At 56.8% G+C, this 96,466-nt stretch carries 107 protein-coding genes, 4 tRNA genes, 4 pseudogenes and 1 riboswitch; of the genes and pseudogenes, 51 read left to right on the plus strand and 64 right to left on the minus strand.

All coding sequences use genetic code 11. The features are described 5' to 3' along the window. Positions 1-108 precede the first annotated feature (108 nt). On the minus strand, positions 109-1,113 hold the full coding sequence (locus ACR0AP_RS14835) for a hypothetical protein (protein ID WP_480507437.1): 1,005 nt from the start codon (positions 1,111-1,113) through the stop codon (positions 109-111). 134 nt (positions 1,114-1,247) lie between these two features. On the opposite strand from ACR0AP_RS14835, the gene lepA reads away from it, so the two are divergent. Next, the gene (gene lepA, locus ACR0AP_RS14840) at positions 1,248-3,047 is read left to right on the plus strand and encodes a translation elongation factor 4 (protein WP_480507439.1); all 1,800 of its coding nucleotides are present in this window, start codon (positions 1,248-1,250) and stop codon (positions 3,045-3,047) included. An 807-nt stretch (positions 3,048-3,854) separates the two neighbouring features. Next, positions 3,855-3,995, plus strand: a pseudogene (locus ACR0AP_RS14845) (GcrA family cell cycle regulator); the annotation flags it as partial. Positions 3,996-4,653: 658 nt separating this feature from the next. Here ACR0AP_RS14845 and ACR0AP_RS14850 read toward each other — a convergent pair. The 4 genes from ACR0AP_RS14850 to ACR0AP_RS14865 form a co-directional block, all read right to left on the minus strand. Next, the gene (locus tag ACR0AP_RS14850; RefSeq protein ID WP_480507441.1) at positions 4,654-5,418 is read right to left on the minus strand and encodes a hypothetical protein; all 765 of its coding nucleotides are present in this window, start codon (positions 5,416-5,418) and stop codon (positions 4,654-4,656) included. Positions 5,419-5,855: 437 nt separating this feature from the next. After that, positions 5,856-6,272 carry a type II toxin-antitoxin system Phd/YefM family antitoxin gene (locus ACR0AP_RS14855; protein ID WP_480507443.1) on the minus strand — a complete coding sequence of 139 codons (417 nt, stop codon included), beginning with the start codon at positions 6,270-6,272 and terminating at the stop codon, positions 5,856-5,858. Between the two features lie 831 nt (positions 6,273-7,103). Then, positions 7,104-7,241: an entericidin A/B family lipoprotein gene (locus ACR0AP_RS14860; protein WP_209505735.1), complete on the minus strand. Its 138-nt coding sequence runs from the start codon at positions 7,239-7,241 to the stop codon at positions 7,104-7,106. 60 nt (positions 7,242-7,301) lie between these two features. Beyond that, the gene (locus tag ACR0AP_RS14865) at positions 7,302-7,643 is read right to left on the minus strand and encodes an ArsR/SmtB family transcription factor (RefSeq protein ID WP_209505737.1); all 342 of its coding nucleotides are present in this window, start codon (positions 7,641-7,643) and stop codon (positions 7,302-7,304) included. Positions 7,644-8,002: 359 nt separating this feature from the next. On the opposite strand from ACR0AP_RS14865, the gene ACR0AP_RS14870 reads away from it, so the two are divergent. From ACR0AP_RS14870 to ACR0AP_RS14895, 6 genes are all read left to right on the plus strand, one after another. Continuing rightward, the gene (locus tag ACR0AP_RS14870) at positions 8,003-8,635 is read left to right on the plus strand and encodes an ATP-dependent Clp protease proteolytic subunit (RefSeq protein WP_480507445.1); all 633 of its coding nucleotides are present in this window, start codon (positions 8,003-8,005) and stop codon (positions 8,633-8,635) included. A 132-nt stretch (positions 8,636-8,767) separates the two neighbouring features. Further along, positions 8,768-10,036, plus strand: a complete 1,269-nt coding sequence (clpX, locus tag ACR0AP_RS14875) for an ATP-dependent Clp protease ATP-binding subunit ClpX (protein WP_209505741.1) — start codon at positions 8,768-8,770, stop codon at positions 10,034-10,036. A gap of 195 nt (positions 10,037-10,231) precedes the next feature. After that, positions 10,232-10,594: a RidA family protein gene (locus ACR0AP_RS14880; RefSeq protein ID WP_480507447.1), complete on the plus strand. Its 363-nt coding sequence runs from the start codon at positions 10,232-10,234 to the stop codon at positions 10,592-10,594. Positions 10,595-10,674: 80 nt separating this feature from the next. Next, on the plus strand, positions 10,675-11,058 hold the full coding sequence (locus tag ACR0AP_RS14885; RefSeq protein WP_209505745.1) for an NADH:ubiquinone oxidoreductase subunit NDUFA12: 384 nt from the start codon (positions 10,675-10,677) through the stop codon (positions 11,056-11,058). Between the two features lie 11 nt (positions 11,059-11,069). Next, positions 11,070-11,522, plus strand: coding sequence for an outer membrane lipid asymmetry maintenance protein MlaD (gene mlaD / locus ACR0AP_RS14890; RefSeq protein WP_480507449.1), 453 nt, complete (start codon positions 11,070-11,072; stop codon positions 11,520-11,522). Further along, positions 11,519-11,887: a DUF2155 domain-containing protein gene (locus ACR0AP_RS14895; protein WP_480488407.1), complete on the plus strand. Its 369-nt coding sequence runs from the start codon at positions 11,519-11,521 to the stop codon at positions 11,885-11,887. Before mlaD ends, ACR0AP_RS14895 begins: the two co-directional genes overlap by 4 nt. On the opposite strand, the gene aat is transcribed toward ACR0AP_RS14895, so the two are convergent. The 4 genes from aat to ACR0AP_RS14915 form a co-directional block, all read right to left on the minus strand. Next, positions 11,833-12,474 (minus strand): leucyl/phenylalanyl-tRNA--protein transferase, encoded by a 642-nt coding sequence (gene aat / locus ACR0AP_RS14900; protein WP_480507451.1) that lies wholly within the window; start codon positions 12,472-12,474, stop codon positions 11,833-11,835. The two genes, ACR0AP_RS14895 and aat, sit on opposite strands and share 55 nt — an antisense overlap. A 48-nt stretch (positions 12,475-12,522) precedes the next feature. After that, complete coding sequence (gene accC / locus ACR0AP_RS14905) at positions 12,523-13,872, minus strand: acetyl-CoA carboxylase biotin carboxylase subunit (protein WP_209505751.1); 1,350 nt, start codon at positions 13,870-13,872, stop codon at positions 12,523-12,525. A 9-nt stretch (positions 13,873-13,881) separates the two neighbouring features. After that, a complete protein-coding gene (accB, locus tag ACR0AP_RS14910; protein WP_480473619.1) occupies positions 13,882-14,376 on the minus strand; it encodes an acetyl-CoA carboxylase biotin carboxyl carrier protein in 495 nt (164 codons plus the stop codon). Positions 14,377-14,527: 151 nt separating this feature from the next. Continuing rightward, the gene (locus ACR0AP_RS14915) at positions 14,528-15,064 is read right to left on the minus strand and encodes a LuxR C-terminal-related transcriptional regulator (protein WP_209505755.1); all 537 of its coding nucleotides are present in this window, start codon (positions 15,062-15,064) and stop codon (positions 14,528-14,530) included. 208 nt (positions 15,065-15,272) lie between these two features. On the opposite strand from ACR0AP_RS14915, the gene ACR0AP_RS14920 reads away from it, so the two are divergent. The 5 genes from ACR0AP_RS14920 (at position 15,273) to ACR0AP_RS14940 (ending at position 21,173) form a co-directional block, all read left to right on the plus strand. Further along, positions 15,273-16,565: a helix-turn-helix domain-containing protein gene (locus ACR0AP_RS14920; protein WP_480507453.1), complete on the plus strand. Its 1,293-nt coding sequence runs from the start codon at positions 15,273-15,275 to the stop codon at positions 16,563-16,565. A gap of 77 nt (positions 16,566-16,642) precedes the next feature. Next, positions 16,643-17,023, plus strand: a complete 381-nt coding sequence (locus ACR0AP_RS14925) for a response regulator transcription factor (RefSeq protein ID WP_480484506.1) — start codon at positions 16,643-16,645, stop codon at positions 17,021-17,023. After that, complete coding sequence (locus tag ACR0AP_RS14930; RefSeq protein WP_209505761.1) at positions 17,020-17,328, plus strand: hypothetical protein; 309 nt, start codon at positions 17,020-17,022, stop codon at positions 17,326-17,328. The genes ACR0AP_RS14925 and ACR0AP_RS14930 overlap by 4 nt, the downstream gene beginning before the upstream one ends. Next, a complete protein-coding gene (locus ACR0AP_RS14935) occupies positions 17,328-20,006 on the plus strand; it encodes an ATP-binding protein (protein ID WP_480507455.1) in 2,679 nt (892 codons plus the stop codon). The genes ACR0AP_RS14930 and ACR0AP_RS14935 overlap by 1 nt, the downstream gene beginning before the upstream one ends. Before the next feature lie 78 nt (positions 20,007-20,084). Then, positions 20,085-21,173 (plus strand): FliM/FliN family flagellar motor C-terminal domain-containing protein, encoded by a 1,089-nt coding sequence (locus ACR0AP_RS14940; protein WP_480507457.1) that lies wholly within the window; start codon positions 20,085-20,087, stop codon positions 21,171-21,173. Positions 21,174-21,185: 12 nt separating this feature from the next. Here ACR0AP_RS14940 and ACR0AP_RS14945 read toward each other — a convergent pair whose 3' ends face one another. The 4 genes from ACR0AP_RS14945 to ACR0AP_RS14960 are packed head-to-tail and all read right to left on the minus strand — an operon-like array spanning position 21,186 to position 23,387. Beyond that, entirely contained in the window at positions 21,186-21,617 is a 432-nt protein-coding gene (locus tag ACR0AP_RS14945; RefSeq protein WP_480507459.1) for a protein tyrosine phosphatase family protein, read from the minus strand. Between the two features lie 9 nt (positions 21,618-21,626). Next, positions 21,627-22,061, minus strand: coding sequence for a DUF6691 family protein (locus tag ACR0AP_RS14950; protein ID WP_267366618.1), 435 nt, complete (start codon positions 22,059-22,061; stop codon positions 21,627-21,629). Next, a complete protein-coding gene (locus ACR0AP_RS14955) occupies positions 22,061-22,489 on the minus strand; it encodes a YeeE/YedE family protein (protein WP_267366620.1) in 429 nt (142 codons plus the stop codon). The genes ACR0AP_RS14950 and ACR0AP_RS14955 overlap by 1 nt, the downstream gene beginning before the upstream one ends. Positions 22,490-22,523: 34 nt before the next feature. After that, complete coding sequence (locus tag ACR0AP_RS14960; RefSeq protein ID WP_209505774.1) at positions 22,524-23,387, minus strand: MBL fold metallo-hydrolase; 864 nt, start codon at positions 23,385-23,387, stop codon at positions 22,524-22,526. A 244-nt stretch (positions 23,388-23,631) separates the two neighbouring features. On the opposite strand from ACR0AP_RS14960, the gene ACR0AP_RS14965 reads away from it, so the two are divergent. After that, positions 23,632-23,847, plus strand: a complete 216-nt coding sequence (locus ACR0AP_RS14965) for a hypothetical protein (RefSeq protein WP_209505776.1) — start codon at positions 23,632-23,634, stop codon at positions 23,845-23,847. Between the two features lie 9 nt (positions 23,848-23,856). Here the strand turns inward: ACR0AP_RS14965 and ACR0AP_RS14970 are convergent, their stop codons facing one another. Beyond that, on the minus strand, positions 23,857-24,075 hold the full coding sequence (locus tag ACR0AP_RS14970; RefSeq protein ID WP_209505778.1) for a hypothetical protein: 219 nt from the start codon (positions 24,073-24,075) through the stop codon (positions 23,857-23,859). Then, on the minus strand, positions 24,068-24,304 hold the full coding sequence (locus ACR0AP_RS14975; RefSeq protein WP_480507461.1) for a hypothetical protein: 237 nt from the start codon (positions 24,302-24,304) through the stop codon (positions 24,068-24,070). Before ACR0AP_RS14975 ends, ACR0AP_RS14970 begins: the two co-directional genes overlap by 8 nt. A 17-nt stretch (positions 24,305-24,321) precedes the next feature. Here ACR0AP_RS14975 and ACR0AP_RS14980 point away from each other — a divergent pair, with 17 nt between their 5' ends. Then, complete coding sequence (locus ACR0AP_RS14980) at positions 24,322-24,585, plus strand: DUF2312 domain-containing protein (protein ID WP_209505782.1); 264 nt, start codon at positions 24,322-24,324, stop codon at positions 24,583-24,585. A 272-nt stretch (positions 24,586-24,857) separates the two neighbouring features. Here the strand turns inward: ACR0AP_RS14980 and ACR0AP_RS14985 are convergent. Continuing rightward, positions 24,858-24,932: transfer RNA gene (locus ACR0AP_RS14985), tRNA-Thr, on the minus strand. An 83-nt stretch (positions 24,933-25,015) separates the two neighbouring features. Between ACR0AP_RS14985 and ACR0AP_RS14990 the strand changes: the two genes are divergently transcribed. The 10 genes from ACR0AP_RS14990 (at position 25,016) to ACR0AP_RS15035 (ending at position 31,663) form a co-directional block, all read left to right on the plus strand. Next, positions 25,016-25,171 (plus strand): hypothetical protein, encoded by a 156-nt coding sequence (locus ACR0AP_RS14990; RefSeq protein WP_209505784.1) that lies wholly within the window; start codon positions 25,016-25,018, stop codon positions 25,169-25,171. Between the two features lie 6 nt (positions 25,172-25,177). Beyond that, positions 25,178-26,446: a UDP-N-acetylglucosamine 1-carboxyvinyltransferase gene (gene murA / locus ACR0AP_RS14995; protein WP_480507463.1), complete on the plus strand. Its 1,269-nt coding sequence runs from the start codon at positions 25,178-25,180 to the stop codon at positions 26,444-26,446. After that, a complete protein-coding gene (locus ACR0AP_RS15000) occupies positions 26,443-26,919 on the plus strand; it encodes a DUF2948 family protein (protein ID WP_480507465.1) in 477 nt (158 codons plus the stop codon). The genes murA and ACR0AP_RS15000 overlap by 4 nt, the downstream gene beginning before the upstream one ends. After that, a complete protein-coding gene (locus ACR0AP_RS15005; RefSeq protein WP_480507467.1) occupies positions 26,920-27,441 on the plus strand; it encodes a GNAT family N-acetyltransferase in 522 nt (173 codons plus the stop codon). Between the two features lie 61 nt (positions 27,442-27,502). Then, positions 27,503-28,804: a histidinol dehydrogenase gene (hisD, locus tag ACR0AP_RS15010; protein WP_480507469.1), complete on the plus strand. Its 1,302-nt coding sequence runs from the start codon at positions 27,503-27,505 to the stop codon at positions 28,802-28,804. 98 nt (positions 28,805-28,902) lie between these two features. Continuing rightward, positions 28,903-29,382 (plus strand): UPF0262 family protein, encoded by a 480-nt coding sequence (locus ACR0AP_RS15015; RefSeq protein WP_171722821.1) that lies wholly within the window; start codon positions 28,903-28,905, stop codon positions 29,380-29,382. Positions 29,383-29,385: 3 nt separating this feature from the next. Continuing rightward, positions 29,386-29,844: an arsenate-mycothiol transferase ArsC gene (locus ACR0AP_RS15020; RefSeq protein WP_209505795.1), complete on the plus strand. Its 459-nt coding sequence runs from the start codon at positions 29,386-29,388 to the stop codon at positions 29,842-29,844. Then, positions 29,841-30,239, plus strand: a complete 399-nt coding sequence (locus ACR0AP_RS15025; RefSeq protein ID WP_480488382.1) for a ketosteroid isomerase-related protein — start codon at positions 29,841-29,843, stop codon at positions 30,237-30,239. The genes ACR0AP_RS15020 and ACR0AP_RS15025 overlap by 4 nt, the downstream gene beginning before the upstream one ends. Next, on the plus strand, positions 30,232-30,825 hold the full coding sequence (locus tag ACR0AP_RS15030; RefSeq protein WP_480507471.1) for a GNAT family N-acetyltransferase: 594 nt from the start codon (positions 30,232-30,234) through the stop codon (positions 30,823-30,825). The genes ACR0AP_RS15025 and ACR0AP_RS15030 overlap by 8 nt, the downstream gene beginning before the upstream one ends. Positions 30,826-31,051: 226 nt before the next feature. Then, positions 31,052-31,663, plus strand: a complete 612-nt coding sequence (locus tag ACR0AP_RS15035) for a hypothetical protein (RefSeq protein ID WP_480507473.1) — start codon at positions 31,052-31,054, stop codon at positions 31,661-31,663. Here ACR0AP_RS15035 and ACR0AP_RS15040 read toward each other — a convergent pair. Then, the gene (locus tag ACR0AP_RS15040) at positions 31,636-32,364 is read right to left on the minus strand and encodes a biosynthetic peptidoglycan transglycosylase (protein WP_480507475.1); all 729 of its coding nucleotides are present in this window, start codon (positions 32,362-32,364) and stop codon (positions 31,636-31,638) included. The two genes, ACR0AP_RS15035 and ACR0AP_RS15040, sit on opposite strands and share 28 nt — an antisense overlap. A gap of 440 nt (positions 32,365-32,804) precedes the next feature. Here ACR0AP_RS15040 and ACR0AP_RS15045 point away from each other — a divergent pair, with 440 nt between their 5' ends. From ACR0AP_RS15045 to ACR0AP_RS15070, 6 genes are all read left to right on the plus strand, one after another. Next, positions 32,805-33,680 carry a carbon-nitrogen hydrolase family protein gene (locus ACR0AP_RS15045; protein ID WP_480507477.1) on the plus strand — a complete coding sequence of 292 codons (876 nt, stop codon included), beginning with the start codon at positions 32,805-32,807 and terminating at the stop codon, positions 33,678-33,680. Positions 33,681-33,771: 91 nt separating this feature from the next. Continuing rightward, entirely contained in the window at positions 33,772-33,990 is a 219-nt protein-coding gene (gene infA / locus ACR0AP_RS15050) for a translation initiation factor IF-1 (RefSeq protein WP_005978431.1), read from the plus strand. An 11-nt stretch (positions 33,991-34,001) separates the two neighbouring features. Continuing rightward, positions 34,002-34,580 (plus strand): Maf family protein, encoded by a 579-nt coding sequence (locus ACR0AP_RS15055; protein ID WP_480507479.1) that lies wholly within the window; start codon positions 34,002-34,004, stop codon positions 34,578-34,580. Then, positions 34,577-35,599, plus strand: a complete 1,023-nt coding sequence (locus tag ACR0AP_RS15060; RefSeq protein WP_480507481.1) for a ribonuclease E/G — start codon at positions 34,577-34,579, stop codon at positions 35,597-35,599. Before ACR0AP_RS15055 ends, ACR0AP_RS15060 begins: the two co-directional genes overlap by 4 nt. Next, positions 35,596-35,778, plus strand: coding sequence for a DNA gyrase inhibitor YacG (locus ACR0AP_RS15065; protein WP_480488370.1), 183 nt, complete (start codon positions 35,596-35,598; stop codon positions 35,776-35,778). Before ACR0AP_RS15060 ends, ACR0AP_RS15065 begins: the two co-directional genes overlap by 4 nt. A 79-nt stretch (positions 35,779-35,857) precedes the next feature. After that, positions 35,858-35,932, plus strand: a tRNA-Phe gene (locus ACR0AP_RS15070). 311 nt (positions 35,933-36,243) lie between these two features. Here the strand turns inward: ACR0AP_RS15070 and ACR0AP_RS15075 are convergent. From ACR0AP_RS15075 to ACR0AP_RS15090, 4 genes are read right to left on the minus strand one after another with little or no spacing between them, the layout of a single operon-like run. Further along, the gene (locus ACR0AP_RS15075) at positions 36,244-37,272 is read right to left on the minus strand and encodes an ACP S-malonyltransferase (protein WP_480507593.1); all 1,029 of its coding nucleotides are present in this window, start codon (positions 37,270-37,272) and stop codon (positions 36,244-36,246) included. Positions 37,273-37,277: 5 nt separating this feature from the next. Beyond that, entirely contained in the window at positions 37,278-39,467 is a 2,190-nt protein-coding gene (locus ACR0AP_RS15080) for a dehydrogenase E1 component subunit alpha/beta (protein ID WP_480507483.1), read from the minus strand. An 11-nt stretch (positions 39,468-39,478) separates the two neighbouring features. Then, complete coding sequence (locus ACR0AP_RS15085) at positions 39,479-40,681, minus strand: acyl-CoA dehydrogenase (RefSeq protein ID WP_209508024.1); 1,203 nt, start codon at positions 40,679-40,681, stop codon at positions 39,479-39,481. Then, the gene (locus ACR0AP_RS15090; RefSeq protein ID WP_480507485.1) at positions 40,678-41,850 is read right to left on the minus strand and encodes a pyridoxal phosphate-dependent aminotransferase; all 1,173 of its coding nucleotides are present in this window, start codon (positions 41,848-41,850) and stop codon (positions 40,678-40,680) included. The genes ACR0AP_RS15085 and ACR0AP_RS15090 overlap by 4 nt, the downstream gene beginning before the upstream one ends. A 101-nt stretch (positions 41,851-41,951) precedes the next feature. Between ACR0AP_RS15090 and ACR0AP_RS15095 the strand changes: the two genes are divergently transcribed. After that, positions 41,952-42,848, plus strand: a complete 897-nt coding sequence (locus ACR0AP_RS15095) for a LysR substrate-binding domain-containing protein (RefSeq protein WP_480507487.1) — start codon at positions 41,952-41,954, stop codon at positions 42,846-42,848. Between the two features lie 22 nt (positions 42,849-42,870). Here ACR0AP_RS15095 and ACR0AP_RS15100 read toward each other — a convergent pair whose 3' ends face one another. Continuing rightward, positions 42,871-43,740, minus strand: coding sequence for a hypothetical protein (locus ACR0AP_RS15100; protein WP_480507489.1), 870 nt, complete (start codon positions 43,738-43,740; stop codon positions 42,871-42,873). 181 nt (positions 43,741-43,921) lie between these two features. On the opposite strand from ACR0AP_RS15100, the gene ACR0AP_RS15105 reads away from it, so the two are divergent. Then, positions 43,922-43,997 (plus strand) — tRNA-Thr (locus ACR0AP_RS15105). 88 nt (positions 43,998-44,085) lie between these two features. Here ACR0AP_RS15105 and ACR0AP_RS15110 read toward each other — a convergent pair. Together ACR0AP_RS15110 and ACR0AP_RS15115 are read right to left on the minus strand one after the other, a co-directional pair. Further along, positions 44,086-44,436 carry a hypothetical protein gene (locus tag ACR0AP_RS15110; protein ID WP_480507491.1) on the minus strand — a complete coding sequence of 117 codons (351 nt, stop codon included), beginning with the start codon at positions 44,434-44,436 and terminating at the stop codon, positions 44,086-44,088. Further along, on the minus strand, positions 44,433-44,714 hold the full coding sequence (locus tag ACR0AP_RS15115; protein ID WP_480507493.1) for a hypothetical protein: 282 nt from the start codon (positions 44,712-44,714) through the stop codon (positions 44,433-44,435). Before ACR0AP_RS15115 ends, ACR0AP_RS15110 begins: the two co-directional genes overlap by 4 nt. A gap of 85 nt (positions 44,715-44,799) precedes the next feature. Between ACR0AP_RS15115 and ACR0AP_RS15120 the strand changes: the two genes are divergently transcribed. Then, positions 44,800-45,294, plus strand: a complete 495-nt coding sequence (locus ACR0AP_RS15120) for a hypothetical protein (RefSeq protein WP_480507495.1) — start codon at positions 44,800-44,802, stop codon at positions 45,292-45,294. Here ACR0AP_RS15120 and ACR0AP_RS15125 read toward each other — a convergent pair. The 10 genes from ACR0AP_RS15125 to ACR0AP_RS15170 form a co-directional block, all read right to left on the minus strand. Beyond that, positions 45,244-45,969 (minus strand): hypothetical protein, encoded by a 726-nt coding sequence (locus ACR0AP_RS15125; protein ID WP_480507497.1) that lies wholly within the window; start codon positions 45,967-45,969, stop codon positions 45,244-45,246. The two genes, ACR0AP_RS15120 and ACR0AP_RS15125, sit on opposite strands and share 51 nt — an antisense overlap. Continuing rightward, positions 45,953-46,462: a hypothetical protein gene (locus tag ACR0AP_RS15130; protein ID WP_480507499.1), complete on the minus strand. Its 510-nt coding sequence runs from the start codon at positions 46,460-46,462 to the stop codon at positions 45,953-45,955. Before ACR0AP_RS15130 ends, ACR0AP_RS15125 begins: the two co-directional genes overlap by 17 nt. A 251-nt stretch (positions 46,463-46,713) precedes the next feature. Further along, entirely contained in the window at positions 46,714-47,427 is a 714-nt protein-coding gene (locus ACR0AP_RS15135) for a hypothetical protein (RefSeq protein WP_480507501.1), read from the minus strand. Beyond that, the gene (locus ACR0AP_RS15140; protein ID WP_480507503.1) at positions 47,411-48,205 is read right to left on the minus strand and encodes a terminase large subunit domain-containing protein; all 795 of its coding nucleotides are present in this window, start codon (positions 48,203-48,205) and stop codon (positions 47,411-47,413) included. Before ACR0AP_RS15140 ends, ACR0AP_RS15135 begins: the two co-directional genes overlap by 17 nt. After that, a complete protein-coding gene (locus ACR0AP_RS15145; RefSeq protein ID WP_480507505.1) occupies positions 48,195-48,806 on the minus strand; it encodes a hypothetical protein in 612 nt (203 codons plus the stop codon). The genes ACR0AP_RS15140 and ACR0AP_RS15145 overlap by 11 nt, the downstream gene beginning before the upstream one ends. After that, a complete protein-coding gene (locus ACR0AP_RS15150) occupies positions 48,803-49,171 on the minus strand; it encodes a hypothetical protein (protein ID WP_480507507.1) in 369 nt (122 codons plus the stop codon). The genes ACR0AP_RS15145 and ACR0AP_RS15150 overlap by 4 nt, the downstream gene beginning before the upstream one ends. Then, positions 49,168-49,569, minus strand: a complete 402-nt coding sequence (locus ACR0AP_RS15155) for a hypothetical protein (protein WP_480507509.1) — start codon at positions 49,567-49,569, stop codon at positions 49,168-49,170. Before ACR0AP_RS15155 ends, ACR0AP_RS15150 begins: the two co-directional genes overlap by 4 nt. An 84-nt stretch (positions 49,570-49,653) precedes the next feature. After that, entirely contained in the window at positions 49,654-50,325 is a 672-nt protein-coding gene (locus tag ACR0AP_RS15160) for a hypothetical protein (RefSeq protein ID WP_480507511.1), read from the minus strand. Continuing rightward, positions 50,322-51,674 (minus strand): DUF4055 domain-containing protein, encoded by a 1,353-nt coding sequence (locus tag ACR0AP_RS15165; RefSeq protein WP_480507513.1) that lies wholly within the window; start codon positions 51,672-51,674, stop codon positions 50,322-50,324. The genes ACR0AP_RS15160 and ACR0AP_RS15165 overlap by 4 nt, the downstream gene beginning before the upstream one ends. Continuing rightward, on the minus strand, positions 51,671-51,943 hold the full coding sequence (locus ACR0AP_RS15170) for a hypothetical protein (RefSeq protein WP_480507515.1): 273 nt from the start codon (positions 51,941-51,943) through the stop codon (positions 51,671-51,673). Before ACR0AP_RS15170 ends, ACR0AP_RS15165 begins: the two co-directional genes overlap by 4 nt. Before the next feature lie 144 nt (positions 51,944-52,087). Here ACR0AP_RS15170 and ACR0AP_RS15175 point away from each other — a divergent pair, with 144 nt between their 5' ends. Further along, a complete protein-coding gene (locus tag ACR0AP_RS15175) occupies positions 52,088-53,524 on the plus strand; it encodes an SIR2 family NAD-dependent protein deacylase (RefSeq protein ID WP_480507517.1) in 1,437 nt (478 codons plus the stop codon). Between the two features lie 336 nt (positions 53,525-53,860). On the opposite strand, the gene ACR0AP_RS15180 is transcribed toward ACR0AP_RS15175, so the two are convergent. The 7 genes from ACR0AP_RS15180 to ACR0AP_RS15210 form a co-directional block, all read right to left on the minus strand. After that, complete coding sequence (locus ACR0AP_RS15180; RefSeq protein WP_480507519.1) at positions 53,861-56,941, minus strand: hypothetical protein; 3,081 nt, start codon at positions 56,939-56,941, stop codon at positions 53,861-53,863. A gap of 147 nt (positions 56,942-57,088) precedes the next feature. Next, positions 57,089-57,349, minus strand: a complete 261-nt coding sequence (locus ACR0AP_RS15185; RefSeq protein WP_480507521.1) for a helix-turn-helix transcriptional regulator — start codon at positions 57,347-57,349, stop codon at positions 57,089-57,091. 149 nt (positions 57,350-57,498) lie between these two features. After that, positions 57,499-58,659: a tyrosine-type recombinase/integrase gene (locus ACR0AP_RS15190; RefSeq protein WP_480507523.1), complete on the minus strand. Its 1,161-nt coding sequence runs from the start codon at positions 58,657-58,659 to the stop codon at positions 57,499-57,501. A gap of 756 nt (positions 58,660-59,415) precedes the next feature. Beyond that, positions 59,416-60,840 (minus strand): S1C family serine protease, encoded by a 1,425-nt coding sequence (locus tag ACR0AP_RS15195; RefSeq protein WP_480507525.1) that lies wholly within the window; start codon positions 60,838-60,840, stop codon positions 59,416-59,418. A 101-nt stretch (positions 60,841-60,941) separates the two neighbouring features. Beyond that, entirely contained in the window at positions 60,942-61,445 is a 504-nt protein-coding gene (locus tag ACR0AP_RS15200) for a hypothetical protein (RefSeq protein WP_480507527.1), read from the minus strand. A gap of 57 nt (positions 61,446-61,502) precedes the next feature. Continuing rightward, on the minus strand, positions 61,503-61,793 hold the full coding sequence (locus ACR0AP_RS15205) for a hypothetical protein (RefSeq protein WP_480507529.1): 291 nt from the start codon (positions 61,791-61,793) through the stop codon (positions 61,503-61,505). Then, positions 61,790-62,017 carry a hypothetical protein gene (locus tag ACR0AP_RS15210; RefSeq protein WP_480507531.1) on the minus strand — a complete coding sequence of 76 codons (228 nt, stop codon included), beginning with the start codon at positions 62,015-62,017 and terminating at the stop codon, positions 61,790-61,792. The genes ACR0AP_RS15205 and ACR0AP_RS15210 overlap by 4 nt, the downstream gene beginning before the upstream one ends. A gap of 57 nt (positions 62,018-62,074) precedes the next feature. Between ACR0AP_RS15210 and ACR0AP_RS15215 the strand changes: the two genes are divergently transcribed. Then, on the plus strand, positions 62,075-62,338 hold the full coding sequence (locus ACR0AP_RS15215) for a helix-turn-helix domain-containing protein (protein WP_480507533.1): 264 nt from the start codon (positions 62,075-62,077) through the stop codon (positions 62,336-62,338). 530 nt (positions 62,339-62,868) lie between these two features. Here ACR0AP_RS15215 and ACR0AP_RS15220 read toward each other — a convergent pair. Both ACR0AP_RS15220 and ACR0AP_RS15225 read right to left on the minus strand, forming a co-directional pair. Next, complete coding sequence (locus ACR0AP_RS15220; RefSeq protein WP_480507535.1) at positions 62,869-63,360, minus strand: hypothetical protein; 492 nt, start codon at positions 63,358-63,360, stop codon at positions 62,869-62,871. A gap of 161 nt (positions 63,361-63,521) precedes the next feature. Further along, on the minus strand, positions 63,522-64,256 hold the full coding sequence (locus ACR0AP_RS15225) for a hypothetical protein (protein ID WP_480507537.1): 735 nt from the start codon (positions 64,254-64,256) through the stop codon (positions 63,522-63,524). Positions 64,257-64,540: 284 nt separating this feature from the next. On the opposite strand from ACR0AP_RS15225, the gene ACR0AP_RS15230 reads away from it, so the two are divergent. Continuing rightward, positions 64,541-65,098: a hypothetical protein gene (locus ACR0AP_RS15230; RefSeq protein ID WP_480507539.1), complete on the plus strand. Its 558-nt coding sequence runs from the start codon at positions 64,541-64,543 to the stop codon at positions 65,096-65,098. 9 nt (positions 65,099-65,107) lie between these two features. Here ACR0AP_RS15230 and ACR0AP_RS15235 read toward each other — a convergent pair whose 3' ends face one another. The 5 genes from ACR0AP_RS15235 to ACR0AP_RS15255 form a co-directional block, all read right to left on the minus strand. Then, positions 65,108-65,362, minus strand: coding sequence for a hypothetical protein (locus ACR0AP_RS15235; protein WP_480507541.1), 255 nt, complete (start codon positions 65,360-65,362; stop codon positions 65,108-65,110). 52 nt (positions 65,363-65,414) lie between these two features. Next, positions 65,415-65,636 carry an HGGxSTG domain-containing protein gene (locus ACR0AP_RS15240; RefSeq protein ID WP_480507543.1) on the minus strand — a complete coding sequence of 74 codons (222 nt, stop codon included), beginning with the start codon at positions 65,634-65,636 and terminating at the stop codon, positions 65,415-65,417. Positions 65,637-65,819: 183 nt separating this feature from the next. Continuing rightward, positions 65,820-68,036 (minus strand): hypothetical protein, encoded by a 2,217-nt coding sequence (locus ACR0AP_RS15245; protein ID WP_480507545.1) that lies wholly within the window; start codon positions 68,034-68,036, stop codon positions 65,820-65,822. Beyond that, the gene (locus ACR0AP_RS15250; protein WP_480507547.1) at positions 68,033-69,442 is read right to left on the minus strand and encodes a hypothetical protein; all 1,410 of its coding nucleotides are present in this window, start codon (positions 69,440-69,442) and stop codon (positions 68,033-68,035) included. Before ACR0AP_RS15250 ends, ACR0AP_RS15245 begins: the two co-directional genes overlap by 4 nt. Further along, positions 69,439-69,657 carry a hypothetical protein gene (locus tag ACR0AP_RS15255; RefSeq protein ID WP_480507549.1) on the minus strand — a complete coding sequence of 73 codons (219 nt, stop codon included), beginning with the start codon at positions 69,655-69,657 and terminating at the stop codon, positions 69,439-69,441. The genes ACR0AP_RS15250 and ACR0AP_RS15255 overlap by 4 nt, the downstream gene beginning before the upstream one ends. 205 nt (positions 69,658-69,862) lie before the next feature. Here ACR0AP_RS15255 and ACR0AP_RS15260 point away from each other — a divergent pair, with 205 nt between their 5' ends. The 4 genes from ACR0AP_RS15260 (at position 69,863) to ACR0AP_RS15275 (ending at position 73,667) form a co-directional block, all read left to right on the plus strand. Beyond that, on the plus strand, positions 69,863-70,255 hold the full coding sequence (locus ACR0AP_RS15260) for a thermonuclease family protein (RefSeq protein WP_480507551.1): 393 nt from the start codon (positions 69,863-69,865) through the stop codon (positions 70,253-70,255). 251 nt (positions 70,256-70,506) lie between these two features. Continuing rightward, positions 70,507-71,439, plus strand: coding sequence for a hypothetical protein (locus ACR0AP_RS15265; protein ID WP_480507553.1), 933 nt, complete (start codon positions 70,507-70,509; stop codon positions 71,437-71,439). 29 nt (positions 71,440-71,468) lie between these two features. Further along, positions 71,469-72,695, plus strand: coding sequence for a hypothetical protein (locus ACR0AP_RS15270; RefSeq protein WP_480507555.1), 1,227 nt, complete (start codon positions 71,469-71,471; stop codon positions 72,693-72,695). 717 nt (positions 72,696-73,412) lie between these two features. After that, on the plus strand, positions 73,413-73,667 hold the full coding sequence (locus ACR0AP_RS15275) for a hypothetical protein (RefSeq protein ID WP_480507557.1): 255 nt from the start codon (positions 73,413-73,415) through the stop codon (positions 73,665-73,667). A 324-nt stretch (positions 73,668-73,991) separates the two neighbouring features. Here the strand turns inward: ACR0AP_RS15275 and ACR0AP_RS15280 are convergent, their stop codons facing one another. The 12 genes and pseudogenes from ACR0AP_RS15280 to ACR0AP_RS15335 form a co-directional block, all read right to left on the minus strand. Beyond that, positions 73,992-74,351 (minus strand): hypothetical protein, encoded by a 360-nt coding sequence (locus tag ACR0AP_RS15280; RefSeq protein WP_480507559.1) that lies wholly within the window; start codon positions 74,349-74,351, stop codon positions 73,992-73,994. Next, a complete protein-coding gene (locus ACR0AP_RS15285; protein WP_480507561.1) occupies positions 74,348-74,614 on the minus strand; it encodes a hypothetical protein in 267 nt (88 codons plus the stop codon). The genes ACR0AP_RS15280 and ACR0AP_RS15285 overlap by 4 nt, the downstream gene beginning before the upstream one ends. Before the next feature lie 247 nt (positions 74,615-74,861). Next, on the minus strand, positions 74,862-75,188 hold the full coding sequence (locus ACR0AP_RS15290) for a hypothetical protein (protein ID WP_480507563.1): 327 nt from the start codon (positions 75,186-75,188) through the stop codon (positions 74,862-74,864). Continuing rightward, positions 75,185-75,628 (minus strand): DUF5681 domain-containing protein, encoded by a 444-nt coding sequence (locus ACR0AP_RS15295; protein ID WP_480507565.1) that lies wholly within the window; start codon positions 75,626-75,628, stop codon positions 75,185-75,187. Before ACR0AP_RS15295 ends, ACR0AP_RS15290 begins: the two co-directional genes overlap by 4 nt. Positions 75,629-75,774: 146 nt before the next feature. After that, a complete protein-coding gene (locus tag ACR0AP_RS15300; protein WP_480507567.1) occupies positions 75,775-76,305 on the minus strand; it encodes a hypothetical protein in 531 nt (176 codons plus the stop codon). A 4-nt stretch (positions 76,306-76,309) separates the two neighbouring features. After that, positions 76,310-77,215: a DUF7146 domain-containing protein gene (locus tag ACR0AP_RS15305; RefSeq protein ID WP_480507569.1), complete on the minus strand. Its 906-nt coding sequence runs from the start codon at positions 77,213-77,215 to the stop codon at positions 76,310-76,312. Then, entirely contained in the window at positions 77,212-77,427 is a 216-nt protein-coding gene (locus ACR0AP_RS15310; protein WP_480507571.1) for a transcriptional coactivator p15/PC4 family protein, read from the minus strand. The genes ACR0AP_RS15305 and ACR0AP_RS15310 overlap by 4 nt, the downstream gene beginning before the upstream one ends. 103 nt (positions 77,428-77,530) lie before the next feature. Then, positions 77,531-77,896, minus strand: a complete 366-nt coding sequence (locus ACR0AP_RS15315) for a hypothetical protein (RefSeq protein ID WP_480507573.1) — start codon at positions 77,894-77,896, stop codon at positions 77,531-77,533. 108 nt (positions 77,897-78,004) lie between these two features. Continuing rightward, positions 78,005-78,205, minus strand: a complete 201-nt coding sequence (locus ACR0AP_RS15320) for a helix-turn-helix transcriptional regulator (protein WP_480507575.1) — start codon at positions 78,203-78,205, stop codon at positions 78,005-78,007. 103 nt (positions 78,206-78,308) lie between these two features. Further along, on the minus strand, positions 78,309-79,145 hold the full coding sequence (locus ACR0AP_RS15325) for a hypothetical protein (RefSeq protein ID WP_480507577.1): 837 nt from the start codon (positions 79,143-79,145) through the stop codon (positions 78,309-78,311). Then, on the minus strand, positions 79,142-80,092 hold the full coding sequence (locus ACR0AP_RS15330; protein WP_480507595.1) for a tyrosine-type recombinase/integrase: 951 nt from the start codon (positions 80,090-80,092) through the stop codon (positions 79,142-79,144). The genes ACR0AP_RS15325 and ACR0AP_RS15330 overlap by 4 nt, the downstream gene beginning before the upstream one ends. A gap of 66 nt (positions 80,093-80,158) precedes the next feature. After that, positions 80,159-80,455: pseudogene (locus tag ACR0AP_RS15335) on the minus strand (integrase arm-type DNA-binding domain-containing protein); the annotation flags it as partial. A gap of 638 nt (positions 80,456-81,093) precedes the next feature. After that, positions 81,094-81,286, plus strand: a riboswitch (cobalamin riboswitch). A gap of 153 nt (positions 81,287-81,439) precedes the next feature. On the opposite strand from ACR0AP_RS15335, the gene ACR0AP_RS15340 reads away from it, so the two are divergent. The 4 genes and pseudogenes from ACR0AP_RS15340 to ACR0AP_RS15355 all read left to right on the plus strand — a co-directional run bounded on the left by ACR0AP_RS15340 (position 81,440) and on the right by ACR0AP_RS15355 (position 84,463). Further along, complete coding sequence (locus tag ACR0AP_RS15340; RefSeq protein ID WP_480507579.1) at positions 81,440-82,444, plus strand: ABC transporter substrate-binding protein; 1,005 nt, start codon at positions 81,440-81,442, stop codon at positions 82,442-82,444. A gap of 50 nt (positions 82,445-82,494) precedes the next feature. Then, complete coding sequence (locus ACR0AP_RS15345; RefSeq protein WP_480507597.1) at positions 82,495-83,490, plus strand: FecCD family ABC transporter permease; 996 nt, start codon at positions 82,495-82,497, stop codon at positions 83,488-83,490. After that, positions 83,487-83,996, plus strand: a pseudogene (locus ACR0AP_RS15350) (ABC transporter ATP-binding protein); the annotation flags it as partial. The gene ACR0AP_RS15345 and the pseudogene ACR0AP_RS15350, both read left to right, overlap by 4 nt. Positions 83,997-84,377: 381 nt before the next feature. Continuing rightward, positions 84,378-84,463 (plus strand) — tRNA-Leu (locus ACR0AP_RS15355). Positions 84,464-84,569: 106 nt separating this feature from the next. Here the strand turns inward: ACR0AP_RS15355 and ACR0AP_RS15360 are convergent. Beyond that, positions 84,570-85,067, minus strand: a complete 498-nt coding sequence (locus ACR0AP_RS15360; protein ID WP_480507581.1) for a hypothetical protein — start codon at positions 85,065-85,067, stop codon at positions 84,570-84,572. Then, a complete protein-coding gene (locus ACR0AP_RS15365) occupies positions 85,060-85,812 on the minus strand; it encodes a helix-turn-helix transcriptional regulator (RefSeq protein WP_480507583.1) in 753 nt (250 codons plus the stop codon). The genes ACR0AP_RS15360 and ACR0AP_RS15365 overlap by 8 nt, the downstream gene beginning before the upstream one ends. 606 nt (positions 85,813-86,418) lie before the next feature. On the opposite strand from ACR0AP_RS15365, the gene ACR0AP_RS15370 reads away from it, so the two are divergent. The 5 genes from ACR0AP_RS15370 to ACR0AP_RS15390 all read left to right on the plus strand — a co-directional run bounded on the left by ACR0AP_RS15370 (position 86,419) and on the right by ACR0AP_RS15390 (position 94,872). Beyond that, positions 86,419-88,725, plus strand: coding sequence for a hypothetical protein (locus ACR0AP_RS15370; RefSeq protein ID WP_480507585.1), 2,307 nt, complete (start codon positions 86,419-86,421; stop codon positions 88,723-88,725). A gap of 130 nt (positions 88,726-88,855) precedes the next feature. Next, positions 88,856-90,796, plus strand: coding sequence for a type I secretion protein (locus tag ACR0AP_RS15375; RefSeq protein WP_480507587.1), 1,941 nt, complete (start codon positions 88,856-88,858; stop codon positions 90,794-90,796). Between the two features lie 40 nt (positions 90,797-90,836). Further along, complete coding sequence (locus ACR0AP_RS15380; protein ID WP_480507589.1) at positions 90,837-93,059, plus strand: type I secretion system permease/ATPase; 2,223 nt, start codon at positions 90,837-90,839, stop codon at positions 93,057-93,059. 2 nt (positions 93,060-93,061) lie between these two features. Continuing rightward, a complete protein-coding gene (locus ACR0AP_RS15385; protein ID WP_480484913.1) occupies positions 93,062-94,414 on the plus strand; it encodes an HlyD family type I secretion periplasmic adaptor subunit in 1,353 nt (450 codons plus the stop codon). Positions 94,415-94,686: 272 nt separating this feature from the next. Next, a complete protein-coding gene (locus tag ACR0AP_RS15390; protein WP_267368020.1) occupies positions 94,687-94,872 on the plus strand; it encodes a hypothetical protein in 186 nt (61 codons plus the stop codon). Here ACR0AP_RS15390 and ACR0AP_RS15395 read toward each other — a convergent pair whose 3' ends face one another. Further along, on the minus strand, positions 94,873-95,631 hold the full coding sequence (locus tag ACR0AP_RS15395) for an alpha/beta fold hydrolase (RefSeq protein ID WP_480507591.1): 759 nt from the start codon (positions 95,629-95,631) through the stop codon (positions 94,873-94,875). Positions 95,632-95,722: 91 nt separating this feature from the next. Between ACR0AP_RS15395 and ACR0AP_RS15400 the strand changes: the two genes are divergently transcribed. Further along, the gene (locus ACR0AP_RS15400) at positions 95,723-96,097 is read left to right on the plus strand and encodes a hypothetical protein (protein ID WP_209507997.1); all 375 of its coding nucleotides are present in this window, start codon (positions 95,723-95,725) and stop codon (positions 96,095-96,097) included. Positions 96,098-96,210: 113 nt separating this feature from the next. Here ACR0AP_RS15400 and glyA read toward each other — a convergent pair. Then, a pseudogene (gene glyA, locus ACR0AP_RS15405) lies at positions 96,211-96,466 on the minus strand (serine hydroxymethyltransferase); the annotation flags it as partial.

The raw sequence follows: 96,466 nt of genomic DNA on the forward strand, positions 1-96,466 counted from the left end.
TTGGTTGGCACCACCATCAAAACGGACAACCATCTCCCTTCAAGGGAACCACCGCCCCCAATCCAATTTGAAAAATTGGGGGCGGTGTCAGATCACATCGAGACTAATTCACTTAATTGCAGTTTCGATAGCCGTATCCGTAGCAAGGTCAGCTTTGCGACCTATCCACTTAGTGATCGTCAATTCAGTGATCGCCAAATACGCGGCCTTAAGTTTCTTAAGTGTTTTCTCAATCCGCTCCTGTTTCGGATTATCCTGTTCGAGCGCTTCTGAGAGTTCCTCGGTCGCAGTCCAAATTAATGTGAGGGACTGAGCCAGTTGCTGGTCCTTTGGCGGGTTGTTCCCACCGATGCCAAGCCGGGACAGAGACTGTGCTTTGAAGCTTTCGTTTAGTTCTGCAAGTGTGACTTCGACCTGCCACCGTGCTCGAATCTTTTCGATTTCTTCAGCAACTGCTTCCGGCCCAGTGTTCCAAACACTTTCATCAATCAATGCTACCCGCCGCTGAAGCTCCCAGTCCAACGGCTTGCCGTTTAACATCCCTTCGTACCACACAGCCCAAAATTCCCACGGCGTTCCCGATGCGTGATCGAAAAACCGCCGTGACAAGTTGGCGTACAGTTCCGGTACTTCGCCATGCCACAGATTAGTGGAAAACACTTTATCGGATTCTTCGGGTTCAGCGGTGAGCGCAATGGTGTCTGTAAGGCGCTCAGTGTAACCCTCAAAACCATAGGAAGTGAGGTTCTCCATGAGCAGTGAAACGGAACTGTTAAGGTCGAGGGTAGTACTATAAATCGTGAAAAAGGCTTTACGAGCACCTTTTGAATGGTCCTCAATAGTTTCTTCACTCGAGACTGCTTCGAGGTTGCCTTTCACAACGGGGATAAGAGCACGGATTTCGGAAGTCTGTCTTGCCCCAGCCAGACCGGAAACAAGAGTTGCTCTTAAGCAAGCCAGCATTAACCATTTGTCAATGTAGTAGCTGCCTTGATCGGATAACTCGAAAACATAGGGAAGCGCGTGTAGTGCTGAACGCGCGGCAACCGTCTTGACGGCCTTTGTTGGCAGCGCCGAAAGTTTCTCTTTCAACTCATTGTACAGTGTTGTCATAACATAAACTGGCCGTATCGAACCCAGCAAATTGATCGTTCCAGTCTGCTATCACGTTGCGCTAGACACAAGGCACCGAAACTCTGTCGCGTTTCTATTGACCAACCCACGATTCCTCTACATATCCCCACTCCATGACAGACCTCGCTCATATCCGCAATTTCTCCATCGTCGCGCATATCGACCATGGCAAATCCACCCTTGCTGACCGGCTCATCCAGGAGACCGGGACAGTGCAGGATCGTGACATGAAGGAACAGCTACTCGACAGCATGGATATCGAGCGCGAGCGTGGCATTACCATCAAGGCCAACACGGTTCGCATCGACTATACCGCCGAGAATGGCGAGACATATGTGCTGAACCTGATCGACACCCCCGGCCACGTGGATTTCGCCTACGAGGTCAGCCGGTCGATGCGCGCGGTCGAAGGCTCGCTGCTGGTTGTGGACAGCACCCAAGGGGTCGAGGCGCAGACGCTGGCGAACGTGTATCAGGCCATCGACGCCGATCATGAGATCGTGCCGGTCCTGAACAAGATCGACCTGCCCGCGTCCGACTGTGACCGCGTGGCCGAGCAGATCGAGGACGTGATCGGTATCGACGCAAGCGACGCCATCCGGGTCAGCGCCAAGACCGGGCAGGGCATCCACGAAACGCTGGAGGCGATCGTGCACAAACTGCCCGCGCCGCAGGGTACTCTGGACGCGCCGCTCAAGGCGATGCTGGTGGATTCGTGGTACGACGCCTATCTGGGCGTCATCGTTCTGGTCCGCATCATGGACGGCACGCTGAAAAAGGGGATGCGGGTCAAGTTCATGTCGAATGGCACCCTGCACCATGTCGACCGCGTCGGCGTCTTCCGCCCGCAAATGCAGATGATCGACAGCCTCGGCCCGGGCGAGATCGGATTCCTGACCGCCTCGATCAAGCAGGTCCGCGACACCCGCGTCGGCGACACCATCACCAATGACCGCAACGGCACCGAAGTCGCGCTGCCGGGCTTCAAACCCGCGCAGCCGGTGGTGTTCTGCGGCCTCTTCCCGGTGGATTCCGCCGAATTCGAAGACCTGCGCGACGCGATCGAAAAGCTGGCGCTGAACGACGCCTCATTCTCGTATGAAATGGAAACCTCGGCCGCGCTTGGCTTTGGTTTCCGCTGCGGCTTCCTTGGCCTGTTGCACCTCGAGGTCATCCGCGACCGGATCGAGCGTGAATACGATATCGACCTCATCACCACCGCGCCCAGCGTGATCTATCACGTCTACATGAAAGACGGTGAGATGATCGAGCTGCACAACCCCGCCGACATGCCCGACCTGTCCAAGGTCGACCACCTTGAGGAACCGCGCATCAAGGCAACCATTCTGGTGCCCGACGAATATCTCGGCGACGTGCTGAAACTCTGCCAGGACCGCCGCGGCATCCAGATGGACCTGACCTATGCGGGCCAGCGCGCCATGGTCGTCTATGACCTGCCCCTGAACGAGGTTGTCTTTGACTTCTACGACCGCCTGAAATCGGTGACCAAGGGCTATGCCAGCTTCGACTACCAGATGACCGGCTACCGTCAGGACGCGCTGGTCAAGATGTCGATCCTTGTGAATGACGAACCGGTCGATGCGCTGTCGACCATGGTTCACCGCGACCGGGCCGAGATGCGGGGCCGCGCGATGTGCGAAAAGCTCAAGGACCTGATCCCGCGCCACATGTTCAAAATCCCGATTCAGGCCGCCATCGGAGGCAAGGTCATCGCGCGCGAGACCCTCTCGGCCCTGCGCAAGGATGTGACCGCGAAGTGCTACGGAGGCGACGCCACGCGGAAACGCAAGCTGCTGGACAAGCAGAAGGCGGGTAAGAAAAAGATGCGTCAGTTCGGGAAGGTGGATATCCCGCAGGAGGCATTCATCTCAGCGTTGAAGATGGATAGCTAAGGGCTTCAAAACTTACTGACGTCTTAAGCGCTATACTGTCGTTTTCGGATAGGATTGACACAACCGTGTAGTGTTTCCCTTTGATCGAGGTATCCGTATAAGGCCGTAAGAAATCTGCGACTGAGGTGTTTTATGGATTGTTTTGTCATCTCACCGATCGGTAGTGAGGGTAGCGACGTACGAATTGAAGCGGACCAACTTTACGATTTTGTAATAAAGCCGGCTTTGGAACCACTTGGATATAAAATTAGTAGGGCCGACAAGATTGACGAAAGCGGCCTGATAACCTCTCAAATTGTAGAACGGATTGTTTCCGTAGACTTGGTGGTTGCTGTTCTAACTCATCAAAACGCAAATGTGTTCTACGAGTTGGCTATACGGCATCTTATTGGTAAGCCATTCATTCACATGATGCATTCCAGTCAAGACATTCCTTTTGACGTTACAGGTTCTCGAACAATTTTGTATTCACTCGACTTAAGCGGTGCGAGAAAAGCCGAGTCAGAATTGGCGCAGCAGGCGAAAGTCTTTGTTGAGGATCCTTCAAAGCAGGTCGAAAGCCCAATCTCTGTAGCGATTGACCTCAAAGCGTTGCATTCAAGCGAAGATCCTGTTTCGACAGCGTTGTCCCGAATTGAACGCGATCTGTCGGGGATACGTTCAGACCTAGACTCATATATTAGCCAGAACGGCATGGATATCGGTCGAGGTGTCATAAACGCTTTGCGGCACAACGAGCTTTATTCGAACGACAATGAGGCCAATGCTTTGAATGCTTTCGCAGGTGGAGCTCCTTCGAGAAGAAGCCTGCCAGAGCAATGGACTGATGAAAGAGTAGAAACTCTGAAGTCGATGTGGGAACAGGGAAATTCTGCCTCGCAGATCGCGAAGGAACTTGGCGGATTAAGCAGAAATGCAGTCTTAGGTAAAATTCACAGGCTAGGGCTGTATACCAAAAAATCTGATGAGTGATCGACGCCTGAAAGTAAGCAGTTTGAGTTCAGCCGCGTAAGAGTAGTTCGTGTTCGCGATCAATCCGCCCGGCGGCACCGCCGGGCCGCGCCGACCCGCCCCCATGGGGCGGCGCGTTTGCGCCTCCCCTCGGGTCGGCGCTGCCCTCTGTTCTGGTGATCAACCGTCTGGCCAACATTGGGTTGCCGAGTTAGGTTCTCAAGATGAATTTTTCTTATCGAAATGTGCTGGAACGCAGACCCATCGTAACCATAGCACTGACATTTCTTTCGTTCTTCGTTGTTGGAAGTTTTTTGAACTCATTCCATGTCGCGCGGTCTGATTGGGGTTTTAACCCCCTATGGTTGGCTGAGGCAGGTTTGGGTGTATGGATGATTTACACTGTCCTTCAGATCGGTGCCTATTTAGTCAGGACGTTTCGATAGGGTCGTAGGGCGGGCTTCAGCCCGCCAATCCGCCACTCGCCCATATCCCCGCCCCCAAACCAACGCACATGGACAGGCTGTGTCCGGTGGCGGGCTGAAGCCCGCCCTACGGGGTGGGGTTGGTTGGGCGGTTGTATCTGCGCTTGCGTCCTTGGGGCTTTGGCCGTTCGCGGCCCTCGGGTCTGCGGGTCAACCGTCTGACCCGCACCTCACCCGCGCGGCACCAAATGCAACCATTGCATCGGGAAACCACGCCCCTCGGACAGGATCGGCCATTTGAAATCATCCCCCAACCGGATAATCTCATCCATCTCGGACGTGTCGCGCACGCTTCCGTCCACATAGGTGATATCAAAATACCCGGCGCAGAACGCTTCGATCGCTTTCAGTTTCGCATCGCCATCCTCGACCATCTGGGGGTGCAGTTCGATCAGGAATTCCGATCTGCGGAAATGCGTCAGAAAATCTACGGTCAACAGGCTGAATTCGACACCCTCGATATCGATCAGAAAGAAGATGTCCGCCGGGTCAGGGGCCACGCTTGCGATGTTTTCAACCGTGTCCGTCAGCGCATCCCCAAACACCGTCACCCGGTCGCCCACGCCGTTATGTTCCGCCGTTTCGCGGATGACATCCCGGCCTTTTGCTGAAACCTCAAAGCACACGCTTTTTTCAAACTGCCCGGCGGCCACCAGCCCGACGCCCCAAAAGCCGTCCGCCGCGCCGATATCCACCAGCACCGGCTTGTCCGAGTTGCTCAGCACCTTCAGGTTCTGCTGCTCATACAGGCCAAATATTTTCGTGGCCGTATCCGAGTGCCCGCCCCAGAATGCGTTTTCGACAAAGCGAAACCCCTTCATTGGCCCGCACAGCACCTGTCCGCGGCTTTGTTCCAGCACGAACAGTGAAAACTCGTTGCGGAACCTGCGCACAACGCTCTTGAACTCTCGATGTTGTCGTTTTGGAAATCGCATGTTCTGTCTGGGGCTTTTCAAGTTGGATCGGACGCCCCGGATGAGGGCAGTTGTTTGAAATCCCTGTTTAAGTTGTGGCGCGCGGTGTTGGAAGGAAAAACGCAATGCGCGATACCGGGCAGGGTGGGGTTTTCTTCTTGCCCACCTTTCCCGCGCATAAACCCTTGATGAAGTTTCCTTCAGACAAGTTGCAACCGCCGCGCGCCCTTCCAATCTCAGTCACAGGCCACCACGGCCCGCATCCCAAAGGAGGGTGCCGATCATCAGATCAGAGATTTCCGTAGCCTGCGCACCGGGACTGTTTTCGACCCCGTTCCGGCCCGTCAGGTGAACCGAAGCGTTTCCGGCCCGGTCGGGTTGTTAAGGGGTATGAGCCGCCATTGCTCACGGATTGCGGCGGAGGGGGTGTTGGTATCACCGCCGGGCCGGAACGCTTCTCAGAAACGGAACCAGCGTCTCCAGAGTGAGGAGACAGGCCGGGCGGCCAGTTCACCGCCTGCGACAGGATCCAGACCGCCCCGCGCAAGAATGCGGCGTTCCTCGGCGCGGGTCATCTGGATCTCGCGGACCTTCAGCGCGGTCTCGCGCGCGGTGACATAGCGGCCGTCCGGTCCCGGTTCCATGCCGGGGATGTTGCGCCCCTTCGACCACATCCCGCGCAGCCCCGACAGCGGGTGCTTCCATCCGATCTCGTCGTCATCCTGCAACTGCCAGATCCGGTTGGCCTCGGTCATCGAGACCAGCGCGGCCAGCGGCTTGCCGTGTCGGGTCAGGATGATCACCTCACGCGGGTCCTGGGCGCGGGTGATCAGCGGCCCCAGATGGGCGCGGGCATAGGAAATGGTGCAGCGCATCGGCGAATCTCCGTCTGTACGATTCGTAAGATTGGGGGTTCGAGCGTTGTACAAATCGCACAATTTTGGCCTAACGGGCCGCGCGGAGCGCTTTGCACCCGCAGCATCGCAGGAATTTCGGGTGCCGGGGTCACGTCCGGTTTTTTCCGCCCTCAACCCTTCGCGGGATCGGGGATTCTGGGGTTATCCACAAAATTCTCCCGCCGGATATCAACATCTTATCCCCGTCTAATTTTCATGCTGCAGTGCTATTTTCTTGTCGGATGCAGGGCGTGGTGCAACAGTCATCTCACCGCACAGGGTCTTCGGAACCGGGGCGGGACGCAAAGGCCAAGGGGGTCTGAGCAGAGAAGGGCGGATCTTAGGATTTGCGTTTAGCTGCAAAGGCTTACCGGTAGGTGATCAGCCGGAAATGGGTCTTGGACCCAGGTCGGGTGGCCATCTTCTCAGACGGCCAATGCATGTCGCGATGGACCTTAGGGGACAAAGCGGCGGCTGCAGTCTCTCAGGGGGCTGGGGCGACTGGATCGGAGTGCTCCTCGGGGTACGTCGACCCGGTAAGGCGTCAGGGCGTATCCGAAAGGATACATGCAAAGACCGCGTCTGCGCACCTGACGCCTTTTCCTTTGCCGAAATTCGGTTTCATACAGGCTACCGCTCACCCCTGCCGAATGGGAACGGGGCTCTTCTGCGTGCGCAAAAGAGCCCCGATTTAGTGTCAGATATGCAATGCCGCGTCTATGCACCTGTAGGGCTAGACTACTGCGTATGGGCGCACTCTTCAACCATATATTGCGTTAATGTCCGGGTTGCCCGCAAGATAAGCGCGTATTACAGGCTTTCCTGCACGTCCGAAGCTGCGTTCTGGATTGCATCCCCGGCCTTTTCGATATCTTTGCCCGCGCCTTTGGCGGTTTCGCAGGCGGTCAGTGCAAACAGGCTCAGGCCAATCAGAATTACGCGGATCATGTATGTCTCCTCAGTGCTCGATACGGATTCGGTAGCACCTTTCTCGACACCAAGCCAGAGCTAGCCTCTGTCGTCACCGCAGAACAGCTCGTACACCACCTCAAGCATCCGGCGCGGGCGATCATCTGCCAACCGGTAAAAGATGGTTTTGCCCTCTCTGCGCGGTATCACTAGCCCCTCCAGACGCAGGCGGGAAAGCTGTTGCGAAACAGCGGCTTGTCTGGCGGACAGCAGTTCCTCCAGCTCGGTGACAGATTTCTCACCGGACACCAGGTGGCACAGGATCATCAGCCGGCCTTCGTGACTGATTGCCTTGAGGAAGTTGGACGCGCGTGTCGCGTTATCGACCATACGATCCAGGTCGTGTTGCGGCATGTCCTGGGACAGCTGTGGAAGTGCCATCGAATGTGTTCCTTGTGAACCCGTTGACCGGGCATAGTTTCCGTTACGTAAAGCTCGTCGCCTGCGAGCCACTTCAGTACATGTTTCGATCAATTATTGCTATATGTATGAATCAAAAAACCGTGATGAAAAAAGGGGAACCCGCAGCCGTTTTCCCCGCAGCCCCTTTGGCAGGGCGTAATCACGGATAGGGTGCTGCTGCGGAACAGCGGCAGGTGTGACAATCTTATTGACGGCGGTCCACATTCATTCCGCGTTCTCACCGACACCCCCTTGCAGCCCCCCGGAGCCAACACTAAGACTCAGGTAACACTTGTTGGGATAATGTCCCGATCCACAGCAAAACAGGCAGGTTACGAATGTTCGATCCCGTAAATACCTACATGAATACGCTTGTCCCCATGGTCGTTGAACAGACCAGCCGGGGCGAGCGCGCGTATGATATTTTTTCCCGCCTGCTGAAAGAGCGGATCATCTTCATCAACGGCCCGATTCACGATGGCATGAGCCATCTGGTCGTGGCGCAGCTGCTGCACCTTGAAGCGGAAAACCCCAACAAGGAAATCTCGATCTACATCAACTCGCCCGGTGGCGTGGTGACCAGCGGTTTGTCGATTTACGATACAATGCAGTATATCAAGCCGAAATGTTCCACGTTGGTGATCGGTCAGGCGGCCTCGATGGGATCGGTTCTGCTGGCCGGCGGCGAGAAAGGGATGCGCTTTTCGCTGCCCAACAGCCGGATCATGGTGCACCAGCCCAGCGGCGGATATCAGGGTCAGGCCAGCGATATCATGATCCACGCAGCCGAGACGCAAAAGCTCAAGGATCGCCTTTATGATATCTATGTGCGTCATACCGGGCAGACAAAAAAGGCGGTTGAAAAAGCGCTGGACCGTGACAATTTCATGAGCCCGGAAGAGGCCAAGGAATGGGGTCACATCGACGAGATCGTGGAAAACCGCGCAAAAATGGACGCGGATGAGGTCTGAGTTTCGGAGCCTGCACCACCGGTGCAGGAACCATTTTGAGATTGTAGCGGCCAAAGCGCTGGCCTAAGCTGCACGAACAGGCGAAAACGCATTCCCGCCGGGGGTGCTGGGATGAGGCCCGAAAGGTAGATCATGGCGACGAATTCAGGCGGTGACGGGAAAAACACGCTCTACTGCAGCTTCTGCGGCAAAAGCCAGCATGAGGTGCGCAAGCTGATCGCAGGCCCGACCGTTTTCATCTGTGATGAATGTGTCGAACTTTGCATGGACATCATCCGCGAAGAGACAAAGGCCAGCGGGCTGAAATCTTCGGACGGCGTTCCGACGCCCAAGGATATCTGTGAGGTGCTGGACGATTATGTGATCGGTCAAGCCACCGCAAAACGCGTCCTGTCGGTCGCGGTCCACAACCACTACAAACGTCTGAACCACGCCCAGAAAGCGGGCAATGATATAGAACTGGCGAAGTCCAATATCCTGCTGATCGGCCCCACCGGCTGTGGCAAGACGCTGCTTGCGCAGACGCTGGCCCGGATACTGGATGTTCCCTTTACCATGGCCGATGCCACCACGCTGACCGAAGCCGGTTACGTGGGCGAGGATGTGGAAAACATCATTCTCAAGCTGTTGCAGGCCAGCGAATACAATGTCGAACGCGCGCAGCGCGGTATCGTATATATCGACGAGGTCGACAAGATCACCCGCAAATCCGAGAACCCGTCGATCACACGCGACGTGTCCGGTGAAGGCGTACAGCAGGCGCTGCTGAAACTGATGGAAGGCACCGTGGCCAGCGTTCCGCCGCAGGGCGGCCGCAAACACCCGCAGCAGGAATTCCTGCAGGTGGACACCACGAACATCCTGTTCATCTGCGGCGGCGCTTTTGCGGGTCTGGACAGGATCATTGCGCAACGCGGCAAGGGCTCGGCCATGGGTTTTGGCGCCGATGTGCGCGACAATGACGAGCGCGGCGTGGGCGAGATATTCAAAGATCTGGAACCTGAAGATCTGCTGAAATTTGGCCTGATCCCCGAATTCGTCGGTCGTCTGCCGGTTCTGGCAACGCTTGAGGATCTGGACGAGGAAGCACTGGTCACCATCCTGACCAAGCCAAAGAACGCCCTGGTCAAGCAATACCAGCGCCTGTTCGAGCTGGAAGATGTTGAGCTGGGCTTTACCGATGACGCGCTGAAGGCAATTGCCAAGAAAGCCATCGAGCGCAAAACCGGTGCACGTGGTTTGCGGTCTATTCTCGAGGATATCCTGCTGGATACCATGTTCGAACTGCCGGGCATGAAAAACGTCAGCGAGGTTGTGGTGAACGAAGAGGCGGTAATGTCCGACGCGCAGCCGCTGTTCATCTATGCCGATGCGGCCAAGGAATCGGCCTCGGCGGGTTGAGGCCGGGCTTTTTACCGCGACGGTGGAACTTCAGTTGAACCGGTTCAGGGGGCTCTGCCCCCGCTGCCCTTCGGGCATCTCCCCCGGGATATTTATAGCCAGATGAAGCTGGGGATCCGTTGCTTGCAGGCGAAGGCATGCGCAATCAGGCAGCAGGAGCTTAAGTAAGCTTTCGAACAACAAAGGTGACGGATTATGACGGTGAAGCGCATTTCTTCGGGCGGTGAGTTTGAGGCGAAAGTCGGCTATTGCCGTGCAGTGGTTGCGGGCGGCTGGGTTCATGTCGCCGGGACCGTCGGGCAGGGCGAGGGCGTGGTGGCGCAATGCCGGTCTGCGCTGGATGTCATCGGCAAGGCACTGGCTGAGGCGGGCGCGGGTTTTGAAGATGTGGTTCGGGTCACCTACATGTTGCCGGACCGCAATGAGTTCGCGCAGTGCTGGCCGGTTCTGGCCGAGACGTTTGGCGCCAATCCACCGGCTGCGACGATGATCGAATGCGGTTTGATTGATCCGAAGTACCGGATCGAGATCGAAGTGACCGCCTTCCTGCCGCAGTGACACTGGAAGCCCAAGGGGCACTAGACCTTGGCGAGCCTTTGGTCCATACCTTCTCTCGACCGAAATGCCGGAGGCAGCCGATGGGAATCCTGAACAGTCTTTTACGAGCCGTGACCTGGTGGAACGGGTCAACACTGAACACGCAGCTCTATACGGCGCGCAAGGGTGTGAAAGTGGGCGAAGACAATGAAGGCAATGTGTTTTATCGCACCGCCGACGACAGCAGGCGCTGGGTGATTTTCAATGGCGAGGCCGAAGCCAGCCGGGTTGACCCGGAATGGCACGGCTGGTTGCACCGCACCTGGGACGAACCCCCGACCGACAAACCGCTGCCGCACAAAGCCTGGGAAAAACCGCATCAGGAGAACCTGACAGGTACGGCACTGGCCTATGCGCCTGCCGGGTCGCTTCGGCGGGCCCAGCCGGTTGAGCGCAGGGATTACGAGGCCTGGAGCCCGGAATAAACGAGGCGAAGATGTCGACCCATAACTGGACCGAAGTTGTTGTCGGAGGCGTCGTATTGGCCGGTGCCCTTGCTTTTGGTGTTTATGCCAGCCAATCGACCGGCCTGTCGCAAGGTGCTGCGGGCTATGAGTTGGGCGCCTCGTTCCGGTCGCTGGAAGGGGTTGGCGTCGGCACGGATGTCCGTCTTGCCGGTGTGAAAATCGGCACCGTTACCGGGGTCAAGCTGAACCCGGACACCTATCGTGCCGACACGACTTTCTCTGTTGCCGAAGGCGTTCTTGTACCCGATGACAGCGCCATCGTGATCTCGTCCGAAGGGCTGTTGGGTGGAAACTTTGTCGAAGTCATGCCCGGCGGTTCGCCCTTCTTTTTTGAACCCGGAGACGAGATTCAGGATACCCAGGGTGCGGTCAGCCTGATCTCGCTGCTGGTCAAGTTCGTAGCCGGAGATGGCGGCGAATGATGCGCGCCGCCCTGATTGCCCTGTTGCTGGCTGGAACCGGCGCCGCCGCGCAGCAGAAAGTCAACTCTGGCCCCGGCGCCATGCTGCGCGGGCTCGACAAAGTCAGTGGCCAGACGGTTGATATCGAATTGCAGACAGGTCAGACCGAAGCTGTGTTCGGGCTGGATGTGGCGCTGGGGGATTGCCGGTATCCGGTGGATAACCCGACAGGCGATGCCTTCGCCTATCTGACCATTTGGGAAACGGGCAAAGCGGATCAGCTGTTTGATGGCTGGATGATCGCGACCTCTCCGGCGCTGAATGCGCTGGATCACGCGCGGTATGACGTTTGGGTCATCCGTTGTATCACGCCTTCTGCGGACTGAGTGATCGGCGCAGCAAAGTCGGCGCTCTGGTTCAGGGCTTCTTCCAGTTCTTTCTTGTAAGCGCCACGCGGGATTTCGATCGCCCCAAGGGATGCCAGATGCGCGGTCAGGAACTGCGTGTCAAACAGGTGAAAGCCGGTTTGCCGCAACCGGTCCACAAGATAGGCGAGCGCGATTTTCGAGGCATCCGTGCGGCGCGAAAACATGCTTTCTCCAAAGAACGCGGCCCCCAGCGTCACGCCATATACGCCGCCCACCAGTGCCGCTCCGTCCCAGACTTCCAGTGAATGCGCATGACCGGATTGGTGCAGCTGGCGATAAAGGGTGTGCAGTTCCGCGTTGATCCAGGTGTCGGACCGGTCGGCGCACCCATCAACAACGCCGGAAAAATCCTGGTTGATTGAAATCTCGAACCCGCAGTTCCGGATGCGGCGGGCCAGACTGCGCGAGATGTGGAACCCGTCCAGCGGAAATATCCCGCGAAACTTGGGATCAACCCAGAACAGTTCAGGATCGTCGCGGTGTTCGGCCATCGGGAAGATACCGATGGAATACCCGTGCAGCAGCAGTTCGGGGGTCAGGCTCATGCCGGTGACAGGGCGACCAGAGGGCGCGGGCCCTCTGGCACTTGGCCCTTATTTTTCCATGTTCTCCGCAAGCCAGCGCTCCAGCCAGTGGATGTTGTACTCGCCGCTGTGCAGATCGGGCTCCTGCAACAGGGCGTGGAACAGGGGCACGGTGGTGTCGATACCGTCGACGATCAACTCTCCCAGCGCGCGTTGAAGACGCGCCAGCGCCTCGGCCCGGTCGCGGCCCTGCACGATCAGCTTGCCAATCAGCGAGTCGTAATAGGGCGGGATCGAATAGCCGTCATAAAGCGCCGAATCCATCCGCACGCCCAGACCGCCCGGCGCGTGATAGGCCGTGATCTTGCCGGGGCAGGGCGAAAAATTCGGCAGCTTTTCCGCGTTGATCCGAACCTCGATGGCATGGCCGTTGATCTTCAGATCGTCCTGACCGAATGACATCGGTTCACCCGCTGCGACCAAAATTTGTTCGCGCACCAGATCGACGCCAAAGATCCCTTCGGTGACCGGGTGTTCCACCTGCAGGCGGGTGTTCATCTCGATGAAATAGAACTCGCCCTTTTCATACAGGAACTCGATGGTGCCAGCGCCGATATAGTTGATCTTGGCCACTGCGTCGGCGCAGATCTTGCCGATCCGGGCGCGCTCTTCGGCGGTGATGCAGGGGCCGGGGGCCTCTTCAAAGACCTTCTGGTGACGGCGCTGCAACGAACAGTCACGTTCGCCCAGATGCACCGCATTGCCCTTGCCGTCGCCAAACACCTGAATCTCGATATGGCGCGGCGTGGTCAGATATTTCTCGATATAGACCTCGTCATTGCCAAAGGCGGCCTTGCCTTCGGCGCGCGCAGTCATGAAGGCGCTTTCCATCTCTTTCGCGTTCATCGCGACTTTCATGCCGCGCCCACCGCCACCAGCCGTGGCTTTGATGATGACAGGATAGCCGAATTCCTCACCGATGCGCTTGGCGTCGGCCAGCGTGGGAACGCCACCGTCCGAACCGGGAACACAAGGCACACCCAGCGCCTTCATCGTGTCCTTGGCGGTGATCTTGTCGCCCATGACGCGGATATGTTCCGCGGTGGGGCCAATGAACGTGATGCCATGATCTTCTACGATCTGAACGAACTCGGCGTTTTCGGACAAAAAGCCATAGCCGGGATGGATCGCCTGCGCGCCGGTGATCTCACAGGCCGAAATGATCGCAGGCACCGACAGATAGCTTTGCGGGCTGGGCGGGGGGCCGATGCAGACCGATTCGTCCGCCATGCGCACATGCATCGCGTCGCTGTCGGCGGTGGAGTGGACGGCAACCGTCTTTATCCCCATCTCGCGCGCGGCGCGGATGACGCGCAGGGCGATCTCGCCTCGGTTGGCAATCAGGATCTTGTCGAACATGGGCCCGCCTTACTCGATGATGACCAGAGGAGTGCCGAACTCAACAGCGTCGCCATCGCCCACCAGCACGCGCTTGATGGTGCCCGATTTGGGGGCGTGGATGTGGTTCATGGTCTTCATCGCTTCGACGATCAGCAGCGTGTCGCCTTCAGACACTGTCGCGCCGACGGAAATGAAAGCGGGCGCTCCGGGTTCCGGCTGCATATAGACCGTGCCCACCATAGGCGAGGTGACAGCGCCCGGATGGCTGGCCGGATCTTCGGCGGCAGCAGGGGCCGCCGCGGGGGCCGCAGCCGGTGCCGCTACGGGGGCGGGCGCTGCTGCAGGAACAGCCATCTGAACCGGAGCGGCCACGGTCTGTGTCATACGGCTGACGCGCACGTTCAGACTGTCTTCTTCGCCATATTCGCGTTTGACCTGCAACTCGGTCAGATCGTTTTCGCGCAGCAACTCGGCCAGAGCCTTGATGAATGCCACATCCGCTTCGTGTTTGGTGTCTGTCATGAGTATCCTCGACGGTTCCCCTTTGGCCCGTCTGTTTCTTGCGGGCTCTGATCAAATTACGCAGGGTTATAGGCTAAGCGGCGGTGCATGAAAAGCGCCGACTCGCACCATCTGTCATGCGTTCCACGCGTATTTCAAAGGGTCGGACAGGTCACAGGGGCATCCCCGATAATTTGGCGACCAGTTCAGACAGCTTTCGCGCGCCGAATTTTTCAAGCAAACGGGCGCGGTAAGCCTCGATTGTGCGGTAACTCAGGCCCAGCTCTGCTCCGATTTCCTTGGCCGACAGGCCGCGGCAGGACAGGATGGCCACTTCGCGTTCACGGATGGTCAGCTCAACCAGCGGTCGTTCCTCGGATATGTCGGAAAAGCTCCAGATACCGTGGCGGAACGGGTCGTCGGGCGTCAGCGACCGGCCCCGGGCGCGGCACCAGAACAGATCCCCGCTGCGGCGGCGCATGACGCGCTCATCCGTGTAATACCCGGTGCCGCGCATCACTTGCAGGCTGCGTTCGCCGATCCTCTCCCAATCCGCGACCGAAGGGTAAAGGTGCAACAGCGGCATGTTGCGATAGTCGTTTTCTTCTCCGCCAAAGGTGCGGGCAAATTGCAGGTTACAGCGCCGGATGATCCTGTTTTCCAGCTCAACAAGCCCGATCGGCGCATATTCAAAGGCGGGGTCGCTCATGCGTGTATGGTGCCGGGAAAGCGCGCGGAAATGAAGGGGGATGCGGTGTCTTGCGCCAGATTGACGCCCGAAACGGATGCTTTGGTTTGCGTCAGATTGTGAACGTTGTAAATTCCAGCTGAAAAGAAATGATTAACCTATGAAAAAAGATGCTATAATCTGAAAACAAACGTGAACTTCGACGGGTCTGAATTCAGGGAAAGTAAACATGCGCGACACGTTGACAGGCAGTCGCATTCGCGAAAGACGGCAAATTGCCGGGCTGCGGCAGGCGGAACTGGCGCGGCGGGCCGGAATATCGGCGTCTTATCTGAACCTGATCGAACACAATCGCCGCAGGATCGGGGGCAAATTGCTGGTCGATATCGCGGCGGCGCTGGGCGTTGAACCTTCGGTCCTGACACAGGGGATCGAGGCAACTCTGGTTTCCGCCCTGCGCGAGGCGGCCGAGGATGCGGTCGGACAGAAGGCCGAGGTTGACGGGCTCGAGGAATTCGCCGGGCGTTTTCCCGGCTGGGCCGGTGTTCTGGCGCAAATGCATCGCCGTGTCGTGTCTTTGGAGCGGAACGTCGAAACCCTGTCCGACCGCCTTACGCACGACCCGCAACTGGCCGCGTCGATGCACGAGGTTCTGTCAACCGCCGCAGCCATACGCTCGACCGCCGCGATCCTTGCGGATACCCAAGATATCGAGGCCGAATGGCGCGAGCGTTTCCACAAGAACCTGCATCAGGATGCCGAACGGCTGGCAGGCAGTTCCAAGGCGCTGGTGACCTTCCTCGACGAGAGCGACTCGGCGGTTGATCCACGTGCCGTTCCCCTGGAAGAGGTCGAAGCCTTCTTTGAAGCCCGCGCCTACACGATTTCCGAACTGGAAGACGGGGGTGATGTGGACGCGGTTGACCTGAGCGGGCTCAATACCTCGGCGGCGCGCACCGTCGCGCGCGAAGTTCTCAGGATCTATCGCGCAGACGCGCAGGCGCTGCCGCTGGAGGCCGTCAAAGCGGTTGTTCAGCAGGGTGATCCGAACCCCATCGAACTGGCGCAGCGGTTCTCGGTTGATTTTGCCACCGTCCTCAGGCGCCTGGCCTTTCTGCCGAATGGTATCCTGTCACAACCGGTCGGCATGGTGCTGTGCGACGCGTCCGGAAGCATCCTGTTTCTCAAGCCGATTCAGGGGTTTACCTTGCCCCGACACGGCGATGTCTGCCCGCTTTGGCCGCTGTTTACGGCCCTCAGCCGTCCGCTGGTGCCGGTGCGCAAGCAGGTCATCCTGACCGGCAGGTCCTCGGCCGTGTTCGAATGCGTCGCTTATGCGTGGCCGCATGCAGTGTCGGGATACGATCAGGACCCGGCCTATCGCTCGGTCATGGTGGTGCGCCCGGTCAGGGACCCGTCAGACGGGGTGCCGGTCACTCAGGTCGGGCCAAATTGCCGTGTCTGCCCAAACCGCGATTGCAAGTCCCGGCGCGAGCCGTCGATTTTGAGCGAAGGTTTTTGACACGTTCATGACAGACCGCTTAATCTGGCGGGAACCGGTCTCGGGATGGAAGACCGGTTATGGGAGGAACTGAACATATGAGCCGAAAGGTTCTGCTGATTGAGGACGAACCGAACATCGCCGAGGCTATCCGGTTCCTGCTGTCGCGCGAGGGATGGCAGGTCGAAACGCATGGCGATGGAACGGATGCGGTTCAGGTGATCCAGGGGGCGCAGCCCGATCTGGTCATTCTGGATGTCATGCTGCCGGGCAAGAACGGTATGGATATCCTGCGGGAACTCAGAAAAATGGAGGAACTGGCAGGCTTGCCGGTTCTGATGCTGACCGCACGGGGTCAGTCGCGCGACCGGGAAATGGCTGAAAACGCAGGCGTCAGCCGCTTCATGACCAAACCGTTTTCCAATGCCGAAGTTCTCACAGCCGTGCGTGACCTTCACGCGCAGGCGACGCGTTTATGATGTCCGGCGAGGGCAACAAGACCAAACCACCGGGCACACGCCCCTCGCTTTTTCTGGAACGACAAAGCTATCGTCGTCACAGGTTGACGGATGCCGCCCGGATTTTGCCCTTTCTGGGTGCGGCGCTGCTGGCCCTTCCGTTGCTGTGGCCAGACCCGTCCGGCGGGGATGCGGCGGTGCCCTTGTCCTCGGCGATGTATTACATATTCCTCTGCTGGGGCGCGCTGATCCTGGCCGGGTTTGTCTTTGGGCTGGCCGCCCGCCGCATGGCCGCGCGCGAGGGATCGGACACGGGCGCTGAGTGATGGCCACCATAAACGTTCTGATTCTGGTTTGCCTTGCCTATGTCGTGTTCCTGTTCGCAGTGGCCTTCGCCGCGGATCGCATGGCTGCGGCCGGGCGCGGCAAATGGTTGCGTTCACCCGTGATCTACACGCTGTCCCTGTCGATCTATTGCACCGCCTGGACATTTTATGGCGCGGTGGGCAACGCCGCGCGGTCGGGGCTGGAATTTGTCACCATCTACCTCGGTCCGACGCTGGTGATGGTCGGCTGGTGGTGGGGGCTGCGCAAGCTGGTGCGCGTCGGGCGCAGCCAGCGGGTCACCTCGATCGCCGACCTGCTGTCGTCCCGGTATGGCAAGTCGAACACGCTGGCGGTCTGCGTGACCATTCTGGCGGTGCTCGGCGGCACGCCCTATATCGCGCTGCAACTGCAATCGATTACCCTGTCATTCTCGATCTTTGCCGAGGCTGACCCGTCAGGCCTCTATCGCGAAGGGTCCAGCGTGTTCTGGGTCGCGGCTGGACTGGCCGTGTTTGCCATCCTGTTCGGCACCCGCAATCTGGACGTGAACGAACGTCATCACGGTGTGGTCACGGCCATCGCAGTCGAGGCCGTTGTCAAACTGTTTGCTCTGATCGCCGTGGGCGTTTTCGTGGTGTGGGGGGTCGCGGGCGGCATTGGCCCGATGATGGACCGGATCGATGCCTCGGAAATCGGCCAGTGGAACGTCGATGCCGGGCGTTGGACGACGTTCATCTTTCTGTCGGCCGCCGCCTTTATCTGCCTGCCCCGGATGTTTCAGGTGATGGTGGTGGAAAACGATGACGAAGGCCATCTCAGAACCGCTGCCTGGGCTTTCCCGCTCTACCTGCTGTTCATGAGCCTGTTTGTCGTGCCCATAGCCGTGGTCGGTCTGGACCTGCTGCCTCAGGGCGCCAACCCCGATCTGTTCGTGCTGACCGTGCCGCTGTCCCAAGGCAATGACTGGCTGGCAATGCTGTCCTTCATCGGCGGGTTTTCCTCGGCAACCTCGATGGTCATCGTCAGTGCGATGGCCCTGTCGACAATGGTGTCGAACCATGTGGTCATGCCCATCTGGCTGAACACGCAGGAAGGCACCGGCTCGGTGTCGGGCGATGTGCGCAACATTGTCCTGATGGCACGCCGAGTTTCCATTGCCGCCATCATCGCGCTGGGCTTTTTCTACTACCGGCTGTCCGGGGGCGGTGCCGCGCTGGCCTCGATCGGGTTGATCGCCTTTGCCGGTATCTCGCAGATCCTGCCAGCGCTGGTCGGGGGGCTGTTCTGGCGCAGGGCAACCCGGACCGGGGCGCTGGTCGGGCTGACCGTTGGCTTTGTGCTGTGGATATACACCCTGCTGCTGCCGGGAATGGGCGGCGCGTGGATGCCCGAAACCGTGCTGCAAAACGGCTTGTTCGGCCTTGGCTGGCTGCGCCCTCATGCCCTGTTCGGGATCGAGGGGATCGATCCGATGGTGCATACGGTGATGTGGTCCTTGTCCCTGAACACGCTTGCCTTCTGCGTCGCGTCCCTGCTCAGCTTTCCCAGCCCGTTGGAGCGGTTGCAGGGGGCGCAGTTCGTCAACGTCTTTGATCACTCGGTCGCGCCGCGCGGGTGGTCCGGGTCGGTGGCGCAAAGCGAAGACCTGATGATCATGACGCAGCGCATTCTGGGCACCGGCCCCACGCAGGAGTTCTTTCAGGCCGAGGCGCAAAAACAGGGTGGCCGTTCGCACCTGCCGGAACCGACGCCGGGATTTCTCAACCGTCTGGAACGCGAGCTCAGCGGCTCGGTCGGTGCGGCCATGGCCCACGCGATGATCGGCCAGATCGTGGGCGGATCGTCGGTTTCGGTCGAGGATCTGCTGGCCGTGGCAGACGAATCCGCGCAACTGCTGGAATACTCCGGCCAGCTCGAGGAAAAGTCCTCCGAACTCAGCCGAACCGCACGGCAATTGCGCGAGGCTAACGCCAAGCTCACCCAGATTTCCGAACAGAAGGACAGCTTCCTGAGCCAGGTCAGTCACGAATTGCGCACGCCGATGACCTCGATCCGGGCGTTTTCGGAAATCATGCGCGACACCGATGGCCTCAGCCGCCAGGAGCAGACCCGCTATGCCGCGATCATTCATGACGAAGCCCTGCGCCTGACCCGGCTGCTCGATGATCTGCTGGATCTGAGCGTGCTTGAAAACGGGCAGGTCAGCCTTAATCTCAGCGATGACAGCCTGCGCTCGGTTCTGGACCGCGCCGTGCCCAGCGCTCTGGCCGGGGCGGACCGAAAGATCACCGTCCGCCGGACCCGCGCGGCCGAACGTATCTTTCTGCATACGGATCTGGATCGGTTGGGACAGGTGTTCATCAACCTGATCTCGAACGCGCAGAAATACTGCGATGCGGACGATCCGGTGCTGGTCATCTCTGCCCATGATGTCGGTGGGCGGGTCATCGTCGACTTCATCGACAATGGCAGCGGCATCCCACCGGGTGCGCGCTCGATGGTGTTTGAAAAATTTGCCCGCGTGGGCGGCGACAAGGCTGGCGGAGCGGGGCTTGGTCTGGCCATCTGCCGCGAAATCATGCAGCGGCTGGGGGGTGAGATCACCTATCTGCCGGGGCAGGGCGGCGCGGCCTTCCGGATCAGCCTGCCGCAGGCCTACCAGCAGGCGGCGCAGTGACGCGGCCATAAAGAACTTGGTAACGCCCGAGGGTGTAAACCGGTTGCCAGGTTCTGGAACAATTGGTGATCGGGCGTCATGTCACAAGATGTCAATGCCGCGTTGGCGCGCAAACTGTCCGTCGGGCAAAAGGATCTGGGGGATCGCCCGCGCTCGGTTCTGCGGGCGCTGCGCCTTGGGTTCGCACGGGCTGCGGGCGACCGGCTGAACCTGCCGCTGGCGGTTATCGGGGCAAAGCAATCCAACCAGTCGCAGGAGGTGCCGGGGGACGCGGCGGGGCAGGATTGGCTGCTGCTGGTGTTTGACGGCCCCGAAGGCCGCGCCGCGACCTGTCTCAACCCGAATGTGGTCTCGGCCATTGTTCAGGCCCAGACCATTGGTCAGGTCCTGCCCGGTGATCCCGGCGCACGCACGTTCACGGATACCGACGCCGCCATCGTGGCCCCCTTGATCGAAGCCGCGTTGACCGGTTCCGCCGCTTTGTTTGACGCCTCAAGCGATCAGATTTGCCTTGCAGGGCTGGAATTTACCTCGCGCGCCAAGGATTTGCGCACCCTGTCACTGGCGATGACGGAAGAGGCGTACCGCATTTTCGAACTGACCGTCGATCTGGCGAACGGAGAGCAGCAGGGCCGCATCTCGGTCTTTCTGCCGGAACATCCTGCCGTCCCGGACGTGGCCGAAGATGCCGGGGAAAAGGTTGATCTGCGTATGGAGCAGTGTTCAGGCGTGATGCGGGCGGAACTGACCGCCGCGCTGTGCCGCATGTCGCTGCCGCTGTCCGACCTGTCCGGAATGCGGATCGGGGACATTCTGCCGTTGCGCGGGGCGCGTCTGGACCGGACCGAGGTTCTGACGATTGACCGGACACGCGCCGGTATCGGTCGCCTTGGGCAATGCGGCGGCCTGCGGGCCGTGCGGCTGAATGAAACCGCTGCACTGCCGGCCCTGACCGGCGCTGACGCGCAGGACTTCATCGCCAGCAAAAGTGGAACACCGCCGCAGGATTATCCGGTTGAACCAGCTGAGCATGATGCGTACGCCCAGACCGTCCCGGCCGGGGTGTCAGATCTGACAGATAGCGATCTGATCGTGAACGATTCCGAACGGATGGTCGCTGAAATCACGCAACTGGCGGGGTTGGCACCCCCGGAGTCCACCAGCTAGGTTGAGGGGCACTCAGCCGCCAGTGCCGCGGATCTGGTCCAGCATGGGGCGCAGATTGTCCAGCTGATACCCGGCTTTGCCGGTCGCACTCAGGATGTCGTCCGTGCTCATGTGGTCGCACTGGCCCAACGCCCAAGCCACCGAACACCGCGTGCCCGAGGCGCAATAGGCCAGAACAGGACCACTGCCGTTTTCCGCCATGTCGCGCTGCCGCTTCACGTTCTCAGGCGTCATCGTCTGGTGGGTCAGCTCCAGCACCTCATATTCCATACCGGCGGCCCGCACCGCTTCGCCGATCGCGTCGGATTGCATGGCCGGGGGAACTTCGGCATTGGGCCGGTTGCAGATCACCTTGGCAAAGCCAGCCTCGGCGATGGCCGGAACATCCTCGACCGTGATCTGCGGCGAGACAGCATAGCGGGGGGTAATCTGACGAATCTCCATGCCAATTCCTTAGGCCGCGTTTGCCGCCCTGTCCAGTTGCGCGCCCAGCGGTGGTGCCACGAACATCCCGGCCGCCATTGCAACCAGAAAGACCAGCCCGCCCAGCCCGCCATAGCTCAGCGAGGCCATTGCCGGTCCGGGGCACAGCCCGGCCAGTCCCCAGCCCATCCCGAACAGAACCGAACCCACGATCAGCCTGCGATCAACCTCGGGCTTTGCAGGGGGTGGAAAGGCTCCGCCGGTCAGGGCGTTTTGCCGTCCGGTTGTCATCCGCCATGCCACAAGCATCGGCAGGATGGCACCGGCCATCACAAAGGCCAGCGTCGGATCCCAGTTGCCAAACACATCCAGCCAGCCCTGAACTTTTGTGGTGTCTGTCATGCCTGAAATCAGCAACCCGGCGCCGAACAGCGATCCGGCGATCAATGAAATGAAAAGGCGCATCAGATCACTCCCAACACATGACGCAGCAGCACAAGGGTGACGCCCCCGGCAAGGATATAGAAAACGGTGGCCACGATGCCGCGCAGCGAGAACCGAGAGATCCCGCACACCCCGTGCCCCGAGGTACAGCCATTGGCGATCCGTGTACCGATACCGACCAGCAGCCCGGCCAGAATGACAACGCCCAGATTGCTGGTAAGATGCGTCTGGGCCTCGGGCAGGATCAACGGGCGCAGAAGAAGGGGCATTCCGACAAGCCCCGCAATAAAGGCCAGCTTTTCGGCCATGCTCCCCTTGGCGCTGCCATCGACAAGGCCGCCCAGAATGCCGCTTGCGCCCATGATCCGGCCATTGCCCAGCAGATAAACCGCCCCGGCCAGACCGATCACCAGACCGCCGCACAGCCCCCAGATCCACTCAATATTCATGTGGGATTTCCCTTTGTGATTTGTTGTGCCCGCGTCACAGCTTGTTGACCGGCAGTTTCAGGAAAACATCGCCCTGTTCATCCGCCGGAGGCATCTGACCGGCCCGCATGTTGACCTGCAAAGACGGCAGGATCAGGCGCGGCATGGCCAGCGTGGCGTCCCGCGCGTCGCGCATTTCCACGAAGTCTTCGATGCTGCGCCCCTGTCCGATATGGACGTTCAGCGCCTTCTGCTCACCCACCGTCGTCTCCCACGCGTATTCGTCGCGGCCCGGAGCCTTGTAATCATGCCCGACATAGATGCGGGTGTTGTCCGGCAGCGACAGTATCTTCTGGATCGACTGGAACAGCGTAGCCGACGATCCTCCGGGGAAATCACAACGTGCGGTACCAAAATCGGGCATGAACAGTGTGTCACCGACAAATGCGGCGTCGCCAATCACATAGGTCATGCAAGCCGGTGTGTGACCCGGCGTATGCAGCACGTCGCCCCGCATCTGGCCGATGTGAAAACTGTCGCCTTCCTTGAACAGCGCATCAAACTGGCTGCCATCGCGCTGAAACTCGGTTCCTTCGTTGAAAACCTTGCCGAACGTGTCCTGCACGGTGACGATCTGATCGCCAATCCCGATCTTGCCGCCCAGCTCCTGTTGCAGATAGGGGGCCGCCGACAGGTGGTCGGCATGGACATGGCTTTCCAGAATCCACTCGACCTTAAGGTCCTGCGCGCGCACAAAATCGATGATCTTGTCCGCCGAGGTTGTCGACGTCCGCCCCGAGGCATGGTCGAAATCCAGTACGCTGTCGATGATGGCACAGGCCCGTCCCTGAGGTTCATGAACCACGTAGGAAACCGTAAAGGTCTGCTCGTCAAAAAACGCTTTCACTTTCGGTGTCATGATCTTCTCCGTTTCGGTCTCGCATATCATATATGTGAATTGGAATGTGATGCAATATCGAACCTGAATTTGATGCCGGTCAAAGCAACCGCTGTAATTCTGGCTTAATCTTTAACCTATCCGCGTCAGATTGCCGAAACTTCGACCATGGCAGGCAATTTCCCGCACAAGGCTACGATATTATCTGCGGGTCGTAATCCCGTTACGTATATTGGGGATACTGGCGCCACTTGGGAGGATGGTTATGACACCGACTGGTCTTTATTCCGAAGCCGAGCAGCTTGAACGTAAGCTTGTGAACGCGGGTCTGGAAACGCGTTTGGCGCTTCAACCGAGTGTGAGTAAGATTGTTGACCGGATGCGGCAGCAGGGGATGGAGGTGCCTTCGCGCCTGCGTCGTCTGGATGCGGCCTTGTGCGAAGATGCGATTGAAGCGCAGTTTGATAACTTGCCGGTGTGAACCGGATGGTCATCCAAGGGAAATCCCGAGGATGACCAGCATCAATCCAAGCACCGACAGAAACAGCGAGGCCAGGTTCCAGGGCAAGACCCCCTGAACCACCGCGCGCAGCTCGTCATCCGACAGACCGGCCTTGCGCGCCCGCATCACGCGAAGAATGCACCAGACCAGACCGGCAAGCCCGGCCACAGACAGGGCTGCACCGCCCCAGGTGATGAATTCAAACATGGTTCCCCCCATATCCTCGTGACCTGATCACGCGCTTAACGGATCGGTTGGGGTCATACAAGTGCGCCAGCCCATTGGGTGCTTGCGACCCGGGCGGCAGCACTGTATCCGGCATTCCACACCAGGGTTTCAGCCTCTGGGACAGGCGTGTTTCGAAGGTGCCCCCGATGATCGGGCCACCGCCGTTCACCGCCAGCCGCAGGCTGACCTCTTCTGGTTGCAGGTCCATAACCGGGAACAAAAAAGATGAGCATGTCTGAAGAAGCAGAAGCAAATTACAAGGTCACCGCGGGCGAGCTGCGCCAGTTTGTGGAACGTATCGAGCGCCTGGAGATGGAAAAGAAAGACATCGCCGACCAGATCAAAGAGGTCTACGCCGAAAGCAAGTCGCGCGGCTATGACGTAAAGGCCCTGCGCAGCATCATCTCGCTCAGAAAAAGGGACAAGGATGACATCGCCGAGCAAGAGGCCGTCATCGAAATGTACAAAGAAGCGCTGGGCATGACCTAAGCCCGACCGTCACGAAACGATCTATGGCTCAGGAATGGGTTCAATGCCCTGAAAGAGCCGCTGGCCCAAGGGATGCAACGGGCGCGCGCAGCGGCTCCCCTTGCCAAGCGCATGGTACTACCACGCGCAGCGCTCGACGCCTCCGGGCTGTATCGAACCGCCCATAAACCAAACGCGCACCACAAAAGTCTCTGACACGCCAATAGCCAAAGACGCCGGAACACCCAAACCCTTCCGGATAAAAGCGCGCTTTTTCGCAGGAATATGAAGGATGGTGCTGCTGGAGAGAATTGAACTCTCGACCTCTCCCTTACCAAGGGAGTGCTCTACCTCTGAGCTACAGCAGCGCTGTGGGCGGGTGATTAGACTCAAACGAAACGCGGCGCAAGGGTGTCTGGACGGTTTTTTTCGCCTCCTGTAGAGAAAGATCATGACGGATAAAAATTCACCCAAAAAACAAGGTAAACCCGGCGATGCGCGCGAGGCGCGGCTGAAGGCGGCGCTCAAGGCCAACATGGCGCGTCGCAAGGCGCAGGCCAAGGCGCGCGCGGCCGCGGGGGACAAGCCTGACAAGGACGAGGGATAAGAGCAGATGGATTCGATTCTGGTAACGGGCAACGGCCCGCTGAACGGTCAGATACCGATTGCGGGGGCCAAGAATGCGTGCCTGACGCTGATGCCCGCAACATTGTTAAGCGAAGAACCGCTGACGCTGACCAATGCGCCGCGGCTAAGCGACATCAAGACCATGACCGCGCTGCTGCAATCGCTGGGGGCCGAGGTGTCGTCGTTGCAAGACGGTCAGGTGATTGCAATGTCCAGCCACAGCCTGACCAGCCAGACCGCCGATTATGACATCGTACGCAAGATGCGCGCCTCGAACCTTGTGCTGGGTCCCTTGCTGGCGCGGTTCGGGCAGGCGGTTGTGTCACTGCCGGGCGGTTGTGCGATCGGCGCCCGTCCGATGGACCTGCATGTCGAAGGGCTCGAGGCGCTGGGCGCCGAGATCGAGCTGAAGGACGGCTATCTGCACGCCAAAGCTCCGGGTGGTCTGAAAGGGGCCGTGCATCAGATGCGCTTTGCCTCGGTCGGGGCCACCGAAAATATCGTCATGGCCGCCACGCTGGCCAAGGGCACCACGGTGCTCAAGAACGCCGCGCGCGAGCCCGAGATCGTCGATCTGGTTGAATGCCTGCGCAAGATGGGGGCGCAGATTTCGGGCGAAGGCACCCCGACCATCGAAATTCAGGGCGTCGACCGGCTGCACGGGGCCACCCATCAGGTTGTCACCGACCGGATCGAGCTGGGCACCTATATGCTGGCCCCGGCGATTTGCGGTGGCGAGGTCGAACTGCTGGGCGGTCGCATGTCACTGGTCGAATCCTTTGCGGCCAAGCTGGATGCGGCAGGCGTCAGCGTTTCGGAAACCGCAGGCGGTCTGAAAGTGGCGCGCAAAAACGGGCGTGTGCGCGCGGTGGATGTGGTGACCGAACCTTTCCCCGGCTTCCCGACCGACCTGCAGGCGCAGATGATGGCGCTGATGTGTACGGCCGAGGGCACCTCGGTTCTCGAAGAACGCATTTTCGAAAACCGCTTCATGCACGCCCCCGAACTGGTGCGCATGGGCGCGCAGATCGAGGTGCATGGCGGCACCGCCACGGTGACCGGGGTCGAGCGTCTGAAAGGCGCGCCGGTGATGGCGACCGACCTGCGGGCTTCGGTCTCGCTGATCCTTGCCGGATTGGCGGCAGAAGGGGAAACAACGGTCAGCCGGGTCTATCATCTGGACCGCGGATATGAACATGTGGTGCGCAAGCTGGAAGGTGTGGGCGCAAAGATTGAACGGATCAAGGGCCAATGACAGACGCAAGTTTTGAAGACGGGCGCGAGGCGCCGCTAAATCTTGGGGCCGAGGATGCAGATGACCTTCAGGTGATCTCGACCCTCGCGCAAGATGCCGTGTTTCCGGTGACCGAGATGAAGTGGCAACCGGCGCAGCGCCGCTTTGGCTTGCTGCTGAACCGCTTTCGCTGGGAAGACAAGGATGCCGCCGCCCGCCGCGACCGCCCGTTTGAACGGGTGCAGTCGGTGCTGGTCTTCGGTTCGGTTCTCTCGGTGTCCAGTCAGGGCATTGATCGCGGTGACACCGACATGATCATGTCACTGCTGTCGGTCGTTTTCGAACCCGGCGAGGATGGCGCGGGCCATGTCCTGCTGACGCTGGCCGGTGACGGCGCGATCCGCCTGACGGTCGAGGCGCTGGATGCCACCCTCAAGGACGTCACGCGCCCTTATCAGGCCCCCTCCGGTCAGGCCCCGCATCACCCCGAATAGATGCAGAACAAGCGCGGGATTTCTCAGGCGTTTTCAACGACGCCCGAAGGCATTGCACTGCGCCCCGCCACTGTGTTCGACGTGTTCGACCTCAGCCGGGCTCTGATCCGCTCAATCACGCAGCTCTGCGGGGTCGATCATAAGGGTGACCCACAGGCCATCGCGCAATGGACCGATAACAAGGACCCCGCCACGATCCGGGGCTGGTTCAGGCCCGGATCGCAGATCTGGCTGGCCGAACACCGGGGGCATGTGGCCGCTGCCGGGGGGCTTTTTGAAACCGGGACGGTCACTTTGCTCTATGTTGATCCGGATCATACGGGGCAGGGGGTGGGGCGAGCGCTGCTCAACCGGCTGGAACGGCAACTGGCTGTGTGCGGCTGTGCCGAGGCGCATCTGGATGCCACCAAAACGGCGCACGCATTCTATCTGAAACAGGGGTGGCAACCGGCAGGCCCGCCCGGTGACTGGCATGGCATCCCGCAATACCCGATGCGCAAATCGCTGCACCCCGGTGACTGAGGGTTGAGGCGGCGCGCTCCGGGCGATATGTCCCAATGCGCAACGCCCGGAGTGCCAGATCATGCCCGTTTTCCTTGATACCAAATCGCCCGACTTCGAACCCGCCTTCCGGACCCTGCTCTCGGCCAAGCGCGAGGACAGCCCGGATGTGGATGCGGTCGTGGCGCAGATCATCGACGATGTGCGCAACCGGGGCGATGCGGCGGTGATCGAACTGACGGCCAAATTCGATCGGCTGACGCTGACGCCTGAAACACTGGCCTTCAGCGCACAGGAGATCGCGGATGCGGTAGCGCTGGTCGGGGCCGAAGATCGCACAGCGCTGGAACTGGCTGCTTCCCGTATCCGGGCCTATCACGAAAGGCAATTGCCCGAGGATCAGGAATGGACGGATGCAACGGGCGCAACACTCGGCTGGCGCTGGTCTGCCGTCTCGGCCGCGGGGCTTTACGTGCCGGGTGGGCTGGCATCGTACCCGTCATCGGTGCTGATGAACGCCATCCCGGCCAAAGTGGCCGGTGTGGAACGGCTGGCAATCGTGGTGCCCACGCCCGACGGGCAGGTGAACCCGCTGGTGCTGCTGGCGGCACAGCTGTCGGGTGTGGACGAGGTCTATCGCATCGGCGGCGCGCAGGCCGTGGCGGCGCTGGCCTATGGTACCGACACCATCGCACCGGTCGACAAGATCACCGGGCCGGGCAACGCCTTTGTCGCCGCCGCCAAGCGGCGCGTCTTTGGCAAGGTCGGCATCGACATGATCGCGGGCCCCTCGGAGATTCTGGTCATCGCCGACAAGGACAACGACCCCGACTGGATCGCGCTGGACCTGCTCAGCCAGGCCGAACATGACGAAAGCGCGCAGTCGATCCTGATCACTGACGACGCGGCATTCGGCCAGTCCGTCGCGCAGGCGGTCGAAAAACGGCTGGAAACCCTGCAACGCCGCGCCATCGCCGGGGCCAGCTGGCGTGACTACGGCGCGGTGATCACCGTGCGCAACCTGGACGAGGCCGCCGCCCTGTCCAACCGCATTGCCCCGGAACATCTGGAACTTTGCGTGGCCGACCCGCGCGCGCTGAGCGAAAAAACCATCCACGCCGGAGCCATCTTTCTGGGTCAGTACACACCCGAAGCCATCGGCGACTACGTCGGCGGTCCCAACCACGTGTTGCCCACCGCCCGCTCGGCACGGTTTTCGTCTGGCCTCAGCGTGATGGATTTCCTCAAACGCACCACGCTTAGTCAGATGACTCCCGAAGCCCTGCGTGCCATCGGCCCTGCTGCCGAACAGCTGGCGCAATCGGAAAGCCTCGAGGCGCATGGCCTCTCGGTCACCGCGCGCCTGAACCGCCTGAATGGCTGAAATGACGCAAAGACCGGGCGCATATGGCGTTTCTGTGCGTTGCCCGTTGAATATCATTGTTATAGGTCTGTGCTGACGCAAGGAATGTGACTGTAAAGATGACCCGCATCTCGCATATCGAACTGGATGATAGAAATCTGCCGCCGCCCACGCCCGAGATCGAGCAGGAGCGCAAGGTCGCCATCTATGATCTGCTGGAAGAAAACAGCTTCTCGCTGCCCAAACGCGACGACCGCGTTGTGCCCGAAGGCCCCTATCGCCTCCAGCTTTCGATCCGCGACAAACGGCTTGTCTTCGACATTGAAACCGAGGCCAACGAAAAAGCGGCCGAGTTTCACCTGTCGCTCGGTCCCTTCCGGCAGGTGGTCAAGGATTACTTCCAGATCTGCGAAAGCTATTTCGATGCGGTGAAATCGCTGCCGCCCAGCCAGATCGAAACCATCGACATGGCCCGCCGGGGTATCCACAACGAAGGCAGTCGCGTGTTGCAGGAACGGCTGGAAGGCAAGGCAGATGTCGACACCGACACCGCCCGTCGCCTGTTCACGCTGATCTGCGTTCTGCATTTTGGGGGCTGACGCGTGAAGCCTCTGCCGCAGTCGGTCTTGTTCTGTTGCGACCACAACGCGGTTCGGTCCCCGATGGCTGAGGGGCTGATGAAGAAATTCTATGGCACCGGCACCTATGTCCAGTCCGCCGGTGTGCATAACGATCTGGAAATTGACGGCTTCAGCATCGCGGTCTGCCACGAGGTCGGCGTGGAACTGTCCCGCCACCGCTCGCGCTCCTTCGACGAGATGCAGGAATGGGGCGATGACCTCAGCTCGTTCGATCTGGTCGTGGCGCTTTCACCCGCCAGCCAGCGTCAGGCGCTGGAACTGACCCGTGTTTTTCACCTCGATGTCGATTATTGGCCAATAATGGACCCTACCGGGATGGGCGAGACCCGCGAACAAAAGCTACATCACTACCGACAGACCCGCGACCAGATCATTCAGCATCTGAAAGACCGCTGGGGCGAACCAACGGAGGGGACATGAACCAGACCGTCAAAACCTATTTCGATGCCTTCAACGCCGGTGACGTCGATGGCATGCTGGCCTGCCTGTCCGATGACGTGGCCCATCACGTGAACGAAGGCCAGATTCGCGTCGGCAAGGACAAGTTCGCCGCCTTTTGCGCCCATATGAACCGCTGCTACCGCGAAAACCTGACCGACATCGTTGTGTTCGAGGCTCAGGGCGGCACCCGCGCCGCGGCCGAGTTCATCGTCAACGGCACCTATCTGGAAACCGACGAGGGCCTGCCCGACGCGCACGGCCAGACCTATCGCCTGCCTGCCGGATCGTTCTTTGATCTCAGGGACGGCAAGATCACCCGCGTCACCACCTTCTACAACCTTGCAGACTGGACCAAACAGGTCTCGAATGGCTGACGTCAGTGACGTCCGCCCCCTGACCGGAGCGGCACTCGGGGCCGCTCTGGACGATGTCGCCCGCCTGCGGATCCGGGTGTTTCACGCCTGGCCCTATCTCTATGACGGCGATCTGGAATACGAACGCAAATACCTGCAATCCTACCGCGACAGCGACAAGGCCATCGTGGTCGGCGCCTTCGATGGCGACCGCCTGATCGGCGCCTCGACCGGCGCGCCGCTGACCGACCACGCCGACGATTTCGCCGCGGCCTTCGCAGACACCGGGCTGGACCTGTCGCAGATCTTCTATTGCGCTGAATCCGTCTTGCTGCCCGACTATCGCGGGCAGGGCGTCGGCCACAAATTCTTCGACACGCGCGAGGGGCACGCCCGCGCTCTGGGCTTTGCCAGATGCGCCTTTTGCAGCGTGCAACGCCCCACCGACCACCCCCTGCGCCCCGACCACTACCGCCCGCTGGATACCTTCTGGCGCGCCCGCGGATACAAGCCCTTACCCGGCGCAATCGCCCAATTCTCGTGGAAAGATATCGGGGAAGAGGGAGAAACGCTGAAGCCGTTGCAGTTCTGGATCAGGGATTTGTAGGGTTCGGGTTGGGGGGCGGTGGAGCAGGGTTTTCTGTGTGTTGCAAGAAGTGAGGCCACAAAGCCGAACTTCGCTGCTCTAGCTGTACTCCGCACTACTAGCGGCAGTTTTGCGCAACAAATCCGTTTTTGCAAAGTGCAAGTACTCAGCCTGATTAAACAGTCAGTAGCCATCGCCTAAAAAAGCAAATAGTTTTCTGCTGATTGAGCAAACGCAGTGTGAGAAAATGATTCCTCAAACAGTACTTATTGGTCTAGTTGTTGCCATTGTAGGGTATGTCCTTCAGCAGAGATCATGGCGCCACAACAAAATGGAAGAGGTTCGGCAGAGGGAGTTCGACGCCTGCATGGAGATCATTGAGTCCTTGGCTCGCGCTTTCGACAAAAGGATTTCAGCAACATCAGAGTTCATCGCCCATGTGAATCGTGGAGACGTCACTACCGATGAACTGCAAGACTTTCGCACTAGCGTCCGGGATTGGATGCACGAGTTTTCAACTTTTAAATCAAAAATTTACCACTATTTCGGCAAGGAGAAGATGCTTGAGTTTGAGAACTCGGTGCATTCTTCATTGCGAGATGTCAGTGATACTTTACTGCGAACGTATCGCCTTGGAATGGAGAACTTGAGCGCACAGCATTTAGAGGAACACAAGTCTTGCTCCAAAAAATTAGATGTCTCTAGGTATAGAGCCTATCGATTTTTGGCGGAACTAAACGAGATGACTGCCAATGAAGAGACGGGTAGAATTGCGCTGTACAACAATATCGATGTTGGAAGTCTTGACCTGATATCCCGGACTTATCTCGTTCAAAGACTTTTCGGCATGCGGTCATAAGCATTGAGAGCCACGCTCATCCTATAGCTGATACGTGAAGCCCACCAAGGCGCATGGCCCCTTGCAAGACTGATAATCCGATCAGGGTCTGAAAAAGGATAACCGGGAGTATTGTGGTAAACTTCCCAAACGGATCGAGGGAAAGGTAAAGGAAGTAGACTTGCGACAAATGCCGCTTGCTTTGCATCCAAGTCAGAGGCTCGAACGCCGAATGTCTTCTGTGAGGTGACCTCACAACCCTCCATCTTAAATCCAAGGTATGCGTTGTGTATGTAATAATCGAAAATACGCCTCTTAGAGACGTGTAAATTGAGAAAGACTGCAAGCAAGATTTCATTCAGCTTTCTCGAAAGTGATCTTTCATATCTTTTCAGAGAAATACGAACTACTTGTTGGTCAATCGTGCTCATGCCGTTCAGCGACCCGCGCGTAACAAGGCGTTTTAGGGCTCGCAGAAGAGACCTAAATTCAAACCCGTTATGTGAAAAGAAGCGACGATCTTCGAGGTAGAGCGTTGCGACTTCAAAATTTGTTAGTGTGGGTTCTTGCCTAGAAATAGAGTGCTGAAATATCCATCCGAAATTGTCATTGAACTCTATATCTCTCTTCACGCGATCAAGATCCCGATTGAGATTAAGTAGGTATCTCTTGAGGCCTAAGGTGCTCTTAGGGGAGTAAAGTTGTGCAGGTTTGATTTTCATCGTGTGCCGAACAGACTCAATTTAAGTGGTTCCATATGGTTCGCACACCAGCCGGAAAATGCAAAGACATCAATTATTCCTTATTTTCTTATACTTTGCTCGATAGAGGAAGGTTAAACACTCATCCTGTCTGCCCGGTACAAACTGTTCCATTGCTGGTGAGACATGCCCGTTGAAGACTGCGGGAAATGGCTTGTTCGACCTCCTCTACTCCTTTCATAGTCGCCCCTCATGGCCGCGTTTCGGTGTTTGCAATGCGTGGCTGTGAACTTCCGGATTGGGCTGGCAGCGGCCCAATGCAGTCGCCGCAGACGGATTACAAAGCAATGGCCGATAAGGGCTCTTTTCCCCCTCCTTCCCCCCCAGAACCAGATTGAACTGTACACGCGGCGGCTCTCACGGTTTAGTGCCACGACACATCGGCTCAAGGGACTCCATCAATGAAAGTCGCAACCGCAGCGTATGATCTCGACTGGCTCGACAGCTGGGCGCAGTACGAGGACAAGCTGGACCGTTGGGTTGCCGAGGCCGCCGGGCAGGGGGCCGGGCTGCTGGTGTTTCCCGAATACGGCGCGATGGAGGTGTCGACACTCGATGGTGCCGAGGTGGCGGGTGATCTCGAACGCTCGATCCGCGCGGTTTCCGACCGGTTCGAGGATGTACAAAATTTGCACTCGCGCCTAGCAAGCGCGTACAAAACGTACATTCTGGGCGCATCGGCCCCGGTTGTGGATGGGTCCGGTCGCCCGGTGAACCGCGCCGCGTTCTACGCCCCGGACGGTGGCCGCGACCATCAGGACAAGCAGATCATGACCCGCTTTGAACGCGAGGACTGGGACATTGCGCCGGGTGGTCCACTCAGGCTGTTCGACACCGCGCTGGGTAAAATCGGTGTTCTGATCTGCTATGACAGCGAGTTTCCCCTGCTGGGCCGCGCACTCAGCGATGCGGATATGATCCTTGTACCGTCCTGCACCGAAGCGCTGTCAGGGTATTGGCGTGTTCGCATCGGGGCAATGTCAAGAGCATTGGAAAATCAATGTGTTACAGTCATGTCATCCCTGGTCGGAGCCAACGGCTGGTCCGTAGCTGTGGACATGAACACCGGCATGGGCGGCGTTTTCGGCCCGCCGGACAAGGGGTTTCCGGCCACCGGGGTGCTGGCCGAGGGCACTCTGAACCAACCCGGATGGACCTATGCGGATGTCGACCTGTCCGCCATCGCCGCGGTCCGCGCCGATGGCCACGTGCTGAACCGGACCCATTGGCCAGAGCAGGACGCCCGAGTCGAAACGGTCACATTATCCGCCCTTTAGATGAATCCGCCCTTGAAATAAGGGAAAAATAGGCTCATTTAAGCGCACATCCCCGCAGATTCTGCGGGCGCAACCTAATGATGGAGACAACATGGCCAAGGAAGATACGCTCGAATTTCCCGGTGTCGTGAAGGAACTCCTGCCTAATGCGACGTTTCGGGTCGAGCTGGAAAACGGCCATGAAATCATCGCACATACGGCAGGAAAGATGCGCAAGAACCGCATCCGTGTTCTGGCCGGCGACAAGGTTCAGGTCGAGATGACCCCCTATGATCTGACCAAGGGTCGGATCAACTACCGCTTCAAATAACGCCTGCCGAGGTGGCGTTTATCCTGGGATCAGGCAGCCCAAGGCGGCTGGACCTGCTGGCGCAGCTTGGCGTGCAGCCCGACGCCATCCGCCCCCCTGATATCGATGAAACACCACTGAAAGGTGAGCTGCCGGTTCCGTATTGCAGTCGCATTACGCGTGAAAAAGTAAAGGCAGTTCAATCGGATAGCGATGACATCACGCTTTGCGCGGACACGACAGTTGCACTGGGGCGGCGTATTCTGGGTAAGCCCGAAGATGAGGGTCAGGCCGCAGAGTTCCTGTACGCTCTGTCCGGTCGCCGCCACCGGGTGATCACCTCGGTCGCCGTTCGGCGCGGGGATCGCATCCTGCAACGCGATGTCGTCTCGCAGGTCAAGGTCAAACGCCTGTCTGACGTTGAAATCAACGCTTATCTGGCGACCGGTGATTGGCAGGGCAAAGCCGGGGCCTACGCGATCCAGGGCCCTGCTGGCGCATTCATCCCATGGATTTCGGGCTCGTTCACTGGCATCGTGGGGCTGCCCCTGTCCGAGACCGCCGCCTTGCTGCAAGGGATCGGTTACCCACTATATCGCGAGGCATCATGAAAGGTCGCACCATCGTTCTGGACCATATCCAAGGCCGCGAGGCCGCGGCATTGATGGTCGACGGAAAGCTTGATGATCTCCTGATTGCCGCCGACGCGCCGGCACCCGGCACCATCTATCGTGCCCGCGCCGATCGACCGGTCAAGGGGCAGGGCGGCATGTTCCTGACGACACCAGACGGCCCGGCTTTTCTTCGACAGGTCAAAGGGTTAGCGCCGGGTGCCACGCTTCTGGTGCAGGTGGGCGGATATGCCGAGCCCGGCAAGGCCATCCCTGTAACCAACCGCATCCTGTTCAAAAGCCGCTTTGCCATTGTCACACCCGACGCGCCGGGCCTGAACATCTCGCGCAGCATCAAGGATGAAGACAAGCGCGATCAACTGCTTGAAATCGCGCATGAACAAATGGGCGACAGCCCCTACGGGTTGATCCTCCGCTCCTGCTGCATGGATGCGGATGCCGGTGACATTGCCGACGACATTTCGGCCATGCTTGCGCAAGCTGAACAAGTGATGACGGACGAGGGCTCCGACGTCGAACTGCTCAGCGAAGGTGACAGCCCGCATATCCTCGCTTGGCGCGACTGGACCGATCCTGCCGAGGTTGTGACGAAAACCGGCAGTTTTGAAACCCATAGTGTGCTGGACGCGCTGGATGTCGCCCTTGGTGTTTCCGAGCCTCTCCCCGGAGGCGGATACCTCTATATCGAACCGACCCGCGCGTTGGTGGCCGTTGACGTGAACACAGGCGCGGATACGTCGCTGGCGGCCGGAACAAAAGCCAACTTCGCTTGTGCCAAAGCTTTGCCACGTGCATTGCGTGTGCGCGGGCTGGCAGGGCAGATCACACTGGATCTGGCTCCGATGCCCAAGAAAGACCGCCGAGGGTTCGAATCCGCCCTGCGTGCGGCCTTCAAGTCGGACCCGGACGAGACGATACTGGCGGGATGGACACCTCTGGGGCATTTCGAGTTGCAGCGCAAACGCAGCCGGTTACCTGTCGCAGAGATCCTGAAATGAGCTGTCCGATCTGCGGAGAAGAAACGCAAAAGAAGTTCCGCCCGTTCTGTTCGAAACGCTGCGCAGACATTGATCTGGCCAAGTGGCTGAACGGCTCTTACGCGGTCCCGTCTCAGCGCGAAGACGACCCTGAGTCCGAGGCCGAGGCGGACGAACACAATACAATGCGACCGCACTGAAAAAATGTAAAAAAGCCTCTGGACACTGCCGGTAGCAAGTCATAGAACGCCTCCACCCAACGACAAACGTCGTTCCCGTGCCCGGGTAGCTCAGGGGTAGAGCAGTGGATTGAAAATCCTCGTGTCGGTGGTTCGATTCCGCCCCCGGGCACCATTTGAGCCAAAGAAATGAGCGATGGATATCAAACGCTTCGCGTTCGATGTCTGGGCCTTTGGCTCGTCTGCAAGATGCTTGACCGAAAGAGTCCAGATTTGCGTGAAGGTACCAAATGACCCATAGCATTGGACAACAGGTTGCCGTCTAAAGCCTAGCACTCCGTCATCTTTTTCCGTTCCGGAATCGTGGAATTGAAAAGCAAGGCGCTTGCTCGGGCGGGCTCTGAACAGACGGCTCGGTGCACCAAGTGGAGCGGAATATCCGCGATCGATCGATTTGCGCAGGGCGCACCGCCAGGGTGTGCAAGGTCAGGTCACACGTGTGCGTTGATCCTCGATCCCCATTGAGACCAGCGAAGGGTCTTCGCGTTGGCTGGTCTGAAAGCTTGCTTTGTCCTGCATCTTGTCCCAATTGCTCAGGATCAGGCACTGCGCGACAGCCCCGCCCAGTGTGGTTCCCGGTCCAGTGACGATGAACATGTCGGGTGCAAACTCTTTCGCGGCTTGTGATACGGCCTTTGTGAAATCATAGGTTTCGGTCACCTGATGACCCAACGTGTAGTCCCAAAGCGCGTCCAGATCACAGGCGCCGGGCCACCAGATCTGACCGCGGCCATCTATCATGGGCAAATTGGGTTGCCGGAACAGATCTTCGGCAAGGCGGTTGCGACCGGCTTCGGCAACTGGGCGTTGCAGGTGCGAATGAAACCCTGCGTGGTTGGCCAGCCGCATCGGAAAGCGTTCCTGCACCACAGGCACCTTGTTTTCAAAGGCGGATAACCCAGTCTCATCCCCGGCCAGAACCAGCATTCCGCCCAGATCAATTGACAGGGTGAGGGTCGCGCCGGTGCCGTCGATCTCAGCGACCAGAGCCAGCAGTTCGGCCTTGCGTGCCGGGTTCGGCTGCCAGTCGGCATCCATGAAAGGATAGATCAACTGGCCGCCTATCAGGCTCTGCTGCATGAGTGTTCCCATGGTGTTGACCACCTCGAACCCAGCCTCGGCGGTCAAGGCACCCCCGCAGGCCAGGGCCGAATACCAACCCATCGAGTTTCCGGTCACAGCCACCACGTCGATCTTCTCCGGATCAATGGCACGAAAATCGCCCAGCGTCGCGGAATAGATCAGGGCCGAGGCATTGTCTCCGCGCGTGTGCTTTGCCACGGAATACCGGGGCGCGCCGTCCAGTTCGCTTAGGGTTTCCTGACCCTGCGCGCGGCGCATGTCGTCGAAATGTGCCAGCAGGGCCTTGTCGGTAAAATGCCGGCCGAGAACCCCCAATTCGGGTTTGTTATAGGTGCCGCGTCCCGGACAGATGACAACAGCGGTTTGTTTCACAGACCTCATTTGCCCGTCTCCATCAGGGATCTTGCTGCGGCCTCGATGCTGTCTTTCGATGGCATGGTCGCGGCATAGGCCGGGCCGGTGGCGATAAAGCTGTCTTCGGCGGTAATACGGGCCATCGGCACATCAGTGGTTTCGTGGAAATGGGCCATCAGGGCCTCGGCCACGCCGCCGTGATGCCGGGTTTCATCGACGATCAATATCCGCTTGGCGCCGCTTACGGCGCGGGTCAGCGCGTCTTTGGGCAGCGGCGACAACCAGCGCGTATCAATGATCCGGGTTTTTATCCCGTCGGCCTCAAGCGGTTTGCGCGCCTGATGGCTGAGGTAGACGCCATTGCCAAAGGTTACGATCGCCAGATCGTCGCTGTCGCCATCCACGCCAACCTCGCCGAAACCGATCCTTTCAGATGGGTCGGGGTAGGTGTGCATCCAGCCTGCGTCCCCAGCTTCGTGCAGGTCCCGCATCGGGTAGAGCGCGATGGGTTCCAGAAACACGACCAGCCGCTGTTCTTCCCGGGCCAGCCGCACGCATTCACGCAGCATTCGTGCGGCGTCGGCGCCGTTCGATGGGCAGGCCAGGATCAGCCCCGGAATATCGCGCAGCACCGCGACCGAGTTGTCATTGTGGAAATGCCCGCCAAAACCCTTTTGATACCCCAACCCGGCGATGCGCACGACCATCGGGTTGGTGTACTGACCGTTCGAGAAGAAGGGCAGGGTGGCCGCTTCACCGCGCAACTGGTCTTCGGCGTTGTGAAGATAGGCCAGGAACTGGATTTCCGGCATGGGTGTAAACCCGTTCTGAGCCATCCCGATGGCTAGGCCCAGAATCGACTGTTCGTCCAGCAGCGTGTCGATCATCCGGTCAGGGCCGAAACGGGCCTGAAGCTTTTGCGTCACGCCATAGACACCGCCTTTGCGCCCGACATCTTCGCCCATCATCACGATCTCGCCGTGTTCAAGCATCAGGTCGCTCAGGGCCCAGTTGATCAGGCGTGACATGATCTGGGGTTCAGCATGTGCTTTGAGGTCGCCGCCGAATACCTCAGCCCGATGTTCAGCTGACGGGCCATTGGTCGGGGCACAGGGGCGTGCGGGCGGGATCAGGCTGGCCATCACGTCACCTGCGGTTTTCAGGCGAGGGCGGGTGATCGCCTTGTCGGCGACGCGGGTGACGCGGTCGCAGGTGTCGGTGTATACCTTCAGCGCGTCATCCGGTTGCATCGCACCGGATTGTTCCAGCAGACGGACGGAGTGCAGCAGGGGGTCGTTCGCCTCTTCGGCTTCGACCTCGGATTTTGGCATATAGGTGGTGGGCATATCTGCCCCGGCGTGGCCATACAGGCGCACCGTGCGGATGTGCAGAAATGCGGGCTTCTTGCGGCTGCGGACATAGGCGGCGGCTTCTTGTGCGACACGGTAGGTTTCGAAAATATCGAGCCCGTCGCACGTGAAATACTTCAGTCCCGGTCGATGAGAGAATGTTGCGGCAATCCAGCCTTGTGGTGTCTTGGTCGAAATTCCGATCCCGTTGTCCTCGCAGCAGAACAGCAGTGGCAGGGGAACCGACTGGTAAGACGTCCACTGCGCGGTGTTGAACGCGCCTTGCGCAGTGGAATGGTTGGCCGAGGCATCACCAAAGGAACAGTAGACGATGGCGTCATCCGGCATTTCTGCATGTTCGGGTTTGTGACGGCGGGCTGCCCCGATTGCATAAGCCGCGCCGACAGCTTTGGGCAGGTGGCTGGCAATGGTCGAGGTCTGCGGGGGGATGCAAAGCGCCTTTGACCCCAACACCTTGTGCCGCCCACCGCTGATCGGATCATCAGAGGATGAAGCGAAGGACAACAGAATATCCCATGTTGGGCTCTGCCCCGGCACCTGATCGGACCGGGCGATCTGAAACGCTGCGTCGCGGTAGTGTAGAAAAGCAGGGTCTGTCGGGCGCAGGGCTGCCGCCACCGCGGCCATCCCCTCGTGACCAGAGGAGCCGATGGTATAGAATCCCTGGCCCGCTTTCTGCATTGCCCGGCTTTGGCGGTCCAATGCACGGCTCAGACATTGCGCGCGATATAGCCCGACTGCTTCGGACGCTGTCAGTGGGCCAGACGGCGTCGCGCCAGCGGGAAAATCCCGCGCCGCAACCCGGCGCAGGAAGTTGTCATGCACAATGGTTGCGCGATCCATATTTGTCGTCCTCAGGCGAAGGCTTGCAGGCCCGTTTGCGCGCGACCCAAGATCAAGGCATGAACATCATGCGTGCCTTCATAGGTGTTCACGGTTTCCAGATTCACCATGTGGCGGATCACGTGGAAATCCTGGCTGATGCCATTACCGCCGTGCATGTCACGTGCGTGGCGTGCGACCTCAAGTGCCTTGCCGCAATTGTTGCGCTTGATCAGGCTGATCATTTCCGGCGCTGCGCGGGCTTCGTCCATCAGACGACCCACGCGCAGAGCGGCCTGAAGGCCCAAGGCGATTTCCGTCTGCATGTTCGCAAGCTTCAGCTGGAACAGCTGCGTTTGCGCCAAAGGGCGACCGAACTGTTTTCGGTCCAGACCGTATTGCCGCGCGGCGTGCCAGCAGGCCTCGGCTGCGCCCATCGATCCCCAGGCGATACCGTATCGTGCGCGGTTCAGGCAGCCAAACGGCCCTTTCAGACCTTCGACACCCGGCAACAGAGCATCTTCCCCGACCTCGACATTGTTCATCACGATCTCACCCGTGATCGAGGCGCGCAGCGACAGTTTGCCTTCGATCTTCGGAGCTGAAAGACCGGGTGTACCTTTTTCAAGAACGAAACCCTTGATCTTGCCGTCATGCGCGTCTGATTTGGCCCAGACAACAAACACGTCAGCAATGGGCGCGTTCGAGATCCACATCTTTGACCCGTTGAGGACATAGCCCCCATCAGTCTTTTTCGCGACGGTTTTCATGCCGCCGGGGTCCGAGCCTGCATCGGGCTCGGTCAGGCCAAAGCAGCCAATTGACTCACCGCTGGCCAGTTTCGGAAGGTATTTCCGGCGCTGTTCATCCGTTCCGTAGGCATAGATCGGATACATGACGAGGCTGGACTGCACCGACATCATCGAGCGGTAACCGCTGTCGACCCGTTCCACTTCGCGTGCGACCAGACCGTAAGTGACATAGCTGGCACCGATGCCGCCGAATTCTTCGGGGATAGTCGTGCCCAGAAGGCCCATTTGACCCATCTCGCGAAAGATTTCGGGGTCTGTTTCTTCATTTGCGAAAGCCTGGGTCACACGGGGCAGCAGTTTGTCCTGCGCGTAGGCGTTGGCCGCATCGCGCACCATGCGTTCGTCTTCGGCCAACTGGTCTTCCAGCAGAAAAGGGTCATCCCAAGTGAAAGGGCCAAGCTGGGGGCGGGATTGTGGTTTCATGAGAGTTTCCTTTCTACAGCGGCTTTGAGACGTGCAAGCCCCGCTGCAATTGTATCTTGGGCATAAGCAAAGCTCAGGCGAAAATGTCCGGGCAACCCGAAGGCGCGACCGGGAACCAGAGCGACACCGGCATCTTCCAACATCCAGGTGCAGAAGTCAGCGTCATTTTTGAACGGTCCACCCTGATCCTCAAGCAGTCCGGCGCAGGAAGGAAAGGCGTAGAACGCCCCGTCGGGAGCCGCGCAGCGCAACCCCGGAACCGTGTTCAACCCTGCAACCACCAGATCACGGCGTTCGGAAAAAATGACCCGGCGTTCTTCCAACAGGTCCGGGCTGCCGGTCAGCGCCGCAAGCGAGGCCCATTGTGCAATCGAACAGGCGCCCGATGTAACCTGCCCCTGAACGGCCACCATTGCCTTGATCAACTCGACCGGCCCGATCCCCCAGCCGATGCGCCATCCGGTCATGGACCATGCTTTGGCGACACCGTCGACGATCAACAGACGGTCGGCAAGGTCAGGGGCTGCCTCGGCCACTGAAACAAACGGAGTAAAGCTGAGATGGCGATAAATCTCATCCGCAAGAACCCAGACCTGTGGATGCCGGGACAGAACAGATGCGAGGGCGGCGATCTCATCCTGTGTATAGATTGCCCCCGACGGGTTCGACGGCGTGTTGAGCATCAGCCAGCGCGTGCGCGATGTGATTGCGGCCTCTAACTGTTCCGGCAGAAGCTTGAACCCCTGATCCATCGGGCAAGGCAGAATGACGGGCGTTCCACGCGCCATCCGCACTATGTCAGAATAGCTGGTCCAGTAGGGCGCGGGCATGATGACCTCGTCGCCGGGGTTCAGGCTGGCCAGCATCGCATTGGCAATCACCTGCTTGGCACCGGTGGACACAATGACCTGAGCCACTTCGGCTTTGGCCTGCCGGGCAACTTCGGCGCGCAGGTCGGGCACCCCGGCCGTCGGCGGGTATTTCGTCTTGCCGTCCAGCGCTGCCGCGTGGGCAGCTTCGACCACATGGGGCGGGGTCGGCAGGTCAGGTTCACCGGTCGACAGCGCCAGAACATCGCGCCCTTCCGAACGCAAGCGTGCGGCGGCCTCGGAAATCTGCACGATTTCGGACAATTCGATACCGTTTAGTCGGTTTGCGCGATGGAACACTGTTTATCTTCCTCTGAAGGTGACTGAGGTTCTATCTACAAAGTAACTTGATAAAAATACGCTGTTTTGTATCGTTTCTGTGACTAAAACTCATAAGTGATATGCCCAGAATCAACTCCCTCCCGTCTTTTGCCCTCATGCGCAGCTTCGAGGCTGCCGCACGCCACGAAAGCTATACCATGGCAGCAGAAGAGCTTGGTGTGACGCAGGGCGCGGTTAGCCGTCAGGTGCGTGAACTTGAGGCTGCGCTGGGGGTGACGTTGTTTCGCCGGGTCGGACGTGCCGTTCGCCTGTCGAAGGCAGGTCGCGCTTTGTTTGAAGAACTTGCAGGCGACCTTCAGCGTCTGAACGGTACGATCAATCGTGCGATCGCGGCCGGTGACGGTGCGTCGTTGCTGACCTTGGCTGTCCTGCCCACCTTTGCGACACGGTGGCTGGTGCCCAGACTGCCGGATTTCAAGCACCTGCATCCGGGGATCGAACTGGATCTGCATTCCTACACGACGCCGTTCAGCCTGGAAGAGCGGCGCGTGGACCTTGCCATTCACTTTGGGCACGAAGACTGGCCCGGTGCGCGACTGCGCAAGCTGTTCCCGGAAAAACTTGTTGTAGCGGCTGCGCCCGTGTTGTTGGGCGACCAACGGACGTTCGAGGAACAGCATGTGTTCGATCTGCCGCTGTTGCATCTGACCTCGAGGCCCGGGCTATGGTCCGAGTATCATGCAAGCCTTGGGCTTGACGCCAGAGCGGTTTTTCCAGGGATGCGCTTTGATCAGTTCTCGATGCTGATCGAAGGCGCAGTTGCAGGGCTTGGGGCTGCGATTTTGCCGTCATACCTGATCGAGGCCGAGTTGGCGTCGGGCGCGCTGGTCCAGACCGGGCAATTGGTGAATGCCTCGGGCAGCGCATATTTCATTGCAACGCCGACCGGGCAGAGGAACGAAGCCGTACAAGCATTTGCGGACTGGATCATCCGGCAAACGAAAGGGCATTTGTAAGGGTGCGGACGCGACAGAAGGGTTACAGCATCCGGATGCCCTGCATGGTCTGGATGATTGCCAGATCCTGCTCGTAAAGCTCTGTAAATGCGTCAACGATGTCTGCGTTCCAGCCGGGCAGATCAAGTTCTTCTTCGACCTCATCGGGCCGGGCATAGTCTTCCAAAACCCGCGCAAGGTTTTCGCGTTGAGCGTCCTTGTCGAGGCCGACACCGCCCCGCACGATGTCCAGAACATGCTGTTGACCGGTTTCAGTCAGAAGCGACGACAGCAACGCATATTCATTCACCAGAGGAGCGTCACCGGGCAGGCCCGCCATTGCGCGCGTGATATCCCCCAGAATCAGTGGCAGATGTTCGTTCTTCCACAAAGTGAGCTGCACCTGAGGTGCAAGATCGCGCAGATCTTCGATCATGCTCAACCAGCTCAGGCAACTCAGATCGGTGCTGGTCAGAATCTCCTGCCGGTGATCTTCATGGATCGACATCAGGACCTTGGGTATGAAAAAACCGGGGTTCACCAGACCGACAAATATTTCGACCTGAGCATCGTCCAGCAAGGTCTGCACATAGGCTGTCCGCTGCCCGGCAAAAGGGTAAATCTGTCCATGTTGAAGGGCAGAACGTGTTGGGCCAAAGAACTTGTCATTCGAGAGGATGACACGATCAACATTTGGATCATCCGGAAGAAGGGCGTGCAGCCCGTCCTGTGTTTCTGCATCAGACAAATCCTGAGCAAGGGCATCAGACAGAACCTTGACAAACTGACGTCCGCCGCGCGGTCCCAAGATCGCAGCACGGCAATCCGCCAAGGCCTGCTTGTTTGCCGAAAGCGAGGACAGCACTTGCCCTTCATCGGCGAAAGCGGCCCCGGCATGGATTATTACCTGCATCTTTTGTCCTTTTACCCTCAGGGGCTGTGTCCATCCCATTCTATGTCTTTGCGTCGCATGAAAATCTGCAACGAACCAACCGTGCGGTTTCTGCACTTTCTCAGGAAATCGGGCAATCCCCAAGTTTGAGTTAAAAATGAGGGTTGCAGTCCTCTGTCGGACGAAGTAATCGACTGCCAGTGCCCCTATAGCTCAGCTGGTAGAGCAACTGATTTGTAATCAGTAGGTCCGCGGTTCGAGTCCGTGTGGGGGCACCACTTTAATCCATTTAAATCAATGCGTTGATGGTCGCCCAAGTGGGCAACCAACTTTGTTATTTCTCGTTCTGCAACAACTCTACAACACTCAAGCAGCGCCGTCAGATTCTTCGAGGCGGGCGAGTTCGCGGTAATGGCCGTCTGCATAGCAATAACTGATTCCGTCAAACTGATCGTTCCAGATGCCAGCTAGGAAGCCCGCGTCATAGTGCTTTTGAAGGATGCGCCGTGCCGCTTCTATCTCAGACAGCGCCTGCGCATCCGTCATGCGCTCGGTTTGTGGGCCATCGAACATGTTCTCTTCCCACCATGAATGAGGTTTGCCATCTTCGAAACAAATGAAGTAGTTGCGATGGTCTTCCGTCTGCGCGCTTAGTTCGCGGATTCCGAGATCGCAGTTGGCGACGGCACATGCGAGTTTTTCTGTATCAAATTTCATGCCGCCATCTCCTTGGCAACGAGTTCAGGAAGGCCATCATAAGTTCGTTGCATCTCGCGCAGGTCTTCTGCCATCTGCTCAATCGCTGTAACAGCAAATCCAAATTCTTTACTTGCCATAAGTATCGAGAGTACCTCTCGATCCTCTTGGTTTTGAAGGCACAGCATTTGACCCGCAACCAGCATTTTCTTTGCTTGGAAGGCAATGTCCGTTTCGTCAGGGTGCGTTGAGAGGATCGCAAGTGCGCGAGTTAGGTTGAACGTGTCATTGGAAGTCATGGCGGTTCCTTTCGTTTTGCCAATTGTTTCGCTACGCTCCGTTTGAGCAGCAGCGTGAAAGCGAAACTAAGGGAGTGCCTACGCCTTGGCAGTTGAGCAAAACGACGATCTTCTCAACTCGATTGAAGATCAGCCTAAAGACGCCTACGACGCTTGGGCCGTTTTGTCCTCGCGGTTGGAATTGTTGCCAGAAGGTGCGCGGCGATACTTCGAAAAGCTCTGCGCCAAGATCGACGAGTTCGACCCTCATGAGGACGACGAACTGGCACTGACAAACCACCTTGAAACGCCTGTTATTCGGTCCAAGAAGCGAAAGGTGCTCGGCGCGAAATCACCGCACAACTACGCGCATATTTTCGATTGGGTAGATAACTGGCAGCGGGCAGAAGACGTCAATCTCGACCAAGCCTTGTGGGATTTCATTGAATTTCACGACCTTGATCCCGAACGGTATGAGACAATTAAATCCGCTTACCACAAAGTCCGCCGCGCCCGCCTTGCAAGCATGAAGCAATTTGACGGTGACGGATTAGAACTTGCCGAACACGTTTTGAAGCAAAGTCTCGATGTGGGCCGCTGACTTATTCACTCCAACCTGTAGCGAATTTGGATGGCCACAACCGTTTCGGAGATCGAGAGCCGCTTTCAATTGAGCTTTGGCGTTTTTGCCGATTATCGACAGCCCTTCCAGCCGGTCGAGGAAATCGCTTTCACCCATCTTGCCTATGTCATCCGTTGAAACTGCAACCTTCCACTTCTTGCCCATGATACGAGATGCCTCTGCGTTAAAGGCAGAAAGGTGGTTCGCATGGACGTGCTTGTGCAGAACATCGACAGCCCCAAGCCACGACATAACTATGGCGGAACGATATAACTCGGCCTCATGGCACTTGATCGCTTCCTCTACGAAATCGCGCGTTTGGCTGTCAGAGATGCCGTCGAGATGCGCGCGAAGGTCAACCGCGACCTGCATGGCTGCGGGGCTAATCTTCGATACCCCCAGATTTCGCAGGTGCATCTTTCCTGCTTCCGTAAGTTCCCAACCATTGGGCGCTCGAACTGCCTTGCCGTTACTTGAACCAAGTATTTGAGACTCGTTCCATTTTGGTGGAACCCTGAACCCCGCTTCCTTAGCGCGTTCACGTATGCCTGCTAGTTGAACCGGTTCATCAAGCGACGCCAGTACCAGCAGCAGTTTGTCTTGACGCGAAATGTCGCGATGTAGCCAATCTCGTAGTTCAACCGATGTTAGCAATCTTACCCTCAATGGACTTTCGTTCGGTTGCACTAAGAGAATATGTATCTTTCGCGACTTGGTTAATGCGTTTGGCTTTTGTCAAGTTGCCCAAACTTTGGGACATCCCTTTGCTCATATTAGCCGTGTAGTAAGTGGTCGCGTTCTTCATTTCCGCCAATATCTCGGATCGCAGAGACGATGCCTTGCCGGAGACGAACTCCAACTGGGCCATAGCACAAATCACCAGTTCGGGCGCGGTCTTTGCGTCGAGATGGGCTGCAATCGTGTTGGTTGAAAAATTAAAATTACCAGAAACGGGGGGTGTGTTTTCGCCGTTTGTGACTGCGGTTAGTGGAGCATTTTCCGGCTCAACTTCTTGAGGAACGCGCGCCGCTAAGTCGCCCATCGTGACCAAAAGGGTTTCGATACCCCCATTCAGAAATGCGGGATCACCTTCGTATTCAATTTCCATTGAACCGACTTTAACTCGAATTTTCGCTGCACTTTCCATCTAGAGCCAACCACTACAATTTCGCTAATTGCCGGAACTTACCACCAAATATTGACCCTAGCAATCACTGCGTGTGCTTGCAGGTTTAATCGACACTCCGCCCTTTTCGGTTGAACCAGCGCCGGAAAAGAGTGGGTCGTGCCGGTGCAGATGGGGCGTGTGCCCTGCAGAGCGAGTCAGAGACGGGCGATAGCCACCGAGTAGGCGTCGGCATGGGGCGAGTGGGCGGACAATGCCTGCTCGCTCATTTCTCACCAATACCCTTTGAGGGGCACTTGCCCGATATGCGCCCCGACACTGCGATGATCGGACAGCCATAAGGCCAACGCCGCCGAAACGGCAAGGTCCGCGTGGCCGAACTTCGTGCCGCCTTCGATCTTCACTCGACCGGTTGACCCCACATCGGCCTCAAAGCTCTCAAGCTCTTGGCGCATGAGGTCGCGGGCGTCGAAGTTGCCGATGGATAGGTCGCCTGTGTGGATAGCTGAGTTCAACGCCGACAAGAGCCGGGTGCGCCCCACATTGTTGAAGGTGCGCCCGCGTTCGGTGGTCTCGGTCTCATTCTCTCCGGCCACCATCTGAACGCGCGTGTGCTGGACTGACTTGGTATCGAGCAGATCGCAGAAGGCACGGCCCACACCCGACGAGTCCACGACGAGATAGGCGCGGCCCGCGATGGACGGGTCCATAATCAAGTTGCGGGTGACGGTAGCGAGGTCCGTGTAGGACATAGCGGGCAGATGGTCCGCCCGGACAATCTCGCGGCGGCGTTTGGTCAATTCCTGACGCCCGTTCGCATCATAGTAAGGCACCCGTTCGTCGAGCAGAATCGAATAGGCGTTGCGGTCCTGCGCCTGCGCAATGTCGAGGCCCACGAGGAAGCGGCGATAGCCTTTGACGATCTCGACCGCCGGATCGGGGTTGGGCAGGATCAAGTCCTCGCCCTTTTCAACCAAGCCCTGCATAGAGGTCTCCTAGTTTGAGTTGCGGGGTGTTTGTGAAGGCGGCTGCAATTGCCGCCGAGTCAAAAAACTGCTGGCCCCGGCCCATCCAGTTCAAGCCGTGTTCAACATCGAACTCGAACTTGGACAGAACCTTTCGCTGACGCGCGACCAGCTTCGCCATGCGCGGTATGTCGAGGGAACAGGCACGGATGCGTTCGACTTCGGGATACATCTCCCAGTCGCTCCACATCTCATAGGCTTTGCCTGACTTGCCGCCGGGGGTCGTGATCAGGATTGTCTTGGCGTTGTCCTCGGCAATCGAGAGCGTCGAGCCATAGACAGCATCTGGGATGAACGCGGCCTCGTCATAGATCAGCAGACCGTTCTTGACGCCGTAGCCACGGGCCTGCTCGCCGTCTTGCCCTGCTGGGACACAGACGACAGACGAGCCGTTTTTGAGGTGCAATTCGGTCATTGTGCGCCGCTTGACTTCAATCGGCAGCGCCATCTTCTCCCAAGTGTAGGCAATCTTGGAAAATAGAAGCTGGGACTGCGCCAGTGTCTTCGAAAGGATAATCACCTGATGCTCGGGTTTGGACAGTTCCTGCCCCGCCATGACGCCCACGGTGGTTGACTTCCCGATGCGGCGCGATGCCAGCACCATGATGATGTCCGAGGTGGAGTTCATCAGCGTGCGCTGCCAGTCGTCAGGCGGGCCACCAACAACCCGCTCTAGCAGGAGTTCCGGCTTTATCCGCTCGTGCAGCGTGCGGAGGAAAAGGCCCAGATCATTCGACATCGAGCGGAATCCGCCGGTTTTGAACTACCTGCCGGAAGGTCTCGAATGCCTCCGGGTGCGCTTGGAACACCACCCACAGCACATCCATCAGTTTCTGAACGTCCGGGTGTTCGTTCAGTCCCAGCACCACGGTCGTCTTGTCGCGCAGGTTCGAATAGACCTTGAGCAGGTTCTCGTAACTCTTGTTCTGGTCCCTCAGCAACTGCATCATCGGGGCCAGCACGTCCATCAGACTGTCGCCGCCATCTTCAACCATGCCGTTCAGGGTGCGGTAGAGGCGTTTCTGCTCCTTGAGAATACCCTCAATGCCGCCTTCGATCTTGTCTTGCGCGGCGTTCACCTCCTGGTCGAGCGTATCCGCGTCGAGCTTGTTCGCCTCGACGAGGACGATCTTCTCGACCTCCGGCGTGATGAACCGCTTGCGGAACCGAGTCAGGCTTTCAAGATCGACGCAGCACCTTTGCGCGATTTCCTTGAATTGGCGGCGGCGCAGAACGCAGTCGATGACCACCTCGACCACATCAGAGCGGGCGCGGATGGTAGACCTGCGGCCATTGCCCGATTCCACGGGCAAGGCCTCTCTGATGCGGTCATAGTTCATACCCTTGCGCCCTTGTCCCAGAGCGGTTGGATGCGTTCGAGGAAGTCAGTTAGCAGGTGCCCGATGGTGCCACCTGCACCCCCGAAATGCTTAATCAACCACCGCATGTCCGCAGCATAAATCGGGTTGTCCACCGCCTTCTCAGCAGGGCAATCATATTTGTCCGAAACCCACGACAGGAACACGAGCGACAGCAGGACAACCCGCGACCGCTCTCTTTCCGAAATTTGGTTGTGATCGACATAGACGACATGCCGCTCATCCACATGGATGCGTGATGCGTCAACACCACGTAAGCCGAGTATTGCCTCCGCCACCACCTGACGGGCGATGCGTTTAAACGGGTCGGTGCGATAGGTGTTCATTGGCCAGCCACAATCTCAAGATCGACACCTTGCTTCTCGGCCTCAGCTTTCGCTGCCCGATATTTTTGCACGTCCCGCGCGTCGGTACGGGAAATTTGGACAGGTGCGGAACGCTCAAACGTCATAGGCTTGGGGGTCGTGTCGTCGTTTGAGATCAGTTTGGCTGCCGCAGCGGACAGACTTTCGAGCTTGCGACCGCTCTCCTCGATCTCCGCGTCTTTTTTCATGTTGTGTAGCTTGTCGAGCAGTTCGTCGTTTTTTGCGACAACACCCTTGATCTGGGTTTCGACCTGTTCGGCCAGCTTGGGGATGATCGCCTCGGCAATCTTCGGTGCGAGAGCGGCAATCAACGCCTTTGCTTGGGCGTCGTTTGTGTTCGTGGTCTTATCGTCGGACACGGTGTGTTCCTCCTATCTGAAATGACGAAGGGGTGAGCCGAAACCCACCCCAATGTCGTCAAAACAAATAGGAGGGCCTCACCCTTACGCACACAATCGGTCGTCTTCCGGTTGCCGCTCAACCGAAGAAGCAGGTGGAGTTGAAAGATGATAAGTAAAATCAGGTGCTCGAACGACCTCGCCCTTTTCGATCCCGATATTCAGGACATTGCGCACGCCGTGTTCTGAAATGTCACCGTCCCAGTGACCGAGTATCTGCGTGAATTTCAGATTGGGGGTGTCGCGCAGGAGATCAAACACGGCTTTGCGCAGGTCGGCATACTTCATTTTGATAAATGACCGTTTCGGCTTTCTCGGTTCGATCTTGGGCTTGTTCGCACGGTCAACGCGCGCCTTCGCCGCCCGTTCTTCCTCATCCTTCAACCGCGCCCAAAATTCGCGCGCGACGTGGACATGATCTAGGGATATGCGACCGTCGAGGTCAGGAGGAGCCGCCCCCTCAAGGATCGCAACAACCTGCTGTCTGAGGATGTCGGGATTGAGGTCGGCCATAGTGCATATATCGACCCGCGACCGATACCATCCGCCCGACGTGGCCGTAAGAAAGCGCAAAGCATCATCGCGCACGACATACGCCTCGTCCTTGTGCGATGTGAGGTTGCACGAGCCGAACAAGTCTTGCAGCGAGCGCGCAATGCACGCCCGCCACATTTCATGGGCTGACGACTCGACGTCCTTCGTCGTCGTTTTCATCATGCGGGGCTGCTTGTCGGGATGATGTCCGACAGATCACCGCCTTCTTCTTCGATCATGTCCCTTTCATCTTCCCAAGATCGGTCACTGCGGACAATTTCGCCCTTTTGCAGGTTCTCGTGCAGGGAAGCTCGACTGATAACGCCCGACAGATAGAGTTTCATCTGCTGTTCGATCATCTTCGGTTCCATCGACGACTCTATGAAGTCGCGTGACAAGGTAACGGATGCTTCGTCGGGATTGTCGCCAACCCATTCAGCAGCAAGGCGCAGAAGGCGGTTGAGACCGGCCTCGACCGAGACAACCACCCCATGCAGGAGCGCTAGCTCTGACCGGGTGCGCTGGGTTGCTGTGTCGATGGTCTCGTTACGGTTGACGGTCGAAGACAGCATCCGTGCGCCAAGGGATATCATCGTTTCCGATTTCTCCTCCATGATCTCTTTCATGGCCGCAACGCCGGAGCCTGCGAATTCCAGCATACCGACTTCTGTGCCTTCCGGCAGGGTCCAGACAGCCCCAGCACCGATCTGCGTTGGCACTTTGTTCGCCGGGACAGAACCCGCCACCCACGGCGTAGGGCTGGCCGTCAGGAAGATCGCGTGTTCTCGATCTGCACTGTTCTTGAAATGGGAGATTGCCACCTTGCACAAGGACAGGAACGGCGGTGTGACATGCTCCGGGCGCAGTCCCTCGTGGCTGACCATGATGAACGGGATATAGTCGAGCGGCTTGCCGTTAACGGTAGGAATTAGGTTCTCACCTATATCGACGCGGTTTTGATGTTGGTCGCGGACGAAGCGCCGGAATTGATAGACACCCGCCTCAAGGATCAACTCATATGTAACATCTGCCCCGTCCCAATCTTCATCGGAGGCCAGATGTACGCGCGTCAGTACCTTCCGGCCCCCGACAAATGCGGTTTCAAAATCCTCAATGTTCTCTGCACGGAACGTGGAGATATGCGGCACGGAATTAACCGTGGCACCATCAACCGGAAAGTCGAGCAAGATGCCGAAACGGCCCATTGCCGCGACCTCACGGACCATATCCTCTACAAGAACTTGCATGGGCGCATTCTCGTATGTCGCGTTCAAACGCATCATCTCAAGGCGCGGCGGCAGGTTGATCACCGGGTCTTTGCGCAGGGCGAGACCGACAAGGGCGCGGAGCGTCATTTCCGGTGCGCCATAGAAGCAGGCGCGGTCGAGGTAATGAGTGTAATTCTGCGTCGTCATACCGTCAGGTTTCGGCACATACAGTTGCCCCTGAGCTTTGACGCTGTCTTCACCGCTCAAGCAATCTCGAATGAGGTGATACTGAGCTTGCAGTTGGTTCCAGCGAGCGCGGGTCATGCTGGGGCCTCCATGACAAGCCGGAACAGGTGAAGAAACGGCAATTCGAAACGCCCGCCGCTTGCATGGATGCGTAACCCATCGCGGTAGCGATCAATCATGACGGCTCCGGCAGTCATATCCTGTTTTTCGGGATCGAGCAGTAGGTCGCGGAGGGCGGCTTGCAGCGCCAGCTTTGAGATCGGAATAGGAAAGATGGTTGAGGACGAAATGGTCCTTAGTTCAAGAGAGCAGGCGTCTTCGCCGTTCGAGAGACACGTGATGGACATGGGTGTTGCTTTCGTAGTTGGTGAACGGCCATCCGAAAGGAAGTGCGCGCGCGGATAGCCGTTCAGATGAGCCGGGACGCGCAATGCAACACTGGACGTATGCCACCGGGGCGCTCAACTTGAGTTTAAGGTGCAGGTTATTGTTTGAGCTGGAAAAATCAGGTGCTTTGTTTTGTGCCGATGCCGCGCGTTCAACTAAGAGCAGATCGGGTGTTGCACCCTTTCGCCAGACCTACCAGAATTGCGCCTACAGAAGCAAAAAAGAGAAAGAGCGTTGAGTTGAGTGAATATTTTGAGATTGCATACGCCGCTGCTGCCAAGCGTCTATGCCTTTTTACAGGAACAGGTTTTTCGAAGGCTCTCAGTGAGAACAATGCCCCAGGATGGCAGGAACTTCTTGAGGCGATTTGTGACATGCATGTGGACAACAAAGGTTTCAAAGAGGCCTTGTTTCCTAGCGACGGGAAGCCTTCGTTGCAGCTAGACGAAGCCGCGCAGGTCATTGAGATAGAGCTTTCCAAGGCAGGTAAATCAATTCATGACGAGATCGCTGATTTGATCGGTGGAATTGATCTATCCGGCTCCCTCCCTGAGACGGAAAAATTCTTCAAGGAGAGGTCATACAGAATTGTAACCACCAACTATGACAAACTGGCCGAAGCTTTGGCAGCGTCAGACTGCCAATCCCTTTCACCCGGGCGTCCGGTCCCTCGATCAAACAGCCGGGTCAAATCATTTCATGTCCACGGTTCTATAGATGTTCCGAGACGTATGGTGGTTACCGCGGATGACTATTTTACCTTCATGAACTCCGATTCATATTTTTCGAGAAAACTCAGCACTGTTTTACACGAAAACACAGTGGTTATCCTCGGGTATTCTCTCGGAGATACAAACTTGAAGACAATACTGAGTGACTACCGGGGCTTTGTTCGCTCTCACATTGTCAGCAATAGTATCTTCTTGGTGTCTAGAAGTGCCGTGGATCAGCGGATTATTGATTACTATTCGAACTGCTACGGAATTCGAGTGATACAGGAAACAGAAGTTGAAGAGTTCTTTGCTGAGACAAACGCTAAAATAGAAGAAGCTGAAGAATGCTTGGAAAAGTCTGTTAAAAACATCAACAAGGTGTTGTTCGACAAGTATCACTTTAAGGACAATTATTTACAGGCGGAAAGCTCGTTCTACCAAATAGTTTCCGCAATTGGCGCAATCGGCGTCAGCCTTGAAGAGGAGGCTGTGGTAGACACATTCGCTGACATCATTGCCAAGAAAATGGAATTGACGAGCAAGACAGGGGCTTGGCCACAGTACGTTCAACTTGCATCATGGCTGACTTATCTGGGCAGTCTACTCGACGTGCGAGGTACTTCACTCGAAAAAATCTACTTGGATGCAGTCAAGTTTTCTATGGAGAAAATGAGCAAGGGTATGGTGCTAGGGTATTCTTGGCACGCATATAAGGTGTGGGATGCACGATGGTCCAGTTTAACCGCTGCCAATCGTTCCCTCGTCGCACAGCATATTAAAGACAACTCTACAGATCCAGATGCGGGGGAGATCGTTTCTAGGGCCTAGTGGCTTTTCTCAGATATTTCCGGGTGTGGGGGCGGGTTTCCACGTCAGCAGCAGGGGGTTCCAAAAGGTGCCGATGTGTATCTGCGACTCGGTCGCAACTGGATGTTGCAGCGATGTTGCAGAGCCTGACCAACCGCTTGATGTACCACGGCAATTCACCAGTGGATTTGATCGTCAATCAACTGGTCATACGCAAAGTATGTCAGCATTGTTGACGTATGGCGGATAGATCGCTCCGAGTGACAGTGCAGCACGACCGAAACGCTGTATCGCAGGCAGAAAGTTAAACGTGCGAACTCGTTAATATAGAGCTATACTATTAACTGTTTCGCACGTTTAAATCTGCCACGGCCACACTGGCCGCGTGTCCCGTACCAACTGCCCTAAGTCAACGGCATCATCCCCCGGCTCAAGCGTCACATGACCTTCGGGCAACACACCCTCATCGTCGATCCATGCTTCACGCGCGAAGGCCTCGTGCAACACGTCAACGGCATCGGGTTCAATGAGCCATCTGTTCTGTTCGATCAGTGCCTTGAACTTGGCTTTAATGTCATCCTGACGAAGTCGCGGCACACGCTGGTCGACCATGCCCAGCCGTTCCAACGCATCCCATCCCTGCCAACCTGTAACAAAGACACGAGACCATTGCCGCTCACCCTCGAACCTCACCTCGGCAAACTCGGCCCTGTTATCTATCGCCCACTGGAAGACATCATCGACCTGATAGCGAAAAGATGATTTTGGCGTATCTTTGAATTTCGTGAACAGGCGCTTTGCCAGCCCCCAAGAGGTCGTCCGAATGGGCGCAACTTTATAGGCAAGCTCCTCCGGCAGTAGGTCTTCGAACCGCACCACTTCATCAACTTCCAACGGCAGCGGCGTGCTGTTCAAGATCGTGATCTTAGCCGCCTCACGAACGTATCGAGTGCGCGCCACCGCCTGCAAGATTGCCCCCTCACAGATCGACCAACGTACAGCCTCGCAGCGTGGATCGGGGTGCCGTTCCGTCCATGCCATGCCTTTCTCACCGACATAGGCAATCTTCTTTTTGGGATACCATGCGCCAATACTGGTGATAGGTTGACCGTTCTGCCAAACCGCGCGAGCAATATCTTCGACCACATACGGCATGGGTAGCGGACGACCCAGAATGAACGCATCCTGCCCCCGCCATTCATCCACGCCTTCCACGCCATTGAACCAGCCGGTTACGGAGTCACCAAGTTCCGCCACTCCTTTGAACGTGAACAGGTTCTCATCGCCCACAATCCGCGCAACATCGGCGCGGAGCACTTCGGCTGCTGCCTTCTTCGCGGCGTTTGTCTCGCCGTACTCTTCTTCTCGGTCGCCCGTGCCGTAGAGCAGCGCCGCCTTCGAGCCAGGTGCATTTGCTTGTCGAACTACTGAATTGCAGTGCTTCTGTACGTCGATCTCGACCCATTCATCCACATGGAAGAATTGCTCGATCATGGCCCGATCCATTGTGGCGGACATAAGGACCGTTTGCACTTTGACCCGGCCATCATCATCGACCGGGATTGCATTGACGATGGATGCCCAATTCGTCAGCAGCTTTTTCTTGTCTTTCGAGACTCGTATGCGGTTCAGGGACCGAGTTTTTAGGCAATCGCGCAGGCGACGCCAAACGCTTTCATATTTCCACCAGTGACGATCATAGGCCTGCGCTGCCTTGAGGCTCTGCTCATCGTCCATGTCGGGCGTCACATCGACCTGCGGCTTGAGATCGCCCTCAGCCTTGATCAACTCGGCGCAAACGTCGGGCGTAAACCCAGCTTCGTCCAACGCATCGAGAGACAAACCGCCTTGCACAACCTGATAGAGGCGCAGCAACCAGTCGCCCATGTCGTGCCGGGTCACATCACAAAGCTCTTTGATCTCAACCGAGCCATGATGCAGCAGCGAAGAAATCGGGTCTTCGTCGATCACGACAACATCAACTTGGCGGCGGTTCTCGTTGCTTTCGCCTTCGGCCTGCAAGGATAGAAATTCATGGGGCCGGATTCGGAGGTCGCAGGATTTCGAGCGAGCTTTGATGTCCCGCCATGCACAGGTCTCAAATGCTGGGCAGTAGCCCATCTTGTCGTTACCACACAGGAGCGCCGAAACGTCCGAGACAACGCCGTTCAATTCCTTCGCGGCTTCATGCTTGAAGCATACAGGCTTGCCGTTCACCTCTTGGCTGCGGCCTTTCTCCACAACGGCATCTAGGCCTTCTGACTTCGCTTTGGCGGCCAGTTCATCGCCAAGGCGGTGCGTCGGAACGTAGTAGTCGGCCATAAACACGAATCCATGTTCATCCATGTACCGCTTTTCAACGCCAAGCTGGCGCAGCGCCGCCGTCGATTTGCCACCACCAGCCGTGATGCGAATTCCGGTGAGCCGGGGCGTGTCACGTTCACCAATGGCGCGGCGCATCGCGTCAGCCAGTCGGGTTTGCGCCTCGTCCAAGGGCATTGCGTCATACTGCTGACGGAATGCCCGTGTCGTGCGTCGAGAGCCCTTCACGCCGGGAAATTTCTTACGAGTGTACTGCTCACCAAACTCGCGCCGATCCTGCGCCGGAATCTTGAGCCGATCATATTCGGCGGCAAGCGCCAGCCATGCCTGAACCCAACTTGCGTCCGGCCCATGTGCATCACGGTATTGTCGCCAAAAGTCGAAGACCGAAAGGTGCCGCTGCCCCTCGTTCCAATGTAGAGTTGGCTTACCGCGCTGCCCGGTGACGGCAATTTCCACCATGTCCTCGGGTGTAGAAAAGGTCTCAGGGGTTTTGTCACCTTCGACATGGAAAGCTCTCACCGGGTGGGGATCATCTATCCCGCGCAGATCAGGGCGAGCAGTGAAGATGAACCCGCCAAGATGGTAGATCGACGTATCGACCCATTGGCGAAACAGCCCCTTGCGCAGCGAAATTTGCTCGTTGAGTGCAATGGCGTATTCGTTCTGGTCCGCAACAGTAAGACTGATGCGCCAGATCACCCGGAGCCGCCATCCCGATTTGATCCCGGCTGATGGCGAGTAGTAGTAGACGAACTCTTTGCCTCGCAAAAACGGAAACAAGTCATAGATCGCTTCTTCGGCCGTTCCGTCAAATTCAAAACCGTCCACATCGGCAAAGAAAAGGTCATATCGAAAATCGTGGTATTCGTCGCCGCTGTGCCCCTGACGCTCCGCTTTTGGCTCGCCAAGGACAATGGTGGAATGTGGGTCATTCGATTGCTTTTCGAGGAAGTCCCGTAGCTGGGCGAGATCGTCTACGTCGTGTTTCCAAAGATCGAACTCGTTCCAGCGTTGGAAACCTTCATCGGCTTCCAATCGTTCAGGGCCATCAGGTCCGGCCTCGTAAACCTTTCGCAGTTCAGGCCCTGTGCTGGTCGCTATATGTATGTGCATCTGCTTCTCTCACGCAGACGCTATTACCTTGTTTTCCGGTCGGTTTCCATCAAAGCGTGTCTTATAAGCGAGTTGTAGAAGCGATGGGTTTGCTTGCTTTGGTGGAAACGACTGAGGGACGAGGTATTAGCGGCTTCGTCCCTCTTTTTAGTTCACGCGGTGAGAACGCGCCCACGCGAGAACGTCCTCCCGATCATACAGAATCGTCCGGCTGGAAATGTGCAGGAACGGCGGGCCGCTGTCCTGCCCGGCGTTGCGCTCCTTGCGCCAGAGATAGAGCACTTCCTCGGAACGGTTTAGGTATTCGGCACATTGCGCAGGCGTCATGAGGTCAGGCAGAGTCTGCTTGACCTGCAAGGTTCGTACTTCTTCGCGCAGCGCACGGATTTCATGTGTGAGGTCTTCCATCATCGGCTCCAATCTCACTTTCGAATAAGACACGGGCCCGTTGATGGTGCTGGTGAGTGCCCTCATGCGATCCGGCACCAGCCCCCATGGATCGCAATAAGGTCATGCCGGAGGATTCTGCCAAACACCGGCGCCGACACGCGGCGACGTTATCGCCTGCCACCGATCTGGACAACATTCGAAAGAGGTACTGCCCCGCATTCCACCTCAATTTGTTTCGCGACGGCGTTGGCGTGTCGATGCGATGCCGACCCCTGATCATAGATGCCCTGAACACCTTTCTCTACATCACCGCGCAACTGGTCGATGATATAGGCGGGCAGGTCCGCGCGCCGTGCAGCAGTTGTAAACAAGCGGCGGCAATCATGTGGGCGGAGTATGTTGCGGGCATTGGAGAGGCGTTCTGGGTGGTAGATGTGCTTCTCTACGTCATGCTGCGGGAAGACCCATTCGCTATGCTTCGGCAGCGCCTCAAGCAAGGCGATAACGCGGTCAGCCAAGGGGAATACGCCCAAGCGGCCATTCTTTAAGCGTGCGACCCGTAGCTTGCCAGCTTCAAGGTCAACATCTTCCCAGCGGAGCGAGATCACGTTTCCGGCTCGGAGGCCCGTGAACAGCATCAATTCGAAAGCCGCAGCGATGATCTGATTTGAAGTCCGTTTCTCCTCGATCAAGTCAAGTGCGGGCCATCGCTCATCTGGGTCAAACTTGACCGTGTTGTCGGGCTGATAGGTCTTGGTATCGACTTTGAGATCATCCGCGACATTGAAGCAGCGGCGAACCGCAGCCGCTCGTTTGAATGATGTTCGGATGATCTGGGCAAGATGTTTGCGCGTCGCAGTGCCTTTGTGGCGCATCACAACCTCTTCGAGATGGTCGAGGGTAATGTCTTCGATCTTCATCTTGAACAGCTCGGCCATATTGTTGCGCACTTGCGCCTTATATTCACCTTTTGTTCTTTCCGAGGCATTGGAGCGTTTGATGTGGGAGTCCAACGCATCACCTAGAGTGTGAATGCCTGTCGATGTGGCGTCAGTGCGCGTCGTGACTTCCGCCATCTTTTCCTTCGCCTTGTCACGAGCGGCAAACACCGTGGGCAGATCAGGCCACGAGCCAAGTGTGATAGAACGAACCTTGCCGTTAATACGCTTTGACAGGATCCACGTCTTTGTCGTGGCACCGACAGCAAGCCGGATGCCGCGCGCATCGGGGTCGGATTTGACCGTGAGGTCGGAGTACATGGTTGTCTTGCCAGGGGTCGGTTTGATCTTTGCGACTTCCGGGCGGGTGGTAAGTTTATGATTGGGCATTGCTCTACAACATCCTCTGCAACATTCAACAACGGCATACTATGGTATACAACCATAGGTTGACCACTTGTTTTTCGTTGCAGAGCGGTGCTTTACCTTATTTTTATGGCGTATTCCGGCGAAGCCCGATGACCAACTGAGTTCTTTGTAATCAGTAGGTCCGCGGTTCGAGTCCGTGTGGGGGCACCATTGCAAAATCAATGACTTACACTGGTGTTGTGCCGCTTGTCCTTTGTCGCTTTTTCGCACTAGGGGACAAATGGGGGACAAAGTGCATGAATTTCTGCATTTGGCGCGGGAGCCGACTCGAGTGCTGAGAGCTGCCGCCATGCGCCCTTTTCTTCGTTATTGAGCGGCTGGCGATACGCGCGGCACGGTGCCGAATTGAAACCGGACGCAAAGTCGGGTTCTGGGGTGTCAAAAAAGATACCTTGAAAATACCTTTTCCAAGCTCTGCGTAGCTATGCAAGAGTTAACACATTGTTAACGGAGAATGTTTGTGAAGCACCTTATTTTACTCTGCCTGTCTGCTCTTGTCCTATCATCCGCAGTTGCATTTGCTCAGAATCAACCCGAAAAGCCTAACAAACTGCCAATACCCACAGCGCCCTTTTGGAACTTAATGAGCAGCAAGCAAGACGCAAAGGTGTACAACGCCGCGTGTTGCAAGGTGTGCCGAAAGGGCAAGGCTTGTGGGAATAGCTGCATCAATCGGAACTATACGTGCCACAAAGGGGTTGGTTGCGCGTGTAATGGTTAACGGCATTCTACAAAGGTCGTGAAGCTGGCAGCTAACTCGGCAACTTCCTCAGGTTCTAATTTAATGTCTTCCAAACTGAGAATCGGATTAATGGCATTCTGAGCTAAGAACAGTTTTGCAATCTCTCCTCGTACGGCAAAGTTTACGTTCTGTGGCGTATCTCCGAGGGCGTCAGTAACTACCCGCTCGTTCAGTTTTGCGACAACCACGCCGACCACTTCGCCATCGGATGCAAGCAAAGGACCACCTGAGTTTCCGCTTTGAATGGGGCTAGTAATCTGCATGGTGCTCAAGTCGCCTCCTAGGCCCCTCAAAGAAGAAACGGACCCGCGAGTAACGTTAAGTCCACCTAGGAGACCAGCATACGGGTAACCAACTGCGGTGACGTCCGAATTCAATTTCGCAGGGCTGGCCGAAAAAACGGCGACTCCCCTGTCTATCGGTGCATCGTATTTTAGTAGCGCTAGGTCGTACTCTTCTGATGAAGAAACCGCTGTCGCAGGTCGGTCATCAACTAACACTTGCGCGCAACCGTCTACGACATGCTGGTTAGTAAGAACATGCCCATCCCGTGAGACAATAAAGCCGCTTCCCGCACTCCCTTGAATACCGGGGCTGGATGCCTCTGGATCTTCACCAGTTGGTTCATCCGCCTCTTCGAGTGCAGCGACCACTTGCTGGATGACCCTATCAAGTTTGCCGTTGTTCGAAATATCTAGCGGATTGGCCCGGCCTTTTGAAATGCTAGAGGCCACAGCGCCCAGAACGTGACGATCCTGTTCGTTCGCAGACAGCATCACAGTTGACCAGCCCCCATTCACAAAATCCGACCTGGTGTAGAGGGTGGAGCCATCTCTTTTTGTTACTGAAGAGACGGCGAGGTTGCTTTTCCTAACTGTGTAGGGATCACTTACCAACTGATGAGATTGGACCGTAAAGTCATGAAGCCTCTGGGCGGTTTCGACTGAGTGAATACCAACGGAAATGGAGAAACTGCTGTTGGCGTGACGGTAATTCAAGAAGTAGTCGGAATCAGCTTCGCGACGAATAGTGTCTTCAGGCCATAGGAAAGATAACCCCAAGCCCTCAAAGTACTGGATCTCCCAACCGTCTTGGGAGATGCGCTCGAATAAGGTCCATGCCAGAAACGCCATGTGCCAGTCTTCGGGAGCCGTCTCGAACACTTCGCGAGAATAGTCGTCCAACGCTCGATTGCTGATCCTGCCCCATGCCCCATCTAACAGGCCATGATAATGACCCTCAAACGCAAGTGCAGTCTGCAGAAACCGTTTGTCTTCGTAGCTTAGGTTGGACGCGTCAAAACCTTGTAGCAACACCTCAAAGTCTTGCGAACGTGCCATTGAAGGTAAAATCACACCAGCAAGAGCAACAATTGCAACCAGATTTCGCAAAACTCTCATTACACAACTCAACAGTCTGCACGTTTTTTGTGGCAATAGTTTACATGCAGAAAAGGGTATTTCTAGGACGGCAACGATTGAATTCTGTATTGCATGAAGAATCAAGCATTGTTGGAGCCTTGCGCTACTACCAAAGGCGGCTCTTTCGGAAACGACCGAATATCGAACCACTTGAAACACGTGCCATCTGCGTTCCGCTTGTCACCCATGAGCAGGTGCGCTCCGGTGGTCCTGTGCCGGATCAGCGCCGCCCTAAACGCCCGAAGGTCTATCAACCACCAATTCACGATAGTCCGTCCGTCAGGCCCTGCGTGGCCGTAGAACATCCAATCCCCGTACCCGTTCACAATCTTGGACAACTCAGTTTCAGCACCAGTGGGTAACTTGGCTCGGATCGTGAACTGGTGCGGGTATCTGGCGGCGTATCCGTGTCGCCTGACCCTTGCTGCTATCCGCATGTCCTTTGCGTCCAACATCAGCAAGTCCGTGGCTTGGAAGTGGTCCAGCGGATCGGGCGCGGCCTGTAGTATGTGACCGCCGATGATGCTCTTAATCTCTGGCAGAAACTGGTCGGACCAGTGCCGGTTGACGCTGTAATAACTCATATCAAGTTCCAAAAAGAAAAAGGGCGCAGAAAATGCCGCGCCCAGCTCAAATGAAATTCAGGCAGCCTTATCCGGTACCGACTTCTGCGTTCCTGACGCGCCTTGATCCGTGCCTTTACCCAGCTGGTCCTTTTGAGATTGAACCACGCCCCACTCTGCCTCGTGCAAATCGAGAACCGCATTGGCCTTGTCCCTCAGAGCGGCAGCAACAGACTGAACCGAAAGGCCTTCGGGGCAGTTTGTCTTGTCGTATTCCGCCAGAAGGTCAGTCAGCGCAATTGACAGACCGGCAATCGTTTGCAGCTCATATTCGGTTGCTTCGTAAGCGTTTGTGAATTGATCTATCATACTGTAGCCTCCGGAAGGTTTACGCTGTCCAACATGCTGGACAAGCGGTTGGCCAAGTCGCCGGACACCTTCAACAGTGCCGTAACGCCATTAGGGTAAATGCCTTCGTTGTCGATGACTGCTGCCGACTCGATCAGGCTTGAGATATCGGTAGCCATGTCCTGGCAGTCCTGAAGGTATTTGAACAAATCTGCTCCATTCGCGCTGGCGCGTTGTTCTTGCATTGCTAAGTCCTCCGATTGTGATAATGTTCTAAAAAGTAACATAAGGAATGTTCTAAATTGGAACAAGGGCAAAAATTCATTTCAGGGCAAATTCGAGCAGCAAGAGGCCTTTTGGATATTTCACAGGCAATACTGGCAAAGACCGCAGGCGTTTCATCAATGACTGTCAAACGTGCCGAGGGGTCCGGCTCTCCTTTCCCAGCAGACAAAGCGATAACGGCTATCCAGGAGGCGTTGGTATCACAAGGCATTCAGTTTCTGGACGAAGGTGACTCTGCCAAGGGACCGGGTGTGGTTTTGGTCAAGAACGACGGACAATGATGATGAGACCTGCATTCTTCGCAATCGCATTGTTATCACTAAAGGCCGGGTTAGTGTTTCCGGGGACCGTTTTCGCGCAGAGCTTTTCTTGCAGCTTTGGTCAACCTGCATGTTTGGACTTTGGGGACAAAGTCTGCAGTTCGCAGGGAAAGTGCGTTGATGAATATGCAGAGTGCTTTGACCAGTACGCCTGCGACTATGAGGGGTTTACTTGTAAGTCAAACCTAAGCGACCTTGCAGTCGAATATGATGATTTGGTTTATGAGTATAATAAACTAGTTGAAAAGCATAACTTGCTTCGCGATGACGCTATGGAACTAAGTGAAAACTACAATCGCCTATTTTCAGAATACGAAAGTGCGGTTTCAGAGAGGGACGATATTGTGTCGTGCGTCGAATCCTCCGCTTCGATATCAGAAGCTTTATACTGCTTTTAATTCAGAGTCGGTGGACAATGACGTAACATTCTCCACCCACCCAGTGCGAACCAAGACCCGTGTTCTTCGGCAGCGGCCCGTCGCGCCTACTAACTAAGCAAGCTCGATAATGGCTCCGCCAAGCTTCTTTCCCTCTGCTTTGCCGCCGTGCGAATGGTGAAGTCGAATGACCTCAAATCGCCGCTCTGAGTTTGTCTGAACATAGACGCTCTCAATCTGACCGCGCCTGAAAGATTTCTCTATCTCGTGAAGAGCTTCACCAACGTTATCAAATTCGCCGAGTTCGCGGTAAATATTGCCTGACTGCCGAGTAAGTGCAGCGACGACTGGTCCGTTAGCAAGTTTGCAAACCTCACGCATCTGATTGACGTAGATTGTGTCCAGCCTTTCAGGGTCTTGAAGGCGCTGTTCTTTAACCATCATGACCACGACAACGACAATTGCGAAGCAGACCAGTAGCAGTAGTTCGGTCATTCCCATATGCGCTCCCTTGGGTAACTGGTGAACCACACCTGACGACACAACTAAATGGGCCGCAACGATTTCCACACGAAGAGAACAGTCGGGCCAGACTTGTTTTGTCATCTACATCCGCTGTACAGGCCTCCACACTTGGAGAAATTGCCGGTTCGGAGTTTATTGTAGTGAACACGATATGGCTGTTTTACTAGGCAAAAGAGCCATACCAACTTACCCTTTCAACCTGAGCCTTGACCTGGGTTGCCCGCTGTTATGCGGTTTCAGAGTTATTTCTGGCCCTTCTCGTCTTGTTTTGCTGCTTTAGTAAGTGATTTTTGCGAGACGCATCCCTCTAGGCGCAGTAGGTATTCCAGGATATCGGTCTTGGTCGCCCTGGAAATCTCAACCAGGGCTTTGTTGTCCTTGCCTTGCCCGCCATCACCATCCGGAATAGCTTCCTTGAATGCCGCTAACATATCAGAGTACTTAGCGACCTCTCGTGTCAGCCCACGCCGAACTGCAATCCGAACCTCACGGATTACAGAAAGGGTGACCTCGACCGCAACGTCATCGTTGTTGAGATTCGCTTTTTCAGCATAAATTGTCGCCATGCCTCCGATGCAATTTAGCGTCTGAGCGCCGTCGAAGATACTCTCAATTGTAGTTTTTCCTACACCCCTTGATGCCGCCTGCTGCACTCCCACTGCAGCTATGCCTCGATTAGCCAAGGCAGCGTCTGAGGTACCTTTCACGGCTCCACCAACTACAGAGGCCGCTGTAAGGATAACTAGGCCACTTGCGACGTTTTGAGTGTTTTGCGACCTGATTCCAGTGGAATAATACGCTGCAGAAAGTTGTTTCGCAGATTTAGCCGCACTGGCCAGTGTAGGCGGTTCGTTTTGGATAACAGGCTCCAGAACACCGCCATTGCCGTCGAATACCTCCTTCTCTTCTTCATTCAAAATTTGATCTGCGCAACCGGCAAACCCCGAAACCAAAAGTACGAAAAACAGTAATTTCATGAAACAACTCCATTGAAGAAAAAATATTTCCAAATTCTAATAGTTTAACGATAACCGAATGTTCGAAATTTCCAAAGTATGCATTTAGGTTCGGGATTTTCTTTCTAGGTTTTCAGAGTACCACTGGCTACCACAATGAAAAGTACTGTCTCGCTCCAGCTGTATAAGAAGAAACAGCACTAACCCGCGGGATAACAAGAGGGTTGACCGTTAATCGGTCAATGGCTCATTCTAGTAGAGGTTTTTATCACAATTTTTGACGACAATTTCTATTAGAGGGCCAAATGAGTATTCCATCTGACGGTTTTACTATTGTTATTCGTAGGCTTCGTACCCAATCCAGAGGATCTGGTTCCGGGGTCAGGTACCGGACAGTAGGGGAGTACAATTGTTACTTCAATGGAACTGTGGTGAACTTACCCAATATGTCGGGCGCTTCAATTGAACCCAAGGGGCCAGGCGATAATTCGCAGCACGGTGTCACCTATTCTCGAAGGATTGAAGAGGGAACATATCAACTTGGTACACATGGCTTCAGCGGTTCAAAATACCACACGTTTGACTACAATAATAACAGTCGTCCGCGTCCTGGAGTTTATGTGCATGACACTGGCAATAGGTCGGCAGTTTTGATTCATCGTGGCAGCGGTTTCAAAGCGTCGATTGGATGCATAAATCTAACGCGGAGCATTGCAGGACCAGAGGATAACATAAGCAAGAACAATAGCTTTATTCATCTTGACGCTTTTATCTCGTTCATGAAGTTAAATCTGGCGGGATTTCCAACACAAGCTGGTAGAAGAATTGAGAAGGCATGGCTTGTCATCGAAGGCGAACCCTAGAATTGGTGTCTAGTTCAGACGACGTTTTCGCGCGGCCATCTTGCGACAGCCTTCCTTGCAAAACTTGGCATCAATCCGTTTCCACTCGGGCATAAGCTCACCACAGTAGGCGCAGTGCCAGCCTTTGGAATAGTTCCGCGCCAATGCGTTGGCCCGCTGTGCAATCCGGTGCGGGTTTTGCCATGGGAAAGACGTGAATCCCACCCGCACGTATGGCGCGTCCAGTTCCTCAATCCAGATTGTCGCGCTTTCACGGTCGGTCATTTGTCGTGTACCTTATCCGGGAACAGCCTTTGTTATTGTTGAGGAATTCGATTTAACTTGCTGCCTGCTCAAGTGACCGCGCCAGTTCAATCAGTCGATTGCGCTCTGCCCAATGTGCAACGTTGGCTTCTGATATGCGCCTCCGGCCCTCGGCTGTCTTTGCCCCGGTCGAAAGCCCACCATGCAGTCTGCACCTGTTCTTGCCCTCAACAGGGGCTGACATACATACGCCATCCTTGGTCTTGGCTCCGCAGATTTTGGTTTCGCTAGTCATGTGGTGCCTCCTGTCTGGACTGTGGGTGCGCGAGTGCCTACCTTGGTGGTATGCGTAGATTGATTATCGCCCTTGCCATTGTTCTCATTCTGCTTTGCGCCCCGATTACGGTCTTTGCCGTGGGCTGGGGCTACATGCAGATTTACCATCAGTTCGGCTTCATCCCGTTTTTCGTAGCCTGCATCAGCGGGACTGTGTGTGTGCTAGGGGCTGCTTGGCGCTCTGATAAAGCCCTAGAGCAGTAGTACCGGCCACCACACGACCTATAAGCTGCGCCTGAGCGTCTTTGAGGGGCTGACCATTTAACGCGCCCCTGACGGCCTTGAGCGCGTCCTGTGCGTCCTTTCCCTTGATACCTGTCAGTGCCTTTGCGATTTCTGCGAACATGCCACGCTCTCGGGCTGACATCGAACGCGGATCAATTGCGGCGATGGATTGCGTTACTTCCCGTGCTGCATCCAGCGGGTTGCCCATGTTGCCAGCAGTGCGGCGCGCAAGGCTGGGGGCGGTTTCGTCTGCCACCTGTTCCTGAATGGACTGGCGAATTGCCGTCTTTGAGTTCTGCGCGACTGCCGCCCTGAGTTCCAGCGCGGTTGCCGAGCGGTCCAGCTCGTTCAACAGCCGATCCGCACGGGGACCTCCGAGAACAAGGCGCAGTTTCTGGATATTGGCGCGGCTCGACATTTCCTTGACCAGCTGCATGGCCTCTCGGGCGTCTGTGTTTGGATCTGTGATAGTGCGCCGGACATTGGACAAGTTTTGCTCGATACTTTCCCTCACGCCCTGTCTGACGGCCTGACGAGCATCATTGGAGACACCTTGGTTCAGGAAGGCTTTGACGTCTTCTACCGTGGTTCCCTTGAACAGGAGGTTTTTGCCAAGTGCCAAGCCTTCGTCCTGCTGAACCTTGTCGCCACCGAGGCGCAGAGCGCGTCCGTAGAGCGGTACAGCCTGTTTTGTGGCCTCCCGTAGCTCTGTGGCGAGTTTACGCGCTCTCAGGCCCGCTGCCGTGAGCCTGCCGAACTGGTCAACCGACTCCCTGGCAATGCCATCCAGCGCTTTCTTGATTTCGTCCAATTGTTGGACGTTGGGCATTTCCCGGAACGTCACGCTGCCATCGTCGGCAATCTGGGCCATGATTTGCTGATTGCGCTGACCTGCTGCAATCATCGCTTCATTTGCCTCGCCTATCGCTGCTTTCAGTGAATTGGGCGGGATACGTGAAAGGGTATCTTCAATTATGCGTCCTGCTGAACCCGAATAGTCGATTGGTGCGGCATAAGCAGCGCCATAGGCCTTCTGTCTGGCGGAGGCAGTGCCCTGCGAGATTTCCTTTGCAGCGGTCTTGATGCCCTTGGGTTTGCCAAACACACCGTCAAGAACACCGGGCAGTCGCTTGCCAACACGTGCCGCGCGCCCGTCTGCGGCGTTTCTGGCGGCGTTCAGGGCCTTTCCGCCCGTCGTGGCCGCAGCGTCCAGCAGAGCGCCTGTAGACGGTCCTGCATCGGCTAACAACGCGTCCTCACCCAGTTGAGCCAAGCGGGCCTGAGCCTCGTCCAGATTATCGCTGACGATACCCTGCTTGACGATCCGGGCCGCTGCCGGAGAAATGCCAAGTTCTTCCGCAATTGTACGCACGTCCAGCTTCTTGATGCGCTTGGCGACATGGACGGCGCTTTCACCCGCCCACGTGGCAACAGGACCAAGAAACGTTGCCAGTGTACCGCCAATGCCAGCACCCTTAACGCCCTCCTGTAGGCGCTCACCATCACCGGCGCGCCCCGCAAAGCTGGCCGCACCTTCAACAGCACCAGCTGGGGCGGCAACCGTGCCAGCCCGTACGCCGCGTGTAAGCCAGTTGGCCCCCTTAGCTATATAATCAGCGGCCTTTGCACCACCCGCTCCAACAGCCAGTGGAAGTGCCGTTGCAATACCGCCTGTGACGTTCAGGGCTGCGGATTGGCCGGGATGTTGGCGCTCCATCGCATCAGACGTCAGGCCCATGTTCTCTGCGGCCTGCGGGCTGACCATACCAACGGCCTCGTCTGCCCATTCACCAACGAGCGGGGTGCCTTGAATAAACTCCTGCGCGCGGGCGGCGATTGGGTGTTCTGATATCCGTTGCTGGTCAACATCGCGTTGCACGAGATCCACGGGCTTTGCGCCCTGTATGATTTCTGCGATCCGCGCTTGGTCATTTGTGGCATAGCCCGCTGATTTGAAGGACAGGGAACCGTCCTCAAGTTTGAACACCTGCCCTCCGTCGTCGGTTGTGGCGACAACCTCACCGGATAGCTGCTGCCTGCGCTTGGCAATGCGGTCCTGCATTCCCGCCAGTTTGCCCTGCTGGGCCAGTTCTGCGCGCCGGTCAGCGATGCGCTGCTGAATATCCCCGTTCATTGACCTAGCTCCTGAAAGCGACGCTCCAGGGCGTCCAGTTGCGGGCCTGTCATCTTCTCAACGGGCACTTGGCTGAGCTGGTTGAGGTCCATCTGAAGAATTGCCTCAGGCGTGTAGCTCATGGCGGGCTGGCGGCTCAGGTAGCTCTGCCAGTCGCCCTCAGGGTTTGCCGTGATGCCGTTGCCCGCTTCCGAGATGAGGGGGTTATCACGCATGTAGTCCGACCACACCTCCTGCGCGCCTTCGAGGCTGCCATGCTTGCGCGCCCAATTCTCGAAGAACGCGGCACGGGATTGCGCCCGTGCGGCTCCGGCCTTCATAACCTGAGAAATTGCGGCGTTCCCTTCGGGGGTCTGGCTGAGGTTCGGGACGGCTGCGCGGAACATGCCCATTTCCCGATCCGTGATTGCGCCCTTGGTCTTTTCCGTGAACGTAAGCTGCGCTTCCATCGCCAGTGATTTGAACGCGCCACGTGAGCCGCTGTCACCGGGGAGGAAGCCCACAATATCGTCAACGAACCCGTAAGCTTCACCACCAGGGCCGGTGTAGCCGATTTTTGGCGATACGGTTTCAAGCTGGGTTGCAAGGCTTTCGAGGTCAGTTGCCGTGCGCCCTGCAGCATTGATTTCCTCAAGGGCTGCGGCGTCCTTCTTGGACAGCTCCTTGCCCAATTGGCCGGGGTTGCGCGGGGTGCCCGTCAAGTCTGGGTTCTGACCCGGAGGCGTATTGCCTTGCCAGCCGTGCTGCACAACGGTCCCGTCAGACGTCGTAACGCTGAAACCCGGCGTCTGCTGACTGCTTCCAACGACCTTCGGACCACCTTCTGCGCTAAGGTCGTAGAGCTGATTTCCGACCACCCTGAAGTTGTCAAAATTCTGATCCTGCGGCTTTAGAAAATCTTCGATAACCTCTGCGGCATCACCGTACTTGATGACACGCTCTGGGAACTCGTCCAGGCTTTGCATCGGAGTCTCACCAACACGTTCCAGAATTGCGTTCACACCTTGCAAGTCACCTTTCGCGTGGAGCGCTATAGCCTGCGTTATACCTTGGCGGATTCTGGTGAGTTCCTGCTGTGCCTCTGCTTCATCCATCTGCGCAAGCTGCTCACGAACTCTCATTTCCATCGCCTGACGGTCATAAGCCATTTTTTGGCTACGTTCTTGCTGAACCTGATGCTGGCCTTGAATGGCAAGCGCCTGCGTCGGGTCAAGCTGCGCCAAGGAATTAAGCGCATTCTGGTCCCCGGCAAAGATATTCGCGCCCTGGGTCTGGTACAGGTTCCGCAATGCGTTCTGACTTGCCAATTGGTCCGACTGAGCGCGCAATGCCTGCCCCTGAGCAAAGGCGTTGACCAGATTGGGTTGTCGCGCGCCCAAGATAATTGAATGGTCCATTCTGCTCATTGAATTACCTCCGGCATTGGCTGCGTCGCCAGCTTGTCCATTGTGAGGGCAGCCGCAGCAACACCGTCGTGCTCTGCAACCATGCTCAGCCACCGTACTTTCAGTTCGGGTGTCAGCGGGTCTTTTTGCCCGTCCAGTGCCCATTGGTGCAGCGCCGCGGTTTCCCGCTCGGCCCGAACCCGTTTGGCAATAATCTCTCGGATTTCCACGCTCATCTGCTCTGCCTTGGCCCGCCTCGGTTTCTTAAATGGAAGGTATCATATTACCTCTACTTAGGCAAGAACGTGGCGTGAACATTTGTCTCAATCTGAGGTATCTTTGTGCCTTGGTGTGAACGGTGATTCCCCCTGAAAACAACACTGGCTTTCCATTGCGCCGGATAGGGGTGAAGAGTTTGCGCGGATTGCCTATATCGTCGGAATGAAACGCTTACTTTTACTTTTGATCCTTCTTGCGCCTTCCGCCCATGCAGCCAGCCTGCATGTGCGTGACGCTGACACGATTGTTGTCGATGGAACTCCGGTGAGACTGAACGGCGTCGATGCCCCCGAGCTCGGCACACGTTCCGGTCAGGACGCCAAGCGCTGGATGGTGAACTATCTGCGCGGCAAATCCATTTCATGCGATTTGAACGGCGAACGTACGCATGACCGTTGGGTTGGTGTCTGTTATGCGGATGGCCAGGACATAGGGGCCGCTGTAATCGCCGCTGGGCACGCTTTGGACTGCCGTAGGTACTCAGGTGGCCGATACCGGCATTTAGAGACCCCAGCGGCAAAATCACGGCTCAGGCGTGCAAGGTATTGTGAGTGAGGGCTTGGTTGTTTTGCTCAGTAGTACGTCAGGCAGTGAAAATAAACTGGTTCGTTCCTAAACTTCGAAGCTGAATTTCCTATTGCCGTTCAGATGATTGCGATGGCTCTTCATTATATCCTGAAAACGCCAAACTGGTGACATAGTCTTCATCAAAATTGAACTTGAAATTGCCGGCTTGCTACCAGCCTTGATTTTTGGCTAAGTTGACCGAAATCATATTTTTCAAAACTAGATTGAGGATTCATCTCGTGTGTACGTTCCTTTCGACGTCATTTAGAAGTGGAACGATTATCAATGCCAAGAAGCGCGGCGAGGATACTTCCGGCGCGCAGATAGTGAACACCTTCCGAGATGCCAGAAGAATTGGCCTTCAAATAGCTCCGCGTAAAGATGCCTATCTAAGTGCGATAGGCGCAGCATTTGCGGCAAAATCTGATGCCCGTGTTTACTGCGCTGAAGACGAAGAAGTTACAGCCAGGTTTGACCCGGGACTGATCCTGGACTTTCCATTGACAACAATCGAAGTTGGCGGGTGGACGCTTTCAGCGCGGTCCTGCCTGACCGTCTGTTCTGGACAAGCTCAAAGCAAGGTCTGGACGCGCGTTGTCGGAAATTCGAATTTTTCCCACCTCTCGCTTTCGGAGAGTGATGTGCGCGAACTGCATAGAATCTCGAAATCCTATGCTGAAACTGCAAACGATATGATTGTGCAACTCTACGAAAGCGACTTTTCGAGTGCGCAATCGTTGGACGTCTTACTGGAAAAATCAGGCTGGATCGACGTCTTTGCTGTGGATTGCGCCGGGTCAGAGATATCCTCCGCTATTAGGGATTTATATTCTGAACTTTCATGGTCGGTTGAAACAAAATCGATAGCTAACTCAGAGCTAGCTAAAACTCTTAGGAGAGTTACTGCAGTTTCTATGCCGGAGAATGGGCAGGATGCGACGTCCACTCCTGAGTTTACGTTGAAGGAAAGCTCTGAATTTGTTCCGTTTCACGCAAGAAATGGGTCCGAATCCGTTTTCGTAGCTACTGCCGATGACTGCCACGCGTACATTTCAGGCCTCGTCGATGCAGGAAGCGCCTCGACGGCCGAAGAAAAGAAAAACGAGACTGACACGCCTAAAAGCGTTGGGGCTACCGCTGAGTTGGCAATGCAGATAGGCGCAGCATATTAGTTGTACTGGTAACAAGTTAGGTTCCAAGATTGAGTGATTTCAAAGACCGCTTCCTTAAAGCATTAAAACCGTACCATCGAGCCCACGTAGCACTTCAGCAGTTTAGTCGTGAAGGTAACGCATTAGTCGACGGAGAGCAGCTAGTCGAAGCAGCTTCACTCGGCGTTATCCTCAAAGCAGCGGAAGACATAAGTCGACCCGACAGAAAGAGGCTCTCAGAAAGCAAGAAAAATGCAAAAGAGCTACTCTCACAAGATAGCATTACTCTATCAGCGGTTGGATTTGCGCGAGATGATATTGCAAGCTTGAGAGACGTCGATGCTGGCCACGGAAACAGTTTTCGATTTCGAGTGTCAAAAAAAAATGGTTTCCAATTTGTAAAAGTTAACCCGGACGCGGACGAAGAAGTCTTGTTTGACCGTGACAGGTGGGAAAAACAACGTCTGAGCGCACTCGATACAGCGATTGCGCAAGGTGCAAACATTATTAGTTTTGGCGAAACAGACTACCAAGAGCACTCTGACCGGGCGTGTGAAGAGAAATTTCAAGAAAAAATCAAAGCTAAAATCGATGCGGTTGAAAGGCCTATTTTTTTTATCGCAGGAACCGACTATGACCATGAAGAAAATGGGGATGCTTCCACGTGTCTCAACAGGGCTCGAATTTTTCCCAACAAGACCCTATTGAGCCAAGAACGCGATGACATTCCGAGCAGGCCGATACTGCATTCAAAACTTCACGCCGCCGAGCGCACTGACGAGAGAATATCTTCTCCGGAACGCCCTAGAATAGTCTACTATGAAACTATTCTGGGCAATATAGCCGTACTTATTTGTGTGGATGCCTACAACCCAACAGTTGCAATGTCGCTTTTACGAAACCGTGGAAGCCTCGACAAAGATCAAATAGACTTTATTTTGGTGCCCTCCTATAACAAGAGCGCTAAGCTCTTTTATGCGTGCCAGGTTCTGAGCCTCTTGTCCGGAAGCGTTGTAATGCTGATTGACACGTGCGGAAAAGAAGCGACTAAACCAGCGCAAACAGCTGTATTCGTTCATGGGCGACTTTTTTCAGACCTGCTTGAAGACCCCGATGTGGGCTTAGATACATGTGGTGAGTACCTTTCTGAGCATCCGCACTCTCCGGTAAGGACCTGTCGCCTGTCACTGGACTTCCTACGAGAACTGCGTTCCAAGGAGACTTCTCTGACACCGACATTCAACCAGGTAGTTCATCATTTTTTGCGCGCTCCATAGCCTTAAATCGAGAAATTCCACGACTCACCCTAGCGGATCAATGCTGAACGACATTGAACTTTTTGTCGCTCACAGGACCACTGGGCAGCAATGCGTGACTGGCTGGTTCGGAATGACGTTCCTGCTCCAAACAATCTGCCGGGGTGGCCAGAACAAGAATAAGGGCTGGCTGAGGGGGTCGAGGCCAGCCCCTATCTTCGTCACGAGGGGGTAAGTGGTTATTCTGATCCCAATCTATCCAACTCAAGCAGAGCCCGAAATTGGGGGATTCCCGTAACATTGCAAACTTCACCGAAAAAGTTTGTTTCCAAAGGGCAAACAGTGAGTTTCAAAACGAGATGTGGACACAATTTTGCCGCAATGCGATCCTCTGTCCGTGGGTGGCGCGTGTTGATTTTAGAGCGTTCCAGTTTTTCCATCTGGATTTGAGGGGGTTGTTGAGTTCGGCGCGCCGCCCCACGAGTACTTCATCGAACCGCCAGAGTATTGAACTGCACTTTCCGAGTGCCGGAGCGCCAACGCACTTTTCATCTCAAGGACGCAATTTGAACACTCTCCGCAAATATTAGTGCGGAGCGGCGCGCCTTGATGGGGATTATGATTTCAATGAGGGGGTACGAGTTCGGCGCGTCGTACCTTTGCAAAGGCCCACTGGCCTTCACGCGGATTCTGCTGATATGACATTGTCTGCGTTCGAAATTCATGGGTAGCGTTGTCATGGAAATCTATGAACCGAAGCTGGTGATGTCAGACAAGTGCAAGGCTGTACTTTTAGACGGGTATCGGTTTGAAATCGAAATCTACCGCTTGGACAACCAGGACAAATGGACGTTGGAAGTGGTGGACTATGAAGACGCCAGTTATGTCTGGGACGACAAGTTCAACTCGGACCAAGAGGCTCTGGATACAGCAATTGAGATTCTGAACAACGAAGGCGCATTGGGCTTCACGGGGAAAGAACAGAAACCTTAAGGCAGGCTTGGGGTCGTTGGCGTTCAACATTCCTGGCTGTCCGAACCGAGCGCTTTGCGGCAAAGTCTGTGGTTTTTTGCCCCTCTTCAATTTGTGCAAATTTTTGCACCTTTTCGGCTGTGGGTCGGCCCCGGCGTTCATCCATCTCATTCGCAATTGCTCGGGCGATGGCGACCCTCTCAGACGGAGTGAAGTCCTTTCGAACCTCGTTTTCAACAGAGTTGGTCTGCAAACTTGCAGAGCTACGCCCGTTTCCAACTTCGCTGCAACCATAGCCCGTTGGCTTACTGCCAGGTGGCGGCGGTGCAGTATGGCAATGCAATTTCACTCATCCGCCAAATTATTCAGACTTTCATCGCTCAGCCTGCTGGTTTTAGCCTTCTCCAAAACAAGCTCCTCGTCTGCCGCAGCCAACGCGATTTCCAACTCTTCATCGGTCATGTCTTCAAGACGTTTGTCGCCTGCTGCCATGGCATAGACGCGGCGGGCAAATGCATGCTCACACTCAGCTTTATCCCGCGTGATTTTGCCAAGCGTGGTTCCGGCAATAATTGCATGGTGAAACACGGCAGGCCCGCATTGTTGTCCTTCCTTTGCAGGCACAACGCTTACGAATAGGGGCTTTCTTTTCGCCTCAGTGAAAACTGCAGTTTCCAGCTTGTCTAGTCGGCGTCTGATGCTCATGCGTCCACACCAATCCGTTTGCTGTCGGCGGCTATGTCAGCCAACAACTCATCTAGATCCACAACGCCAATCGTTGGCTCTGTGGCGTCGTTGTCATGAATTATCCACTCATCAAACGGCTCTGAGATGTTGGCAGTAAGACGGGCCACAACTTCGCGCACCTCATCTTCATCCGTCATGTCTTTCGGTAAGTGGATAATCGCCGTCATTTTCTTGGTGCCCTTCCGGGCTTCCAGCTTGGATATCCTGCTCTTCACGCTCATGTCGTCTGTCTCCCTCAAAGTTGATCCGCGTCTGATTCAAGAAAAACACTTCGCTGCCCGGTAGGGTTTACGCGTCTGGTGAACGCGCTCTGATCCTCTCGCGGCTTGCGTTCGTGCAAATTGCCACCGACGTACGCGCTTAGAATGACTGGTTCACCATCGTCTTTGCCTTTGAAGGGGGCAGAGATGTAGATGACCGTTCCGTGGCTGTGTGTTTGCTCCAATCTCTGGACTCGGTTCCTGATGGTCATGTTTGATGCTCTTCTCGAGTTGGGTTGCAGTCAGCGCCGTTGGCCGCGTCGAGAAATGCTGAGAAAAGAACAGCGCTGTCGGTTTCGTGCTTTGAAAACTCGACACATTGCCGAGCCACTTCGTCATCAACACGGCCATCCATAATGAGGGCGGCAATTTCCAAAGGTGACGCATTGGCAGTCAATTGGTTCAACGGTGTTTCACGCATACGTTCCGCTGTGGCCAGCAATCGCTTTACCAGTAGGTTCGAAGCGCCCGAGTTTGAGATGGCACTTTCCAACTTTCTACTTTCCAAAGCCGCTAACCTGTTTCTGATGTTCATTTCTGTGTCTCCAATGCCGTGATGCGTTTTTCCAATTCGGTCGTTTCCAGCACCCGCCTGTACTGCTCTATCAGCCCCATGATGGTTGCTCCCTCCAACGGGGTTATCTCGCCCTGAGAAACCGCCTGTAGAACCGCCTGCGCCGCCTCTGAGGCCTCCTCTGCGGATTGGATGGCAGGCAGGTCGAAATTAACTGGCGCGTCCTTTCTGGTGGGCGCTATTCGTTCCAGGCACAGCCGTAAGGCCGTGCTGTCGCCTTCAAGTGCCATATCCACCGCTTTTTGGGTGATGACCTCGGACTGCCCCTCAAGCAGTTCCTCAACTGCTCTTGTGACTCGGTGCCGGGTTCCGCGTGGCTTGCCGGGATTGCCTTGAGCGAATTTCCCGTTCTCGTCAGTATACGTATTGGCCACGTTTTTTCGTTCGGTTTCATCCGCCATCACTCATGCCTCGCCGTGTTTGGTTATTGGTGCAGAAGGTGTCCGTTTCCCCCAGACCCCCTGGTAGATTAAGGATGTCTCAAAAATTGCGACGTGAGAGCGCTGAAAAAGGCCGTTTACGTCTTCATTTTTGCGACGGCACGTCTTCATTTTTGCGACGTCCTTTCCTTACACGTCTCAAAATTTAAGACGGTCACGTCTTCAAATTTGCGACAGGGTTTTATTTTTGAGCTTCTTCCAGAAGGGTTATGTGCTGCGGCTTTGTGGACGCGAAAATCATTGCCTGACGCCCAGTCGCGATAGAGCATCCGCCCACCTCTTCGTTCGCTATGCGGCAATTCGATTTCCGTCAGTTCGTACAGTGGGGAACGGGCCTCACCACCCAAACCAAGCTGAGCTGGTTTTGTGACCACCAGAAAGCCCTTTGCCTGAAGGTCGTGGAACCCGCGCGCAGCGGTGTTGAGCGACTTAACCCCCAATGCTTCAGCCGCTTGCCTGACACTGAATTGGATCTTGCCGTTATTGTTCGCTTGCGGGCCGCGCCATTCAAGCTTGAGCCAAGGGTACAGCGCTTGAGCGACGGGCGAGAGGGCCCGCCAAGCGGGCTCCTCCATCATATTGCGCACGAGCTTTGTGAAATGCTCTCCGCGCCTTTCGTTATTCTTGTCGCGTCCCATTCGGTCACCTCAGTCCAACAGAAAGCTCGAACGGCATCGATTCAGCTGCGCTCTTAATCGCAGACCCCGCTCCTAAGACGTCATTCCAATCCTGCCCGTCTGGCGCGGGCATCATTGAAACTTTCCAACCAAGGGAACTGGCACGGCTGGCGAGCGCATGACCGGCCTCACGTCCGGCGTCATCGCCATCAGTCGCAACAATCAGGTTAGTTGGTTGTTCCGGTAGGAGCAGAGCTTTCATTCCCGATGTGCTGAGCGTGGCCCAGACCGTGGCAGGGCCGCTGAGCAGCCCCGACAGCAGCGACAGGCCGGTTTCCATGCCCTCGCACACCACAAGCGGTCCTACAGCCTCTGACAGGACCACAGCGCCACCACAGCATGGCCCCAGCATCATCTTGGCCGACTTATTCAGGCGGTTGCCCTTCTTGTCGAAGAACGTTCGGTGAATGCCGCCGGTCGTGACCTGAGCCACCATAGCCATGCACCAAGACGTTGACGGGCCGTGAAAGATATCCGGCGCGAAACGCAGGGAAGGCGGAAGGGGGCAGGTGATACCCCGCCCGCGCAAATAGGCCTCGGCTTTGGTGCGCTCGATGGGGTGAGATGCTTCCCAGATCCCGCGCGCCTGCTTCAACTTGTTTTCCTCATATGCCTTGCGGTTTTTGTCCGCTTCGCGCTGTGCCTGCGGATCGATCCTCGCCGAACTGGCAGGGACGTTGGCAGCGTCGGCAATGTCCTTGAAGCCGCAGCCGTCCTTGAAGCAATACAGCAGCAGCTTGCCACCGGATTCTGAGATAGACAGGGCCGTCTGGTCTTTGCGGCGCTCGGGCTGGCAGACAGGGCAAGGCGCAGAGCCCCGCCCATTGCGCCAGACACCACCGAGATTGAAAGTCAGGTCTTGGGCGGTCATTGTGCACCGCCTTCCTGGCTTGCGATGTCCGCCAACGCCTTCTGAATGTCGGGAAGCAGGGCGGCGTTGAACGCCACCCCTTTCTTTGTCGGGTACTTCTCCCCATCCTTCGCCAGATACCAGACGCGGACATTCACAACGTCACGCCCCATGTAGTTCTGGCGGCTGAGCCTGATTTCTTCCTGAGAGTTCTTCTGAATAACAGCGGTCACGACCGAGCCTCCCCATAATGCAGGCTGGCAATCAAACGTGCAGCGGTTTCGGACAGGCCGTGTTTGCGGCGCAGGGTGCGGGCTTGGAGTGTGCGCGTTTTCATTAGCGCACCTCCTGACTGTCGATCCGGGTGACTTTGCTGACGAGAAAGTAAATGCCGAACTTCTGGCGTCCGGTGTCGGCATCGCCCCGATACATCTTGCATTCGATGTTCACGCCGTCATCGCGGCGTAGGGGCAGTACCTGGTCCGACAGGCGGCAGTAGCTGGCCGCATAGAGTGGCGACCGCATCAGGCCCTCAAGGACTTGGCGCTTGTGTTTGGAGGCATAGATTTCGCGCGGCTCATGACCCGGATCTGTGACCCGGTAGAGTGCCGGAGCCGTTAGGTTGGGGAGGTCTGCCCAGCGATACACGCGCAGCGCGTTGGTAGGTGGGCGTTCGACTTCAATTGTTGTCTGAGTATTCATGTTTCTGCTCCTTGGTTCTTGCACCAACGGGCTGAAACGGTTACATTTGCAACTGTCTCACCAGCCGCAATCGTATACCGCCCGCGCCCTGTATCGGGGTGCGGGTTTCTACGCGGCGGTACGCTGCGCCTTGGCTTTCTCAACTAGATTTTGGATTTCGGATTCAGACCAGCGCGTGGTCCCTTCCAGTTTGACCGGTTGCGGGATTTTCCCTGCTGCGGTCCTGCGCCAGACGGTGGCGACACTACAGCCAAGAATGGCTGCGGTATCCCTCACCGAGAGAAGGCGGTCTCTCGTGACTGCATTCATCTTTGCTACCTCGCAATTAGTTGCGAGGTTATGCTATGAAATTGAATTATATGGATAAATCAGACAAAATTCAGGAAAGTGAGGGTATCTTGTCCATACAGAATTACCCAGAATTTAGGTATTCTGTCCCCCTCTGTCCGGATGAAAGCCATAGCTGCTCTTCAACCTCATTTCCAAAGGGAAAAAAAGTACCCTTGTAGCCGTTTGATTTGACGGCGATATCAGCCAGTCGTGTAAAGTTCTCCCCCTTCATGCCCGGGATTCCGTCACAAAATCGCGTCAGAAACCCTTCAAAGCCCCGAACCGGAAGGTGCCTTGCAGGTCTAAAACCAGTAACGCTAAAAAAAATATCAGCCGCATCGCGAACAAGGTAGTGGTGAACCCAGTTTGGCGGCGCGCCCTTGGTATTTATTTTGCCCGAAAATGCCGCAATAAATGCCTCTACGGCGTGTAGCTCGCCCTCTACCATCTCCAATCGGGTGGTAATCGCTGACCTCGCCACCTCTAAGGCGTCTTCAAACTGAATCTTGTACGCAAACCTACGAACGCTTCGAGGGACTGCATCTACTTTCCCCGCAACTTGTTTCTGAATCTGAAGCGCATCTAGCAATGCATCCCGCGCCTTTCTCAAATCCCCGACGCTAGGCACACCATCAAAAGCAAAGAGAATCTGAATTGTGGCGATCCGACAAAACAGTTCTTCCGACCTTGTGGTGTTTAACAGAACCATGTCATCGGCGCTAAGGTCCTGCAGCCAAGCAACGGCTTTGAATTGCTCGGTGTCTGTTATCTTAGTCTCAATGCCGCGCTCGTTAAGCTCATCAACAACTTTTTGAATTCTTGGTGTCGATGGATACATCCAGCCGTAGTATTTTGCCGAACGCTCGGGCGGTAAAAGAGCTTCAAATAAACCCTTTGGCGGCTGCAGTGGTTCGCTCATAGCCCCGTCCCCCTAAGCGTCATCACGTCTGCGCTTTCCCGTGTCACCAGTTCGGCCCACTTATCCAGAGCAACCGCGCGCTCTGCCAGCAATTCTGCCTGATTGTAGACACGAGCGACGGCGCTTGGTTTTGAGCCAGTTGCCGCGTGGTTCAAAACGCGATCCACCACCGATTCCGATGTACCGCGCTCGGCCATGTGCGTTGCGAATGCGGTCCTGAAATCGTGAAGCCGCCACGGTTCAATGTCTTCGCCAAGAAGCTCATCAAGACGTGCTTTCATCTTGCTCCACCCTGAAATTGGGGTGCGTCCCGTGGTGGTGAACAAGAGGTCAGATGTAGCAGATTTAGCAGGGGTGCTACCCGATTTCTTACTTTTTCTGGCCTCGGCCTTTGCTTGTTCACGACGGGACAGCACTGCCTCAATCTCGGATAGGGCAGGGGACGACAGGTGGGTAATGTGCCCCCTGTCGTTCTTTTCCTGAGAGATGGTTTTTTTGAACCGGGTCTTTGAAAGCTCCAATTCGCTTTTGCGTAAGTTATTGATCGAGGTTCGCCGCTGAACCGTCAGTATCAAGAGGCGAACAGGCGGCCCCCACAAATCTCCGAGTTCATATGTTTTCTTCCAGATGGTTCGGATTTCTTCCAGGCTAAGAACGCGTTCCCGAATTTGCTCTTTGGTGGCGCGCTCAAGGCGGTCCCCAATATCCTGTTCCAAATATTCCCGACGCCATGCCCAGCGCGTGAAATGCTTGAGCGCGGCCCGGATACGGTTGGCCATGAACAGCTTGCCCTCTTTGGCCTTGTCATCAATCGGCTTTTGCAAGTTGGCGCGCGTTAGATCCCCAATTGGTTGGGCAAGGTGCTTTCCTAAGGCGTCTTCAAGCTGACGCTTTCTTTCTCCTTGGCGCTTCAAATTCGATAGGTGTAGTTCGTCGTAGTCATCCAAAACGCTTTGCAGCGTGTGGGCCGTGGCAGCGGCTCTTTCCTGCTCCCTGCGCGCCTGCTGTGTCGCTAATACACGGTCAAAGCCCCTTGCGGCTTCGGCTTCTATCTCAAGGGCCAGTGCACGAGCCTCAGCCAGCCCAAGCGCTCCATCCTCGCGCTTCCCCGCCAGAGACCAGCTGCAATAGGTGCCAAAGGTGTGCTTACGTTTCGCGCCACCCTTCACGCGCTTTTCGTACATCCAGACAGCGCGGGTAGGGTACACCCTCAACCTCAGCCCGGTACGCTTTGTGTCCGATATCTCGTCCCGCCCTTCAGTCGGTGGCTTGAGTTTCATTAGGAAGGCGTTGGTAAGCTCTTTCTTCACGTTTTCGCCTCTGGGGGACTCATGGGGGACAAAACGCCCGAGATTGAGTGATACAGTTTGAGGCCAGATTAGACGCTAATTGCTCAGGGGACAACAGGGTGAGTAAATAAAAGGTCAGTTTTCAAAGGAGTAATTGCGACTGAACGAGACAAGCTGAGATTGGTGGCGACTGTGCGGCTGAATCAACGTATTTCTGATTTGTAATCAGTAGGTCCGCGGTTCGAGTCCGTGTGGGGGCACCATTATCATCACCTCAGAGCCTTTGTTTCCTTATTTCATTGGGTTTTTAGCCCGGAAATTGGAACACAGATAAGGGCACTCTTAATACACTTAAACGCAAACACGTGAATCACAGTCTGTCCACCGGGTTAGGTGCTAGAACCCCTCCGCTCGAAATTCGCAAGAAACCGTTTTGAAGGCGGCCGGTGTGTTGGATGAGATCAGTGGACTGGGCCGCGACGAATAGTGACGTCACGGGCACTTTGCTGGCGTTACCCAAAACGTAACAAGAATCCACCTGGAATCTTCAATTGTAGTCCGTTGAGAAAACAAAAAGCGCCGTCTTGTAGCGTGGCTTCTTGCTCCAAGAAAATCTGAGGGATACACCCGAGTTTTTTCTTGCCGCAGGGTAAGTGTTAAGGTACCCGCGTTTTACCGGTCCCGATGTGGCTAAGAGGGAATCCGAGGTGCCTTTTGGTGCCAACCGGAACTGCCCCCGCAACTGTAGGCGGCGAGCGCTGTCCATTTCCGTCACTGGGCCATTTGGGTCTGGGAAGACAGGACAGACAAAGACCCGTCAGTCAGGAGACCTGCCGGTATGAAACCGAAACACACCGGGCGGGGTTGTCCGGGGAGGTTGCCGAAGAAACGCGCTGGGCGGGCTGTATTCCACTCTGCGCTTACAGCAGGCAGAAAAGCGTCTGTTGCTTCGGTAAATGCCCATTCACCCGTTCTCTGGTCATTGACACATGGAGATCGATTGTCATGTTTCTACGCACTGGCCTGATTGGCCTTTCCTTGCTGGCTACCAGCGCTGCCGCCGAAGGAAACTTTCCCCTAACCATCGAAAACTGCGGTCACTCGGTCACGTTTGACGCGCCTGTGACGTCGTCAGTCACGATCGGCCAGGCCGCGACCGAGGTGCTTTATGCGCTGGGTCTGGGCGAGCAGGTTCTTGGAACTTCGGTCTGGTTCAACGAGGTGCTGCCTGAATATGCCGAGGTGAATGCCAAGGTAGAGCGTCTGGCGGACAATGATCCCAGCTTTGAAAGCGTTGTTGCCAAGCGGCCGGGACTGGTCGCAGCGCAATATGAATGGCATGTCGGACCCGAGGGCATCGTCGCCACGCGTGAGCAATTTCACGAACTGGGCATTCCAACGTACGTAATGCCTGCAGATTGCATCGGCAAAGACAATACGGTCGGCGGCGATGGCACCCGCCTGCAAGCGTTCTCGACCGATACGCTGTATCAGGGTATCGAAGAACTGGCGGCAGCCTTTGATGTATCCGAACGCGGCACGGACCTGGTTGCCGAGTACAAGGCCCGCGAAGCCGCAGCCGTCGCCAAGGCGCAAACCGTGAAGCTGGACGATGTGTCAGCCGTATTCTGGTTTTCCTCTCCCGAAATGGAAAGCGACCCGTTTGTGGCCGGACAGAAAGGCGCACCGGGATACATGATGAGTAAATTGGGTATCCGCAACGTCGTCGAGACGGATGAAGAATGGCCAACAGTGGGCTGGGAAACCATTGCCAAGGCCAATCCGACGGTGATTGTTATCGCCAAGATGGACCGCCGTCGCTTTGCTGCGGACGACTACCTGAAAAAGCTGGAATTCCTGCGCACTGATCCGGTGACCAGCCAGATGGATGCGGTCAAAAATGACCGGATCGTCATTATGGATGCGCAGGCCATGGACGCCACCATCCGCGCAATCCCGGCGCTGGAGGATCTGGCCGAGAAGCTGGATACCATCGGAAACAACCTGTGAACGAGGTCGCCGCAGTTTTACGGCAGGGTTTCAAGGCCGCGTGCCTTACCGTGCCATTGTTGATTGCGGCGGTCCTTGCGGGCGCGATGATCGGGGAAACCTCGCTGTCGCCCGATTTGGTTCTGTCCGTTCTGGCCAACAAGCTGGCCGGAGCGGACCTGCCCGTCGACCCCATTGATCAGGGTATTATCTGGAGCTATCGGCTTCCTCGCGCTCTGGTCGCGGCGTCCTGCGGCGCTGGTCTGGCCGTCGCCGGGGTTGTGTTGCAGGCTTTGCTGCGAAACCCGTTGGCTGACCCTTACATTTTGGGCATTTCTGCCGGGGCCTCGACGGGTGCCGTGGCTGTTACCATCGCTGGTTTGGGCGGTGGGGTTTTGTCGCTGTCTTTTGGCGCGTTCAATGGCGCGCTTTTGGCTTTTGGTTTTGTCGCGTTGCTGGCTCGTGCCGCTGGCGCAGGGGGCGGGCGGGCTGCGACGGCGCAGATCGTCTTGGCGGGAATTGCCGGGTCTCAATTGTTCAATGCGCTGACGGCGTTCGTTATTGCCAAATCCGCCAATGCCGATCAGGCGCGCGGGATTATGTTCTGGCTGATGGGAAACCTCAGCGGCGTCCGTTGGCCAGATGTGTATCTGGCCGTTCCGGTGGCACTTGCCGGTTGGCTCATTTGCCGCTTTCACGCCAGAGCACTGGACGCCTTTATTTTCGGCTCTGATTCAGCGGCCTCGCTGGGCATATCGGTACGTCGGGTGCAGGCAACCCTGATCTTTGCGACCGCGCTCACGACAGCTGTCATGGTTTCTATCGTCGGATCCATTGGCTTTGTTGGGCTGGTCATCCCTCATGCTGCCCGGTTCCTTGTGGGACCGGGGCATCGCAGGCTTATCCCAACCGCCGCCTTGATCGGAGCGGTCTTCCTGATCGGCGCAGATATCGTGTCGCGCATCATCATCCCGGGTCAGGTTCTGCCGATTGGGGTGGTCACCGCCCTGATCGGTGCGCCTGCCTTTGCCGTAATTCTGGTGCGCGGCCAGAGGAGCGCCCGATGAAGATCGAGGCGCAAAACCTGACATATTCCGTTCGCGGCAAGACTTTGCTGTCAGACGTATCCTTTGTCGTGGAGCCCGGCGAAACACTTGCTTTGGTCGGACCTAACGGTTCGGGAAAATCAACGCTGATGCGCCTGCTGGCGGGGTTGGTACGTCCGGTTTCAGGAAAAGTCGTCATAGCGGGTCATCCCGTTTCGCATTTGTCGCGCAGACAAATTGCCCAACGGATTGCCATCGTTGAACAACAGGCTGATACGGCCGAACGCGTGACTGCACGATCCGTGGTCGAACTGGGCCGCACGCCCTGGCTGTCGGCCTTACGGCCGTGGCGCGCCGAGGACACCTGGCAAGTCGACAAAGCCCTGCAAACCGTGGAAATGGCCGATATGGCACACAGAGAATGGGCGACATTGTCGGGAGGAGAGCGCCAGCGACTGCACATCGCACGCGCTTTGGCTCAGCAACCGGGACTCTTGCTTTTGGACGAACCGACCAACCATCTGGACATTCATCACCAACTGTCGATCCTGAACTGTGTTCGAATTCTAAAAGTGACGACAGTGATGGCACTCCACGATCTGAATCAGGCGATGGCCTGTGACCGGGTGGCTGTTTTGTCAAAAGGGCGGCTGGTCTCTCTTGGCCCGCCCGAACAAGCCTTGTCTTTGGAAACCGTTTCAGAAGTTTTCGGTGTTAAAGCACAATGGGGGTTTAGTGCCGGCGGGACAGAACGGTTCCTGTCCTATCATCTGGACTAACAAGGCCGGATTTGTTCCGGCCGCCACCGGGGCTTTCAGCTAATTTTCCTGACCTTGCGGGTCAAAGCACATTGTTATCATCTCGTTGTGCTTGTAAGGACGTTGCACTGTCCGAAAGGGCCGTGCCGTGCGGGCGTGATGGAATGGTAGACATATCAGACTTAAAATCTGAAGGGCGTATGCCCGTGTGGGTTCGAGTCCCACCGCCCGCACCAGGCACTTTCGACAGGAACATTCCATCGCCCGGGTTGCGCGTCTTCGGGACCGCACATGCAGTGAAGCGCAGACTACGTCGTCATGGCGTCCTATTCATGACCCGGCCTATACCGGATACCCCAATTCCCGGATCAGCCTCCAGATATCCTGGTTCGCGGCTGAAAGCTGGTTGACGACCGCTTCGATTTCGTGAAGCGCGTCATCATCTACCGTATCCGCGCGACCCAGTTTTATATCGGTCTTGCGGTCAGCAATCCGCATCAGGATCGTTTTCGGGTTTCCGCTCTCCTGATCGAATGAATAGATGCAGTGGTTATACTTGTTTCGGATGCCCGAAAGCTTGCTGAGCCGTTGCGTGCGTTCAAGGATCGGGTCGCGAACCTGCGCGGGCCTTCCCTCCATCTTGGCAAGCCGTTCGACCAGATCAATACGCGCGCGGGTTGTGTTTAGGGTCAGGAAGATAATGACGGCCACGTCTTTCGACGTTCCGGAAAGGCCAGCGATCAGGTGGATCAACAGGCTTTCGGTGTTGGTCCACATATAGTTCAGCCTGCCAACCAGAAGGATCAGGCGATCGAACCGGGCTTCGAACGTATCAGTCAACGGCGGAGTGCTGCGCCTCGTGCGGCGCAACCTCATAATAGAAATGCGCGGCAGCGGTGCGGTTGCTGACGCCGATCTTGCCAACCACGTTGTGCATATGCAGTTTGACCGTGTGTTCCGTAATTCCCAGTTTGGCCGCGATCAACTTGTTGCTTTTGCCCTGCGAGACAAGTTGCAGCACCTGCTTCTCGCGACGCGTCAGCTTCAGATACCGCGACTTTTGATCGACTCCGTTAGGTGCGCTTGTCGCTGGACGGGCAGGGATGCCCCGCGTGCGCTGGCCCAGGAATGTGGCGCAATCGGCAAGGAAGCTGGGTAGGTACAGTTCTTCATGCATCAGAAGCCTGAGGATGGCGCGCCAGGCATCGGGCGCCACATTCATCGGCAGAAATCCAACTTCGCCGAACTGCGCGCGATCCCAGGATTCAAACATATGCCGGGCCGATTCTTCTTTGCGATAGGCAAATGCGAGACAGCCGGATCCCGTACTTTTGGTATAGGCCAGTGGGCGCGCCAACAGGTCTTCAAGCATCATCTGGTCAACAACAATAATCTTGCTGCAACCGGGTGTGTGGCCGTTCATAGATTCGAGGGTTTCGAACCGCTGAGCGCGAACCCCGAATTCAGTTTGAACGCTTCTTAGGGTCTGATTGGAGTAGAATAATTCTTTTCCAATAAAGACAACCGAAAAATCTTCTGAATAAAGATCCTGATTGGCAGTTTCTTCTATCAATGACACACTCATCACATTCCCTCGCAAACAGGGTCAACCAAAAATCTCTTTTTTGAATTCTGGCGGTCTAAAATAGTTAACTAATCAAATAGGTAATTAACTTTTATTATACTCGAAAGCATGGTTTCCCACAACCGGGAGGAGTTCTTCCAGAGCCCGTGCCATAGAACTTTCGGTTAGGTTTCCGCTTGGGTTTTTGTGCAACCAGCGGAAACAATTGAATTATTTTGTTGCGATTTTTTGTAGGTGGGTCATGCGGGGCAGGTGAGCGCAAACTCAGGTGTATTCTAAAAGTAAGTAATAAAAACAACGTTGTAACCACCTCAAAACTTTCGACTAGCTAGGCGTGGGCGTGCGTCGCTGCGAACATGGCTGGGCTTCAATTGTCGAAGCGCCTGTCCCTGTCGCGCCGGTCATTGCGTATTTCAGCAGCCTTCATGAACCGCCGCGCTTTCGGCTTAGCCGGGAAAGGAGGTGGCCATTTAGAAACTTCCACAGACCGCTTTCAGCGCGTTCATGCGCTGCGCGGGTATTTTTGTTTCAATCTCGCCTGATGCCGCTTTTTAGATGAATGGCGGTCTGGCGTTCCAGAAATAGGAATTTGTCATGAGACGTAATGTGAATAATACAAACGTAACAACCGTCGACGAAATTAATGTCGAGAACCTGGAAGCTCCGGTTAATGTCGAAATCCCGATTGATGAGGCGTTTGTCGAAGCTGACCTGACTGCACAACAGCAGCAGCAGGACCAGACTGTCGAAAACTCCAACGATCAGGGCCAAGACCAAAATCAAGGCCAGGATCAGGGTCAGGAACAAGGCCAGGACCAAGGTCAAGATCAGGGCCAGGATCAGGATCAAGGTCAGGATCAGGACCAGACGCTCAATGCTGGGGATAACACCAACGACAACTCAAACAGCAACGCGATTAATATCGACTTTGGTGGCGGAGAGTGGATTCCGCGCGATGATGATCAGGTTGATCTGGACTTCGGAGATAACGCGTCGGTTGGCGACGTAATCACCGCAGGCCGTGATCTGAACTATGATCCCGGCGATGACATGAATGTCGATATCTCAATGGATGGTGCCGGAACCGCAATGGCGTCCGTCAACAGTCAGGTCGCCAGTCTGAGCGATGACGACACGCTGGAATCGGCGTCAGTTTCGAACAATTCCGGTTTCTACCAGAATGGCAGTGCCTATGGCGGTACCGCCAATGCTGAAGAAGGTATCGGCGTCAAGTCCAACGGTGGAGATTCGGGCGACGGTGGTACCAGCTATGGTGGTTCGGCAGACTCGACCACGCTGGGCAGCCATGCGTTTGGCGCCGGTGGCGATACCGGCAGCGCCGACGCGGATTCGAGTGGCGGCGCAGGCGGTGATACCGGTGACGCAAATAACGCCAGCATTGGTGTCGGCCTGTCCGGCGCAGGGGCTGACGGTGACAGCACCGGCGGAGACGGCGGCGACGCTGACAGCTCGTCTTCTGCTGACAACGACGGCAGCACAAGCGTTGACGGTGACGGAACCGGCGGTAACGGCGGAAGCGCAGATTCGTTTGGTCTGGGACTGGGCCTTGGTCTGTCTGGCTCGAATGCCTCGGGTAGCGCCGATGGCGGCGACAGCGATTCCGACTCGAGCGGCACGGGCTTTGGTCTGGCCGGCAATGACGTAGACGCCGAAGGTTCCGACGGTGGTGACGGCAGCGCTTCGACAGAAGGTTCGTCGTCGAATTCCAGTGACAGCACAACCGAAGCCAATGATGCGACTGCCGGCAGCAACGCAGCAGAGGGCAGTGCTGACAGTGGTGCGGACAGCTCGGCTGATGGAACTGGCGGATCTGGCACCGGCGGTGAAGGCTCTGGCGGCGAAGGGACCGGTGGTGAAGGATCCGGTGGCGACGGCACAGGCGGTGACGGTACCGGCGGTGACGGTGAAGGCGGATTTGCCGCTATGGTCGAAGCTGCAATCATGGCCCTGCAGGAAGAGCTTGGCATGGTTGATGCCGAAGCGGGCGAAGGCGGTGACGGAACCGGCGGTGACGGAACTGGTGGCGATGGTTCGGGCGGCGATGGCGCTGGTGGCGATGGCTCAGGCGGTGACGGTTCGGGCGGCGATGGTTCCGGTGGAACCGCCGACGCGGATTCGGATGCGCAGGGTGTTGGCGACCAGTCCGCAAGCGGCCCCGACATCAACCAAAGCCCAGGTGACGTGAACGGTGCATCTAGCAATTCGCAGAACACGGATGGCAGCGGTGGTGATGGCGGATCAAATTCGGCCAACGGCACAGCGGACGCAGCAGGTTCTGGTACGTCTGCAGCAGACGGTGACGGCGGAGCAGGCGGCACAACGACGCCCACATCCACGTCTTCGGGCAACGGTGCCGGTTCTGCCGATGCGGCGAATACCGCCGGTGATGGCGGAGCGGCGGATGTATTCGGTGATGCCGATACAAACGGAGCCGCCGACAGCCTGGCTGAAGCAATCGCTGGATACGGTGGTTCGGGCATGTCCGATAACGATGCCACATCGACCGGTTCGGGCGATGCGACCGGTGCGGCCAGCTCGGGTGCCGGTGGTGCCGGTGGCGCGTCCGCCGCAAATGGCGGAGCCAGCGGATACTCGACCGGTACAGCTATGTCCGGTGACACCATGGGTGGAACCATCACGGGCGGCAGCGCGGCTGGTGCCTATTCGGGTGACGGTGGTGCAGGCGGCAACGCTGGCAACTGGGGCTCGAACAACGGTGGCGATGGTATCGTGACCGGCGAGTCCTATGCCTCGGCAGCGGCTGTTGTCGACACCTCGGCCTTTAACCAGTCGATCGTCATGGGCGCCAACGTGCTTGGCAACTCGGTCGACACGACCATGGTCGGTGGTTCGATGACTTCGTCCTACGCAAGCGACGACAACGACGCATAAGTCATAAGGCGGGGCACGCATTATCGGGCCTCGCTATTTTCGAAAATGCCGGGGCCGCGAGCAGTGGCCCCGGCCCAACTGAACCCAAAGCGGAAATTCTGGCCGGTGCGGGTGAAAAAGGATGACCGACATGGCCCTTGACGCAATAACGGAAACGATAGCGCATTTTGTTGGAGCATTTGAACTTACGATCGAACAAGCCCGGCTGCGGGACCAGTATGACGAATTCACCGCCCTGAGGCGAAAAGCCGAAATTGACGGGCTGGACGATCCTGCTGCGATCCACATCAGGGCCGACCTTGATATCCCGGCGGGCGAGTACAAGCTCCTCCCATACAATTTTGCCCCACCTCAACCTAACCTGCCGCTACCAGACGCGCCGAAGGGGCCTGTGCATGAATCGGTGATTATCCTTGGTGGAGATGGGCCGGTTTCCGAGCGTTTTGTCCCAGACGACACGATTGGACCATCATCCGTTCCCACACTCGTCATTCTGCAGCCGGACAACGTGCCGTTGGGGTCTGCGGTAAGTTACACCATGCAAAAGGTTTTCCTGCGTGACAACGATACGGTGGGCGAGGGTGAATTTCGCGACTCGGACGCGTTGATCGCGAAAGGTGAGCAGATGCTGGACATGGCGTTGTCCCTTCATGCCGTGGCAAGCCCGTCATTTTCACTCGCGGACTACCAGTCAATCGAGATGGTCGAGGCACTGGCCGAACAGATGCTGAATCCGATGAACGGGGATGTGGATGGCGTCACCGTGTATCAGTTCCATGGCGATGATGCCCTGGGTGTGATCGTCAATGGCGAGCACATGGCCGAAGCACCTGAATGGACCGACCTGCTGCCCGCTTTCCATCAGCCGGATGAGGCGACTGGCGATGAAGCGGAAACGCCGTGGCCTGCCGAATGGGATCAGTCCAGGGATCCCGATTTTGACGACGGGCATCTGGTGGTGACCGGTGGCAATCTGGCGATCAATGCAGTGTCCGCGACAATTGGTTGGGTGGATGCTCCGTACATTGTTGTAGGCGGGCAGGCTGTCAATCTGACGGTCATCAGTCAGGTCGCGCTTGTTTCCGATTGGGACGTGGGTGCCATGAATGCCGGAAGCGGTACCAACCTGGTTCAGTCTTCGGTGATCGAAGTCGAAGGCAAAGAGGCCGCCTGGCTGGACAACGCCGACGGAACAGGCGGCCAGCCCGCATATGTTGTTGTGGACTGGGTTCACGGCGATCTGGTGGTCGCGAATTTCATCAACCAGCTTATTGACGCTACCGATATCGATCACATTCAAACCGAAATTTCAGCGACATCCACGCTTTACGCGCTGGGCGACAACGAAATGTACAATGTCGCCGATATCGTGCAGCTGGGCAGCTATTACGATCTGATCATGATCGGCGGAAACATGATCTCAGTCGATATGCTGGTTCAGTCCATGGCCCTTATGGATGACGACATCATCAACGGTGGAGTACCCGCGTCGATGATGGACGGTGATGAAAACCTGCTCATGAATGACGCGTCGGTCAAAACGATCGGCAAGGACGTTCACCAGGATATGCAACAGAATATGGCTGACGCGCTGGCCATACAGGAAATGGACATGGGCGCGTTGGAAGACGCGCTTCTGAATGATCCGATGTTCGCCGGGATGGAGCAGTTGCGCGTCCTCAGGATCGACGGAGATCTTATGCAGGTGAACATCGTCAATCAGGTCACGATGATGCTGGATCAGGATGATATTGACCTGTCGGGCCCGAATGCTGCCGGGGCCGAGGTTGTCGCAGGCAGCAATGCCATGCTGAACTCCGCGCATCTGACCAAGATGGGTGTGGACTCGACAGTCATGGCGGGTGACGGTTCGTATTCCGATCTGCTGTTGCATCAGGCCAGCCTGATCGACATGCCGGACAACGACGAGATTACCGCGATGACCAATGAGGCAATTGCCGCCATCATGGGTGACATGACCGTCGCGCAACCGGATGCGGCTCTGGCGCTGAATGCCCCGGCTCTTGATCCAACAACACCTGACGACGGCCTGCAAACCATGCTGGCCTGATCCCCTCAAGAATTTTACCGAGTGACCAGAAGGTTTCTAAATGTCGTTTGTTTTTTCGTCGCGCCGCCATCCTTTATCCAGCCCGCTGGACAGGCAAGGCGGGTTGGGTCTGAAGCGTCAGGGTACCGAGCCGGGGGCAGATCCTGCAAATCGGGCCACAGGTGCCTCTACCCGACTGCATCTGACGCAGGAGTTCCGAGTGCCTGACCCAGATCAAACCCGGCCGGTCGAAAACGATACGTTGAAATCGGCCAAAGACCAGAAACACTCATGTGAACAACCGCGCGCTGAACCTCCCCATTGGCGTGCGCCGCCGCAGCCCGTGCAAGACAAGGACATTGCGGGCGGTGGTGACGGGGTGGCTGATGCTGACGGCCCGGATCATGCAACCGCGGACGAAACGACAGCGCGCAAGACCCCCTCTGCGCGCGCGTCCGGCGCGGATCACATGGGCGCGACGATCGAGGCCAAGGCAAACCAGCCACTGTTGCGGACAAACTCCGGCGGCGGTGACGGGAACGGGCCACCCCAAACCTTTCACAAGCGCACCCCGCCCGAGGATTTCCAGCGCACATTGCGGGATTCGATCCGGGCGATCCGGCGTAACCTGGCATTTGTTCTGGTGCTGACCTGCGCGACCAATATTCTGATCCTGTCGATCCCGATCTACCTGTTTCAGATCAGTGACAGAGTTCTGACCAGCCGGTCCTTGGATACGCTGATCATGTTGACGGCGATCGTCGCCGGGGCTGTGATTTTTCAGTCTGCATTTGATGCGGTGCGGCGGTTTACGCTGATGCGAACCGGTGTCGAGGTTGCCGTTCGTTTAGGTGCACCGGTGCTTAGTGCGGCTGCGCACGCGTCGTTGCACGGAAACGGGCGCGAATATCAGACTCTTGGCGATTTGCAGCAACTGCGCGGTTTTCTGGTTTCGGGCACTTTGATTTCGTTTCTGGACGTGCCATTCGCCCCTCTGTTCATTCTGATGATCTTTCTCGTGCACCCGCAACTGGGCATGATTGTCGTGGTGACGGCGCTGATCCTGATGACGATTGCGCTGATCAACCAGAAAATGACAGCCAAACCCTTTGCCGAGGCGAACAAGGCGCAGTCCATGGCGAACCTGCATCTGGATTCCATGTCGCGCAACAGCCAGATCATCAACGCCTTGGCCATGATCCCCGAGGCGGTGCGGATCTGGGGGCGGGACACGGCCCAATCCCTGACCTGGCAGGTGCGCGCGCAGGACCGTAACGTGATCTTCGCGGCGATCTCGCGCGCTGTTCGTCTGCTGACACAGATTGGCATTTTGGGATGGGGCGCATTTCTGGCACTGCAGGGAGAGATTACCGGCGGCATGGTGATCGCGGCCTCGATCATTGCCGGGCGCGCCTTTGCGCCCATCGAAGGTTCGATTGAGGGGTGGAACAGCTACCTGCTGACGCGCGCGGCCTATGGGCGGATCAAGGCGCTGCTGTCCACCTCGGCCCTGCAACATGAGAAGTTGCGCCTGCCGCGCCCCGAAGGCCGGTTGGATGTAGAGCGGTTGCTCTATGTCCCCGGTGGAACCAAACGTGTGGTTCTGAACGGGATTACCTTCTCACTCATCCCCGGTGAAACACTGGCGATTATCGGCAATTCCGGTGCGGGCAAAACCACCTTGGGCAAGACCCTTGTCGGGTCCGTTCTGCCCACGTCGGGAAGTGTGCGGCTGGACCTGATGGATATCCGAAACTGGGACCCGCGCCAGTTTGGGGAAAGCATCGGTTATCTGCCACAGGATGTGCAGCTGTTCCCCGGAACCATCAAGGACAATATCGGCCGGATGCGTGCCGATGCCACGGACGAACAGATCCATGACGCCGCTGTTCTGGCCGATGTACACAACATGATCGCAACCTTGCCGCAAGGATATGAGACTGTGGTGGCCTCCGATGGATCGCCTTTATCGGGCGGACAGAAACAACGCATTGCGCTGGCGCGGGCGTTTTTTGGGAACCCACGAATGGTTGTGCTGGACGAGCCGAACTCGAACCTTGACGTTGCCGGGGACAAAGCCTTGGCGCGTGCCATTGAACAGGCGCGCGAAAGCAAGATTACCGTGGTCGTCATCACGCAGAAACCGACCCTGCTGAATGTGGTCGACAAGATCATGTTGCTGACCGATGGGCGCGTCGCATTGTTCGGTCAGCGCGAGCAGGTTCTTCAGCAGATCAACGGGCCGCGCAAACGGACCGGAATTGAAGGGCAACAGGGAGGCTGACCATGAATGACCTCGTACCCGTAAGGCACTCTGCCGGTGAACCTGACGTCTGGTATGCGGAAGTTCCGCGCTCGATCAACCGCTTCATTGTCATCGGTATAATCATGCTGGTCGTCTGTTTTGGCGGTTTCGGAGTGTGGTCCTTCAGCGCCCCGCTGGCGGCGGCGGTCATCGCGCAGGGCAGCTTTGTCGCCACCGGACGCAACAAGATTGTCCAGCACCTTGAAGGCGGGATCATCGAAGACATCAAGGTCACCGAAGGGCAATCGGTTCAGGCAGGTCAGGTGCTGATGACGCTGGATCAGACCTCGGCGCAGGCCAATGAGCGCGAGCTGTTCATCCGCAAATTGCGCTTGCAGGCGATGACCGAGCGATTGCTGGCGGAATATGGGGAACGGGATCGTCTGGTCTTTACGCCAGATCTGGTCGAGGCCTCCAAAGACGTGGAAGTCATGGCCATTCTCGACGGTCAAATGCTGAGCTTTGATGTGTCGCGCAAGACCTTGCTGAATGATGTGGCACTTTTGGAACGCAATATGGAGGCTTTGAAGATCCGGGCAAGTGGCTTTGAGGCCCAATTGGACAGCATGGTCACACGTGCCGAGATCTTGCAGGAAGAGTACGAGTCCAAAAACCAGCTTTTCCAGAAAGGGCTGGTTCGAAAGGGCGAATTGAACACGATCCGGCGTGTGCAGGCCGAAGCCGAGGGGCAGCAGGCCCGGTTGCAGGCCGAGGCCGCTGAAATCAATCAGATGCTTCTGAAATACCAGGAACAGATTACGCGCACCCGATCCGCCTATCGCGAGGCTGCACTGGATGAATTGGGCGTGGTCGAGGCAGATCTGGAAAGCGTGCGCGAAAAATCCCGTCAGGCCCGTAATGTCCTGGACCGGGCCGTGGTACGGGCTCCTGTGACCGGGACAGTGGTTCGCCTGCATTATCATACTCCGGGTGGTGTGATCGAAACGGGCGAACCCATTGCCGAAATCCTGCCTGCCGATGCGCCGTTGATTATTGAGGCGCAAATCCCACGCACCGAGATTGATAGTGTGGTAACCGGGCAGACCGCCTCGGTGCGACTGATCGCGCTCAATCAGCGCACAACGCCGGTTTTGTACGGAGAAGTCTTTTATGTCTCTGCCGACGCGCTGCTTGAAGAGGCGGCAGGCGTTCCAAAAGAGGTATATCTGGCGCGTATCTCACTTACCCCAGACGAGCTGCACCGGGTCAGCGGCTTTGTTCCTACCCCAGGCATGCCTGCGGAAATTATGATCCAAACCGAGGAACGAACTTTTGCGGCTTATATCGCCAAACCTGTGTCGGACAGCATGTCGCGTGCGTTTCGCGAGCAATAACCTAGGTGGCTAAGGCCGCTGGTTCATCTACCTCGAGTCGCGTTCTGATCCTTTTGGGAAAAGCGTGAAAGTGAGGGTGTGTACCTTTGACGGTGCAAGACTTGGGTTTTCACACGCTCCACATCCTTGGCGGGTTGGCGGATCGGCTCAACGGTGGTTGCGAAATCACAGGTTCATGAAGCGCCAGATTTCCGCATCTGATGCAAATCAATGCAAAACACATTCGAATCGAGACATGTTTGGCCGGAAGTCATCATAAGGAACACCCGACCATGTTTCGCCTTGCCGCCATGCTGTATTCACTGATCGCCACTGCCATTTCAGGTTCTGCCGTAATCGCTGTGCTGTCTGCGGGATTGGTTTCCGTCAGCGCAATTGTCGGCGCAGCAGTTGCCGGGGCGGTGATCGCTGCTCCGGCATCGTGGATGGTGGCCCGGCGCTTGTACCGGGGCACCTGATCAGGCGTTCAGGAACGTCCGAACCGCTGCTTCGAATTCACGTGGTTTTTCGGCGTGCAGCCAATGCCCGGCTCCGGGTATTTTGGCAAAACGCGCGCCGGAAAACAGCGAGCGGATTTCAGGGCGGTGTTCCGGCAGGACATAATCCGATGCCGCGCCCGACAGGAACAGGGCGGAGCCATTCCATGTGGCGTCCAATTTGGGGAAGCCCATGATCTTTGGCATCTCGGCTGCAAGAACATCCAGATTAAGCAGCCATCGTTTTCCCTTGATATCCAGCGATTGGGTGAAAAAGCTTTGCAACGCTTTTTCAACGCCTTGATCGGCCAGTTGCATTTCCGCATCCGACCGGTGGGTGATGCGCGAAAAATCAACAGCCCGCATGGCCTCGATGAACTGGATTTGGCTGTGCGCGTATTGAACCGGCGCGATGTCGGCGACCACCAGCTTGTTCACCAACCCATTGTGCCGCAGGGCCAGGGTCATGGCAGCCTTTCCGCCCATGGAATGCCCAAGAACATCCGCCACGCCGCCGATCTGTTCTATGACTTCGGCGATATCCTGTGCCAGATGGGGATAATCGTGGCTCGGGTCCCACATGCTGTAAGCATGGTTGCGCATGTCCACCGCCACAACCTGCCGTTCGTCTGAAAGCCTTTTGGCAATGACGCCCCAATTCCGAGCAGATCCGTAAAGGCCGTGTGCTATTACCAGCGGTGGGCGGGCGGTCGGTTCGCCATGTACAATCGTGTTCAGCATAGCTTGCGTGATACAAGCGCCTACAGCGGATCACCAGCCCCATTGTAGGTCTTTGTGGTGCAGGCTAGATTGCGGCGGCAGGAGAGAGCCCATGCCTCAGGACCCAGACATTCAGACCCGGATCGCCGAGACGGTGGCCTTGCTGCGTGCCAAGCTTGGCGTGCGCGACAAGACGCTAGAGGCATCCATTCGCAAGGCAAAACGACGTCTGCCGCGCCGGGTATACCGGCAGGCCATGGTGCTTGCCCGGTCCGAGGCGATGGCATCGCACCCGAAGATGCGGCTTATTCTGGATACCCCCAAGCTCGTCAGGGCGTCGGACGTGGTGCAGGACCATCTGGGAAGCATCAATCTTGCGGATCGCAGATGGGGCTGGTTCCTTGGTTTGCTGGGGGGGCTGGCTTTCAACCTGTTGGCTCTGACAGCGTTACTGCTTGTCTTTCTGTGGTGGCGCGATTTGATCTGACTTTCAGAAGGCTGCCAAGCTGATGCTTGACCTGATCTCCTTCTGTCGAAGCGGTCGCTCAAACAACAAAAAACGGCGCTTCAAGAGCGCCGTTTTCTTTTCGTTTTAAACGTTTACAGGTTTGGGTATATGGGGAAACGGTTGCAGAGGTCAGCGACCTGGGCGCGGACGCGGGCTTCGACTTCGGCGTTGCCGTCTTCGCCGTTGGCAGCCAGGCCGTCGACCACTTCGATGATCCAGTCGGCGATCTGGCGGAATTCGGCCTCGCCAAAGCCGCGGGTGGTGCCGGCGGGGCTGCCCAGGCGGATGCCCGACGTGATGGTCGGCTTTTCCGGGTCAAACGGCACGCCGTTCTTGTTGCAGGTGATA

The organism is Ruegeria sp. AF7 (assembly GCF_056541885.1).

Bases quoted from the DNA above. Each gene is read 5' to 3' on its own strand.
- ACR0AP_RS14835 (WP_480507437.1), bottom strand. From the start codon at position 1,113: ATGACAACACTGTACAATGAGTTGAAAGAGAAACTTTCGGCGCTGCCA.
- lepA (WP_480507439.1), top strand. From the start codon at position 1,248: ATGACAGACCTCGCTCATATCCGCAATTTCTCCATCGTCGCGCATATC.
- ACR0AP_RS14850 (WP_480507441.1), bottom strand. From the start codon at position 5,418: ATGCGATTTCCAAAACGACAACATCGAGAGTTCAAGAGCGTTGTGCGC.
- ACR0AP_RS14855 (WP_480507443.1), bottom strand. From the start codon at position 6,272: ATGCGCTGCACCATTTCCTATGCCCGCGCCCATCTGGGGCCGCTGATC.
- ACR0AP_RS14860 (WP_209505735.1), bottom strand. From the start codon at position 7,241: ATGATCCGCGTAATTCTGATTGGCCTGAGCCTGTTTGCACTGACCGCC.
- ACR0AP_RS14865 (WP_209505737.1), bottom strand. From the start codon at position 7,643: ATGGCACTTCCACAGCTGTCCCAGGACATGCCGCAACACGACCTGGAT.
- ACR0AP_RS14870 (WP_480507445.1), top strand. From the start codon at position 8,003: ATGTTCGATCCCGTAAATACCTACATGAATACGCTTGTCCCCATGGTC.
- clpX (WP_209505741.1), top strand. From the start codon at position 8,768: ATGGCGACGAATTCAGGCGGTGACGGGAAAAACACGCTCTACTGCAGC.
- ACR0AP_RS14880 (WP_480507447.1), top strand. From the start codon at position 10,232: ATGACGGTGAAGCGCATTTCTTCGGGCGGTGAGTTTGAGGCGAAAGTC.
- ACR0AP_RS14885 (WP_209505745.1), top strand. From the start codon at position 10,675: ATGGGAATCCTGAACAGTCTTTTACGAGCCGTGACCTGGTGGAACGGG.
- mlaD (WP_480507449.1), top strand. From the start codon at position 11,070: ATGTCGACCCATAACTGGACCGAAGTTGTTGTCGGAGGCGTCGTATTG.
- ACR0AP_RS14895 (WP_480488407.1), top strand. From the start codon at position 11,519: ATGATGCGCGCCGCCCTGATTGCCCTGTTGCTGGCTGGAACCGGCGCC.
- aat (WP_480507451.1), bottom strand. From the start codon at position 12,474: ATGAGCCTGACCCCCGAACTGCTGCTGCACGGGTATTCCATCGGTATC.
- accC (WP_209505751.1), bottom strand. From the start codon at position 13,872: ATGTTCGACAAGATCCTGATTGCCAACCGAGGCGAGATCGCCCTGCGC.
- accB (WP_480473619.1), bottom strand. From the start codon at position 14,376: ATGACAGACACCAAACACGAAGCGGATGTGGCATTCATCAAGGCTCTG.
- ACR0AP_RS14915 (WP_209505755.1), bottom strand. From the start codon at position 15,064: ATGAGCGACCCCGCCTTTGAATATGCGCCGATCGGGCTTGTTGAGCTG.
- ACR0AP_RS14920 (WP_480507453.1), top strand. From the start codon at position 15,273: ATGCGCGACACGTTGACAGGCAGTCGCATTCGCGAAAGACGGCAAATT.
- ACR0AP_RS14925 (WP_480484506.1), top strand. From the start codon at position 16,643: ATGAGCCGAAAGGTTCTGCTGATTGAGGACGAACCGAACATCGCCGAG.
- ACR0AP_RS14930 (WP_209505761.1), top strand. From the start codon at position 17,020: ATGATGTCCGGCGAGGGCAACAAGACCAAACCACCGGGCACACGCCCC.
- ACR0AP_RS14935 (WP_480507455.1), top strand. From the start codon at position 17,328: ATGGCCACCATAAACGTTCTGATTCTGGTTTGCCTTGCCTATGTCGTG.
- ACR0AP_RS14940 (WP_480507457.1), top strand. From the start codon at position 20,085: ATGTCACAAGATGTCAATGCCGCGTTGGCGCGCAAACTGTCCGTCGGG.
- ACR0AP_RS14945 (WP_480507459.1), bottom strand. From the start codon at position 21,617: ATGGAGATTCGTCAGATTACCCCCCGCTATGCTGTCTCGCCGCAGATC.
- ACR0AP_RS14950 (WP_267366618.1), bottom strand. From the start codon at position 22,061: ATGCGCCTTTTCATTTCATTGATCGCCGGATCGCTGTTCGGCGCCGGG.
- ACR0AP_RS14955 (WP_267366620.1), bottom strand. From the start codon at position 22,489: ATGAATATTGAGTGGATCTGGGGGCTGTGCGGCGGTCTGGTGATCGGT.
- ACR0AP_RS14960 (WP_209505774.1), bottom strand. From the start codon at position 23,387: ATGACACCGAAAGTGAAAGCGTTTTTTGACGAGCAGACCTTTACGGTT.
- ACR0AP_RS14965 (WP_209505776.1), top strand. From the start codon at position 23,632: ATGACACCGACTGGTCTTTATTCCGAAGCCGAGCAGCTTGAACGTAAG.
- ACR0AP_RS14970 (WP_209505778.1), bottom strand. From the start codon at position 24,075: ATGTTTGAATTCATCACCTGGGGCGGTGCAGCCCTGTCTGTGGCCGGG.
- ACR0AP_RS14975 (WP_480507461.1), bottom strand. From the start codon at position 24,304: ATGGACCTGCAACCAGAAGAGGTCAGCCTGCGGCTGGCGGTGAACGGC.
- ACR0AP_RS14980 (WP_209505782.1), top strand. From the start codon at position 24,322: ATGAGCATGTCTGAAGAAGCAGAAGCAAATTACAAGGTCACCGCGGGC.
- ACR0AP_RS14990 (WP_209505784.1), top strand. From the start codon at position 25,016: ATGACGGATAAAAATTCACCCAAAAAACAAGGTAAACCCGGCGATGCG.
- murA (WP_480507463.1), top strand. From the start codon at position 25,178: ATGGATTCGATTCTGGTAACGGGCAACGGCCCGCTGAACGGTCAGATA.
- ACR0AP_RS15000 (WP_480507465.1), top strand. From the start codon at position 26,443: ATGACAGACGCAAGTTTTGAAGACGGGCGCGAGGCGCCGCTAAATCTT.
- ACR0AP_RS15005 (WP_480507467.1), top strand. From the start codon at position 26,920: ATGCAGAACAAGCGCGGGATTTCTCAGGCGTTTTCAACGACGCCCGAA.
- hisD (WP_480507469.1), top strand. From the start codon at position 27,503: ATGCCCGTTTTCCTTGATACCAAATCGCCCGACTTCGAACCCGCCTTC.
- ACR0AP_RS15015 (WP_171722821.1), top strand. From the start codon at position 28,903: ATGACCCGCATCTCGCATATCGAACTGGATGATAGAAATCTGCCGCCG.
- ACR0AP_RS15025 (WP_480488382.1), top strand. From the start codon at position 29,841: ATGAACCAGACCGTCAAAACCTATTTCGATGCCTTCAACGCCGGTGAC.
- ACR0AP_RS15030 (WP_480507471.1), top strand. From the start codon at position 30,232: ATGGCTGACGTCAGTGACGTCCGCCCCCTGACCGGAGCGGCACTCGGG.
- ACR0AP_RS15035 (WP_480507473.1), top strand. From the start codon at position 31,052: ATGATTCCTCAAACAGTACTTATTGGTCTAGTTGTTGCCATTGTAGGG.
- ACR0AP_RS15040 (WP_480507475.1), bottom strand. From the start codon at position 32,364: ATGAAAATCAAACCTGCACAACTTTACTCCCCTAAGAGCACCTTAGGC.
- ACR0AP_RS15045 (WP_480507477.1), top strand. From the start codon at position 32,805: ATGAAAGTCGCAACCGCAGCGTATGATCTCGACTGGCTCGACAGCTGG.
- infA (WP_005978431.1), top strand. From the start codon at position 33,772: ATGGCCAAGGAAGATACGCTCGAATTTCCCGGTGTCGTGAAGGAACTC.
- ACR0AP_RS15060 (WP_480507481.1), top strand. From the start codon at position 34,577: ATGAAAGGTCGCACCATCGTTCTGGACCATATCCAAGGCCGCGAGGCC.
- ACR0AP_RS15065 (WP_480488370.1), top strand. From the start codon at position 35,596: ATGAGCTGTCCGATCTGCGGAGAAGAAACGCAAAAGAAGTTCCGCCCG.
- ACR0AP_RS15080 (WP_480507483.1), bottom strand. From the start codon at position 39,467: ATGGATCGCGCAACCATTGTGCATGACAACTTCCTGCGCCGGGTTGCG.
- ACR0AP_RS15085 (WP_209508024.1), bottom strand. From the start codon at position 40,681: ATGAAACCACAATCCCGCCCCCAGCTTGGCCCTTTCACTTGGGATGAC.
- ACR0AP_RS15095 (WP_480507487.1), top strand. From the start codon at position 41,952: ATGCCCAGAATCAACTCCCTCCCGTCTTTTGCCCTCATGCGCAGCTTC.
- ACR0AP_RS15100 (WP_480507489.1), bottom strand. From the start codon at position 43,740: ATGCAGGTAATAATCCATGCCGGGGCCGCTTTCGCCGATGAAGGGCAA.
- ACR0AP_RS15110 (WP_480507491.1), bottom strand. From the start codon at position 44,436: ATGAAATTTGATACAGAAAAACTCGCATGTGCCGTCGCCAACTGCGAT.
- ACR0AP_RS15115 (WP_480507493.1), bottom strand. From the start codon at position 44,714: ATGACTTCCAATGACACGTTCAACCTAACTCGCGCACTTGCGATCCTC.
- ACR0AP_RS15130 (WP_480507499.1), bottom strand. From the start codon at position 46,462: ATGGAAAGTGCAGCGAAAATTCGAGTTAAAGTCGGTTCAATGGAAATT.
- ACR0AP_RS15135 (WP_480507501.1), bottom strand. From the start codon at position 47,427: ATGCAGGGCTTGGTTGAAAAGGGCGAGGACTTGATCCTGCCCAACCCC.
- ACR0AP_RS15140 (WP_480507503.1), bottom strand. From the start codon at position 48,205: ATGTCGAATGATCTGGGCCTTTTCCTCCGCACGCTGCACGAGCGGATA.
- ACR0AP_RS15145 (WP_480507505.1), bottom strand. From the start codon at position 48,806: ATGAACTATGACCGCATCAGAGAGGCCTTGCCCGTGGAATCGGGCAAT.
- ACR0AP_RS15150 (WP_480507507.1), bottom strand. From the start codon at position 49,171: ATGAACACCTATCGCACCGACCCGTTTAAACGCATCGCCCGTCAGGTG.
- ACR0AP_RS15160 (WP_480507511.1), bottom strand. From the start codon at position 50,325: ATGATGAAAACGACGACGAAGGACGTCGAGTCGTCAGCCCATGAAATG.
- ACR0AP_RS15165 (WP_480507513.1), bottom strand. From the start codon at position 51,674: ATGACCCGCGCTCGCTGGAACCAACTGCAAGCTCAGTATCACCTCATT.
- ACR0AP_RS15170 (WP_480507515.1), bottom strand. From the start codon at position 51,943: ATGTCCATCACGTGTCTCTCGAACGGCGAAGACGCCTGCTCTCTTGAA.
- ACR0AP_RS15180 (WP_480507519.1), bottom strand. From the start codon at position 56,941: ATGCACATACATATAGCGACCAGCACAGGGCCTGAACTGCGAAAGGTT.
- ACR0AP_RS15185 (WP_480507521.1), bottom strand. From the start codon at position 57,349: ATGGAAGACCTCACACATGAAATCCGTGCGCTGCGCGAAGAAGTACGA.
- ACR0AP_RS15190 (WP_480507523.1), bottom strand. From the start codon at position 58,659: ATGCCCAATCATAAACTTACCACCCGCCCGGAAGTCGCAAAGATCAAA.
- ACR0AP_RS15195 (WP_480507525.1), bottom strand. From the start codon at position 60,840: ATGAGAGTTTTGCGAAATCTGGTTGCAATTGTTGCTCTTGCTGGTGTG.
- ACR0AP_RS15200 (WP_480507527.1), bottom strand. From the start codon at position 61,445: ATGAGTTATTACAGCGTCAACCGGCACTGGTCCGACCAGTTTCTGCCA.
- ACR0AP_RS15205 (WP_480507529.1), bottom strand. From the start codon at position 61,793: ATGATAGATCAATTCACAAACGCTTACGAAGCAACCGAATATGAGCTG.
- ACR0AP_RS15210 (WP_480507531.1), bottom strand. From the start codon at position 62,017: ATGCAAGAACAACGCGCCAGCGCGAATGGAGCAGATTTGTTCAAATAC.
- ACR0AP_RS15220 (WP_480507535.1), bottom strand. From the start codon at position 63,360: ATGACAAAACAAGTCTGGCCCGACTGTTCTCTTCGTGTGGAAATCGTT.
- ACR0AP_RS15225 (WP_480507537.1), bottom strand. From the start codon at position 64,256: ATGAAATTACTGTTTTTCGTACTTTTGGTTTCGGGGTTTGCCGGTTGC.
- ACR0AP_RS15230 (WP_480507539.1), top strand. From the start codon at position 64,541: ATGAGTATTCCATCTGACGGTTTTACTATTGTTATTCGTAGGCTTCGT.
- ACR0AP_RS15235 (WP_480507541.1), bottom strand. From the start codon at position 65,362: ATGACCGACCGTGAAAGCGCGACAATCTGGATTGAGGAACTGGACGCG.
- ACR0AP_RS15240 (WP_480507543.1), bottom strand. From the start codon at position 65,636: ATGACTAGCGAAACCAAAATCTGCGGAGCCAAGACCAAGGATGGCGTA.
- ACR0AP_RS15245 (WP_480507545.1), bottom strand. From the start codon at position 68,036: ATGAACGGGGATATTCAGCAGCGCATCGCTGACCGGCGCGCAGAACTG.
- ACR0AP_RS15250 (WP_480507547.1), bottom strand. From the start codon at position 69,442: ATGAGCAGAATGGACCATTCAATTATCTTGGGCGCGCGACAACCCAAT.
- ACR0AP_RS15255 (WP_480507549.1), bottom strand. From the start codon at position 69,657: ATGAGCGTGGAAATCCGAGAGATTATTGCCAAACGGGTTCGGGCCGAG.
- ACR0AP_RS15260 (WP_480507551.1), top strand. From the start codon at position 69,863: ATGAAACGCTTACTTTTACTTTTGATCCTTCTTGCGCCTTCCGCCCAT.
- ACR0AP_RS15275 (WP_480507557.1), top strand. From the start codon at position 73,413: ATGGAAATCTATGAACCGAAGCTGGTGATGTCAGACAAGTGCAAGGCT.
- ACR0AP_RS15280 (WP_480507559.1), bottom strand. From the start codon at position 74,351: ATGAGCATCAGACGCCGACTAGACAAGCTGGAAACTGCAGTTTTCACT.
- ACR0AP_RS15285 (WP_480507561.1), bottom strand. From the start codon at position 74,614: ATGAGCGTGAAGAGCAGGATATCCAAGCTGGAAGCCCGGAAGGGCACC.
- ACR0AP_RS15290 (WP_480507563.1), bottom strand. From the start codon at position 75,188: ATGAACATCAGAAACAGGTTAGCGGCTTTGGAAAGTAGAAAGTTGGAA.
- ACR0AP_RS15295 (WP_480507565.1), bottom strand. From the start codon at position 75,628: ATGGCGGATGAAACCGAACGAAAAAACGTGGCCAATACGTATACTGAC.
- ACR0AP_RS15300 (WP_480507567.1), bottom strand. From the start codon at position 76,305: ATGGGACGCGACAAGAATAACGAAAGGCGCGGAGAGCATTTCACAAAG.
- ACR0AP_RS15305 (WP_480507569.1), bottom strand. From the start codon at position 77,215: ATGACCGCCCAAGACCTGACTTTCAATCTCGGTGGTGTCTGGCGCAAT.
- ACR0AP_RS15315 (WP_480507573.1), bottom strand. From the start codon at position 77,896: ATGAATACTCAGACAACAATTGAAGTCGAACGCCCACCTACCAACGCG.
- ACR0AP_RS15320 (WP_480507575.1), bottom strand. From the start codon at position 78,205: ATGAATGCAGTCACGAGAGACCGCCTTCTCTCGGTGAGGGATACCGCA.
- ACR0AP_RS15325 (WP_480507577.1), bottom strand. From the start codon at position 79,145: ATGAGCGAACCACTGCAGCCGCCAAAGGGTTTATTTGAAGCTCTTTTA.
- ACR0AP_RS15340 (WP_480507579.1), top strand. From the start codon at position 81,440: ATGTTTCTACGCACTGGCCTGATTGGCCTTTCCTTGCTGGCTACCAGC.
- ACR0AP_RS15365 (WP_480507583.1), bottom strand. From the start codon at position 85,812: ATGAGTGTGTCATTGATAGAAGAAACTGCCAATCAGGATCTTTATTCA.
- ACR0AP_RS15375 (WP_480507587.1), top strand. From the start codon at position 88,856: ATGGCCCTTGACGCAATAACGGAAACGATAGCGCATTTTGTTGGAGCA.
- ACR0AP_RS15380 (WP_480507589.1), top strand. From the start codon at position 90,837: ATGTCGTTTGTTTTTTCGTCGCGCCGCCATCCTTTATCCAGCCCGCTG.
- ACR0AP_RS15385 (WP_480484913.1), top strand. From the start codon at position 93,062: ATGAATGACCTCGTACCCGTAAGGCACTCTGCCGGTGAACCTGACGTC.
- ACR0AP_RS15390 (WP_267368020.1), top strand. From the start codon at position 94,687: ATGTTTCGCCTTGCCGCCATGCTGTATTCACTGATCGCCACTGCCATT.
- ACR0AP_RS15395 (WP_480507591.1), bottom strand. From the start codon at position 95,631: ATGCTGAACACGATTGTACATGGCGAACCGACCGCCCGCCCACCGCTG.
- ACR0AP_RS15400 (WP_209507997.1), top strand. From the start codon at position 95,723: ATGCCTCAGGACCCAGACATTCAGACCCGGATCGCCGAGACGGTGGCC.